General features: G+C 61.6%; 108 protein-coding genes, 1 tRNA gene and 7 pseudogenes (1 of these 116 cut by a window edge). 53 read left to right on the top strand and 63 right to left on the bottom strand.

Annotation, left to right across the window (positions count from 1 at the left end; all coding sequences use genetic code 11):
* The 11 genes from AC0NIE_RS11305 to AC0NIE_RS11255 form a co-directional block, all read right to left on the bottom strand.
* On the bottom strand, positions 1-140 hold the 5' portion of the coding sequence (locus AC0NIE_RS11305) for a pentapeptide repeat-containing protein (RefSeq protein WP_006337614.1). The gene continues 577 nt to the left of window position 1, outside the view; 140 of the gene's 717 nt are visible here — the first part of the coding sequence; it begins with the start codon at positions 138-140; the stop codon falls past the left edge of the window.
* 369 nt (positions 141-509) lie between these two features.
* On the bottom strand, positions 510-1,712 hold the full coding sequence (gene pcaF, locus AC0NIE_RS11300; RefSeq protein WP_473486854.1) for a 3-oxoadipyl-CoA thiolase: 1,203 nt from the start codon (positions 1,710-1,712) through the stop codon (positions 510-512).
* Between the two features lie 2 nt (positions 1,713-1,714).
* Positions 1,715-2,386 (bottom strand): 3-oxoacid CoA-transferase subunit B, encoded by a 672-nt coding sequence (locus AC0NIE_RS11295; protein ID WP_473486855.1) that lies wholly within the window; start codon positions 2,384-2,386, stop codon positions 1,715-1,717.
* Positions 2,383-3,105 (bottom strand): 3-oxoacid CoA-transferase subunit A, encoded by a 723-nt coding sequence (locus AC0NIE_RS11290; RefSeq protein ID WP_473486856.1) that lies wholly within the window; start codon positions 3,103-3,105, stop codon positions 2,383-2,385. The genes AC0NIE_RS11295 and AC0NIE_RS11290 overlap by 4 nt, the downstream gene beginning before the upstream one ends.
* An 85-nt stretch (positions 3,106-3,190) precedes the next feature.
* Positions 3,191-3,907, bottom strand: coding sequence for an SDR family NAD(P)-dependent oxidoreductase (locus tag AC0NIE_RS11285; RefSeq protein WP_473486857.1), 717 nt, complete (start codon positions 3,905-3,907; stop codon positions 3,191-3,193).
* A 40-nt stretch (positions 3,908-3,947) separates the two neighbouring features.
* Entirely contained in the window at positions 3,948-4,988 is a 1,041-nt protein-coding gene (locus AC0NIE_RS11280; RefSeq protein WP_473486858.1) for an ABC transporter permease, read from the bottom strand.
* Positions 4,985-6,550, bottom strand: a complete 1,566-nt coding sequence (locus tag AC0NIE_RS11275) for a sugar ABC transporter ATP-binding protein (RefSeq protein WP_473486859.1) — start codon at positions 6,548-6,550, stop codon at positions 4,985-4,987. The genes AC0NIE_RS11280 and AC0NIE_RS11275 overlap by 4 nt, the downstream gene beginning before the upstream one ends.
* Positions 6,547-7,566 (bottom strand): sugar ABC transporter substrate-binding protein, encoded by a 1,020-nt coding sequence (locus AC0NIE_RS11270; RefSeq protein ID WP_473486860.1) that lies wholly within the window; start codon positions 7,564-7,566, stop codon positions 6,547-6,549. Before AC0NIE_RS11270 ends, AC0NIE_RS11275 begins: the two co-directional genes overlap by 4 nt.
* Before the next feature lie 200 nt (positions 7,567-7,766).
* Entirely contained in the window at positions 7,767-8,912 is a 1,146-nt protein-coding gene (locus tag AC0NIE_RS11265) for a Gfo/Idh/MocA family protein (RefSeq protein WP_473486861.1), read from the bottom strand.
* 33 nt (positions 8,913-8,945) lie between these two features.
* A complete protein-coding gene (locus tag AC0NIE_RS11260) occupies positions 8,946-9,830 on the bottom strand; it encodes a sugar phosphate isomerase/epimerase family protein (protein ID WP_473486862.1) in 885 nt (294 codons plus the stop codon).
* Between the two features lie 107 nt (positions 9,831-9,937).
* Positions 9,938-10,921: a LysR family transcriptional regulator gene (locus AC0NIE_RS11255; RefSeq protein ID WP_473486882.1), complete on the bottom strand. Its 984-nt coding sequence runs from the start codon at positions 10,919-10,921 to the stop codon at positions 9,938-9,940.
* Between the two features lie 42 nt (positions 10,922-10,963).
* Here AC0NIE_RS11255 and AC0NIE_RS11250 point away from each other — a divergent pair, with 42 nt between their 5' ends.
* The 7 genes from AC0NIE_RS11250 to AC0NIE_RS11220 are packed head-to-tail and all read left to right on the top strand — an operon-like array spanning position 10,964 to position 16,593.
* Positions 10,964-11,317 carry a Dabb family protein gene (locus AC0NIE_RS11250; RefSeq protein ID WP_473486863.1) on the top strand — a complete coding sequence of 118 codons (354 nt, stop codon included), beginning with the start codon at positions 10,964-10,966 and terminating at the stop codon, positions 11,315-11,317.
* Complete coding sequence (locus AC0NIE_RS11245) at positions 11,314-11,601, top strand: YciI family protein (protein ID WP_077378146.1); 288 nt, start codon at positions 11,314-11,316, stop codon at positions 11,599-11,601. The genes AC0NIE_RS11250 and AC0NIE_RS11245 overlap by 4 nt, the downstream gene beginning before the upstream one ends.
* Before the next feature lie 5 nt (positions 11,602-11,606).
* On the top strand, positions 11,607-12,683 hold the full coding sequence (locus AC0NIE_RS11240; RefSeq protein WP_077378149.1) for a maleylacetate reductase: 1,077 nt from the start codon (positions 11,607-11,609) through the stop codon (positions 12,681-12,683).
* Positions 12,684-12,691: 8 nt separating this feature from the next.
* Positions 12,692-13,477, top strand: a complete 786-nt coding sequence (locus AC0NIE_RS11235; RefSeq protein WP_473486864.1) for an SDR family NAD(P)-dependent oxidoreductase — start codon at positions 12,692-12,694, stop codon at positions 13,475-13,477.
* A gap of 26 nt (positions 13,478-13,503) precedes the next feature.
* Positions 13,504-14,304 carry an SDR family NAD(P)-dependent oxidoreductase gene (locus AC0NIE_RS11230; RefSeq protein ID WP_473486865.1) on the top strand — a complete coding sequence of 267 codons (801 nt, stop codon included), beginning with the start codon at positions 13,504-13,506 and terminating at the stop codon, positions 14,302-14,304.
* On the top strand, positions 14,279-15,526 hold the full coding sequence (locus AC0NIE_RS11225; RefSeq protein ID WP_473486866.1) for an MFS transporter: 1,248 nt from the start codon (positions 14,279-14,281) through the stop codon (positions 15,524-15,526). The genes AC0NIE_RS11230 and AC0NIE_RS11225 overlap by 26 nt, the downstream gene beginning before the upstream one ends.
* Positions 15,523-16,593: a 2,3-butanediol dehydrogenase gene (locus AC0NIE_RS11220; protein WP_473486867.1), complete on the top strand. Its 1,071-nt coding sequence runs from the start codon at positions 15,523-15,525 to the stop codon at positions 16,591-16,593. Before AC0NIE_RS11225 ends, AC0NIE_RS11220 begins: the two co-directional genes overlap by 4 nt.
* A gap of 71 nt (positions 16,594-16,664) precedes the next feature.
* On the opposite strand, the gene AC0NIE_RS11215 is transcribed toward AC0NIE_RS11220, so the two are convergent.
* From AC0NIE_RS11215 to AC0NIE_RS11200, 4 genes are all read right to left on the bottom strand, one after another.
* On the bottom strand, positions 16,665-17,453 hold the full coding sequence (locus AC0NIE_RS11215; RefSeq protein WP_473486883.1) for an intradiol ring-cleavage dioxygenase: 789 nt from the start codon (positions 17,451-17,453) through the stop codon (positions 16,665-16,667).
* Positions 17,454-17,557: 104 nt separating this feature from the next.
* Positions 17,558-18,337: an ATP-binding cassette domain-containing protein gene (locus AC0NIE_RS11210; protein WP_091600581.1), complete on the bottom strand. Its 780-nt coding sequence runs from the start codon at positions 18,335-18,337 to the stop codon at positions 17,558-17,560.
* Complete coding sequence (locus AC0NIE_RS11205) at positions 18,337-19,449, bottom strand: ABC transporter permease (RefSeq protein WP_287303623.1); 1,113 nt, start codon at positions 19,447-19,449, stop codon at positions 18,337-18,339. The genes AC0NIE_RS11210 and AC0NIE_RS11205 overlap by 1 nt, the downstream gene beginning before the upstream one ends.
* A gap of 81 nt (positions 19,450-19,530) precedes the next feature.
* Positions 19,531-20,547 (bottom strand): sugar ABC transporter substrate-binding protein, encoded by a 1,017-nt coding sequence (locus AC0NIE_RS11200; protein ID WP_473486868.1) that lies wholly within the window; start codon positions 20,545-20,547, stop codon positions 19,531-19,533.
* 410 nt (positions 20,548-20,957) lie between these two features.
* On the opposite strand from AC0NIE_RS11200, the gene AC0NIE_RS11195 reads away from it, so the two are divergent.
* Together AC0NIE_RS11195 and AC0NIE_RS11190 are read left to right on the top strand one after the other, a co-directional pair.
* Entirely contained in the window at positions 20,958-21,185 is a 228-nt protein-coding gene (locus AC0NIE_RS11195; RefSeq protein ID WP_473486869.1) for a hypothetical protein, read from the top strand.
* Between the two features lie 154 nt (positions 21,186-21,339).
* Complete coding sequence (locus tag AC0NIE_RS11190) at positions 21,340-21,960, top strand: zinc-binding dehydrogenase (RefSeq protein WP_473486870.1); 621 nt, start codon at positions 21,340-21,342, stop codon at positions 21,958-21,960.
* On the opposite strand, the gene AC0NIE_RS11185 is transcribed toward AC0NIE_RS11190, so the two are convergent.
* Positions 21,957-22,868: a LysR family transcriptional regulator gene (locus AC0NIE_RS11185; RefSeq protein WP_473486871.1), complete on the bottom strand. Its 912-nt coding sequence runs from the start codon at positions 22,866-22,868 to the stop codon at positions 21,957-21,959. The two genes, AC0NIE_RS11190 and AC0NIE_RS11185, sit on opposite strands and share 4 nt — an antisense overlap.
* Before the next feature lie 935 nt (positions 22,869-23,803).
* Between AC0NIE_RS11185 and AC0NIE_RS11180 the strand changes: the two genes are divergently transcribed.
* On the top strand, positions 23,804-24,541 hold the full coding sequence (locus AC0NIE_RS11180) for a DUF4336 domain-containing protein (RefSeq protein ID WP_473489832.1): 738 nt from the start codon (positions 23,804-23,806) through the stop codon (positions 24,539-24,541).
* 21 nt (positions 24,542-24,562) lie between these two features.
* Here AC0NIE_RS11180 and AC0NIE_RS11175 read toward each other — a convergent pair whose 3' ends face one another.
* A complete protein-coding gene (locus AC0NIE_RS11175) occupies positions 24,563-24,787 on the bottom strand; it encodes a hypothetical protein (protein ID WP_245318963.1) in 225 nt (74 codons plus the stop codon).
* Between the two features lie 185 nt (positions 24,788-24,972).
* Here AC0NIE_RS11175 and AC0NIE_RS11170 point away from each other — a divergent pair, with 185 nt between their 5' ends.
* Positions 24,973-25,197 (top strand): P27 family phage terminase small subunit, encoded by a 225-nt coding sequence (locus tag AC0NIE_RS11170; protein ID WP_473489833.1) that lies wholly within the window; start codon positions 24,973-24,975, stop codon positions 25,195-25,197.
* A 136-nt stretch (positions 25,198-25,333) separates the two neighbouring features.
* A complete protein-coding gene (locus tag AC0NIE_RS11165) occupies positions 25,334-25,588 on the top strand; it encodes a hypothetical protein (RefSeq protein ID WP_123149402.1) in 255 nt (84 codons plus the stop codon).
* Positions 25,589-26,584: 996 nt separating this feature from the next.
* On the opposite strand, the gene AC0NIE_RS11160 is transcribed toward AC0NIE_RS11165, so the two are convergent.
* From AC0NIE_RS11160 to AC0NIE_RS11145, 4 genes are all read right to left on the bottom strand, one after another.
* The gene (locus AC0NIE_RS11160; RefSeq protein ID WP_473489842.1) at positions 26,585-27,211 is read right to left on the bottom strand and encodes a GIY-YIG nuclease family protein; all 627 of its coding nucleotides are present in this window, start codon (positions 27,209-27,211) and stop codon (positions 26,585-26,587) included.
* Between the two features lie 12 nt (positions 27,212-27,223).
* Positions 27,224-28,168, bottom strand: coding sequence for a uracil-DNA glycosylase family protein (locus AC0NIE_RS11155; protein WP_473489834.1), 945 nt, complete (start codon positions 28,166-28,168; stop codon positions 27,224-27,226).
* 79 nt (positions 28,169-28,247) lie between these two features.
* Positions 28,248-28,403: a hypothetical protein gene (locus AC0NIE_RS11150; RefSeq protein ID WP_473489835.1), complete on the bottom strand. Its 156-nt coding sequence runs from the start codon at positions 28,401-28,403 to the stop codon at positions 28,248-28,250.
* A gap of 249 nt (positions 28,404-28,652) precedes the next feature.
* The gene (locus AC0NIE_RS11145) at positions 28,653-29,447 is read right to left on the bottom strand and encodes a methyltransferase domain-containing protein (RefSeq protein WP_258118459.1); all 795 of its coding nucleotides are present in this window, start codon (positions 29,445-29,447) and stop codon (positions 28,653-28,655) included.
* Positions 29,448-29,751: 304 nt separating this feature from the next.
* Between AC0NIE_RS11145 and AC0NIE_RS11140 the strand changes: the two genes are divergently transcribed.
* Positions 29,752-30,537 carry a recombinase family protein gene (locus AC0NIE_RS11140; protein ID WP_473489836.1) on the top strand — a complete coding sequence of 262 codons (786 nt, stop codon included), beginning with the start codon at positions 29,752-29,754 and terminating at the stop codon, positions 30,535-30,537.
* 81 nt (positions 30,538-30,618) lie between these two features.
* Positions 30,619-30,837, top strand: coding sequence for a hypothetical protein (locus AC0NIE_RS11135; protein ID WP_123149331.1), 219 nt, complete (start codon positions 30,619-30,621; stop codon positions 30,835-30,837).
* Positions 30,838-31,058: 221 nt separating this feature from the next.
* On the opposite strand, the gene AC0NIE_RS11130 is transcribed toward AC0NIE_RS11135, so the two are convergent.
* Genes AC0NIE_RS11130 through AC0NIE_RS11115 form a run of 4 tightly spaced genes read right to left on the bottom strand, consistent with a single transcriptional unit; the run spans position 31,059 to position 35,323 of the window.
* Positions 31,059-32,057: a substrate-binding domain-containing protein gene (locus AC0NIE_RS11130; protein WP_123149330.1), complete on the bottom strand. Its 999-nt coding sequence runs from the start codon at positions 32,055-32,057 to the stop codon at positions 31,059-31,061.
* 43 nt (positions 32,058-32,100) lie between these two features.
* Positions 32,101-33,087, bottom strand: coding sequence for an ABC transporter permease (locus AC0NIE_RS11125; protein ID WP_473489837.1), 987 nt, complete (start codon positions 33,085-33,087; stop codon positions 32,101-32,103).
* On the bottom strand, positions 33,084-34,598 hold the full coding sequence (locus AC0NIE_RS11120) for a sugar ABC transporter ATP-binding protein (protein WP_473489838.1): 1,515 nt from the start codon (positions 34,596-34,598) through the stop codon (positions 33,084-33,086). Before AC0NIE_RS11120 ends, AC0NIE_RS11125 begins: the two co-directional genes overlap by 4 nt.
* Positions 34,598-35,323 carry a GntR family transcriptional regulator gene (locus AC0NIE_RS11115; protein WP_473489839.1) on the bottom strand — a complete coding sequence of 242 codons (726 nt, stop codon included), beginning with the start codon at positions 35,321-35,323 and terminating at the stop codon, positions 34,598-34,600. The genes AC0NIE_RS11120 and AC0NIE_RS11115 overlap by 1 nt, the downstream gene beginning before the upstream one ends.
* A gap of 99 nt (positions 35,324-35,422) precedes the next feature.
* On the opposite strand from AC0NIE_RS11115, the gene AC0NIE_RS11110 reads away from it, so the two are divergent.
* The 7 genes from AC0NIE_RS11110 (at position 35,423) to AC0NIE_RS11080 (ending at position 42,162) form a co-directional block, all read left to right on the top strand.
* Positions 35,423-36,295 carry an SMP-30/gluconolactonase/LRE family protein gene (locus tag AC0NIE_RS11110; protein ID WP_473489840.1) on the top strand — a complete coding sequence of 291 codons (873 nt, stop codon included), beginning with the start codon at positions 35,423-35,425 and terminating at the stop codon, positions 36,293-36,295.
* Positions 36,296-36,325: 30 nt separating this feature from the next.
* Positions 36,326-37,375, top strand: a complete 1,050-nt coding sequence (locus tag AC0NIE_RS11105; protein ID WP_123149325.1) for a sugar ABC transporter substrate-binding protein — start codon at positions 36,326-36,328, stop codon at positions 37,373-37,375.
* A 119-nt stretch (positions 37,376-37,494) separates the two neighbouring features.
* On the top strand, positions 37,495-38,961 hold the full coding sequence (locus tag AC0NIE_RS11100) for a sugar ABC transporter ATP-binding protein (RefSeq protein ID WP_258122435.1): 1,467 nt from the start codon (positions 37,495-37,497) through the stop codon (positions 38,959-38,961).
* Positions 38,958-39,956 (top strand): ABC transporter permease, encoded by a 999-nt coding sequence (locus AC0NIE_RS11095; protein ID WP_123149323.1) that lies wholly within the window; start codon positions 38,958-38,960, stop codon positions 39,954-39,956. Before AC0NIE_RS11100 ends, AC0NIE_RS11095 begins: the two co-directional genes overlap by 4 nt.
* Positions 39,953-40,447: a lactoylglutathione lyase family protein gene (locus AC0NIE_RS11090; protein WP_123149322.1), complete on the top strand. Its 495-nt coding sequence runs from the start codon at positions 39,953-39,955 to the stop codon at positions 40,445-40,447. The genes AC0NIE_RS11095 and AC0NIE_RS11090 overlap by 4 nt, the downstream gene beginning before the upstream one ends.
* A 19-nt stretch (positions 40,448-40,466) precedes the next feature.
* Positions 40,467-41,477 carry a C-terminal binding protein gene (locus AC0NIE_RS11085; protein WP_474046859.1) on the top strand — a complete coding sequence of 337 codons (1,011 nt, stop codon included), beginning with the start codon at positions 40,467-40,469 and terminating at the stop codon, positions 41,475-41,477.
* Between the two features lie 13 nt (positions 41,478-41,490).
* Entirely contained in the window at positions 41,491-42,162 is a 672-nt protein-coding gene (locus tag AC0NIE_RS11080; RefSeq protein ID WP_473640899.1) for an RraA family protein, read from the top strand.
* Between the two features lie 329 nt (positions 42,163-42,491).
* Here AC0NIE_RS11080 and AC0NIE_RS11075 read toward each other — a convergent pair whose 3' ends face one another.
* Both AC0NIE_RS11075 and AC0NIE_RS11070 read right to left on the bottom strand, forming a co-directional pair.
* Entirely contained in the window at positions 42,492-42,818 is a 327-nt protein-coding gene (locus tag AC0NIE_RS11075) for an antibiotic biosynthesis monooxygenase family protein (RefSeq protein WP_189501698.1), read from the bottom strand.
* Between the two features lie 756 nt (positions 42,819-43,574).
* A complete protein-coding gene (locus AC0NIE_RS11070) occupies positions 43,575-43,736 on the bottom strand; it encodes a CBS domain-containing protein (RefSeq protein ID WP_473490008.1) in 162 nt (53 codons plus the stop codon).
* Positions 43,737-43,791: 55 nt separating this feature from the next.
* Between AC0NIE_RS11070 and AC0NIE_RS11065 the strand changes: the two genes are divergently transcribed.
* Positions 43,792-44,172: a hypothetical protein gene (locus AC0NIE_RS11065; protein WP_473490007.1), complete on the top strand. Its 381-nt coding sequence runs from the start codon at positions 43,792-43,794 to the stop codon at positions 44,170-44,172.
* A 20-nt stretch (positions 44,173-44,192) separates the two neighbouring features.
* Here the strand turns inward: AC0NIE_RS11065 and AC0NIE_RS11060 are convergent, their stop codons facing one another.
* Together AC0NIE_RS11060 and AC0NIE_RS11055 are read right to left on the bottom strand one after the other, a co-directional pair.
* The gene (locus tag AC0NIE_RS11060) at positions 44,193-44,630 is read right to left on the bottom strand and encodes a hypothetical protein (protein WP_473490006.1); all 438 of its coding nucleotides are present in this window, start codon (positions 44,628-44,630) and stop codon (positions 44,193-44,195) included.
* A 111-nt stretch (positions 44,631-44,741) separates the two neighbouring features.
* Positions 44,742-44,966, bottom strand: a pseudogene (locus AC0NIE_RS11055) (cation:dicarboxylate symporter family transporter); the annotation flags it as partial.
* Between the two features lie 129 nt (positions 44,967-45,095).
* Here AC0NIE_RS11055 and AC0NIE_RS11050 point away from each other — a divergent pair.
* The 3 genes from AC0NIE_RS11050 to AC0NIE_RS11040 all read left to right on the top strand — a co-directional run bounded on the left by AC0NIE_RS11050 (position 45,096) and on the right by AC0NIE_RS11040 (position 48,075).
* Positions 45,096-46,082, top strand: a complete 987-nt coding sequence (locus AC0NIE_RS11050; protein WP_473490005.1) for an ABC transporter substrate-binding protein — start codon at positions 45,096-45,098, stop codon at positions 46,080-46,082.
* Between the two features lie 77 nt (positions 46,083-46,159).
* Positions 46,160-47,314, top strand: coding sequence for an ABC transporter permease (locus AC0NIE_RS11045; protein ID WP_473490004.1), 1,155 nt, complete (start codon positions 46,160-46,162; stop codon positions 47,312-47,314).
* Entirely contained in the window at positions 47,311-48,075 is a 765-nt protein-coding gene (locus tag AC0NIE_RS11040) for an ATP-binding cassette domain-containing protein (protein WP_473490003.1), read from the top strand. The genes AC0NIE_RS11045 and AC0NIE_RS11040 overlap by 4 nt, the downstream gene beginning before the upstream one ends.
* Here the strand turns inward: AC0NIE_RS11040 and AC0NIE_RS11035 are convergent.
* A complete protein-coding gene (locus AC0NIE_RS11035) occupies positions 48,069-48,248 on the bottom strand; it encodes a sigma factor-like helix-turn-helix DNA-binding protein (protein ID WP_474046856.1) in 180 nt (59 codons plus the stop codon). The genes AC0NIE_RS11040 and AC0NIE_RS11035 overlap by 7 nt on opposite strands.
* Before the next feature lie 21 nt (positions 48,249-48,269).
* On the opposite strand from AC0NIE_RS11035, the gene AC0NIE_RS11030 reads away from it, so the two are divergent.
* Positions 48,270-48,584 carry an NAD(P)-dependent oxidoreductase gene (locus AC0NIE_RS11030; RefSeq protein ID WP_474046854.1) on the top strand — a complete coding sequence of 105 codons (315 nt, stop codon included), beginning with the start codon at positions 48,270-48,272 and terminating at the stop codon, positions 48,582-48,584.
* A gap of 13 nt (positions 48,585-48,597) precedes the next feature.
* Positions 48,598-49,269: an RraA family protein gene (locus AC0NIE_RS11025; protein WP_123149320.1), complete on the top strand. Its 672-nt coding sequence runs from the start codon at positions 48,598-48,600 to the stop codon at positions 49,267-49,269.
* Positions 49,270-49,597: 328 nt separating this feature from the next.
* Here AC0NIE_RS11025 and AC0NIE_RS11020 read toward each other — a convergent pair whose 3' ends face one another.
* The 5 genes and pseudogenes from AC0NIE_RS11020 to AC0NIE_RS11000 all read right to left on the bottom strand — a co-directional run bounded on the left by AC0NIE_RS11020 (position 49,598) and on the right by AC0NIE_RS11000 (position 52,500).
* Positions 49,598-49,924 (bottom strand): antibiotic biosynthesis monooxygenase family protein, encoded by a 327-nt coding sequence (locus AC0NIE_RS11020; RefSeq protein WP_189501698.1) that lies wholly within the window; start codon positions 49,922-49,924, stop codon positions 49,598-49,600.
* A 35-nt stretch (positions 49,925-49,959) separates the two neighbouring features.
* A complete protein-coding gene (locus AC0NIE_RS11015; RefSeq protein ID WP_473490047.1) occupies positions 49,960-50,325 on the bottom strand; it encodes a 4a-hydroxytetrahydrobiopterin dehydratase in 366 nt (121 codons plus the stop codon).
* A gap of 49 nt (positions 50,326-50,374) precedes the next feature.
* Positions 50,375-50,449: pseudogene (locus tag AC0NIE_RS11010) on the bottom strand (NADH-quinone oxidoreductase subunit D-related protein); the annotation flags it as partial.
* Positions 50,450-50,491: 42 nt separating this feature from the next.
* Positions 50,492-52,135 (bottom strand): chaperonin GroEL, encoded by a 1,644-nt coding sequence (gene groL, locus AC0NIE_RS11005; RefSeq protein WP_474046852.1) that lies wholly within the window; start codon positions 52,133-52,135, stop codon positions 50,492-50,494.
* A 50-nt stretch (positions 52,136-52,185) separates the two neighbouring features.
* Positions 52,186-52,500: a co-chaperone GroES gene (locus AC0NIE_RS11000; protein ID WP_473486503.1), complete on the bottom strand. Its 315-nt coding sequence runs from the start codon at positions 52,498-52,500 to the stop codon at positions 52,186-52,188.
* Positions 52,501-53,031: 531 nt separating this feature from the next.
* Here AC0NIE_RS11000 and AC0NIE_RS10995 point away from each other — a divergent pair.
* The 3 genes from AC0NIE_RS10995 to AC0NIE_RS10985 all read left to right on the top strand — a co-directional run bounded on the left by AC0NIE_RS10995 (position 53,032) and on the right by AC0NIE_RS10985 (position 55,561).
* Entirely contained in the window at positions 53,032-53,157 is a 126-nt protein-coding gene (locus tag AC0NIE_RS10995; protein ID WP_473486502.1) for a hypothetical protein, read from the top strand.
* 282 nt (positions 53,158-53,439) lie between these two features.
* Positions 53,440-54,630 (top strand): NADH-quinone oxidoreductase subunit D, encoded by a 1,191-nt coding sequence (locus AC0NIE_RS10990; protein WP_473486501.1) that lies wholly within the window; start codon positions 53,440-53,442, stop codon positions 54,628-54,630.
* 715 nt (positions 54,631-55,345) lie between these two features.
* Positions 55,346-55,561, top strand: a complete 216-nt coding sequence (locus AC0NIE_RS10985; RefSeq protein ID WP_254022074.1) for a hypothetical protein — start codon at positions 55,346-55,348, stop codon at positions 55,559-55,561.
* 297 nt (positions 55,562-55,858) lie between these two features.
* On the opposite strand, the gene AC0NIE_RS10980 is transcribed toward AC0NIE_RS10985, so the two are convergent.
* On the bottom strand, positions 55,859-56,152 hold the full coding sequence (locus AC0NIE_RS10980) for a hypothetical protein (protein ID WP_123149695.1): 294 nt from the start codon (positions 56,150-56,152) through the stop codon (positions 55,859-55,861).
* A gap of 306 nt (positions 56,153-56,458) precedes the next feature.
* On the opposite strand from AC0NIE_RS10980, the gene AC0NIE_RS10975 reads away from it, so the two are divergent.
* From AC0NIE_RS10975 to AC0NIE_RS10945, 7 genes and pseudogenes are all read left to right on the top strand, one after another.
* Positions 56,459-56,581, top strand: coding sequence for a hypothetical protein (locus AC0NIE_RS10975; RefSeq protein ID WP_258122430.1), 123 nt, complete (start codon positions 56,459-56,461; stop codon positions 56,579-56,581).
* 132 nt (positions 56,582-56,713) lie between these two features.
* Positions 56,714-57,049 (top strand): hypothetical protein, encoded by a 336-nt coding sequence (locus tag AC0NIE_RS10970; RefSeq protein ID WP_123149587.1) that lies wholly within the window; start codon positions 56,714-56,716, stop codon positions 57,047-57,049.
* 13 nt (positions 57,050-57,062) lie between these two features.
* A pseudogene (locus tag AC0NIE_RS10965) lies at positions 57,063-57,355 on the top strand (DUF1488 family protein).
* A gap of 130 nt (positions 57,356-57,485) precedes the next feature.
* A complete protein-coding gene (locus tag AC0NIE_RS10960) occupies positions 57,486-57,671 on the top strand; it encodes a DUF3606 domain-containing protein (protein WP_123149696.1) in 186 nt (61 codons plus the stop codon).
* Positions 57,672-58,043: 372 nt separating this feature from the next.
* A complete protein-coding gene (locus AC0NIE_RS10955) occupies positions 58,044-58,700 on the top strand; it encodes an ABC transporter ATP-binding protein (RefSeq protein ID WP_473486500.1) in 657 nt (218 codons plus the stop codon).
* Entirely contained in the window at positions 58,700-61,108 is a 2,409-nt protein-coding gene (locus AC0NIE_RS10950) for an ABC transporter permease (protein WP_473486511.1), read from the top strand. The genes AC0NIE_RS10955 and AC0NIE_RS10950 overlap by 1 nt, the downstream gene beginning before the upstream one ends.
* Positions 61,098-62,153 carry a lipocalin-like domain-containing protein gene (locus tag AC0NIE_RS10945; protein WP_473486499.1) on the top strand — a complete coding sequence of 352 codons (1,056 nt, stop codon included), beginning with the start codon at positions 61,098-61,100 and terminating at the stop codon, positions 62,151-62,153. The genes AC0NIE_RS10950 and AC0NIE_RS10945 overlap by 11 nt, the downstream gene beginning before the upstream one ends.
* Positions 62,154-62,253: 100 nt before the next feature.
* Here AC0NIE_RS10945 and AC0NIE_RS10940 read toward each other — a convergent pair whose 3' ends face one another.
* Entirely contained in the window at positions 62,254-62,382 is a 129-nt protein-coding gene (locus AC0NIE_RS10940; protein ID WP_473486498.1) for a hypothetical protein, read from the bottom strand.
* A 103-nt stretch (positions 62,383-62,485) separates the two neighbouring features.
* Between AC0NIE_RS10940 and AC0NIE_RS10935 the strand changes: the two are divergent.
* Positions 62,486-63,377 (top strand): annotated as a pseudogene (locus AC0NIE_RS10935) (LysR family transcriptional regulator).
* Between the two features lie 467 nt (positions 63,378-63,844).
* Positions 63,845-64,804 carry a DMT family transporter gene (locus AC0NIE_RS10930; RefSeq protein WP_473486497.1) on the top strand — a complete coding sequence of 320 codons (960 nt, stop codon included), beginning with the start codon at positions 63,845-63,847 and terminating at the stop codon, positions 64,802-64,804.
* Between the two features lie 143 nt (positions 64,805-64,947).
* Here the strand turns inward: AC0NIE_RS10930 and selD are convergent, their stop codons facing one another.
* A complete protein-coding gene (gene selD, locus AC0NIE_RS10925) occupies positions 64,948-66,021 on the bottom strand; it encodes a selenide, water dikinase SelD (protein WP_473486496.1) in 1,074 nt (357 codons plus the stop codon).
* Positions 66,022-66,477: 456 nt separating this feature from the next.
* Between selD and fdnG the strand changes: the two genes are divergently transcribed.
* From fdnG to AC0NIE_RS10880, 9 genes and pseudogenes are all read left to right on the top strand, one after another.
* The gene (fdnG, locus tag AC0NIE_RS10920) at positions 66,478-69,564 is read left to right on the top strand and encodes a formate dehydrogenase-N subunit alpha (protein ID WP_473486495.1); all 3,087 of its coding nucleotides are present in this window, start codon (positions 66,478-66,480) and stop codon (positions 69,562-69,564) included.
* A gap of 10 nt (positions 69,565-69,574) precedes the next feature.
* Positions 69,575-70,525 carry a formate dehydrogenase subunit beta gene (gene fdxH / locus AC0NIE_RS10915; RefSeq protein WP_473486494.1) on the top strand — a complete coding sequence of 317 codons (951 nt, stop codon included), beginning with the start codon at positions 69,575-69,577 and terminating at the stop codon, positions 70,523-70,525.
* Positions 70,512-71,204: a formate dehydrogenase subunit gamma gene (locus AC0NIE_RS10910; RefSeq protein ID WP_473486493.1), complete on the top strand. Its 693-nt coding sequence runs from the start codon at positions 70,512-70,514 to the stop codon at positions 71,202-71,204. Before fdxH ends, AC0NIE_RS10910 begins: the two co-directional genes overlap by 14 nt.
* 152 nt (positions 71,205-71,356) lie before the next feature.
* Entirely contained in the window at positions 71,357-72,274 is a 918-nt protein-coding gene (gene fdhE / locus AC0NIE_RS10905; RefSeq protein WP_473486492.1) for a formate dehydrogenase accessory protein FdhE, read from the top strand.
* 7 nt (positions 72,275-72,281) lie between these two features.
* Complete coding sequence (gene selA, locus AC0NIE_RS10900) at positions 72,282-73,700, top strand: L-seryl-tRNA(Sec) selenium transferase (protein WP_473486491.1); 1,419 nt, start codon at positions 72,282-72,284, stop codon at positions 73,698-73,700.
* Positions 73,687-74,529 (top strand): tetratricopeptide repeat protein, encoded by an 843-nt coding sequence (locus AC0NIE_RS10895; RefSeq protein WP_473486490.1) that lies wholly within the window; start codon positions 73,687-73,689, stop codon positions 74,527-74,529. Before selA ends, AC0NIE_RS10895 begins: the two co-directional genes overlap by 14 nt.
* A pseudogene (selB, locus tag AC0NIE_RS10890) lies at positions 74,526-76,358 on the top strand (selenocysteine-specific translation elongation factor); the annotation flags it as partial. The gene AC0NIE_RS10895 and the pseudogene selB, both read left to right, overlap by 4 nt.
* A gap of 126 nt (positions 76,359-76,484) precedes the next feature.
* Positions 76,485-76,580: transfer RNA gene (locus AC0NIE_RS10885), tRNA-Sec, on the top strand.
* Positions 76,581-76,596: 16 nt separating this feature from the next.
* Entirely contained in the window at positions 76,597-77,046 is a 450-nt protein-coding gene (locus AC0NIE_RS10880) for a hypothetical protein (RefSeq protein WP_473486489.1), read from the top strand.
* A gap of 68 nt (positions 77,047-77,114) precedes the next feature.
* Here AC0NIE_RS10880 and AC0NIE_RS10875 read toward each other — a convergent pair whose 3' ends face one another.
* The 4 genes from AC0NIE_RS10875 to AC0NIE_RS10860 all read right to left on the bottom strand — a co-directional run bounded on the left by AC0NIE_RS10875 (position 77,115) and on the right by AC0NIE_RS10860 (position 80,546).
* Positions 77,115-77,921, bottom strand: coding sequence for an ABC transporter permease (locus tag AC0NIE_RS10875; RefSeq protein WP_473486488.1), 807 nt, complete (start codon positions 77,919-77,921; stop codon positions 77,115-77,117).
* On the bottom strand, positions 77,918-78,928 hold the full coding sequence (locus AC0NIE_RS10870; RefSeq protein WP_473486487.1) for an ATP-binding cassette domain-containing protein: 1,011 nt from the start codon (positions 78,926-78,928) through the stop codon (positions 77,918-77,920). Before AC0NIE_RS10870 ends, AC0NIE_RS10875 begins: the two co-directional genes overlap by 4 nt.
* A gap of 197 nt (positions 78,929-79,125) precedes the next feature.
* Positions 79,126-79,635 (bottom strand): superoxide dismutase family protein, encoded by a 510-nt coding sequence (locus AC0NIE_RS10865; protein WP_473486486.1) that lies wholly within the window; start codon positions 79,633-79,635, stop codon positions 79,126-79,128.
* Between the two features lie 134 nt (positions 79,636-79,769).
* Positions 79,770-80,546: a sulfite exporter TauE/SafE family protein gene (locus AC0NIE_RS10860; protein ID WP_473486485.1), complete on the bottom strand. Its 777-nt coding sequence runs from the start codon at positions 80,544-80,546 to the stop codon at positions 79,770-79,772.
* A gap of 418 nt (positions 80,547-80,964) precedes the next feature.
* On the opposite strand from AC0NIE_RS10860, the pseudogene AC0NIE_RS10855 reads away from it, so the two are divergent.
* From AC0NIE_RS10855 to AC0NIE_RS10840, 4 genes and pseudogenes are all read left to right on the top strand, one after another.
* A pseudogene (locus tag AC0NIE_RS10855) lies at positions 80,965-81,108 on the top strand (YkoF family thiamine/hydroxymethylpyrimidine-binding protein); the annotation flags it as partial.
* A gap of 85 nt (positions 81,109-81,193) precedes the next feature.
* A complete protein-coding gene (locus AC0NIE_RS10850) occupies positions 81,194-81,994 on the top strand; it encodes an ABC transporter permease (RefSeq protein ID WP_473486484.1) in 801 nt (266 codons plus the stop codon).
* The gene (locus AC0NIE_RS10845) at positions 81,991-82,749 is read left to right on the top strand and encodes an ABC transporter ATP-binding protein (protein ID WP_473486483.1); all 759 of its coding nucleotides are present in this window, start codon (positions 81,991-81,993) and stop codon (positions 82,747-82,749) included. Before AC0NIE_RS10850 ends, AC0NIE_RS10845 begins: the two co-directional genes overlap by 4 nt.
* Positions 82,746-83,749: pseudogene (locus AC0NIE_RS10840) on the top strand (ABC transporter substrate-binding protein). The gene AC0NIE_RS10845 and the pseudogene AC0NIE_RS10840 overlap by 4 nt, the downstream one beginning before the upstream one ends.
* 241 nt (positions 83,750-83,990) lie before the next feature.
* Here the strand turns inward: AC0NIE_RS10840 and AC0NIE_RS10835 are convergent.
* From AC0NIE_RS10835 to AC0NIE_RS10745, 19 genes are all read right to left on the bottom strand, one after another.
* Entirely contained in the window at positions 83,991-85,103 is a 1,113-nt protein-coding gene (locus AC0NIE_RS10835) for an AI-2E family transporter (protein ID WP_473486482.1), read from the bottom strand.
* 497 nt (positions 85,104-85,600) lie between these two features.
* Positions 85,601-86,560 (bottom strand): D-ribose ABC transporter substrate-binding protein, encoded by a 960-nt coding sequence (locus tag AC0NIE_RS10830; protein ID WP_091594763.1) that lies wholly within the window; start codon positions 86,558-86,560, stop codon positions 85,601-85,603.
* 32 nt (positions 86,561-86,592) lie between these two features.
* On the bottom strand, positions 86,593-87,729 hold the full coding sequence (locus tag AC0NIE_RS10825; RefSeq protein ID WP_473486481.1) for an ABC transporter permease: 1,137 nt from the start codon (positions 87,727-87,729) through the stop codon (positions 86,593-86,595).
* 25 nt (positions 87,730-87,754) lie between these two features.
* Complete coding sequence (locus AC0NIE_RS10820) at positions 87,755-89,296, bottom strand: sugar ABC transporter ATP-binding protein (RefSeq protein ID WP_473486480.1); 1,542 nt, start codon at positions 89,294-89,296, stop codon at positions 87,755-87,757.
* Positions 89,293-89,943, bottom strand: coding sequence for a DUF2291 family protein (locus AC0NIE_RS10815; RefSeq protein WP_473486479.1), 651 nt, complete (start codon positions 89,941-89,943; stop codon positions 89,293-89,295). Before AC0NIE_RS10815 ends, AC0NIE_RS10820 begins: the two co-directional genes overlap by 4 nt.
* Positions 89,940-90,062 carry a hypothetical protein gene (locus tag AC0NIE_RS10810; protein WP_473486478.1) on the bottom strand — a complete coding sequence of 41 codons (123 nt, stop codon included), beginning with the start codon at positions 90,060-90,062 and terminating at the stop codon, positions 89,940-89,942. The genes AC0NIE_RS10815 and AC0NIE_RS10810 overlap by 4 nt, the downstream gene beginning before the upstream one ends.
* Before the next feature lie 398 nt (positions 90,063-90,460).
* A complete protein-coding gene (locus AC0NIE_RS10805) occupies positions 90,461-92,191 on the bottom strand; it encodes a glycerol-3-phosphate dehydrogenase/oxidase (RefSeq protein WP_473486477.1) in 1,731 nt (576 codons plus the stop codon).
* Positions 92,188-92,964 (bottom strand): DeoR/GlpR family DNA-binding transcription regulator, encoded by a 777-nt coding sequence (locus AC0NIE_RS10800; RefSeq protein ID WP_473486476.1) that lies wholly within the window; start codon positions 92,962-92,964, stop codon positions 92,188-92,190. Before AC0NIE_RS10800 ends, AC0NIE_RS10805 begins: the two co-directional genes overlap by 4 nt.
* The gene (locus AC0NIE_RS10795; protein WP_473486475.1) at positions 92,961-94,496 is read right to left on the bottom strand and encodes an FGGY-family carbohydrate kinase; all 1,536 of its coding nucleotides are present in this window, start codon (positions 94,494-94,496) and stop codon (positions 92,961-92,963) included. The genes AC0NIE_RS10800 and AC0NIE_RS10795 overlap by 4 nt, the downstream gene beginning before the upstream one ends.
* A gap of 350 nt (positions 94,497-94,846) precedes the next feature.
* Complete coding sequence (gene amaB, locus AC0NIE_RS10790; protein ID WP_473486474.1) at positions 94,847-96,358, bottom strand: L-piperidine-6-carboxylate dehydrogenase; 1,512 nt, start codon at positions 96,356-96,358, stop codon at positions 94,847-94,849.
* Between the two features lie 179 nt (positions 96,359-96,537).
* The gene (locus AC0NIE_RS10785; RefSeq protein WP_123149615.1) at positions 96,538-97,812 is read right to left on the bottom strand and encodes an RNA polymerase sigma factor; all 1,275 of its coding nucleotides are present in this window, start codon (positions 97,810-97,812) and stop codon (positions 96,538-96,540) included.
* On the bottom strand, positions 97,809-98,183 hold the full coding sequence (locus tag AC0NIE_RS10780) for a YciI family protein (RefSeq protein ID WP_192358717.1): 375 nt from the start codon (positions 98,181-98,183) through the stop codon (positions 97,809-97,811). The genes AC0NIE_RS10785 and AC0NIE_RS10780 overlap by 4 nt, the downstream gene beginning before the upstream one ends.
* A gap of 260 nt (positions 98,184-98,443) precedes the next feature.
* A complete protein-coding gene (locus AC0NIE_RS10775) occupies positions 98,444-99,010 on the bottom strand; it encodes a type II toxin-antitoxin system VapC family toxin (RefSeq protein WP_473486473.1) in 567 nt (188 codons plus the stop codon).
* Between the two features lies 1 nt (position 99,011).
* On the bottom strand, positions 99,012-99,353 hold the full coding sequence (locus AC0NIE_RS10770) for a hypothetical protein (RefSeq protein ID WP_473486472.1): 342 nt from the start codon (positions 99,351-99,353) through the stop codon (positions 99,012-99,014).
* 307 nt (positions 99,354-99,660) lie between these two features.
* The gene (locus tag AC0NIE_RS10765) at positions 99,661-100,767 is read right to left on the bottom strand and encodes a DNA topoisomerase IB (RefSeq protein ID WP_473486471.1); all 1,107 of its coding nucleotides are present in this window, start codon (positions 100,765-100,767) and stop codon (positions 99,661-99,663) included.
* Positions 100,768-100,914: 147 nt separating this feature from the next.
* On the bottom strand, positions 100,915-101,799 hold the full coding sequence (locus AC0NIE_RS10760) for a transglutaminase family protein (RefSeq protein WP_473486470.1): 885 nt from the start codon (positions 101,797-101,799) through the stop codon (positions 100,915-100,917).
* A 25-nt stretch (positions 101,800-101,824) separates the two neighbouring features.
* Entirely contained in the window at positions 101,825-104,230 is a 2,406-nt protein-coding gene (locus AC0NIE_RS10755) for a circularly permuted type 2 ATP-grasp protein (RefSeq protein ID WP_473486469.1), read from the bottom strand.
* A gap of 6 nt (positions 104,231-104,236) precedes the next feature.
* Positions 104,237-107,632 (bottom strand): transglutaminase family protein, encoded by a 3,396-nt coding sequence (locus tag AC0NIE_RS10750; protein ID WP_473486468.1) that lies wholly within the window; start codon positions 107,630-107,632, stop codon positions 104,237-104,239.
* A 122-nt stretch (positions 107,633-107,754) separates the two neighbouring features.
* Positions 107,755-108,945, bottom strand: a complete 1,191-nt coding sequence (locus tag AC0NIE_RS10745) for an acyl-CoA dehydrogenase (RefSeq protein ID WP_473486467.1) — start codon at positions 108,943-108,945, stop codon at positions 107,755-107,757.
* Positions 108,946-109,120: 175 nt separating this feature from the next.
* Here AC0NIE_RS10745 and AC0NIE_RS10740 point away from each other — a divergent pair, with 175 nt between their 5' ends.
* Positions 109,121-110,017 carry a LysR family transcriptional regulator gene (locus AC0NIE_RS10740; protein WP_473486510.1) on the top strand — a complete coding sequence of 299 codons (897 nt, stop codon included), beginning with the start codon at positions 109,121-109,123 and terminating at the stop codon, positions 110,015-110,017.
* Here the strand turns inward: AC0NIE_RS10740 and AC0NIE_RS10735 are convergent, their stop codons facing one another.
* Both AC0NIE_RS10735 and AC0NIE_RS10730 read right to left on the bottom strand, forming a co-directional pair.
* Complete coding sequence (locus tag AC0NIE_RS10735) at positions 110,018-112,324, bottom strand: Tex family protein (protein ID WP_473486466.1); 2,307 nt, start codon at positions 112,322-112,324, stop codon at positions 110,018-110,020. It abuts the gene before it with no gap.
* Between the two features lie 128 nt (positions 112,325-112,452).
* Positions 112,453-113,634, bottom strand: coding sequence for a serine hydrolase domain-containing protein (locus tag AC0NIE_RS10730; RefSeq protein WP_473486465.1), 1,182 nt, complete (start codon positions 113,632-113,634; stop codon positions 112,453-112,455).
* Between the last annotated feature and the right edge of the window lie 65 nt (positions 113,635-113,699).

The raw sequence follows: 113,699 nt of genomic DNA, 5'->3' as shown, positions 1-113,699 counted from the left end.
TCACACTCGTGCCAATTGACGCCAGGCGTCGCGGCTGCGTGGCAATTGTGAGCAGCCGTGGCGTTCTGCCAAGCAAACACAGTGCAAACCGCTAGAACCAAGCCGGATGCGCCGTAAGCTCTGGTTCGCCTCAAAGTCATTGTTGCTGGACCTCTGCTACTCGCCGACACTCAACCTTACCACATCTGCTGACACTCGAGCCACCGTGACCACCGCCGTCACAGTTAGCGCATTTCTCATATTCAAGCTTTGATGCTGATCAACCGATCAACCCGCGCGTAGGGCGCGATTTGCGAGCGCCTCCCCATATCATCGGCGGTGCAGCAGAGATTCATTTGTCACCGGCCAGGCGCATCATTCCGTAGGTATGCTTGACTAAGCCGAGGCCTCCGCTCTGGACGTTTGTCTCGCTAATTGGGAGCCTGCTCGGGTGCTGACCGCCACCGCCGGCGTCCGCTGACGCTGCCGTCCGAAGTCAGGATGTCTAACTAAGGTCGTCGCCCACTTATTTAGACCCGCTGCAGTGCGATAGCGATCCCCTGGCCCACGCCAATGCACATCGTGGCCAAGGCGTACTTCTTCCCAAGGGCGGCAAGTTCGAGAGCTGCGGTTCCAGTTATCCTTGCGCCGCTCATGCCCAGGGGGTGCCCCAAGGCAATGGCGCCACCGTTGGGATTCACGTGGCTTGCGTCCTCAGGGATGCCCAAGTCGCGAAGCACGGCGATGGCCTGACTCCCGAAAGCCTCGTTGAGTTCGATCACCTCGAATTCCGCCGGTGCAATCCCAAGGCGAGCGCAAAGCTTCTTGGTGGCCGGTGCCGGCCCAAAGCCCATAATCCGAGGTGGCACGCCGGCGGCCGCGCCACCCAATATGCGGGCGATCGGCGTAAGCCCGTAGCGCTTTGCCGCTGCCTCCGACGCGATGATGAGTGCCGCAGCGCCGTCGTTCACGCCTGAGGCATTGCCAGCGGTGACGCTTCCGCCAGAGAACAGCGGCTTGAGCTTTGTCAGGGTTTCCATCGTCGTGCCGGCTCGAGGGTGCTCGTCCAACTCGACGGGAATTGCGTCCCCCTTCTTCTGAGGGACCATTACGGGGACGATTTCCCGAGCAAGCCTGCCGCTCTTCTGCGCGGCGATGGCCTTATCCTGGCTGCCCACCGCAAAGGCATCCTGTGCTTGGCGCGACACTCCGAAGTCCCGAGCGACGTTCTCACCGGTCTCGGGCATAGAATCCACCCCGTACTGCACTTTCATCAGCGGGTTGACGAAGCGCCAGCCGATAGTCGTGTCGTAGATCTCGGCATTGCGAGAGAAAGCCGTCTCGGCCTTGGGCAGGACGAACGGGGCTCGGCTCATTGACTCGACGCCACCGGCGATCACCAATTCCGCCTCACCGGACTTGACCGCGTGGGCTGCGGTGATCACAGCATTCATTCCGGAACCACAGAGGCGATTTATTGTGGTACCAGAGATGCCCACAGGCAGGCCGGCTAGAAGCGAACTCATACGAGCAACGTTCCGGTTGTCCTCGCCAGCTTGGTTGGCACAACCGAAGATCACGTCGTCGACCGCGTCCCAATCGACGCCTGAGTTCTCAGCGACTAGCGCCCTGAGAGGAACGGCACCCAGATCGTCCGCTCGAACCGAGGAAAGGACGCCGCCGAAGCGGCCGATGGGCGTGCGCTTGTACGCGCAGATGAAGGCTTCTCTCATCCCTAGACCTCCGGAACAATCAGGTCGCCGACCGCGCCGTCGAGGAGAAGCTCGGCACCCGTTACCGCTTGCAGAGTGTCGAGGCTGAGCTTGGGAAGCTTTTCGCGCAGCACGAAGCGCTGGTTCTCGATGTCAACAACGGCAAGGCTGGTATAGACGCGGGTAACGCAGCCAACGCCGGTCAGCGGCAGAGCGCAGCGCTTGACCAACTTGGGGCGTCCGTCCTTCGTCACGTGGTCGGTGATCACAGCGACGCGCTTGGCGCCATGCACCAGATCCATGGCACCGCCCACCGCCGGCACGCCCTTCGGGCCCGTCGACCAATTGGCGAGGTCGCCATTTTCAGCCACTTCGTAGGCACCCAGAATGGCGACGTCGAGATGGCCGCCGCGGACCATGGCGAAGCTGTCGGCATGGTGGAAGAAGGCTGCGCCGGGCTTAAGCGTTATTGCCTTCTTGCCAGCGTTGATCAGGTCCCAGTCCTCCTCGCCTTCCGCAGGATTTTCCCCGAAATTGAGGACGCCGTTCTCTGTGTGAAAGATCGCTCGCCGGCCGGGTGGCTGGAATTTCGCGACCATCTCAGGAAAGCCGATGCCCAAGTTCACATAAGCGCCGTCGGCAATGTCCTGAGCGGCTCGCCAGGCAATCTGGGCGTTGGTGAGTTTCTCAGTCATGCGTAGGCCACCCCAGCCTGTATGAGGGCTTCTTCCTGTTGCGCATCGGCGACTTGCACGACGCGGTCGACGAAAATTCCCGGTGTAACGACCTGCTCAGCGTCGATTCCACCAGGCAGCACGATCGTTGAGGCCTGGGCGATGGTCACCCGGGCAGCGGCGGCCATCAGAGGCGAGAAGTTTCGCGCCGCTTTGCGGTAGGTGAGGTTGCCCATGGTGTCGGCCAGTTCGGCCTTGATCAGGGCTGCATCCGCCTTGAGCCAGCGTTCCTGCACGTACATACGACCATCAAACTCGGCGGCCGGCTTGCCCTCGGCCAAATCGGTGCCGAAGCTGGTCGGCGTGTAAAAGGCCGGAATGCCCGCGCCGGCGGCGCGGATGCGCTCGGCCAGCGTTCCCTGCGGCACGAGTTCGAGCCCGATTTGGCCGGTATGATACTTCTCGGTGAAGGCGCGAGGGTCGGCTGAGCGTGGAAACGAGCAAATCATCTTCGCGACCATGCCAGCGTCGATCATCGCCGCGATGCCGATCCGCCCATTGCCGGCATTGTTGTTGATCACGATGAGTCCTTTGGGAGACCCGGTGGCGCGAAATCGATCGATCAGGGCATGGATGAGTTCGATCGGGGCACCTGAGCCGCCAAATCCGCCAATCATCAGCGTCATCCCGTCTTCGATCCCGGCTACCGCGGTGGCGAGGTCGGATACCGTCTTATCCATAAAGCCATCCTTCACGTCGACGCCGCAACCGAAAGCGACGTTGCATCAATCGGGCACGCGAGATGGTACCCGTGCGCCCATGAATTCACTGGGCGGTGTAGCCGCCATCCACCATGAACTGGGCCCCGGTGACGTAGGACGCCTCGTCGCCAGCGAGGAAGAGGATGACGGCAGCTACCTCGCCTGGCTCGCCGATGCGGCCCATCGGTGTGGCGCGGACGACATCGGCCGAGATGTTCGGATCCTGAGCCGCAATCATGGGTGTCGCGATCAGTCCGGGGTGCACTGAGTTCACACGCACCTTCTCCTTGGCGTACGTGAGAGCACCGTTCTTACTCATCTGCGTCACAGCGCCCTTGGAGGCAGTATAGGGAGCGACGCCTGCGGCACCGACGGCGCCCCAAATCGACGAGACGTTGACGACGGAGCCCCCGCGCCCAAGCATTTGCGGGATGAATACACGCATGCCGTAAAAGACGCCGGTCTGATTTACGGCGATTACCGAATGCCAATCTTCAACGGACACATCGGTGAGCGACGCGTATGTTCCGACGAGCCCCGCATTGTTGACCAAAATCTGGGCACCGCCGGCACGGCTGACCTCATCGGCCAGCTTTTCCCACGACGTTAGGTCACGAACATCGAGACGACGGCGGAGGATGCCACCCTCATCCGAGTTCTCCTTGAAGCTGAGGTCACCCGCATAGACGGTCGCCCCTTCCTCAGCAAACTTGGCAACCGTCGCCGCCCCGATACCCGCGGCAGCGCCGCTGACGACGGCAATTTTGCCCTTCAGTCTCATCTTCATTCCTCCAAGTTGTGTGTCGGCTGACCTCGCGCGCCTAGTTCGCCTTGTCAGCACCGCTCACCTTGCTGATGAGGAGCGCGATCAAGATGATCCCGCCGGTAGTCGCGCTGATCCAATAGGCAGGAACCTGCGCCAGCACGAGCACGTTCTGGATGAGCACAAGCAACAAGACACCACCGCATGCACCTGCGATCGTGCCGCGGCCACCATTGAGGCTGACGCCACCCAGAACAGCCGCCGCAAAGGCGCTGAAAATCAAGTTCTGGCCCAGCGACGATGGGATGGACGCAATGCGACCTGCCTGTAACAGTCCAGCCAGCGCAGCGAGTACACCTGCGACGATGAAGACGCCGATCAATATCCGCTCGACAGGGATGCCCGCCACCCGGGCTGCCTGAACGTTGCCGCCGACAGCATAGAGCATCCGACCGACGCGGTGACGCGACATGAAAACGCTAAGAACTGCCACGAGAGCCAGAGCTACCAGAAACGAAACTGGCGTCCCCAAAAAGCTGGCCTGTCCAGGTGCAGTGATTTCCGGCGGAAGACTATAGAGTGTTTGCCCCTGCGTGACGCCGAGGCTCACGCCGCGGAGTAGGATGAGAGTCGCCAGCGTCGCGATGAAGGCGTTGAATTTTAGGTAGACGACCAGAACGCCGTTAAATGCCCCGATGACAGCTGCGATGGCGAATATCGCGATCAGCGCAAGAACCGGAGAATTGGCAAGGCCCAGGCTGCCGCCATCTACCTGAAGGAAGCAAAACACGCCCAGCATAGGCGCGAGCCCGAAGGTGGACTCGAGGGAGAGGTCGAACTTGCCGGCGATAAGCACCAACGTCAGACCCATCGTCAGCACGCCGAGCTCGCTGGTCTGCTGCATCACGCCATAGAAATTGTCGAACGACAGGAACGCGGGATGCAGGAGCGAGCCGACAATGAACACGAGCACCAGGACGGGCAGAATTGCCCATTCAGGTTGGAGAAAGTCATTGAGCGACTTGCGCCGGCCCATCGACGCAGGTCCCGAAACGATTGGTGCAGTTGAAACAGCACTGGCGCGCGCCTCGCTCTTCATGATGGCCTCCGAGTAGCCTCAATACCTTCCATGGCCGCGACGAGTTCGTCTTCGTTGAGACCGCTACCCTCCACGACGCACCGACCGCGGACCCAGACCTGCACCCGGTCGCAGAAGGCCAATTCTTCTGGCTCGTCGCTGACCACGATGACGGCGAGCCCCTGCCTGCGGCGCTCTTCCACGCTTTCGAGGATCGTCGCCTTCGACGCGATATCCACGCCGGCAGTGGGATGCAAAAGTATCAGCACGCTGGGGCTTGAACTGAGAGCAGCGCCAAGCATGACTTTTTGCTGATTGCCGCCACTCAACTCCCCGACCTTCTGACCTACCGACGAGCAGGCGACACCCAGCTCGGTGGCACTTTGTTCGGCGAATGCCCTGCTGGCATTGAGATCTATGAACAGGCCCTTGGTAAGCGCCTTGAGATGCGGCAGCGTTATGTTGTGCTCGATGGAGAGGTTCGCCACGAGCCCAGTTTGGATGCGATCCTCGGGCAATAGGGACACGCCATGCGAAAGCGCAGTGCGGGGATTCCAAGTATTGGGAACTGGTTTCCCAGCGACTTCAAGCTGTCCCGCCCATTTTGGGTTGTGTCCAGCCAGCGCCAGGGCAAGCTGTCGCGTGCCCGAGCCCGAATGGCCCGCAAGGCCGACGACTTCTCCGGCGTGTAGGTTCAGCTCGAAAGTGTCTTGGCAGGCGTCAGCCTTCAGCTTTGCCGACAGAGCAACGGGAGCGTTGGCAGGCAACGGAGCGCGAACTACCTTTTCCCCTGTCGCAAGACTATTGCCCATGAGTTGGTCGCCCACCATCGCAGCGACGATCTGGGGCGTGGTCAGCTCCGCGACGGCGCCATGGAGAACGTCACGCCCGTTCCTCAAGACCGAAACCGCGTCGCAGACCTTTGGGACTTCATCAAGGTGATGCGAGATGAACATGAACGTGACGCCACGTTCGCGCAGTTGGTTCACACGCGACAGAAGATGGTCGATCTCACTGGAAACGAGCTGCGCGGTCGGCTCGTCCAGGATAACGAACCTGGAACCTTGGGAAAGAGCTCTGGCGATTTCCACCATCTGCGCCTCACCGACGCTCAGGTCCGAAACCCGCGTCTCTGGGGAGATGGGAATGTCCCAGCTCTCGAGATCCTCGGCTGCCTTTCGTCTCAGGTTCGGCCAAGAGATGAAGGACCGGGTCTGGTACCCTCCAAGATAGAGGTTCTCGGCGACGCTGAGGTGCGGCACCAGTGTCCGGTGCTGATAGACACAGGCGACAGCTTCACGCCAAGCGCGGCGGTCTCGCCGAGCGGGTGGCGGTTTTCCGTTCAGAAGTAAGGCGCCGGAGTCTAGGGTAATGAGGCCTGTGAGCAAGGCCACTAGAGTCGACTTGCCGGCACCGTTCCGACCGACGATTGCATGCGACTCGCCACGCTTGATTGTAAGCGAGAGACCATTAAGCGCGACGGTCGGCCCGTAGCGTTTCGTGGCCCCGCTGATCTCGACGATAGGCGGAGCGACTTCAGTCGTTGAGCCGATCGTCTCGGTGTAGCGAGCCGCAGAGCTCACTTGCCGTTACCCCACAGGGTCGGATCGTCGACGTTCTCTTTGGTGACGATGGGTGAAGGGAGTTCGTCGACGAAGTAACGATCGGCTTGCACCACATTGCTGTTGTGATCGGTCGGAGCTGCCTTTATGGCCACGCCATCGAGCGCGTTCTGCAGCAGGGTCACGCCGTACTTGGCGTAGTCAGTGACCGGTTGCGAGATCGTCGCGTCCAGATATCCGTCGCGGATCGCCTGCAATGCGCCCGACCCGCCGTCGATCGCTACGATGGGAAGGTGGGCAGGATCACCCACGGGTAGGAGGCGTCCTCGCGACTTTAGCGCAGCGGCGACCGGGTCATAGTAGAGCGTGTCGGTGGCGAGATAGATGCCGATAATGTCCTGGTTGCCGCTCAGCACGGTCGAGACGACATTTGCGCTCATCGGACCATCCCAGTTGGCAGCTTGCTCGATGACCTTGATGTCAGGTGCGAGTTCTTTGAATTTGGCGTTGAAGCCCTCGGAACGGTCACGACCGTTTGTCGTGGTCAGGGCGCCCTGGATCTGCAGAACAGTGCCGGTCTTAGACGTCAAAGCGGCCGCAAGTGCCTCAGCAGCACGTTCACCCATGGTGAGGTTGTCGGCACGGACAACGGCGTACACTTCGCCCGCGGCGGGCTGGTCGTCGACGATCACAACCGGCACGTTGCGGCTCTTCGCGTAGTCGAGAGCTGGCTGAATGGCCGCACGGTCGACAACACCGGCGAGAATGGCGTTCGCACCAGCATTGATCAGGTTGCGGAAGTCTGTGACTTGCTGGCTGGCGTCGCGGTTGGCATTCGTGGTCTGGACGACGCTGCCGCCAAACGAGGTGGCTTCAGCACTCGCGGCGTTCACGAGCACAGTAAAGAAAGGTGTGTTCAGGGTAGGCATGGATAGGCCGAGCTTCAGCTCGGCCTTTTGCGCCATCGCCCCATGAACCGATAGGGCAGCAGCGAGCGCGATACCCGAAGCAAAGAATAATCGACGGTTAATAGCCATGTTCTCCTCCTGATGATGGCTGTCCTAGAGAGAGCGGGCTCCTCCTACGAATGCGACCTTTCTCTCAGTGGCGGTATTCTCGCATGGCGGCTGGCGCGATAAAGGATGCGAACTTGGAAACAGTGTTGCAGCTTTCGCAAAAATGGACTCACGAAAAAGCCCGACGACTTGGAGGTCGCCGGGCTAGAAGCTGAAGGTGCCTACGACGCGACCGAAACTTCAGCACCCGCTAGTTCGGACGACCTGAACATGCCTTCGAGGAGCCGATTAACGTTGTGAGCCTGCGTTGCCGGCACGACCGATGGTGAGCCCGACCGCAGCGATGCGGCGAACGCCGCTGCTTCACGATCGAAATAGATGGGGTTACCGATCTCGGCGATCTCAGGAGAATAGACCGTCTTTTTAGTCGCCCAGATTTCCGGGAAGTTCGTCTCTCGCCACTCCGTCCATCCTTGCTGGTGACCGTTCTTCCCGCTGTCGTAGATCTTGTACGACGCCGGCAGGGGGCACGAGTGCATTATTCCCTCGGTCCCGTATGCCGACAGGTCCCAACTCTCCGTCCACGCCAGCGGATCCCATGACATGAAGTCGACCGTGACCAACTTGTCGGGGTAGTTGAGGATCGCGCCACCGGCGTCTTCCCTGGACTCGGCGCCGAACACCAACGGAAACTTGGTAATTCTAGCGTTGACTGTATCGGGCATGCCGAAGTGGAGCAGGATGCGATCGATGAGGTGGCAGGCGATTACGAACATCGCTCCACCTATGTCCCCAGGCTGATTCATGTGGGCGGTAGCTGCCTCATTGTGAGAGCAGCCGGCATGGGCCCTGACCTGGAGAACTTTCCCCAGTCGTCCGCTTGCCAGAACCTCCTGCATCTTTCCGATGGAAGGCGCGAAACGCCAACAGTACCCAACCTGAAACAGGCCCTCCGTCCGCTCGACCGCGACGACGATACGCGCGGTGTCGGTCGACCCTCGGCCGGCCGGCTTTTCACAAAGCACGGCCTTTCCCGCTTCAAGCGCCTCGATGGCAAAATCCGCCATAGCGTGGCTTTTGGGATGCACAAGCACCGCATCGACATCGGGATCCGCCAGGATCTCGTTCTTACTTCGGGGCTCCAACCCAAGCGCATCGACAAACGGCGTCAGAAGCGGACTTTCGTCATGGGCACCCAGCAGGCGCACCCCCGACATTCTCTGAAACGCCTTTACCCTGCCAGATGTGTGGGGGTGCGTAATTCCCAGGCAAGCGATGCCGAGCACAGCATCTTCACCAATAGCGTAGCCCATGGCCGTTGACCTTCGTTGTGGAGAAAAGAAGAAGGGGCGATCCTCGTTGATCACCCCTCCAAAAAGCTCGCGCTGCCGTTGGTCCGATCAGAGATCGGCAAACTGAGCCATGGAGGACTTGAAAATCCGCTGAGCCATCTCGTCCAATCCGAGCACGCGGTGTTTGGCCGAAAGGATTTCGGTCCCGTAGACACCACTGTAGCCGGCTGCCTGTACCTCGCGCAGAAACGCCGGGACATCGAGTTCCCCTTCCCCGCAAAGCTCGCGATAAGCGATCGTATCTTCCCAAATGTCTGGTACCGGCGCCACCTTCAGCGCGTCGTCAATTTCCACGGCCTTGATGAACCGAGCGGGTATCTTGCGAATTTCGCTATAGGGAATGTTTCCTCGGGCCATGTGCCAGATGTCGATGAGCAGGCCACCGTTCTTGCGATTTGCACCGGAGACGATCGCCAAGCCGGTTTCGATGGTACGCACATTTGACCAAGGCATGATTTCCAACACGATGTCGGTGCCGTAGGGCGCAGCCTCGTCGCATAACTTGCCCAGTTCATCCGCCATCAGCTGCACGTCGGCTGGAGCATCCTCGAAGCCAGGCCCGACCTTGATATCCTTTAGCCCCAATTCCGCTGCGACCTCGAGCATAAGCTTGCGGACCTTGTCGGACTCCTGACGCTTCTCGTCGCGGTGGAACCAATTAGTCAGGAACTCGATCTCGAGGTGCTTGATGCCGTTCGCCTCCACGATCCGGCGCATTTCCCGGTAGCCGATCTGATCCCTGACATGAACTACATCCTCCGAGTGGAGGCCGAAGCCCTTGAATCCGGCGCGGGCAGCGGCCTCGACACGGTCCTTGAACGGGAAAGGGCTGATTTCCGTCGGGCCAAGGGGGAAGACGTCACCAGAGAGGGCGAAGTAGGAAATCAGGAGTTCAACGTCTGCAGCCATCACGATGTCCTTGCGGGAATGCATATCGTGCCTCCGCGAGCGGCGCGGCACCCGTTTTGGCTAACGTTCTACCGACGGAGAATAAACCCGGTCGCTGGGGAAACTGTGTTGCGTGGTGCGCAAAAATCGGCTTACCGAGTCCATAGTTCCTCGTAGTTGTTTGCGCGGAACTGCTCGACGAGAAAGTCGAGGAACAACCGGGTCCGGGCGGGCATGAAGGATTTGCTCGGATAGGCGATGTTCATTGTCAGCCTGGGGAGATCCCAATCATCGAGGACACGGACAAGGCGCCCGGCTTCGAGGTCTTTCTGGATGATGTACGTTGGTTGCGCCAGGATCCCAAGACCGTCGCGAGCGGCCGCGCAAATGAGCTGGCCGTCATTGGCATTGATGATGCCATCGACCTCGACGGCTACAGCTTCCTCGCCCTTGCGGAAGTTCAGGTGATTCCAGTTGTCGGCCAGAGTGTAGAGGATCAGGTCGTGGTCCTTGAGGTCGCTGGGATGCTTCGGGACGCCGCGGCGATCGAGGTACTCCTGTGATGCCGCCAATAGCCGGCGCGTCTCGGCCAGCTTTCGAATAGTGATGGAGCTATCGGCCTCCACGCGACGCGTGCGGATCGCAAGATCGAGCCCATTTTCGATGATGTCGTAGTAGCGGTTGGATGCCACCACTTCGATCAGCACACTCGGATAGCGCTGCCTAAACTGCTGAACCACTGGCATCAGATGCAGCAACGAAAATGACAGAGAGGCCCCTACCCTCAGCCTGCCGGTTGGCGCATGAGCGCGGGCCGTAACGTTTGCCTCGGCCTCTTCCCAATTAGCCAGGATGTCTCGGGCGTCCAAGTAGAGCTGCTGGCCTTCGGTGGTCGTGCTGAGCCGGCGAGTGGATCGTTGAACCAGCCGGGCACCGAGCCTCGTCTCCAGATTCACAAGGTGGCGGCTAACTCCGGAAACCGAGAGGTCAAGGGCATCCGCCGCCTTTGTCATGCTCTGTTCCTCAACGATTTTGAGGAACACCTGTAGCTCGGTCCAACGATCCACTTTTTGCATCCGGCGGAAAGGTGTTTTGAGAAAGCCAGTCTTCATCGCTTCCCAAGCAAATGCAATCACTTCCGTCAAAGTCGCACGGTCACTTGGCTTGAGAGGGAACGGATGGATCAACTGGCGGCACAGAAGGGGCAAAGGGAGCGGGTTAAACATGTCGTCATGTGGAACCTCCTTCCAAGCGCCGACGGCCAGAAAGCCGCTGCGGTAGAAGCGGTCAAATCGCGCTTTGAGGCATTACTCGGAGCGATCCCGGGCCTTCTGCACATTGAAGTAGGCGTGGATTTCAGTGGCGTCGATTACGCCTGCGACGTGGTGCTATACTCAGAGTTCGAGAGCGCCGAAGCTCTGGAGGCATATGCCAACCATCCCGCCCACTTGAAGATACGTGACGAGCTCCACGGTGTGCGTATTGCGCGGTACCAGGTCGACTACGTTTCAACGGAGGAACCCTCGCCATGAAGGTTGCCGTCCACTGCATCGATCATCCAAACGCGATCGATATTCGTCTTGCTCACTACGATGAGCATAAGGCCTATCTGGCCGCGGGAAAGATGAGGACCGTAATCTCCGGACCGCTGCTAGCGGCTGACGGCGCCACAATGATTGGGTCGCTGTTCGTCTTTGAGGCCTCAAGTGTGGCTGAGGTCGAAGCATTCAACGCTGCCGACCCCTTCAACCGGTCGGGCGTGTGGGCCGAGATCAGCATCAAGCAGTTCAACCTGCGCGTTGACAATCGGGAGTAGGCAAAATGGCAAGGCTACCCGAGAGTTTCGTCTACAGCGCCAATGCATCGCGAGTCGTCTTTGGCGCGGGATCGGTTGGTAGGGTCGGAGAAGAAGTCGACCGCTTGCGGCTGCAGCGGGTTCTGGTCCTCTCCACACCCCAGCAAGAAGACTTTGCTCTGACGGTGGCCTCCCGACTCGCGGCGAAGTCAGTTGGGGTGTTCTCGGGCGCCGCCATGCACACCCCGGTGAATGTCACTGAACAAGCGATGCGAGACATTCAGGAAAAGGATGTCGACGGGCTAGTCGCCATTGGCGGTGGTTCGACGACTGGCCTGAGCAAAGCTTTGGCCCTGCGCACCGATCTGCCGCAGATCGCCATCCCGACCACCTATGCCGGCTCTGAGATGACGCCCATCCTCGGTGAAACGGCGAACGGCCAGAAGAAGACGATCACTTCGCCGAAGGTCCTGCCTGAAGTGGTGATCTACGATGTCGACCTGACGCTTTCCCTACCGGTCGCCCTCTCAGGAACCAGCGGCATCAACGCTATCGCACACGCGGTTGAGGCCCTCTACGCTCAGGACCGGAACCCGATAATCGACCTGATGGCGGGCGAAGCCATCTGTGCATTGGCCAAGGCCTTGCCCACGATCAAGCTTGATCAGGAGAACAGGGAAGCACGATCCCTGGCCCTGTATGGCGCTTGGTTGGCGGGGACGTGCCTGGGGGCCGTGGGCATGTCCCTGCACCACAAGCTTTGCCACACGCTCGGCGGAACGTTCGACCTCCCGCATGCAGAGACGCACACCATCATGCTGCCGCATGCCCTCGCCTACAACGCGCCAGCTGTCCCGGAGGCCATCGGTCGCCTGAAGCGCGTTTTGGAAACCGACGACCCCAGCCTCGCGCTCTACGAACTCGCCGGCCAGGTAGGAGCGGTGCGCGCCCTCAAGGACATTGGCATGCCGGAAGAGGGCCTTGGTCAGGCCCGCGCATTGGCTCTGTCTAATCCCTACTGGAACCCGCGGCAGCTCGATGAAGATCGGATAGGGCGCCTCCTCCATCGCGCCTACGCCGGCCTGCCCCCCCTTGTTGAATAGGTGATCGAATGAGTTCGCTTGAACTGCGGCTGCCCGACATCGTCGTTGTGACAGGCACAGCGTCAGGTCTCGGCCTCGAAGTGGCCCGGCGTCTGCTGCAGTGCAACTGTAAGGTGGTCGGTGTCGATATGGCTCCATCTGCGCTCGAATCCGATCCCAGCTACCGGCAGGTCACTGGTTCGATCGCTGATACAAGTACCTGGAACAAGGTGGGCGGCCTCCTCGACGCCGAAACGCCCGCAACGCTAGGGCTCGTGACCTGCGCCGCAATTCTTGACGTGGGCACTGTACCTGAAGCGACGCCCCAGCTCATCAAGCGCACCATGGCGGTGAACGTGACCGGCACCGCCTTGGGTATGGCAATGATTGTTCCTCGGATGGAGGCCAAAGGTGGTGGCGCCATCGTTGCGGTTGCGTCAGTCAACGCCACCTTGGCCGAGCAGCAGCTGGCCATCTACAACGCATCGAAAGCAGCCGTGCGTCAGCTGGCTCGGACCGCAGCACTCGACCACGCACGCCGAGGCATCCGGATCAACGTTCTGAGTCCCGGTCCCATGATGGCTGGCCTCTTCAAGCGACACGTCGAGAGCGCCACCGACAGCTCCAGGTTCTTGGCGACCAGGGCAAATCGACAGCCGCAAGGCCGCATCCTCGAGGCAAGTGAGGTCGCCCAAGCAGCATTGTTCCTCTTGTCCGATGGCGCGTCGGCACTCCTTGGTGCAGACGTCATCGCCGACGGTGGATTGACTGCTGGTTTCGATTTTCGAACCGGCGACGAAGGGGCGTCCGTCTAAACTCACGATCGTTGGGAGGAAGCAATATGGATACTGGTCTCAAAGGAAAGGTCGTGATCATCACCGGCGCTGCCAACGGCATCGGCCGCGCCACGGCCTTGGGTTTCGCCAAGGAAGGCGCCGACCTCGGACTGTTGGATATCGACGAGAAAGGATTGGCAGAGGTCGCGGCCGTCGCCAGTCACCATGGTGTCACGGTTCACTCCGCAAGCGCCGATCTCTCGGAAGCGGCTGGAGTGTCTCGCGGCATGGACGAGCTTCTGAAGGCCTTCGGGAACCGCGTTGACGTGCTCGTCAACAACGTTGGTTCCGGCGCAATCCGCAGCTTCGACGACGTCGATGACGCTGCGTGGGATGCAACGCTTTCGCTCAACTTCATGAGTTATGTACGAGCGATCCGCAAAGCGCTTCCAATCCTGCGGGCCAATGGCGGCGTGATCGTCAACAATGCGTCGGATCTGGCGCGACAGCCAGAACCCGTGCCGGTCGACTACTCGGTATCGAAGGCCGCAATCCTCGCCCTCACCAAGGCATTGGCCCGAGCCGAGGCTCCCAAGATCCGCGTCAACGCTGTTGCTCCTGGCCCCATCTGGTCGCCTTTTTGGGAGAAACCCGGGGGCTTCGCCGAGACGATGGGCAAGTACCACAAGATGGAGCCGAAGGCGGCCGTCGAGCACGAAATGAAACTTCGGCAGCTGCCGCTGCAGCGGCTCGGGACGCCGGACGAAGTCGCGAACGTCATCCTGTTCCTCGCCTCTGATCTGGCCTCGTTCGTTACGTCCTCGGTCTGGGGCGTGGACGGTGGCTCGATCCGATCCATCATCTGACGTGAATGTCTCCGTCCCCAATGATCGGCTGCCGGCTGGCTTCGAGTTCGCGGTCGCCTGCGTTTGCGGCGCTATCGTCGCGAACCTCTATTTCGCACAGCCCATCGTCGGGGAAATTGCCGGCACGCTTGGGTTCGCGCCCGAAGGTGCTGGTATCATCGTGACGCTTGCCCAGCTGGGCTATTGTCTTGGCCTCCTCCTTTTAGTGCCGCTCGCTGACGCGCTCGAGAACCGACGACTGGCTTTGGCAGTGCTCGTCGTCGGCTTCGCCGCCTCGATCACAATGGCACTGACAACCTCGCCGACGCTTTTTCTAATCGCGTGTTTTTGCATCGGCGTCGGGTCAGTGTCTGTCCAGATCCTGCTTCCTTACGCGGCCGCGCTTTCCGACCCAAAGCGCCAGGGATTGATGGTCGGGCGCGTGATGGCGGGCATCCTGACCGGCATCATGTTGTCTCGGCCTCTGTCGAGCTTGATCACCGGTCCTTTCGGTTGGCGGTCGGTCTTCTTTGTCTCTGCCGCCATCTGCCTGGGTGCTGCTGTGCTGATCCTCGCGCGGATGCCGGCGCGACAGCCCGAAAGCAAACCTCGGTACGGAGCGATGCTGAAGTCAATGGCTTCGCTCGCTTGGGAAAATCGCTTGCTTCAACGTAGGGCCGCATACCAGTTCCTGATGTTCTATTCCTACACCCTCTTCTGGACGGCCCTGCCCCTCCTTCTGAGCAGGCCGCCCTACAGCCTCGACCAAGTTCAGATCGCACTCGTGGCGCTGGCGGGAGCCGCAGGCGCGATCATGTCACCGTTGGCCGGGAGGGTGGCTGACCGCGGAGCGATCACCTTGGGAACGACGCTCTCCCTCAGCGCCGGCGTCCTCTCCTGGATCGTTGCCGGCTGGGGCGGATCGGGTGGCGTGGTGGGGCTGGCGGCCCTGCTGGTTGGTGCCCTCCTTCTCGACGGCGCCGTCCCCGTGTCCCTGGTGATGAGCCAGCGTGAACTCTTTTCCGCTCACCCTAACGAACGGGCTCGCCTCAACGGCCTCTTCATGGCAGCCTTCTTCGTCGGTGGGGCAACTGGCGCCAGCGTCGGCGTCTGGGCGATTGAGAGCTTTGGTTGGCATGGCGCTATGATTGCAGGCGCTTCGGGCCCCCTGCTCGCCCTGACACTGCATCTGACTTTTCTGGCGCTACAAGCGCCGTCACGTTCAAAAGGAGTTCGAAAGTGAGAGCTGCGCGCTTCTACGCCAAAGGCGACGTCCGAGTTGAGGAACTTCCGGATCCGGTCGACCTGCAGCCGGACGAAGTTCTTGTCCGCAACAGGTTGTGCGGCATTTGCGGCACCGATCTGCACGAGTTTGCCGACGGACCCCACTTCATATCTTCTCAGCCCAACCCTTTCTCGGGGGCCTCAATTCCACAGATTCTCGGCCACGAGTTCAGCGGTGAAATCGTGGCCGTTGGGAGCGACGTGTCCCACCTGAAGCCGGGAGACCGCGTAGCGATCCAGCCGCATATGGGCCCGGCCGATGGTTATTTCGGCGTCCGCGGCTTGCATTTCCTAGGCACACGCGGAGCCGCGACTGGCCTGACATGGAACTGGGGCGGGTTCGCGGATTTCGCGGTCATGAAGGCCTCCGCGACCGTCAAAATGCCTGACACCCTGACTTTTGAACAGGGAGCAATGGTGGAGCCGGCGGCTGTCGCGGTGACAGCAGTCGACCGAAGCGGGCTTGAGCCGGGCGGGTCGATCCTGATCACTGGTGGCGGCCCGATCGGGGCGCTTACGGTCATGGCCGCCCAGGCTGCTGGCGCCGGCAAGATCTTCCTCAGCGAACCCAATGCGGCTCGCCGCAAGCGCATCGAGTCGTTGGGCATTCCGGTCATCACGATCGACCCTACCAAGACGCCGCTTCCAGACTTCATTCGAGAGCACACGTTCGAGCGCCTCGGATGCGATTCAGCTATCGAGTGCGCGGGCAACCCGCGAGCTATTGCCGACTGCATCAAGTCGGTGCGCTCGCAGGCAACGGTGGTGCTGGTCGGCCTCACCAACGCCAACGTTGAGTTCTCACCTTTTGACCTGATCACGCGCGATATTCGACTGCAGGGGTCGCTCTGCTACCCGACGACACTATGGCCGCGTGTTTACGCAATGATCGAGAGCGGCCGTTTGCCAGTTGAACGCCTAATCGATGACACGATTGCCTTGGACGACATCGTCGAGAAGGGATTCAAGCCGCTGATGGATCCGAGCGGGACTAAAATGAAGATCTTAGTCGAGCTGGGCGTTTAGCTGCCAGGCCTGCGGTCGCCGACGCCGCCGCGCGACTGTCAGCCCTTTGAAATAAACCGCGAGCGAGGGTTCTACAGTCGCTTCAGGACGAAGTCGAACTTAGCTTTCCACTTGGTCGTCGCGTCGACGAGCGGCTCGAAGGCGACAATCAACGTGTCCTTCACCCCAAACACGGAATCCGACTCCAAGTACGGGTCTCCCGCGACGAAGATGTGTGTGCAGAGGCGATCGTAGCCGTTCGCGCCAACCAGGAAATGCACGTGCGCAGGGCGGAAAGGATGACGTTCGAGCTGTTCGAGCATTTGCCCCACTGGACCGTCGTTTGGAATGGGGTATGAAGTCGGCTTGATCCCGACAAAGCTGTATCGACCGTCAACGCCAGTTCTGAAGATGCCACGGTTGTTGAACGGCGGCTGTATGTCAGGCTGCTGAACGTCGTAGAAGCCTTCGTCGTTGTCTGACCAAACGTCGACATAGGCGTTCTCGATTGGATTGCCGTCAAGGTCGAGGACGCGGCCCTCGTAAAGACAAAGCTCACCTTTGCCATCGAGGTTGATGTTGTCACCCATCTGCCGTTCGGGCGACCCGTCGACGTGGAATGGTCCAAACACCGTGTTCTCCGTGGCACCGGTGGGACGCCGATGGTTGATCGCGTCCACAAGCATCGAAACACCGAGCACGTCCGAAAGCAGGATAAATTCCTGCCGCGTGTCGCTGCACATCTGGCCGGTACGGGTCAGAAACGCGATTGCAGTCTCCCACTCTGCCTCGGTGAGCTCGACATCGCGAATGAAACCGTGGAGGTGATTGATCAGCGACTCCATAACGGTGCGAAGACGAGCGTTCGTTCCATCGCCCATCCTCGCGAGGACGGTTTCGACAGAGTTCTGTTCATTCAGGTACTTTGACAATTCGACCTCCTCTCGGTCGGGCTCCCAATTCGGGCCGCCCTCAGACGCGATCCCTAGATCGTTTTTCCGAGCGACGCTTCGAGCTGGGCGAGTTCCTGCCCACCGGCCATCAAACTTTGCAGTTCTTCTGATGAGATATGCCCACGATCGGCCGTGCCAAGCGTCTTGCCGCGGTTGAGAACGGTAAACCGGTCTCCGACCGCCATCGCGTGCCGGACATTGTGGGTGATAAACACGACGCCGATGCCCTTCTTGCGTACCCGGTCGATTGTCGTCAGCACGTTGGCGGTCTGGCGCACGCCAAGCGCCGAGGTCGGCTCATCGAGAATGAGTACCTTGGCGCCGAAATAGACGGCACGCGCGATCGCGACGGTCTGTCGCTCGCCTCCCGAAAGTGTGCCAACCGCCTGACCCGGCTCTCGCAAATTGATACCCATTTGCTTCATCTGCTCGAGTGTGATGGCATCGGCCTTCTTGAAATCCAGCCAGCGTAAGGGGCCGAAGCCGGCCTCTGGCTCGCGGCCGAGCCAAAAATTCCGGCTGACGCTCATCAGCGGGATCATGGCAAGGTCCTGATAGACGGTGGCGATACCGGCAGCGAGCGCCTCGCGAGGGCTTGTGAAATGAACGGTGTCGCCCGCTACCCTCATCTCGCCACCAGTCGGGGTATGGGCTCCCGACATCGTCTTGATGAACGTCGACTTACCGGCGCCGTTGTCACCGAGCAGGCAGTGACATTCACCCGGCATGACGCTGAACGACACGCCGGACAGGGCGATGATGCGGCCAAAGTGCTTCTGGATGTCGATCATTTCCAGGATTGGAGTGGTCATCACCTTTCTCCAGTGATCGAGCGGCGGATGTACGTGTTGGCTACAACTGCGCCGAGAAGGATCGTGCCAAGGAACACTCGGAAGAGTGAGCTCTCGACGTTGGTGAAGAACAGGCCCTGCTGGACCACACCGAAAATAACGGCACCGAGAGCGGCGCCCACTACCGACCCGTAGCCACCGGTCAGCAATGCACCGCCGATGACGACACAAATAATCGCCTCGAATTCCTTCATAATGCCGCGATCGGACGCAGCCGACCCGAACTCGATCGCTTGGGAGATGCCTAGGAGCGCTGCGCATATTGCGGCAACGATAAACATCAGTACCTTCACTCGAGCCACGGGGACGCCAACGTTGCGGGCAGCCTGCGGGTCACCGCCGGCAGCGTAGATCCAGTTGCCGAACTTGGTACGGGTCAGAACCCACTGCCCGACGATCACCAGGCCGATGGCCCAAAGTATCAGCATGGGAATGCCATCGACGATCGGTTGCCCTGCCCGCGTACCTCGGGTGTACGTTTCGATGATGCCTTGCTGACCCAGCCATGTGAACAGGCCTGTGAACGCCTTACCTCCGAAGAGCCAGGCGATGGGGTCGCCCGCTGCCGCATCACCGATCCCCGATACGACCGGCTGTTTGTTGAAGGTGATCGCGCTCCAGATCGTCGCGCCGCGAAGGATGAACATGAAGGCCAGCGTCACGACAAAAGACGGAAGACCCGTGCGAATGACGAGTACACCGTTGATGGTGCCAATCAAGGCACAGACTACAAAGGTCAGCAGGATCGCCACCCAGACTGGAATGCCAACGTGGATGACCAGCAATCCGAACACCATGCCGGAGAAGCCCACCATGGACCCGAGCGACAGATCGAACTCGCCTGCGATCATCAGCAGCGACACGCCCACGGCCAGCACGATGAACTGCGCCGAAACGGTGCTCCAGTTAATGACACCATCCAGGGCGAACATCTGGGTGCCGCCGGCGAGAATGAGGAAGAAAGCGAACACGGCTGCCGTGCCGCCAATTGCTCCAAGCTCCGGGCGAACGAGCGCTCGACGCAGGAGTGAGTTCCGCTTGAGGCGCTCGTCGGTGCTAGTTGTGGACGTCATCTGATCTTGCCCGCAAAAGGGATCTGTAAGAAAGGAAGGGCGGAAGCGCAGGTCGCTTCCGCCCCCCGGGAGGCGAGGCGCTTACCGGTACTTGCCGGCCAGCGACTCGACGAGAGTAAGGTTGTCCTTCGTGACGAACCCCGGTCCCGAAAGCACCGAATTGGCCTGCAGCACGCCATAGCGGAGATCATTGGTCAGCGTGATGACCGGCAGGTAGCCCTGCAGGAAAGGCTGCTGGTCGATGGCGAAGTTGATGACGCCATCTTTGATCGCCTGCGAAATGTCGGGATTGAGATCGAAGGTCGCAAAGTAGATGTCGCCCGCCATCCCATTGTCCTTCAGCGCTTTGATCGTCGGAATCGCAGTCATGGGGCCGAGGGTCAAAACGGCGCCCGTATCCTGATGGCTCGAAAGGTAAGCCTTCACTCGGTTGGCGATTTCCGCCGCGTCAGTGCCGGAATCGATCATCTGCTCGCCCAGAGGCACGCCAAGACCTTCCGCGAAGCCTTCACAGCGCTGCTGCCCCGCCACATTGGGGAACAAGCTGTTCACACAGAGGAACGACTTCATGCCTTCGGCTTTTGCTCGTTCACCGGCGCCCTTGCCGGCTTCATATTCAGGCTGACCGACATGGAGCAAAGCACCGAGTTTTTTGGATTCCTCGGCCGTGCCCGTGTTCATCGTCACGACAGGGATACCTTGGGCAACCGCGTCCGCGATTGCACCGCCCACTGTTTCGAGATCGGGGATCGTAACAATGATCCCGTCGGGCTTCTCGGCGGTCGTCTGCTGGATGATGCGCACCATGTCCGCCAAGTCGCCGGACGGCGGATTGCGGAACGTGACGGTTGCACCGACTTCCTCTGCTGCCAAGCTGGCGCCGTTCTTGACGGTGTTCCAGAACGTCTCGCTGTCAGGGGAATGGTGGATAAGGACGTATTTCTCGTCGGCAGCGCTTGCTGACTGTACAACGCCCATTGCGGCTGTTGCGGCGAGACTCGCCAACAGCATCGCCTTAAACGATAGGTTTTTCATCTGCTCCTCCACGTTGGTGACTGTCGCTCTACTGGCGCAATTGGGTTCTCCGCCTTGCGCCACGGTCCCCCTCAACCGCCAGCGTGGGATTTATGCAGCTATCTTGTCGTGGGATGAACGGGGGCCGGCACAAAACACTATTGCAGATCACGCAATAATTGGCGGCAGAACGCCGTCCGCATCACGACCAAGGCAAAGTCGGCGTGATTTTGGGGCATGCACCCGACGTCGCCTTTCACCTTGAGACCTAGCCAAGCTCGCGGCGCGACAAAGCAGATGCGACCATGATCTTCGCATCTAAAAACCCAAGCCCCGGAGATGGGAGCGGAGCACTCGCTTGACGCGCACGGCCATCCCTCGAAGGCTTCCTCAAGCATTGTCCAAAAATTCGGACAGTTAGTTCCAAAGGCGAGACTACTAGGTGGCAGCCGCAGTGCGCTATTCCGTATCGACTCTCCTGTTGAGGTAGCGCCATGACATCGAATCCCACTTGGGTCCTAAAGCAATTTCCTACCGGAATGCCCGGCCTTGACGACTTCATGTTGGAAGATCGCCCCATGCCGTTCCCTCAGCCCGGCGAGTTGCTGGTGAAAACGCTTTGGCTGTCGGTCGATCCCTACATGCGCGCCAGGCTTAGCCCGGCCAAAAACTATGCTGCGGGATTGAAGATCGGAGACATGATGCAAGGGTGGCGTCGGTGAAGTCATCGCTTCTGAATCGCCGCTCTTCAAAGCCGGAGATCTTATCCAAGCGGATGATTTTGGTTGGCAACCTTACACGACCGTTTTAGCCAAAACAGCGCTTCTCCTAGATCAGGCCGCAGCTCCTGTGCAAACATCGCTTGGTTGCTTAGGCATGCCGGGATTGACCGCATATTTTTCATTGCTGGAGGTCGGCCGACCGAAGGAAGGCGAAACGGTTTTGATCTCGGCCGCGTCGGGGGAGGTCGGCCAGATAGCGGGCCAGATAGCGCGAATAAAAGGCCTTGATGCGGTCGCCGTGGCGGGAACCGATGCGAAAATCGAGTGGTGCAAGAGCATCGGCTACCGGACCGGCATTAATCACAAAACAACAGAAAATTTAGCGGAGGCGATGGCTGCCGCATGCCCTAACGGTGTTGATGTGTTCTTGGACAACACGGCCGGGCCAATTCACGATGCGGCTCTGTTGAACATCAACCTGTTCGGCAGGATCGTGATTGTTGGCACAGTGGCTCTGGCAGATCGTTTCGACCGACCTGACATAGGCCCGAGATACCTGCGGCGCATCCTGATCTCACGCGTTCGGATCGAGGGCTTTCTCGTTGATGACTTTGAATCCAGCTATGCGTCTGCAAGGGCGCAACTCACGCAGTGGTACCAACAAGGTTTGCTGGAGGCGCGAGAGGATGTGTCGCACGGCATTGAAACGACACCTCACGCTTTCATACGCATGCTGAAGGGTGAGAACTTCGGAAAGCAATTGGTGAGGCTCTAAGTACTCGATATGGGCGCTCGCCCGGTCGCGAAATGTGAAAAATCACAGGCATCGACATATTCGCGGAATGCTGCCTGTGCCTTTGACTGATTTTTGCGGTCAGGAAAAATCAGTGTCATATCATAAGGGTTGAGTTCCCAGCCCGGAAGAAGCTCGATCAGTCTACCGGCCGCAATGGCCGGATGGCACACATAGGCGGGCAGCAACGCGACGCCGTTACCTGCTAGGCTGGAATGAAGCAGGAACCCTAATGAATCGCTTTTGGCTGCCGCGGGTAGGCGAAAAACAACCTGTGTAGGGCCGGCGGCAAACGTCCAGTCGGGCAGGGCATCATGCAGCAGGCAACGATGTTGAAGAAGATCGCTCGGCTCTTTTATGGGTGCGCCGGCGGCGAGGTATTCCGGAGAGGCAACAAGAACGCGTTTAATGGTGGAAATCTTGCGCACGATGAAATTTTGATTGGAGACGGGGCCAACACGAAAGGCGAAGTCCACACGTTCTCGTATGAGGTCGAGATGCTGATTTGTCGCAATCAGCTCAATAGCGACTCCCGGAAATTTCTTGGTGAATCCGCCAAGGAAGCCCGGCATAAAATAGGTGGCGGTGACTTCCGGGCAGGTGATTTTGAGGGTTCCTGTAGGCTGTTCCTTGAGGTTGGCCATCGCCATGTTCGCCGCCGCGATCTCGGCGCGAATGCGACGACAGTATTCAAGGTACACTTGGCCATTGCTGGTCAAGCTGACGCGCCGGGTCGACCGATTGAACAATCGCAATCCGAGCCGTTTTTCTAACTGAGTGACGCGGTGGCTGATTGTGGATTTTGGCATGCCGAGCCGCGCGCCCGCTTGCGTGAAGTTGCCCGCGTCAGCGATTTCGATCACCAAAAGCATGTCGTTCACGCTGTCCACTTAGCTTCCTCCCGTCCTTCTGCAGGCTCGCTGACGTTTAGCGCTACTGCCAACATTCAGGCTCATCGTGCGAGTTCGAAGCTCTGATAGATAGTCAGTGCAGACATCGGCGTGCACATTTCTCTACCGAGCAGCAGCCAATTTGGAGTCCCGCCAGCGCCCGACCCACCGCATCGACCGCAGCCGCCTATCCGGCCTGCGTCCGACATGTGACAGGCTGATCATTCGGCCCGCTCCCTTCCGGCCAGCACTGAAACTCCGTGTTAACGTCGTTCGCGGGTGAGAGGATGCGGCCGCAGCTCGAAAGTGTAGCGTACAGCTCGCTGCCAGACAGGGAGGCGAAAATGAAATTGCTTGGGATTGCGCTCTTGTGCACGGGCATGATCAGCGTAGCAATGCCGGCCGTTCGCGCTGAGGATCAGCTTGTTCCGCCTAACCATGTAGAAGCGCCGGAGCCGGCAGTTCATTGCGAAGGCCAAAACTGCCTTCCACCAGCCGATAACCCTGTCGAGGAATGCAAGGGGCAGGATTGCACGCCGGCTCCGGCGGTCGACCCAGGTCCGCAGATTGAACAGGTCGACTGAAGCATCAGCCGAACACCCCAACTACGAAGGTGATCGCAGATTCGTGGAGAAGGTTGGATTTCAGGTCCTCTCCCTCTACCATCTAATTTTTCCACAATGTTCTCTGCTTGGACTTGGTCGCCCCGAAACCCCGCAGAACAGCAGGCCCTTCGGCCGAAAGCTGTGGAGTGGCTGTGGTGGTCAGAGCGACTCATTTGTTCTCTGTTGGCCCATACTCTCCAAAGCGCTGAGGAGTGCGCCAACATAATGATTTGCTTCGGCCAGCAGACGAACTAGGCCATCACGCAGTTCCCCGGAACAGATCCTCTCGAAGCGTGTTGCGCCAGCTCCAAGCTGAATTGGAGCACAACCATGAAGCCCGAAGACGCTACCTACCCTCCTCTTGATGTCGCCAAGCCTGTCGCCCCTGGGATCTGGATCGTCGACAGCGGACCGCTGAGCGTGATGGGCATTCCAGTCCCGGTGCGCATGACGGTTATCCAGCTCGGGAATGGCGGTCTCCTGCTGCATTCACCAACACGGTTCGCTTTTGAGCTGAGAAAGCAGCTCGAGCAGATTGGTCCGATAGTGCATCTGGTTGCGCCAAACAGTGCACACTGGACCTTCCTCAAGGAGTGGCAGAACCATGTGCAGGGAGCGTCGACTTGGGCCGTTCCGGGCTTGCGCCATCGGGCACAGGTCCGCCGGGCTGGCGTCAGGATCGATCACGATCTGGCCACAGCGGCGCCGGAAGCCTGGTCGAAAGATCTCGATCAGGTTCTCGTTCCAGGAGCCGGTGGGTTCACCGAAGTCGCGTTCTATCATAAGAACAGCCGAACCATGGTGCTTACGGATCTAGTTCTGAATCTCGAGCCGGAAAAGCTGCCGTTCATCATCAGGCCGGCGGCGCGCCTCTTAGGCGTCACGGCACCTGTGGGGAAGGCCCCCATTTACCTGCGGATGATCATCAAACGGAAGCATGAGCAGGCGAAGGCGGCCGCGGAGCGCCTCGTGGCTTTGCAGCCAAAGCGCGTGATCTTCAGCCATGGCCGGTGGTTCCACAAGGATGGGACGACATTACTTCGCCAGTCGCTGGCCTGGCCTCTCTGAGGGCGGCCGCAGAGAAGATTGTCAGCAGGAAGTAGCCATCAACTCCCGTTGCCGTTCCCATTCGACGGGCAAACCCCTGACGAGCGCCTGGAGCTGAACCCCCATGGACTGCCGTCCGTCGAGTATGGCTTCGACCAGGTCGGGCGCGAGCAGCGTCAACTGGAGCACATGGGATACGAAGGAGCGGTCAAGCCTTTCGGCCGCGGCAAGTTCGATCACTGTGGCGAACTCGCCTGTTTCCAGCATGTGTTTCCACCGGAACGCCCGCGCCAGCGCCCGGATCAGAGTGTTGTCTATGCGTGGCCGTGCTGGGGTCCATTGCTGTCCGCCGGCGGGCGAGATGATCTTGCGGCCACCACGCTTGCGCAGGGTCAGCGGCAGATGGACGGTGAGCGATCTACTGTCAAGCCTATGGCCGCTGGGTGGAGTCCGTGAAGAAGCTGAAGGATACCCCTGCCCTGCTCAGGACGCCAGCCGGCTACGTGCAGCCCTCGCCCTGGCTTGCCATCTCCAACAAGAATGTCGAGCTGATGCACAAGTTCATGAGCGAGCTCGGCCTCTCGCCCGTGTCACGCAGTCGGGTCGCAACGACGCACAGCATGGGACCCAGGCCATGGGAGTTCACCGGCCAGGAAGACGACGAACTCTTTTCGTGAAACCCTGCGTCGCTAAGCACTGCTGCATCGAGCCGTCCATGCCAACGGCTAGCCAAGCAAAATGGTCGTCGCTTCAACAGGCGCCATAATCAAGTATAGTCCCAAAGCGATCGCAGACGGAGGAGGAACGGAGCAAATGTCCGTCGACGCCGGACCGAGAAAAGTGGACGCCGAATATGCGATTGAGTACCTCCAGGAGCATCCGGAAGCCGGGCTTTGCTGCGAGGATCGGCGCTGGTGGATTACGCCAAATGCAAACGAGACCGATCAGCAGGTCCTGCTTCTTGATGTGGTTGAGGCTGAGCGGCTCAAAGATGATCCTCGCCTTCGACTCGTGTCCGGAATCGCTCATGCGGGCCGGTCGCTCTGGGTTGTTCGGAGAATGACATAACTACCTGCCATTCGAACGTTGAAGGAACCGGGTCGGGCTTAGCTTTGCCAGGGGAGCATATTATGCCGGTACCATTCGCGGACCGAAAGGATGCGATTCGCGCGGAGTTAATCAGGCGCGCGACCAGAGGCCTAATGATCACATACGCGGAATTGAGTCGTGCAGTCGGCATTCCGGACATGGGATATTGGAAGCCAGTCCTGGATGAGATCAGCCGGGAGGAGACTTCCAAGGGGCTACCGGACATCACCTTTCTTGTTGTGTCGCGAGAGCGCGGACTGCCGAGCCAAATAGGCTTTAAGCCGGCGAAACCAGGCTCCCCCAGCCAGGAAAGACGCGCGGTAGAGGCAATTCGGGAGGCCTTCGAATACTATCGCCCTCCGAGAGCATAACCTCGGAAAGCTGCAGCATCGAAGCGGCTCCCGCTATCTGCATTATCTTGTCGTGATCCAGCGAACTCGAACGGGCGGCGCCTCGCCGCCTACTGCCAGCTACGGTGGAAGCGGCCTCGGCAAAGGCGACCATTCGCAGGGCCGCGGCCATAGCCTGCGCTACGGTCCCGTGTTCCTGTCGAGCGCAAATGCGACCCTCTCGCGCAGCAACTCGGCCATGTCACCATTTAGATGCAGCCGTACCCGGCCGCCACGGGCATCCGTGAGCATCAGCGCCACGCCGTCATCGGTTTCGTAAACTGAACATCCGCGACCACGAATTCGTGTGTGTTCCTGTTCTGATCTGAACTCATTCTTCGCTCTCCTCTGCTGAAGAACGATGTAGAGCATTAAGCCTGGTGAGCCATGAGCGCTCCCAGGCTCAGGCAGGCCTAACAAACGAAGAGCGCCAGCCGAAGTCCTCCGGCCGGCGCTTAGGCGGCCAAACTGCTTGCCGGTCGGAGCCCAATGACGCGACCAATTTGCGCATGTAGTCGCGCTGGCTGGAAATTTTTTGGTCGAATTTCCGACTATTTGAATTGATCCCTCTGTCCTTCGATATGGATTAACGCTGTAGCCCGACCTTTTCGGCTGCCTCCGCTATCAAGCAAAATCGGGAGAGCATCCGCGCGCTTTCGTGCTTCGGACCTTGCGGCCGAAATGACGCTGTAAGCTCAACTCGCGTGTTGCCGTCCACGTTGAAGGGTAATCTCAGATCCGACGAAATCAGCTGCTTCTCCAGCCCCCACGGCCTCTCAATCTCGGCCCGAGCGACAAAAGCATGCCGGTCCAACCAGCTATCCAAGACGCATTCGCCGGGGTTGGTGAAGGTATAGCGTCCAGTACTTCCTACCCGCCGCAGCTCGATACCCAGTTCAGCAGCCAGCAAGCAGCCTAACATGCGGCGCAGCGTCGATCCAGCCGCGTTCCCCGAGTAGTGTGTACGAAGTCGTGAGCGAAGGCATTGGCTACTCGGCTTGGCCCCGTTAAGTGGCGGTGCCTTGGGGGAGATGCCGACGTAGAGAAGCTTCTTTCCATGTGCCTCATGACACCGGGCCGGGTCGATGAAGGGTATGGGGGCATCGAAATACCAGCCATAGACGCCAGGACGTCGCGGCACGGAGGATGGGCGAGACAAGACTTCTGCTCGATTGAACAACCGAGCCGGGGTCAATAGAAACGACGCCTGCATTTTCAATGGCCCTCATAAACGCCTCAGCGCCATCCAATCGGCATCTACTTGTGATCTACCTCGCGCCTTCATGCCCAAGGAGCCTGTGTGCGCGACGCCCGTCACTACGCTGCTACCGATCCGAAACCGCAAGGCTACCATGGCCGCAACGTTCGATGCTGAGTTCAGACTAGTCGCGTTTCTGACAGCGTTAAATGTCCGAAGACCCAGACAGACCACCAGCTTCGGCCTAAGAATCTCGACCTGCGGCAGCAGAAATTCTGTGGCGCAAAAGAGAAGATCCTTTGTCGGGATAGGAGAATTCATCTCTCCAAGCTTCACGTAAGGGAACAGGTTCGTCCCGTAGACCTGGTCGAAGCGTACTCCGAAGTGATGGAGCAGCAAACCGAAGAGATTGATGTTGGTCGGGAGGCTGGGATCGTGCCCAAGCTTAGTCAGGTACGGCCGAAATGGTCCGGCCAGGTATTCGTCGGATGCCCAGTCTTGCGCTACAACCATCAAATCAGCGTCCAGCGCCGATGCAGATTTCGTCCAAGGTGAAACAAAGTCGCATTCGTACGCGCCTTCGTGATAATCCGAGATTGCTCGATGTCCCGGCAGCCGTTGTGTTTGCCGTTTGCGAGCCAAGGCACGTAAACTCGGTGCCTTCGATGAATCTTGGACACAGCGAATCGCCGGCGTGGTTATCGGCACATTTCGCTGCCTCGGCTGTCGAAGCTGCACAGAGACTTCAAACGGGCGCTTCCAACGGCCGAACTTTTCAGCAGATGGAAGAACGTCATCGCGCCACCAGAAGCCTCGTTTCGTATCCAGCCAGATTGGCTCGCCCGACGCTCGTAACTGGTCGATTGCTGACCGGATCGGCTTATCCTCTGCTCTGGAAAGCACTCGCAGCTGATCAACCGTTACCGGTCCCCGCTTCTTGATCAATTCAAGAACCTGCTCGCGCAAACTCATCTAGCCCTCCCGTAATCTGATCACTTCTGTAGCCGCATCGAGTGGCCGTTTTCGGACAGGATGTTCACCGACTTGGTGATCAGCAGCTCGATCCGTTTTTCCAACCCAGCCGGTCGGCGACGATCAGCCGGCGACAAGCTGCGATCACCATCTCGTCGCCGTTATCTTTGGCGGCCTCGAGCACGTTCCAGACGATCTGCATCCTGGGCGTGGTGGCGAATAGGTGCCTGTTCATGCAGGGCTCGTCCTCTCTGGTTGGTGACACCACTCATGCTCGGACGGCGAACAACATCAACGGCTGAGTGGATCATTTCATTGCTTTCAGAAGCCGGCGGCCGACCGCCCATGCGAGGTATGGTGGAAGTCTGCCATTTGGTAGCCTTGGGGAAATGCTGCTTTCGACCCAATCCGGCCGTCCGCGATCGAGCAGGGTACGACGGAAGTTGACCGCTAACGCGACATTGATTCCACTGAACATCACCGGTCATGTAACCGCAACCTTGTCCGCGACAAAAAGGTAGCGATTGAGGCTGAAGAAGAACTTCCCCTGCTTGCCAAGTTCAGAAAACTCAGCAAGCCAAGCGTTTGCTTCCTCCTGGGACACGCCTCTGCGCCCGACTACAAAGGACGCCATGATAGCAAGCATGCGTCTGGCGTAGGTATTGTCGTGGTACTCGGGATTGAACATCGGAATCACATCGCGTTGTCGAATCGTGAACCCGGCGTCGCGGAGCTGCCCCGACAAGGTCCGGGGTAGCCCGCCGTGTACAAAATGTTCGTCCCAAGCCGAAAGCACCCGCTCCATGCGCGGCTGATCGCCCGTGTAAATTACCAACGAATCGTAGTCCGTATCCAGAGCAACCACGCGACCGCCCGGGCGCGTTACTCGGTAAAGCTCCGCGAGCGCTGCCGGAATATCGGCAACATATTCGTAGACCTGAGTTGATACGGCAGCATCGAAATCATCGTCCGGATAGGGCAGTTTGGTTGCCTCCGCCCGCAGGAATTCGGCCCAAGGCCGATTGGCGCAACGTTTTCTGGACATGGCCAGCATGTCGTCGCTGATGTCGATACCGCACACACGGCCGTCGGGCCCGACGGAAGCTGCCATGTCATAAGCCAGGAGTCCGGGGCCAGAACCGATGTCGAGAATCCGTTCGCCCTCCCTCAGCTGCAGTGCCTTCAGCACTTGGCACCGCTGTTCGACCACGTCGGGAGTCAAATAGAGCGCTTCGACCTTTCGGCTGGTCTCTTCGTCAAATTCCAGCCCGCCGCTCATTTTTGATGTGCCCTCTCTCCACTGGGCGCTAGCCGCCGCGAAAAGCATGTGGCTTCAGATTATCACGTCCGCTTTCCGACGATGAGTCTCTTTGAGAGCATTGCAGTCCCATGGCAGCGGGAGCAACTCGCCGTAAAAAGCGGCTCGAGCAATGCCAGCTATGCGGGAACAATCCGGTAATTGGAGAATGATGGCTGCTTTTCCGCTTTCCGTCGACGGCTTCCCTCCTCCCAGCCGTCGGTGAAACCCAGCCCGCCGGTTCTCCTCTCCCGGCGAGCTTTTGTTGCGCCGCAACAGAAATCCCATGCATATCAATTGGTTGTCTTGCTATCCGGTGGCGAGTGAGCAAACTGCAAACGGTGGTTTGCAGTTTGAACACCCCGGAAACAGCAGCATGACGAGCGCGGTCGCCTACTATCGAGTCTCCACACAGCGGCAAGGACGCTCGGGCTTGGGCATCGAGGCCCAGCGTGCCGCGGTTGCCCGCTTTGCCGAGGCCGAGGGAATGATCATCCTCCAGGAGTTCACCGAGATCGAAACCGGAAAGGGCGCTGATGCTCTTGATCGACGTCCGCAACTGACCGCTGCCCTCGCCCTTGCCCGGCAGGTCAAATGCCCAGTCGTTGTGGCGAAGCTTGACCGCCTGTCGCGCGATGTCGCCTTCATTGCCGGACTGATGGTCCAGCGTGTTCCTTTCATCGTGGCCGAACTCGGTGCTGATGCCGATCCGTTCATGTTGCACCTCTATGCCGCTTTGGCAGAGAAGGAGCGGCGATTGATCTCGGAGCGCACCAAAGCCGCCCTCGCCTCTCGCAAGACCACTGGAATGAAGCTCGGTAATCCGACCAATACAGCGGAAGCTGCAGCGAAAGGTCGGAAGATCTCGATCCGGGAAGCTGAGAGATTTGCCCAAACCGTGCTGCCGATCATCGCCTCCATTCAGCAGTCCGGCATCACCAGCCTGCGTGGCCTGGCCGTTGCCTTGAACAGCCGCGGCGTTCGCACAGCGCGCAATGGCCAATGGCAGGTGTCGAACGTGCGCAACGTTCTCGCGCGGCAATCCCCCTACTCTTTTATAAGCGGGAAATAGCCACCGGCGCGGCCGGAACAAACGGGATCGACGCCGGTTAACTACTATCGAAGGGACCGCAACCGCAAAGGACGCGGGAAAATGTTTGAAATTTATCGCCTCGAAGTGGCCAAGGCCAGACAGGGTGTAAAACGAGCCGAGAACTCTCTGAAGCGCGCGAATGAGTTGCTGGACGAGGACGGTGGCGTCGCCCTTAATCTCGCGTTGTGCGGCCGGATAAGGGCCGAGCAAAGGCGCGTGATCGATGCCAGAGAGCGACTGATGAAGATCGATCCGAACAGCACGGACAACGTGGGCTGAGCTTTCGGCCCGTTGGGAAGGCATGACTACGGACTTGCCGGAGCAGGAAGGCCGGCCCCAACGAAGCCCTCCGCGAGGGCACGGCCGATTCCCCCCCGCCGCTGCTGAAACAACAGCCAGCGCTCGATCTTCGTCTTCCGACGATGATAAGGACATGCAATCAGCCGCACCCGGCCCGCGCGCCCGCCGGACCGCGGAAGGTCCGCGGCCCGGCCTGTCGCTCAGTGTTTGAATTGGGCGACATTATCCTTGGTAAGGCGCATCACGCCAGTCTCGACTTTTTCCGGCAAGGGGTTGACGCCAGCCGCTTTGTAGTCCGGCACGACCTTCATGCCATCGGTATTCAGCCAATGAAGGAGATGCACGGCGAGAAAAGCTTCGACATAGGATTTTTGAACCACGGCGCCGACGATCGTTCCGTCCTCTATGTAGGGAAGCATGTCGTCGTTCCGGTCCATCGCGACGATCTTGACCTGGCCTTGGCGACCGGTCTCATGCACCGCGATGGCAGCACCTTTGCCGCTGTCGCCGTCGGTGCCGCCGATACCGACCACGTCAGGATGAGCGAGGAGTGACTGGCTGTAGGCCGTGGGGGCATAAGACGGGTCCGCTTTGTCGTTGACCACGTCGACTACTTCGATTTCGGACGCGGATTCCTTGAAGTAGGCCTTGTAGCCTTCGACCCGCTCCAGAACCGAAGGCGCGGGGAACGAACCGAGGATCACCTTGCCTTTGCCGCCGATCGCCTCGGCAAGCATCTTGCCCCCAACCTTGCCGGCTTCGAGGTTCGAGATGCCGAGATACACGGCGCGCTTGGTGCCCGGCGCGTCGCCGATGATCATGGCGACCGGAATTCCTGCATCGACGGCGCGGTCGATGCCGGCCGCAAGCGAGGCGGCGTCGCCAGGAAAGATCAGGAGGCCGGCCGGCTTCCGCGCGATCAGCTCATCGAGTTGCCGCGCCTGGGCGACGGTGTCGAAGTCGAGCGGGCCGGTGAAGCTCGTCTTGATGTTCAGCGATCTAGCGGCGTCTTCGAGAGCTTTGCGGTGGTCGACCCAGAACGGCACCTGCGTGACGATGGAGAGAAACACGTATTCCATGCCCTCGCTCTGGGCGAGCGCTTCATCGCTGAATTGGGGTACGAGGCCGAGCCCCGTCCCGGCGAGGCCAATGCCGCCGAGCTTCATCAGGCTGCGGCGGTCGAGATCGAGTGTCGTCATCACTTTCCTCCCTTCTTCGATTGGAGCCCAATGGGCCCTTGGCTTACCCGTCGCCGCGGCGCACCAGCATGTCGAGCGCAACGGCCAGGACAAGAACGGCGCCGGTGACGATCATCTGCCAGTAGATCGACACGGCGAGCATGGTCATGGCGTTGTTGATCAAGGCGACGAAGATGACGCCGAGAAACGCGCCCAGGACGGTGCCCTCCCCGCCGCGCAGACTTGCGCCGCCGATCACGGCGGCTGCGAGCACCTGCAATTCGAGCGCGTTGCCGGCTGTAGGCGTACCGCTCATCAGCCGCGAGGCGAGGAGGACGCCGGCAAGCGCGGCGAGCAGTCCGCTCAGCATGTAGGCGAGTGTGCGGACGCGATTGACGGCCAAACCCGAGAGACGCGCCGCCTTCTCGTTCGAACCGATGTAGTAGAGTTGCCGGAAGAAGCTTCCATGCCGCATGGCGAGGTCAAAGACGACCACCAGTGCGAGCGCGACCCAAAGAAGAAACGGCAGGCCGAGAATCTCGGCGCGGCCGGCCCACCCGAAGGCCGGCGGTAGATTGCTGAGCGAGAATCCTTCGGTCAGCACCAAGGCGATCCCGCGGGCGATCGACATCGAGCCGAGAGTGGCGACCAGGGGATTGACACCGATCCTGGTGACGACGATGCCGTTGGCAAGGCCGATGATGACGCCAAGAGCAAGCGCACCAAGAATCGCCAGCGGGATGGAGGCGCCGCTTAACAGAAGAAGCGCCGTCACGGTACTCGCTAGCGCCAGCACGGAGCCGACCGAGAGATCGAATCCACCAGAGACCAGGAGCACCGTCATGCCCACAGCGATGATCACGGTCGGCGCCATGCCGATGGCTATCGCACGGAAGTTCGCCAGCGACAGGAAGACCGGCGAAGCCAGCGACATTCCGACGATGATCGCAACGATAAGAACCAGTAGCGTCAACTCGCGCGTCTCGACGAAGCGCCGAAGGACACGGCTGCCGAAACGCGAAGGCCACCGACCGACCTCGTCGACGCTCATGCCGCCTCCCCTTCGCGCTTGTGACCGATGCCGGAGGCAAGAGCCATTACACTCTCTTCCGTTGCCAAACGTGTCGGGAGATCGCCGACGATCTGTCCCTCTCGCATGACGACGATCCGATCGGAGATGGTGAAGAGCTCCGGGAGGTCAGAGGAGATCAAGAGAATCGCCTTACCGGCGGCAGCGAGGCGGCGGATTTCCTTGTGGATCTCCCTTTTCGCTTCGACGTCGACGCCCTTGGTCGGCTCGTCAATCACGACGATCGCCGGGTCGCTCGCAAGCCACTTCGACAGCATCAGTTTCTGCTGGTTGCCGCCGCTGAGTTTTCCAGCCGCCGCCGCAAGGCTCGGCACTCGTATCCGGAAGCGTTCGACCGCCCTACCCGCCGCCGCCGTCGCCGCCGCCCTCTCAATCCAACCGAGCCGCGCAAAGCGGCGAAGCGCAGTCACGACGAAATTATCGGTGACCGACATCGACAGGAACAGGCCTTCCGCTTTGCGATCGTCCGGCACATAGGCGATGCCGCGGGCCATCGCGTCGCGGAGACCACGCAGGCGCGTCGGACGGCCCTTGATCTCGATCGCAGTTCCTCCAGACGGCTGCCGCAGGCCGACGAGGCTGCGTGCAAGCTCGCTGCGGCGCGATCCCATCAGGCCCGCGAGACCGACGACCTCACCGAAACGTATTTCAAGCTCCAGATGTCGAGATTTGCCCTTGGCTCCGTTGCCACGGACTGCAAGCGCCACCGGACCCGGCACGAGCGCCGTCTCGGCTGCGAAGATTTCGAGGTTCCGGCCGACCAGGGCGCGGACGACGTCGTCGATGGAAGTCTCCGGCACCGCGCGCGTGGTCATCCTTCGGCCATCGCGCAGCACGGTGACGCGGTCGGCGATCCGGAAGACCTCGGCCATGTGATGGCTCACATAGACGATGCCGATGCCCCGGGTCTTAAGCCGAGTGATGATGTCAAACAGCGCTGCGACCTCATCGGAGGTGAGCGCCGAGGTGGGCTCGTCGAGGAGAAGGATGCGAGCGTCGAGCGACAGCGCCTTGGCAATCTCGACGAGCTGGCGCGTGCCCGCGGGCAAGCGGTCAACCGGGCGACCGACATCGATTTCGATGCCGAAGGGGGAGAGGATCTGCTGGGTCCGCCGCCGGAGCTCGCTCCAGCGTATGACCCCGCAGGCCGTCGGAGCCCGGCCGACAAAGACGTTCTCGGCGACCGTCAAGGCCCCGGCGAGGCTAAGCTCCTGGAAGACCGTGCTGATGCCGAGCGCCTGCGCTCTGGATGGGTCGTCAATGGTGACCGCCCTCCCGTCGATGTTGATCGTACCCTTGTCGGGCGCGACCACACCGGAGAGGATGGCGAGGAGTGTCGATTTCCCGGCACCATTTTCGCCGACAAGCGCATGCACCTCGCCCTGCCTCAGATCGAAATCGACGTCGCCAAGGGCCCGCGTCGTGCCGTACCACTTCGTGATGCCGCTGAGCTCGAGGAGCGGTGCCGCCATCAGCTCGCCTCCGGAATTCCTTTATCCGCGGCGGCAATGTCCTCAATTCCGTTGGAATAGGTCTCGCGCGTCCGTCCGATATGGATATCCAGAACCGCTATCGTTGCGTCTGCGTCGCCACGCCGGATGGTGTCGAGCATCTGTCGATGCTCCTGGAACGACAGCTTCGTGTGAAGCGGCTTGCCGGCAAGGTGGGTCCGGAGCGCTGCGATCTTGCCGACATAGCGCTCATAGCTGTCGCGGAGATAGCTATTGCCGCAGTGCTCGAAGAAGGCCGCGTGATAGCGGGTGTCCAGGGACAGATAGAGCCGCTGGTCACCCTGACGCTGCGCGGTTGCCATGCCGCGCACGATGTCTTCAAGCTCCGCCGCGAAGCCATCCGGGCCGCGCGCGATGGCGAGCCTCAGCGCCGCCGTTTCTACCGCACTCCGGAATTCACAGATCTGATGAACCTCGCGAGCGCTCAGCGTGAAGACGAAGGCGCCGCGCTGCGGATAGATCAGCACCAGGCCCTCGGCGCGGAGCTGGGCGAGCGCCTCTCTGACGGGAGTCTTCGACACGCCGAGATCGTCGGCGAGCTGACGTTCAGAGAGAGGCTGACCCAACGCGAGGTCACCGTGGACGATCGACTGGCGGAGCTGGTGGAGCACGGTTTCCGCAAGCGATTTGGGTCGCTTGATCCTGGCGACGGGAAGCCGGCCGCTGATTTTGGTATTGCCTGCCATCTGCAAGGTGATATACCAGACACCAGAAAGTTCGGCAACAAGAAGCGGCTTCGCTGACGGCCCGTTACGAAGCCAAGGTACGTGCTCCGGGGAGGAGACATGGACAGAGCCGAGCTCGCGCTCGACTGCCGTAACCTGCACGGCGAGGGAATTCTGTGGAACCACCATGACCGCCGGGTCTGGTGGACGGACATCCACGGGAAGCGTCTGTGGTGGCTCGAACCCTCATCAGGTGCTTCGGGTTCAATCGCCATGGCGGACCGCGTCTGCTGCTTCGCGCCCCGCGAGAAAGGCGGTTTCATTCTCGCCCTCGCAAAGGAGGTGGCGTTCTTCGACCCCGGCACCGGCGAACTCGCGACGATCCATCGCTTCGAGCCCGACAAACTGGGGACGCGCCTCAATGACGGCCGCACGGATCGCCAGGGCCGATTCATCGCTGGCGGAATGAACGAGGGTTCCGGACCGGAAAAGTCGACCGTGTTGCGGATCGATCCCGACGAATCGGTAACGACGATCATTGCCGGCGTTGGCTGCGCCAACTCGACCTGTTTCTCGCCCGACGGGCGCCGCATGTATTTCGCCGACACCTCCGTCGGAACCATCTGGGTCTATGACTACGATCCGGGCACCGGGGTTCCAGGCAACCGACAAGTCCTCAACGATTTCAAGGGAGAGCCGGGCATTCCGGACGGCTCGTGCGTCGACGCTGAAGGCGCCGTGTGGAATGCCGAATGGGAAGGCCGGCGAGTCGTCCGCATCCTGCCCGACGGGAGCATCGACCGGGTGGTCGAGGTGCCGGTGTTAAAGCCGACCTGCTGCGCTTTCGGCGGGCCTGAGCTCGAGACTCTCTACATCACCACATCGCGACTGGAGGCGACGCGGGAGCAGATCGCCGCCGAGCCGACGGCCGGCTCTCTCTTCGCTTTCAAACCCGGCGTGCGCGGCGTCGTGGACGCGCCGTTCGCCGGATAGAACCCGTCAAGCGTCCAAGGGAGGAAAGACATGAGCTTCAGCTTTCGATCGTTGATCGCGATAGCAGCGACAAGCGCGGTCGTAGTACTCACGGCGACCGGTATTGCCCTCGCCATCGACTACGCCGCACCGCAACCGCTTCAACCCGGCGCACAGGCGCCGATCACCAAGGGCGCCGGCAAGGACAAGATCCGCATCGCCTACATGCCGCCGGCGACCGAGTTCAACTACTACATCGCCATCGGCGAGGGCCTCAAAACCGCAGCGGCCGAGAAGGGCAATGTTGAGACCTTCATGCTCGCCCCGCAAAGCGGCGCCGACATCAACGGCCAGATGGGCATGATCCAGGACGTGATCACCCAGGGCGTCGACGCCATCGTCCTGTCGACCCATGACGAGGCGGCCGCCGCTCCGCTCGTCAAGCAGGCCGTCGACAAAGGCATCTCCGTCGTCATCGTCAACTCCGACATCGCCAACTTTCCGACCCCGGTCCATGCCGTGGTCGGCTATTCGCAACGCAAAGGCACGCATAAGATCGGCGAATACCTCCTTGAGAGGCTCGGCGATAAATCGGTGAAAGCCGCGGTCATCGAAGGCCAGCCCGGCTACCATTCGACAGAGCGCGTCGGCGGCTTCCTCGACGCCGTCAAGGGCAAGCCGAATGTGGATATTGTTGCGAGCATTCCCGGCGGCTGGAATGTTGAGGGTGGCAACACCGCCGGCATGGACCTGCTCCAGGGTCATCCGGACGTCGACGTCATCTTTGCCGCGAACGACTACATGATCATGGGTGCCCAACTCGCCGCTAAGTCGCTCGGTCGAAACGACTTGATGCTGCTTGGCAATGATGGCGACACCGCCGCTCTCGAGGAGATCAGCAAAGGCACGGTCACCGCGACTGTCAACACGACACCATTCGTCATGGGCCAGATTGCGTTGCAGGTCGCGATCGACGTGCTCGACGGCAATTTCGCAGGAGGCTTTGTCGAAACACCGACAACGATTGTCGACAAGGCCAATGTGCTGCCGGTTCTGCAGGCGCCCGACAAGCTCTATCCGAAGCCGTCGATACAGTATTGAGACGAACTCATGTTCCTTAAGCAGCACCTCCCTCGCTCGGCCGGATCACCCGGTCGGGCGAAGCAAGGATCGCGTGGAGAGCTATGGAAGAGAGCGTTCCCGTCTGGGAGCTGAGGAACGTGACCAAGCGTTTCCCCGGCGTTGTGGCCAACGATTCCGTGTCGCTCAGCCTCGTTGCCGGGCGGATTCACGGCCTGCTCGGCGAGAATGGCTGCGGCAAGTCCACGCTTGTCAAGGTGCTATGCGGGGTGCATCAGCCCGATTCGGGCGAGATCCTGTGTGCGGGCCAGCCGGTCGTGCTTTCCGACCCGATCGCCGCGCGGCGCGCAGGGATCGCCACGGTCTTTCAGGAGTTCTCGCTCGTCCAAACGCTATCGGTCGCGGAGAACATCTATCTCGGCCGGCTTCCGGGAAACCGATGGCGGATAGACTGGCCGGCAATGCGCGAGGGAGCCCGGCGCGTGCTTGGCCGCATCCACGTCGCGATCGACCCGGACGCGATCGTGGGCGAACTCTCAACCGCCGGCCAGCAACTCGTGGAGATCGCCAAGGCGATCGCGGCCAACGCCTCGATGATCATTCTCGACGAGCCGACCACCGCCCTCGGCCCCGACGAGATCGCCGAGCTTCATCGCCTTCTCCTGCGCCTCAGGGACGATGGCAGGATCATCCTCTACATCTCGCATCGCCTGGACGAGGTCGTTGAACTCGTCGACGAAGCAACGATCCTCAAGGATGGGCGCGTGGTATCGAACGCAGCGGAAACGCCGGTCGAGATCAGCGCCATTGTCCTTAAGATGGTCGGCCGCGTCGACGAACACTTTCCCAAGGCGGCGAATGCCACGGGTGACGCCCTCCTCGACGTGCGCTCCATCCACACGAGCAACCGCGTCGCCGGCGCTAGCTTTACGGTTGGCCGCGGCGAGGTCTTCGGCCTTGGCGGCGTGCTCGGCTCCGGCCGCACCGAAATCGCCCGCGCCCTGTTCGGGGTCGATGTGCTTCGGCAAGGCGAAATCCGGCTTCGCGGCAAATCGCTCAAGCTTCTGTCCTCGCGCGACGCGATCGCCGCCGGGATCGCGCTTGTGCCGGAGAATCGAAAATCCGACGGGCTCTTCTTCAATTTCAGCGGGCTCGAGAACATCTCGATCGCCGGGCTCGGCCGGATCACGCGCGGAGCCATGCTCGACCACGCCCGCGAACGACGGCTTGCCCACGGCCTGATCCGGAGCCTCAGAATCACGCCGACTGCCGGGACGGCGCTGGTCGGCGAGCTTTCCGGTGGCAACCAGCAGAAGATCGTGATTGCCCGGTGGCTGTTCGCGGAGGCCGAGCTTTTCGTTCTCGACGAGCCGACCCAAGGTATCGATGTCGGGGCCAAGATCGCCGTGTACCAGCTCATCAACGAGCTTACAGCCGCCGGCAAGGGCGTCATCCTGATCAGCTCCGACTATGACGAGCTGCTCGCGATGAGCGACCGGATCGGCATTGTAAGCCGCGGAAGGATCGTCGCAATCCGCGATGCCAGGAGCCTCGACAAGGCCGACCTGGTCAAGGCCTCCGCCGACCAGGAGGAGCTCGCCGCATGAAACGGTTGGTGAGCAACCAGATCGTCGGTCCGCTTGCTGCCCTTCTCCTGGTGGCTGTCGTCGTCGCGCTCACCACCAACCGCTTTCTCGATGTCGGCAATCTGTCCAACCTCATTCTGCAGGTGAGCATCGTTGCGATCGTTGCGATCGGCTCGACCATCGTGATCTTCACCGGCGGCATCGACCTTTCCCCCGGTTCGGCCATCGCATTGATGACTATGGTTTTCGCCATGGCGATCAAATTCGGGGACGTGCCGCTGCCGTTGGCGATTCTGCTCGTCCTTCTGATCGGCGTGCTCCTTGGCGCCGTGAACGGCGTCCTCACCGCCTACCTTCGTATCCCGTCGTTCATCACCACGCTCGCGGCGCTCTCGGCGTTCCGCGGCATCGCCTTCATGTTCAACAACGGCTCGCCGGTATTCTCCGTGCACCCGAAGCTCGAGCCGATCTTCTACGGCTCTCTTCTCGGGGTGCCGCTGCCGCTCTTCTACGTCGTCGGCCTTTACGCACTCGCCTTCTTCGTCATGCGCTACACCGCCTTCGGCCGCACGATCTACGCGGTCGGCGGCAACCCGCAGGCCGCGGCGCTCTCCGGGCTCAATGTCGCCCGCACGCGCTTCCTTGCCTTCGTCATTGCCGGTGCGATGGCGGCGGTCGGAGCCGTGCTCATGGCCGCACGGCTCAATTCCGGCTCGCCTAATTATGGCGTTGGGATGGAGCTCTCGGCGATCGCCGCCGCAGTGATCGGCGGCGCAAGTCTCGCCGGCGGTCGCGGCCAGATCGTGAGCACCGTGATCGGCGCGCTTACCATCGTCATCGTCCAGAACGCGCTCAACCTCAACGCCGTGCCGGCGTCGGCCCAGAACGTCATCATCGGCGCCATCATCGTGACCGCGGTCGGCGTCGACATGTGGCGCGGCGAGATCGGTCGCGCATTCGCCTTCATCGTCGGCCCGCTCACCTTGCCAGGACAAAAAGGAAAGGTTGACCAATGACCGCCATAACCTTTTCCCACATCGGCATCACCGTGCCCGACCTCGAAAGAGCAGTCGAGTTCTACTCGATGGCCTTCGACTGTTATGTGATCATGGGGCCGACCAAGGTCAGCCAGGACGACAGCGCTATCGGCCAGATGTGCGACGACGTCTTCGGAGCCGGCTGGGGAAGTTTCCGGATCGCTCACCTCTCGACCGGCGACGGCATCGGCATCGAGCTCTTCGAGTTCCCCAAAACTCGCCCTGAGAAGCGGCCCTTCGAATACTGGCGTCCGGGCATCTTCCACATCTGCCTGCAGGACCAGCATCTCGAAGAGCGCGTCAAGCGCATCGAGGCCCTCGGCGGCCGCCAGCGGATGAGCCAGGTCCGCTACTACTATCCGGGCGAAAAGCCTTACCGCATGGTCTATTGCGAGGATCCCTTCGGCAATATCATCGAGCTCTACAGTCACTCCTATGAGCTCACTTATTCGGCCGGCGCCTACGTCTGAAGCGCAGGAGAGACGCGGCATGGCGGAACACCCCAAGGTCGTCATCACCGACTACGACTACGGCAATCTGGATATCGAACGGGCCGTGCTGGAGGCAGTCGGGGCGCGCGTCGTAGGGCTCCAGGCCAAGTCGGAGGAGGAACTGGCTGCCGAGGCGATCGACTGCGACGCGATGATGAACCAGTATGCCCGCATCGGCGCGAAGACCATCGAACGCATGCAGCGCTGCCGGGTGATCGCCCGCTACGGCATCGGTGTCGACATCGTCGATGTCGACGCGGCGACCGCCAAGGGCATTCTTGTCACCAATGTCCGCGACTATTGCACCGACGAGGTCGCCGACCATGCGATCGGGCTGTGGCTCGCGCTCGCCCGCAAGCTTTTCCAATACAACGCCGCGACCCATGAAGGGATCTGGCGTTGGCAGACCGGGCAACCGATCCATCGGTTGAAGGGACGCACGATGGGCATTGTCTCCTTCGGCAAGATCGGCCAGGCGATTGCCGAGCGCGCCAAAGGCTTCGGCGTCGATATCCTTGTATACGATCCTTACATCGAGAAGGGCGTCGCCGAGGCGAAAGGCGCGCGCCGTGTCGGCAAGGCAGAGATCCTCCAAAACTCCGACTATCTGATGATGCAGGTGCCGATAACCCCCGAGACCCGGCATTTCCTCGGTGAAGCGGAATTCCAGCAGGTGAAGAAGGGGGCAATTATAGTGAATACCGGCCGCGGTCCAACCATCGACAACCGCGCGCTTTATCGGGCGCTGACCGAAGGCCGCATCGCCGGCGCCGGCCTGGATGATCCTGAAGAGGAGCCGGCCAAGCTCGCCAAGTGGAACCCAAGCGGCAATCCGCTGTTCTCGCTTGCCAACGTCATCGTGACGCCCCACACGGCGTACTATTCCGAAGAGTCGATCCGGGTTGCCCGCGAAACCGCCGCGTCTGAAGTCGCGCGCGTGCTGACCGGCGGCATGCCGCTCAACCCGGTTAACGCAGTAGAGCTGACGCGAACGCCGGCTCGAAGATAAGGGAGGTCATGCGATGTTAAAAGTGTTCAACGATTTCGAGCGGCAGCCGGTGCTGCTTGCGAAGTTCGATGAGGTCGCCAAATGCTATAGCGCCTCATGCGTCTTTGCCGACGCGCAATACCGCCAGGGCGTGATGGATTCGGAGATCAAGCCGCCGTTTCAGGCGAAAATCGTCGGCCAGGCTCTCACGGTCCAGCTCTCTCCGGGAGACCTCGTCGACCCGCTCAGGGCAATCGAGATGGGCAGGGATGGTGACATCATCGTCGTCGACGCGGGCGGCGACCGGCAGACCTCGGTGTGCGGCGGGCTGATGGGCGGGCTCGCCAGGAACCGCGGCATTCGCGGCATGATCATCGATGGCTCCGGCCGCGACATCGACGAGCTTGAGGCGATCGGCTGGCCGATCTGGGCCCGCGCCATCACGGCGCGAGGCACGCACACAATGTATTCAGGCCGAAAGGATGAGCTCTCGATCAACGTGCCAATTCAATGCGGCGGCGTACCTATCAATCCCGGCGATTTCGTGGTTGCCGACACAATCGGCGTGACCGTCGTGCCGGTAGCCAGCGCCGAAACGGTCGTGGAGCTCGCGCGCGAACAGGCAGCGCGCGAACAGAAGACCCGCGAATGGGTCGCCCAAGGGAAAACACTTGAAGAGCTGCTTAACGAGTTCGGTCGTCTTTGAGACCGAGGACCTTTTCGCGTCCGGCCGGCCCCTAATATGCTTGTCCTCTGGCGACGCCGTTCGCCCGTGCACGGCGAGAGACGCATCAATATCGGCACGTAAATCGATCACCAGCGGTATCATCAATTATCTTGGCCCGTTCCGGATGTCTTGATGCAATCCGAACGGAAAATTCACCATTGCGGAGATGCCGAACAACGCGGCGGCCGAGAAACCCGGTTCCACCGAACACGCTGACGACGCGATGGTTCATGGCAGCCATGGCTTAGACTTTGTCAGCTCATGTCGACCGTCTCGACCCGGCGGTTCAGGTCACGTGAACAGCACGCCTACTGACCACTATCTATCACTTGGGCTACCTCGTACAGATTGGGATCGATCTCGTCCGTCAACTGATCGAAATGACCCCACTCCTTGCGGAATTCCGGCGATTGATGAGCCGATCGCAGCAGATCGCGATTCTGCCATTGGACGTAGTTGACGATGCGCCGCCCGTCGAGGCTGCGATGCAGGCTGATTGAGATGAAGCCAGGCTGGCGCGCCATAAAGCGCGCTCGCTCGATCATGACCGACAATGCCTCGGCCTGCTTGTCCGGTTCAGAATCGACGATGGTGATTTGGGTGACGTGCTGGTTGTCGGCTCGGATCTGTGTCATAGGGACCTCGCTAGATTGGCAGTTGGATGAGCTGGCCGAGTTTGGGAATGGCGATGCCAAGTAGTCTCTCGGCCGGCGGGCAGAACGCATGCTCTTGGTTCATCGGCGCGACGTAATCGAGCCGGTTGAAGTAGGGCGGCGAGTCTCACGGAATCCGCCCAGTGGCCAACACGTGGCGGAATATCAGGAGGCAACGATGGATTTCAACGACAGGCGTCTCTGGTACGGCGTGGCAGTAGCGATCGTAGTATTGCTCGTCATTGCGTATGCGGCTGGCTGGTTTGGCGGCACACCACCAGCAGCGCCGCCACAGTGAGAGCGATCATGACCTGGATGGACCCAAGCAGGTTGACGGCCCCGTCACGCCCCTGATGGTTTCGTTGGGCATGTCGTTCGCGCAGCAATCGTTTGAAGCCGCAGCAGCAGAAGCCCTCCTAATGTATCGGGCAAGCCTTCGTGCATCCGAAGATGTCGAAGCCAAGCTGCACAGGGTTCACTACGGCCAGCGAGCGGCTCCGATCCAAATGAATTTGACGAACTGCGGGCCGCATATCTTCGCTCATTTGAGCCCGCTCCGTGTCAGTCGAAGCGTCCTTGCGGCGTTGATCGACAACTCGGCTACATTCCGGCGGATTGGCGAAACCGGACAACCTGGCGTTCGGTCGCGATGGCTCCAATATTTATGACATTGACGCAAATGCGGTCTGGTGGAGCTCCGCAGCGAGCGTGCAGGAGAGATTACCAGGTTGGTGACATTCAAAATTTCAGTTCCTCCATGTGTCGCACGGCCTTGGCGAGGTCATCGTCTTCACGGCAGCAATGGGTGCCAGCAGTCATGACATCTCGCGCCATCGGCTTGCGGCCATCAAAACCATCCTCTGCCGTTCCTTTGCAATCCTGTTCAACATAAGCGGGCAAGATCATCGATCCCGGCGTTGCCGACGAAATCAGGAAACTCGTATCCGAGTCCGGCTTGACACCGGTGGTGATCCTCGGTGAAGGGGATGATCTCACGCAAGTCCTCAAAGCGCTCGAATGTGGCACCTGCGGCCATATTCCAGTCTCGGTCGACATAGAAATATGCGTCAAGGATCAATCTGGCATTGGCAGGGGCATTTTCGTACCGGCAAGCAGCGTGTTTGCCAAGCAGAAGACAATCGACTCCGTCACTGACAAATTCACGCCGCGTCAGACGGCGGTCGCAGATGCTCTCCGACCGCAACATAATGCGGAAACTGAAGGCCACAAATTGCACGAGGTCGCCTACAAGATGAGGGACCTTTTGCCGCTCGAATACGCCACCCTTGTTCGTTACGGCGGTCCGCCGGCTCAGGCGAGCCCGCTTCAACAATGATGCCGCGAAGCGTCGCCGGCTTATCCGAAGAACGCCTCACGCATCCGAGCGAACATGCCGGGCTGTCTCCCGGCAATCGCCGCACGGATGTGATGGGCGGCCGTTACGGCGCTCACCGTCGCGCCGAAATGACAATAGCAGATGATCTCATGCAATTGCCTATCGGTCAGTTCGAAGAACCGCTTCGCTTCGCCGTAGTTGTCGTTTTCCAACCCGGCGGCGCGGAGGACAGGATCCTCGAAAGCGACTGAGGTCGGCGAGCCGTCGCCGCGCATGGCCCCGCGTGCTCTAACCGGCTGATACTCGGTCTGGTGCAGCGTCGAGAGGCGCCGGTCAGGGTTCCGTTCAAGGAGCTCCGCCCAGTGTTCAAGACGTTCGCTGCGCGACAGGGCCTGGCGCGGGTAGGCCTGATCGATCTCGGCGACGATCTGCAGTTGCTCGATCGTCTGGTGTTTCATTTTGGCCCTCCTATTCGGACGATAGTTGGTCCACCCATATCCTTCTTATGCCTGCAGCCAGCGTGACTCCAACCGATCGTGAAGTCCAATCACGATGATGCTGGGAGGGCTTCATTGACCGGAGTGCTCCCGCCTACCTCGGGACGGATCTTCGTCCGTGACCGGGAGCTCAACCTCGACGAATATTCGGTGCGTGATGAACCCAGCGCCGGTAGTGCCAGCCGCGCCTTTGGATGAGAGCATCGCGACAAGCAGCAGGAGGATCTGGTCACCAATCGAAAGGTGGACGTTGGTCGCCTGCGCGATGAAAAGGGTAGCCAACGTCATGTAGATGTGGCCCAGCCTTTCGCCGCCAACGGACAGTCGTCCTTTGCAAGCGATTCAGCACCTGCTAAAATTGCCAAAGCTTCAGCGACGCTCTGTGAACGTCGGCCGAGCATCAAAAGTCAACTCGGGAGGTGAAAAATGTCCAAGAGACAGCTTTGCCTTGCGCTGATCACAGCGCTGGCTCTCGCGGCAGCTCCGCAGGCTGCTGCCGCACAAGACAAGATCAAGATCGGCTTTCTGCCTGGCGTCGTCGATCCTTTCTATCAGGTGATGCAGATTGGCGTTGAGGCTGCGGCGAAGGACCTCGGCGTCGAGGTCGTGACGCAGATCCCGCAGACGTGGGGCGTCGAGGCCCAGACGCCGATTTTGGACGCCATGGTGGCGCGCGGCGACCTCGACTACATCGTGACCGCGCCGACCGACAAGGACCAGATGATCGGTCCACTCAAGGCGGCGGTCGACGCCGGTATCAAGGTCATCACCGTTGATACGTTCCTCGGCGACGGCGACTACGTGAACGGCCCGGTGACCTTCCCGATCAGCTATATCGGCTCTGACAACGTCGAAGGCGGACGCATTTCAGCCCGGGGCCTCGCCAAGGCAATCGGCGGAAAGGGTATTGTCTACATCAACTCCACGAACCCGAACGTCAGCTCGGTCGAGGGTCGCGAGCAGGGCTTCAAGGAGGTGATGGAGAAGGAATTTCCGGACATCAAGGTTCTCGGGCCGGACTACAATCTCGATGACCAGAACAAGGCGACGCAACAGACCGCGGCGGTCCTCGAACGCGAAGCCGACCTCGCCGGAGTGTTCGGCACCAACGTGTTCAGCGCTCAAGGCGCCGGAACGGCCGTCGTCAACGCTGGATTGGGCGGCCACGTTCAAGTTGTCGCCTATGACGCGACGCAATTGGCAATCGAGCTGATGAACAACGGCGTCGTCTCGCTGGTGCTGGCACAGAAACCGTTCGACATGGGCTACATGGCTGTGCAGTTCGCCGCGGCCGATGCTGCCGGCGTCACGAGCCTGCCGCGTCGTGTCGAGACCGGGTTCGCCATCATCGACAAGGACAACGTCAAAGACCCGGCGATTGCCCGCTTCGTCTATCAGGTTCCGGCCAAATAGCGGGCGACGGTTGACTGGCCTGCCGGGAGCGGTGCTCCCGGCATTAGCTCGTGTGCGCTCATGAGGACGAGGTTTTCGTGGCCCGCGTTGAAATGAAGGCGAAGGCGGAGATGGCCCCCGCAACGCAAACCCTAACGCCGCCGAAGCGATTCGTGCTGGCGCTGAGCCGGTCCTGGGCCTGGGCTTTCCTCGCCCTGATGATCGTCTTCTTCGTCGTGACAGTACCGATCGTCAGCTTTGGCGCCGTCAATTTCCTCACCGTGCGCAACTCGCAGAACATCCTCGTCGCCATCACACCGATACTTTTGCTCGGCCTCGGCCAGACCTTCGTCATCATCGCCGCCGGCATCGACCTCTCCGTCGGCTGGGTCATGAGTCTCGCCTCGGTGCTGTCGGCGTTGGCGATCCGCGCTGTCTTCAATGCCGGACTGCCGCTCTTTCCCTCGGTCGTCGTCGGATTCCTCGCCGCGGTGGCCGGCGCCAGTGTCGTCGGTTTCGTCAATGGCGTCATCATCGCCAAGCTGAAAGTACCGGCCTTCATCGTGACGCTGGGCAGCTCGTTCATCGTGCGTGGCGTCGCGTTGTTGATGTCCGAGAACACAACGGTGATCGGCTTGCCTCCAGGAATTCGCGCCTATGGCAATGACGCTCTCGTCTATTTCATACGCGGCGAGGCCGGCGGCCTGTATTTCCTCGCAGCGCCGGAGGTAAGCGGCGAGCTGCTCCGTCGCATGGACCGCATCCTTCCTTATCCCGTGGTGCTCACCGCCATCATCGTCGCGATCGCGATCTTCGTTTTGCGAAAGACCCAGTTCGGCCGGCACACCTACGCCATCGGCGGCAATGTCGAGGCGGCCATCCGCGCCGGCATCCCGGTCGACCGCCATATCATCTCGCTCTACATCCTCTCCTCCGCAACGGCCGGTATCGCCGGTTTCCTGTCGACACTCCGCTTCACTGCCGGCTCGGCGGTGATCGGCGATGCGTTGCTTCTCTCCTCGATCGCCGCCGTCATCATCGGCGGCGTTAGCCTATTCGGCGGCGCCGGAAGCGTGATGGGCACCGTCATCGGCGCTTTGATCATCGCAGTGCTGACTACAGGTCTCGTCATGCTGAACGTCGAGGCGTTCTGGCAATTCATCGTCGTCGGCGTCGTCGTGATCGTTGCCGTCCTGATCGACCAGTCGCGAGACCTGATTATCGGCCGGGCGACACGAGGGCCGCCGACGTGACCGAGCCTGTCCTTTCGATCAGGAAGCTGACCAAGCGCTTCGGCGGCCTTGTGGCCGTCAACGACGTAAGCTGGGATGTCTACCCTGGCGAGGTCGTTGCTCTGCTCGGCGACAACGGCGCCGGCAAGTCGACCCTTATCAAGTGCGTGTCGGGCGTTTATCAGCCGGACGAAGGCGAGATCTGCTTCGAGGGCCGGCTCAGCCATTTTGCCCGCCCGATGGACGCGCGCCGACAGGGCATCGAGACGATCTATCAGGACCTGGCGCTCGCCAACAATCTCGATGTCAGCGCCAATATCTTCCTTGGGCGCGAAGTGAAGAAGCGCTATCTCGCCGGCCTCATCCGGACGCTCGACGAGCAGATGATGCTTCGGGAGTCCCGGGCGGCGCTGGAGTCGCTGGCGATCCAATTCCCGAGCCTCACGCAGCCGATCGAGAGCCTGTCCGGCGGACAACGTCAGGCCGTCGCCATCGCTCGCGCCGTCTATTGGGACGCCCGGTTGATGATTATGGACGAGCCGACCAACAATCTCGGCGTTCCCGAGCAGCACAGGGTCCTGGAGCTCATCAGGAAGCTGCGGGACCAGGGGGTCCCCGTCATCCTGATCACGCACACGCTGCCCGATGTCTTCGCGGTCTCAGACCGCCTCATGGTGATGCGCAGGGGGCACAAGGTGACGGAGAAGCGGACGGCGGAGACGCATACTCAGGAGCTTGTGCAATACATGGTGGGCGCCCTGGACGATACGCGCGTTCAATAGATGGCGGCGTCGCGCCGAACCACCGAGGCTATCTCGTCGAAGGTGAGATCGAACGCGTTGCGCAACACGAACACGACGCGCTCCAGCGGGGAGAGGCGCTCAAGCACGGCCATCAGGGCGAACGATACGTCTTCGGCGCGGACAGGAAGCAGTTCGTTGCGAACAACGGTCAAGTGAAGAAGGGGGCAATTATAGTGAATACCGGCCGCGGTCCAACCATCGACAACCGCGCGCTTTATCGGGCGCTGACCGAAGGCCGCATCGCCGGCGCCGGCCTGGATGATCCTGAAGAGGAGCCGGCCAAGCTCGCCAAGTGGAACCCAAGCGGCAATCCGCTGTTCTCGCTTGCCAACGTCATCGTGACGCCCCACACGGCGTACTATTCCGAAGAGTCGATCCGGGTTGCCCGCGAAACCGCCGCGTCTGAAGTCGCGCGCGTGCTGACCGGCGGCATGCCGCTCAACCCGGTTAACGCAGTAGAGCTGACGCGAACGCCGGCTCGAAGATAAGGGAGGTCATGCGATGCTCAAGGTTTTCAACGATTTCGAGCGGCAGCCGGTGCTGCTTGCGAAGTTCGAAGAGGTCGCCAAATGCTACAGCGCCTCATGCGTCTTTGCCGACGCTCAATACCGTCAGGGCGTGATGGATTCGGAGATCAAGCCGCCGTTTCCGGCGAGAATCGTCGGCCAAGCCCTCACGGTCCAGCTCTCGCCGGGAGACCTCGTTGACCCGCTCAGGGCAATCGAGATGGGCAGGGATGGTGACATCATCGTCGTCGACGCGGGCGGCGACCGGCAGACCTCGGTGTGCGGCGGGCTGATGGGCGGGCTCGCCAGGAACCGCGGCATTCGCGGCATGATCATCGATGGCTCCGGCCGCGACATCGACGAGCTTGAGGCGATCGGCTGGCCGATCTGGGCCCGCGCCATCACGGCGCGAGGCACGCACACAATGTATTCAGGCCGAAAGGATGAGCTCTCGATCAACGTGCCAATTCAATGCGGCGGCGTACCTATCAATCCCGGCGATTTCGTGGTTGCCGACACAATCGGCGTGACCGTCGTGCCGGTAGCCAGCGCCGAAACGGTCGTGGAGCTCGCGCGCGAACAGGCAGCGCGCGAACAGAAGACCCGCGAATGGGTCGCCCAAGGGAAAACACTTGAAGAGCTGCTTAACGAGTTCGGTCGTCTTTGAGACCGAGGACCTTTTCGCGTCCGGCCGGCCCCTATATGCTTGTCCTCTGGCGACGCCGTTCGCCCGTGCACGGCGAGAGACGCATCAATATCGGCACGTAAATCGATCACCAGCGGTATCATCAATTATCTTGGCCCGTTCCGGATGTCTTGATGCAATCCGAACGGAAAATTCACCATTGCGGAGATGCCGAACAACGCGGCGGCCGAGAAACCCGGTTCCACCGAACACGCTGACGACGCGATGGTTCATGGCAGCCATGGCTTAGACTTTGTCAGCTCATGTCGACCGTCTCGACCCGGCGGTTCAGGTCACGTGAACAGCACGCCTACTGACCACTATCTATCACTTGGGCTACCTCGTACAGATTGGGATCGATCTCGTCCGTCAACTGATCGAAATGACCCCACTCCTTCCGGAATTCCGGCGATTGATGAGCCGATCGCAAGAGATCGCGATTCTGCCATTGGACGTAGTTGACGATGCGCCGCCCGTCGAGGCTGCGATGCAGGCTGATTGAGATGAAGCCAGGCTGGCGCGCCATAAAGCGCGCTCGCTCGATCATGACCGACAATGCCTCGGCCTGCTTGTCCGGTTCAGAATCGACGATGGTGATTTGGGTGACGTGCTGGTTGTCGGCTCGGATCTGTGTCATAGGGACCTCGCTAGATTGGCGATGGATTTGCCGTGTCACTGCTGGCGGTCGAGGGGCCGTCCCGAGCGATCGAACACCCGATCGATCTTGCTCGCCATGATGAAATCGTTCTCGTGCAGTCCTTTTATCTTCTTAGTGCTCAGGGAAACCGTCACATAACCCCAACCGAAGCTGATGTCGGGGTGATGGCTTTCGGTTTCGGCGAGCTCACCGATTTCCTGAACAAGGGCGAGCGCGTCCCGGAAATTGCGGCATCGAAAGCTCCGTTGGATGCGGTGGGCATCGTCACCCAGCTCCCAATCGGGAACCTGTGCCCGGAAGCGTTGGGCTTCATCACGCGTGAGCGGCGGGACGCCGCCGCGACAAGGCGTACATGTTTTCTCGGCAAGAGTGTCGGTCATGTTCTTGTCTCCAAGACCATTTCTAGCAGCAAATACGACAGCGACGAGCCTATCGATCGATCTCCCCGAACACGATGTCGAGCGAACCGATGATCGCCGAGATATCGGCTCGCATGTGCCCGCGTCGCTGGCCTTCCGTCGTCCTGGCTATAGTCTCAGGCGCCGCTCAGTAGTCCATTCCGCCCATTCCGCCCATACCTCCTGCGCCACCCATAGCGGGCGAAACCTTCTGCGGAATGTCCGCGATCATTGCTTCAGCGGTGATCAGGAGCGCGGCAATCGAGCCGGCATCCTGCAGGGCCGTCCGAACGACCTTGGCAGGGTCGACGATACCGGCCTTGATCATGTCGACATAGACTTCGTTCTGGGCGTCGAAGCCCTGATTGTGATCCTTGCTGTCGGAGAGCTTGCCGACGACGATCGAACCTTCAACGCCGGAATTCTCGGCAATCTGGCGGATCGGCGCTTCAAGTGCTCTCAGCACAATCGAAATACCTGCCGTCATGTCAGCATTCGCGCCAGTAAGCTCAGTCAAAGCTGCCTTGGCGCGCAAAAGCGCAACACCGCCGCCGGCAACGATGCCTTCTTCCACGGCTGCACGAGTGGCGTTCAGCGCATCATCGATGCGGTCCTTCTTTTCCTTGACTTCCGTCTCGGTCGCGCCGCCGACGCGAATGACAGCAACGCCGCCAGCCAGCTTCGCCAGCCGCTCCTGGAGTTTCTCCTTGTCGTAATCCGAGGTCGTTTCCTCGATCTGCAACTTGATCTGCTGGACGCGCGCCTGGATGGTGGCTTTCTCGCCGGCGCCGTCGATGATCGTCGTCGTATCCTTCTCGATGAGCACGCGCTTAGCCCGCCCGAGCATGTCGATCGTGACGTTCTCGAGTTTGATGCCGAGATCCTCGGAAATCATCTGGCCGGCGGTGAGCACGGCAATGTCTTCCAGCATCGCCTTGCGCCGGTCACCGAAGCCTGGCGCCTTGACGGCTGCGACCTTGAGACCGCCGCGCAGCTTGTTGACGACCAGCGTCGCCAGCGCCTCGCCTTCGACGTCTTCCGAGATGATCAGCAGCGGCTTACCGCTTTGCACCACAGCTTCGAGGATCGGCAGCAACGCCTGCAAATTGCCGAGCTTCTTCTCATGGATGAGAACGTAAGGGTCCTCCAGCTCCGCGCGCATCTTCTCGGCATTGGTGACGAAATAGGGCGAGAGATAGCCACGGTCGAACTGCATGCCTTCGACGACATCGAGTTCGGTTTCGGCTGTCTTGGCTTCTTCGACGGTGATCACGCCCTCATTGCCGACCTTGTTCATCGCCTTGGCGATCATGGCGCCGACCGACGCGTCGCCATTGGCGGCGATCGTACCAACCTGGGCGATCTCGTCCGAAGATTTGACTTTCCTGGCCCTGGCTTGAATGTCCTTCACCACAGCAGCCACAGCAAGGTCGATGCCGCGCTTGAGATCCATCGGGTTCATGCCCGCGGCAACGAATTTGGCACCTTCGCGCAGGATGGAAGCGGCCAGCACCGTGGCTGTCGTCGTGCCGTCGCCGGCGAAGTCGTTGGTCTTCGAGGCCACTTCGCGCACCATCTGGGCCCCCATGTTCTCGAACTTGTCGGCAAGCTCGATTTCCTTGGCGACGGCGACACCATCCTTGGTGATGCGCGGCGCGCCATAGGCCTTGTCGATGACGACATTGCGGCCTTTGGGGCCGAGCGTCACCTTGACGGCGTTGTTCAGAATTTCGACGCCGCGAAGCATCCGGTCGCGGGCATCGGTAGCGAATTTGATTTCCTTGGCAGACATGATTTTACGTCCAGTTCAGTCTAGAAATTAGCAGAGCGCAAATCGCCCGGTCAGGCGGCTTTCTTGGCCGCTTTGGCCTTCTCGACGATGCCCATAATGTCGCTCTCCTTCATGATCAGGAGATCCTCGCCGTCGATCTTGACCTCGGTGCCGGACCATTTGCCGAACAGGATGAAGTCGCCGGCCTTGACGTCGAGCGCGATCAGCTTGCCGCTTTCGTCACGTGAGCCTGGGCCGACGGCGATCACTTCGCCTTCCTGAGGCTTTTCCTTGGCGGTGTCGGGAATGATGATTCCGCCCTTGGATTTGTTGTCGCCTTCAGCGCGCCGAATGACGACGCGGTCGTGGAGTGGTCGGAATTTCATTGGGGGTTCTTTCTGCCGCCGCACATAGAGCGACTGCAACACTTAACATAGCCCCTTTGGCACTCGAATGATAGGAGTGCCAAATTTTTAATTCCTCAAACCGAAAATATTTGAAATGTGAATCAGTCGTTGTTACCGGCGCTTTTGGCCGTCCGAAAAGCGGAGCAATAAGCAATTTTATTGTAAGTCATCCCTCTTAATTTTGCCGACAACAGACTATATTAATCCGCAATTACGAACCAAACCTATTGAGCCTTGATTGAATGTGCATCGAGACATATATATAGATCGCGTGGATTTGGCCGATTTGGCTTTCGCGGTCCCGATCGACATAGGTCCGCGACCTTCGACCATGAAGCACCGAATTTTCGACAGCGAATGTATAGCGCTTATTCGGCGCGCATGTCGCTCTGTTCGAGCCTTTGAACCACGGCGTTCACCACGGATGAACTGGCAGCATTGGGATCTTTCCGGTTCGGATGGAAAAGATGCAGGAGGGGCGTCGGCGTGCTCCTGCGGAAAGCGGCACCCATGGCCAGTCGCACCACGCAGACCGTCGTTCACTTTTCATCCGCGTTCCGGCTGCCGGGTTTTGAGGCGCCGCAACCTGCCGGAGACTACCGCGTCGATCACGACGAGGAATCGATTGAGGGATAATCATGACCGCACCATCCCTCATGCAACGCAGCCGTCCGATCCGGCGCGACACCACAAAGCATCTCTTTACGATCGGGCGGGCCGTCCGGCAGAAGGGTGGGTTCGGAACGTTGCCCAGGTTCGGGGACATCTATCGGATCACCGGCACGCTGCCGCCTAGGGAAATTGATGCGTCGCCGCGGGCAGCGTCGGCGCTGGCGGCGAACGGGCTTAATTCCTCGCAGGTTGTCGCTGCCAACGTTGATGGCGATGGCACCCTGACGCTATCGCGGGAGAACCGTCATGATCGAGGCCGCAATTCGCAACTTCACCATCAATTTCGGACCGCAGCATCCGGCCGCGCATGGTGTCTTGCGGCTCGTGCTTGAACTCGATGGCGAGGTCGTCAAGCGCGTCGATCCGCATATCGGCCTGCTCCATCGCGGGACCGAGAAGCTCATAGAGCACAAGAACTATCTGCAGGCCCTGCCCTATTTCGACCGGCTCGACTACGTCGCGCCGATGAATCAGGAGCATGCATTCTGCCTCGCCGCCGAGAAGCTGCTTGAAATATCGGTTCCGCGGCGCGGACAGCTCATCCGTGTCCTTTTTTGCGAAATCGGCCGGCTTCTGTCGCACCTCCTCAATGTGACGACGCAAGCCATGGATATCGGTGCACTCACCCCGCCGCTCTGGGGTTTTGCCGAGCGCGAGAAGCTGATGGTGTTCTACGAGCGCGCTTCCGGCGCCCGCATGCACGCGAATTATTTCCGGGTCGGCGGCGTGCATCAGGATCTGCCTCCGAAACTTCTGGACGACATCTGGGATTTCTGTGACCCGTTCCTCAAGGTCTGCGACAATCTCGAAGTGCTGCTCACCGACAACCGTATCTTCAAGCAGCGCAACGTCGATATAGGCGTGATCAGCCTCGACGATGCCTGGGCTTGGGGCTTCTCAGGCGTGATGGTGCGCGGATCGGGCGCCGCTTGGGATTTGCGCAAGGCGCAACCCTACGAATGCTATCCTGAGATGGATTTTGATATTCCTGTCGGCAAGAACGGGGACTGCTATGACCGCTATCTCGTCCGCATGGAGGAAATGCGTCAATCGGTTCGGATCATGAAGCAATGTCTGGAAAAGCTGCGTTCACCGGAAGGCCGGGGGCCGGTGGCGATTCCAAATCAAAAGATCACGCCACCGTCGCGTGCCGAGATGAAACGCTCGATGGAAGCGACGATCCATCATTTCAAACTTTACACGGAAGGGCATCGCGTGCCCGCCGGAGAGGTATACGCTGCGGTCGAAGCACCGAAGGGTGAGTTCGGCGTTTATCTGATTTCCGATGGCAGCAATGTTCCGTACCGGTGCAAGATCCGCGCACCCTCCTTCGCCCATCTGCAGGCAATGGATTTGTTGTGTCGGGGCCACATGATCGCCGATGTCTCCGCGATCATTGGTTCGCTCGACATCGTGTTCGGAGAGATCGATCGTTAAGCCGAGTTGCACATCTCGGCTGCTGGAAGATAGGCCTACAATCGCAGGATCATCCGTGGTTTATCGAAGTCGCGCACTAAATGCCCGCCGGGTGGGTCTCTCTGGCTTGCTGCCGGTTCAGTGGACAGGCAGCAGGCCAAGTTGACCCTACCCAGCCGTAAGGGAATGACAAACCCGAAAAGAACGGCTCGCCCTTTCACAAGGCGGGCCGTTCGTTCGCTTTTGAAGATACGAAAACGCCGCTCGACCGGAAGGGAGCGGCGTTTATCAAGTGTGGCGTCCTAACCCTAGACGAAACCCCGATTGGTCGGGGCCGCCGGACTCGAACCGACGTTTCCAGCTTGTTCGCTATCAACTTTAGATGGTGTTCTCCCGTCGTCCTTGCAAGCCCCATCGGCGCGCAGAGTGTGGAAGGCTAGACGCGAGCCAAACGCTATCCAGCCGTGGAACCAACACTTCGCGCATATGTTGATAGAGACCGGGCGGCCCCCCGCCGCGTCCGGTGGCTACGAAGCCGCTTTCAAACATCCCCTCTGGAAAGCGGGTTTTTTTGTGCCTTCCCAGCGAACGGATTCACCAATGCCGGTGACAGGCCGGTACATAATGACTCGCTAATGGATTGTCGAAAGCGTACATTCCCAATGTCGCTGGCCACTGAACGGGCGCTGGCGCTTGAGAGCGTAGATCGTACTCCCGCCCCTATGGGAGTTATGTGATGGAAAACGACAGCCGCTCAGACGGATTTATCTCCGCTCACGACTTTGACATTCTGTGCGATGCCTTCAAGGCTTCGGTCGAGGAAGGACGGGTGACCAAAGCGCACAGGATTCAGCACGCCAAGAATCTGGTGCGCGAACTCACCGGCCAAGAGAACGCCGACAAACACCTGATTAGCCGGATGATGCGGGGTTGCCACGCTACCCAGCCGTAGGGGAATGGCGGGCCTACTTGGGTTTGGTAGGCCGCTTCCGTTCCTTCGCATCTTCAACGCCTCGGTCAAACCCGGCTTGGTATTCGGTCTTGCCTGCGGGGATGGAGTGGCTTGGGATGCCGGGTAGGATGCCGGGCGAAACCGTCTTCCAACCGTCCAAATACCCCTTCTCGAAAGATCCAGACATTACTTCTGTCCCGATGGTTTCTCGTCTCGCCGCTCACTAGTATGTGCGGCCTTGGCTATCTTTTTGACCATAGCATCTGACCGACTGCCCGACGGCGAAACGATGAACGTTCATTGCTGGATCCTCCTGATTGTGCCTAGCGCCTGTTCCTGATCCTGCTCTAACGCAGCTTCGAGTTCGTAATGGTCGATACCCACAAGCTGGCTCGCGAGATAGAGAGTCGAGGAGACGGCGGGAATATGGATGAAGGTGGCGACACGCCGGTAGGCGAGCCAGGAAATCCCGTCGATCCAGTCGTCGTCCTCGTCGATTGCATAATCGCCCGGCTGCTGAAACTCATCGACGCCTCCCAGCGAGAATGGTGCCGTGAATTTCACGGTCGTGTGCTTTGTGCGGGTGTTCATTTGCATATCCCTGGAAAGAGCAGATTATTGCGCTCGCGAAGCGACGCAGCCCTTTCAAAATCGATGATTTGGGGAGTTGGCGGGTCGAGAGCCTGTGACGCCGCGATAGCAAGCATGGCCAAAAGAACGATACACGAACGGTATGCGCCAATTGCGGTTTAGCTGCCGCTTGTCTAGCTGCCGAATGCCCTGTTTTGGCCGCTAAGCCGCTTCCGCCAGGAAAGCTCCAAAAAAACTATTATGGAGGCTCTTTGTGTGATAGGGTGATTTTCTGGCCGAAAAAATAACAAAACAAAGGAGGCCGCTGTGAAAACCTATATCCCTGCTCAGGTTTACCTTTACGACTACAAGAGCTTATTCGTAAGAGCGTCGGTCACGATTGCCATAGGCATCATCGTCTATTTGACGCTTTTCGGCATCACCTGGTAAGTCCAGACGTCGGTAGCGACTGGCGGCCAAACGTCCTGGAGTGGCGCTTCTAGAGCGCGGGCTTCGCTGGAGGCCGCTGGTCTAGTTCTACCATAGGGATCTTTGATTATCCCACCCAAGAGGTGCACCGCCATGAACGACACCAACGACAAAGCCCGCGAAAATCGCGATGCTGTTGATATCAGCATTCGCGATGCTGTTGATATCAGCATTTGGGAGAACGAAGGCGGAGCCTCGGATCGATACGATATGAATTATCACTACGGCCGGCGCGTAGAGCCGGACGGGTCATGGACGATCTATCACGTCTTCACCGGGGCACCGGCAGATATGGGAAGCCGATCCATGGCTGGGCTCAGCAAAACAGATGCCACTACCAGAATGATAATTCTGAACGCGCACAATGCGAAGAGACGCAAGGCCGCGAGCCTGCAACAGACGTTCGCTACGCGGTTCTTAACGGCTTGAGGTATGTTCAACCTTGGCGCTGACTTTTCCGAACCGAAGCCGCAGCTACGACGAGGCCGGACAATACCTCCATTTTCTCGGCTACAATGGCATGTTTGAAATGCTGTTCTTGATTGAGATCGAAGCGCTCGCGAACGCAAAACGGAAGCAGCCACAGCCGAAGCGGGTTATTTGGCGACCTTCGATGCATCACCGGACTCCATTCGTGATGTCGCGCGGAAAGTTTACTCCCACGGCCGCAAGAACGTGTACCAGCCCAGAAAACCTCAACGCTTCGAACAGCGGACGAGCAAAGCGTTCCCGTAAGGGATCGGCTTATCCCTGCGACCGCGGAGTTGTGCGGTTTCGACATGGTTGGGGACTACGTCCTTGTCCCCGTCGATTAGAGGATTATCCTTGACAGGTTTGGGCGAGGCGATCGCCCATGGAGGTTGTCATGGCAGACGACAAGTCAAAGCGTGGTCCGCAAGACAGAGCACGGGTCGACGGTGGCGAAGACTATGAAGTCGGGTACCTCATGAAGAAGCACCATCTCGAACGGGCTGATGCCCTCAGGCTGGTAAAAAAGTATGGAAACAACCGCGCAAAGATCGAAGAGGAACTCGTTGCCCGAAAGCTCTGATCGCGTATTGCCGTGAGGCTGGCATAGAGCCAAGCACGCCTGAGTGTGACCAGGCTGCAGGCATAATCATGGCGCTTTTCAGCAACGGCATCGGCACTGCTGAGGAATTGAAGGCAGCGCTCCAGTTCCGTTTGGAGAGTGAGTTGCGACGGTACGGTCAACGCCTATCCCGCCTAGCTGAGAACCGCTCTAGATCGTAATTGTACATCGAATTCCAAGTGGAGGTCGCGTTAGATGCAAAACGCGAGCCCTCTGAAAAAAACCATTGTCCAATTAAGGCAGTGGGTTTGGAGGCTGTATGAAAGGGGTCGTTGTTTGGCGCTATTTCACGGGCATGCCGTGTCAGATGCACGCGGACCTCCGGGGAGTAACATGCTGCTGAGGCTGCACCAGATCGACAAATTCTACCCCACTGGCGAGGGGCCGTTGCATGTTCTGAACGGGATCGATCTTTCGCTGGAGGCGGGCAAGAGCCTTGCGCTGACCGGCGAGTCTGGCAGCGGCAAGAGCACGCTTTTGCACCTCGTTGCAGGGCTCGACAGCCCTGATGCGGGAGAAATCCACCTTGGCGGTACCAATATTGTGGGGCTGAACGATACAGCCCTTGCCGCCCTGCGGCGGGGAACAGTCGGACTTGTGTTCCAGCAGTTCAACCTGATCCCTTCGCTTGATGTGGCGGCCAACCTTGCCTTTCAGGCTCGGCTTGCTGGCCGCCCTGATCCGGCATGGTTGAAAGTCCTTGCCAAACGGCTGGGCCTCGCCCAAGTCCTCACGCGCTACCCTGAACAACTGTCGGCCGGCCAGCAACAGCGGGTGGCGATCGGCCGGACCTTGGCCGCCCGGCCCCGGCTGGTTCTGGCTGATGAGCCCACGGGCAATCTGGATGAGGCAACAGGGGACGCTGTACTCGATCTTATGCTGTCGCTGGTGGCTGAAACGGGTGCCGCCCTGTTAATGGTCACCCATTCCAACCGTCTGGCAAACCGGCTGAACGCCCGCATTCACCTGCACGCGGGCCGGCTGGTGTGATGGTGTGGACCGGGCTGACAGCGCTCTTGTCTCACTGGCGCAGGCGGCCTGTCCAATTGGCGATGCTGCTTTTGGGGCTATCGCTGGCAACGGCGCTGTGGTCAGCGGTTCAGGCGATCAACGGTGAGGCGCGGGCGAGCTATGACCGTGCAGCGGCGATCCTTGGGCAGGACCGGCTCGCGCAACTAGTGCGTGAGGACGGGGCCCGGATGGATCAACAGGAGTTTGTGAGACTGCGGCGAGCAGGCTGGCTGGCTTCGCCGGTGATTGAAGGTGAAATGCGGTTTGGGGATGTGCGGTTGCGCGTCCTCGGCATTGACCCACTGACTTTGCCGCCGCAGGCGCAGCAGGTGGATGTTGCGGTGGGTGATGAGCTATTGCCGTTCATCACGGCGCCCGGTGTGCTCTATGCAGCTCCGGAAACCGCGGCACGACTAACCGAGCAAGCAACACCTCCCGTGCGCGTGGCCGAGGGTTTGCCGCCTGGCACAGTCCTCACCGACATCGGGCAGGCGCAGGTCTTGCTTGGGGCAAAGGACAAGATCTCTCGTCTTTTGCTCTGGCCGGACCAACCGATTGGCCGTGCCCCTCTAGAGGTGACAGCCCCCGGCCTGACCCTGCGCGAGCCGAGCGAAACGGGGGATCTTGCCAGGCTGACCGACAGTTTTCACCTGAACCTGACGGCTTTCGGTTTTCTCGCCTTTGCGGTGGGGCTCTTCATCGTGCATTCCGCCATCGGTCTGGCTTTTGAACAGCGCCGCCAGGTATTTCGCACGCTGCGCGCACTGGGCTTGCCGGCACGCGTGCTGGTCCTTTTGCTGATCGCCGAGCTGCTGACCTTCGCCCTCCTCGCGGGGCTGGTGGGCGTGGCACTTGGCTATGTAGTCGCCTCGGCCCTTTTGCCCGACGTCGCCGCCACCCTGCGCGGGCTTTACGGGGCCGATGTGCCGGGAACGCTGTCGATCCGCCCCGCAGTGTGGGCAGCGGGGCTGGCCATCGCGGTAATCGGCACGCTGGTGGCGGCCGCACAGAGCCTCTGGCGGCTATGGCACCTGCCGCTGCTTGCAGCGGCCCAGCCTCGGGCCTGGGCGCGGGCTTCGGAGCGGGCACTGCGCGCGCAAGGCGTGGCTGCGATGGTGCTCCTGTTGACGGCGGCGGGAATTGCACACTTCGGATCCGGCCTCGAGGCGGGCTTTGCGCTTCTGGCGGCACTGCTGTTGGGGGCGGCACTGGCGCTGCCGCTCGTGCTGACGGGGATATTGCACCTTGGCGGCCGCTTGGCGCGTGGACCACTGGCCGAATGGTTTTGGGCCGACACGCGTCAACAGCTTCCCGGCCTGTCATTGGCGCTAATGGCACTGCTGCTTGCGATGGCCGCCAATGTGGGCGTCAGCACGATGGTGTCGAGCTTTCGGCTGACCTTCACCGGCTGGCTCGATCAGCGTCTCGCCTCAGAGTTATACGTGACCGCCCGCACCGAAGCAGAGGCCACGGCGATACGCGACTGGCTGGCCCAGCGCAGCGAGGCGGTCCTGCCGATCTGGAGCATTGAGGGTCGGGTCGCAGGCCAGCCCGCGGCAATATACGGCGTGGCCGATCATGCCACCTATCGCGACAACTGGCCGATCCTCTCTGCAGTGCCGGAGGTGTGGGACCGGATCGCCACAGGCGACGGCGCCCTGATCAACGAACAACTGGCGCGGCGCCAGGAGTTGGGCTTGGGGGACCAGATCACGCTGCCCGGTGGCTGGCGGGCCAGCATCGTCGGCGTCTATGCCGACTATGGCAACCCGATCGGCCAAGTGATCATCGGGATCGACACACTGGTCCAGCACTATCCTGACGTCTCCCGCCTGCGCTATGCCATTCGGATTGCCCCCGGCAAGGCCGAATCACTGGCGGCGGGTTTGCGGGCAGAATTCGGGCTGCCCGCGCAGAACGTGATTGACCAGGCCGGGATCAAGGTCTTTTCGCTCAAAGTATTTGAGCGCACATTCAACGTGACAGCCGCGCTGAATGTGCTGACGCTGGGAGTCGCGGGGCTGGCGATGTTTGCGAGCCTCATGACCCTGTCGGGGATGCGCCTGCCGCAACTGGCGCCGGTCTGGGCCATGGGTCTGACCCGCCGCCACCTCGCATGGTTGGAGCTTTCGCGCGGCTTGCTGTTGGCAGCCTTGACCATGCTGGCCGCTGTGCCTGTAGGTATTGCGCTCGCCTTTGTTCTACTGGCGGTGGTGAATGTGGAGGCTTTTGGCTGGCGTCTGCCGATGCACCTTTTTCCCGGTGACTGGGCGCGGCTGGCGGCGCTCGCGCTGCTGGCGGCCGGACTTGCAGCCGCCGTGCCTGCCTGGCGGCTGGCGCGTCTTTCGCCATCGGATTTGCTGAAGGTATTTGCACATGAGCGTTAGAGCATTGCTGATCTATATGTGCTTGGCCGCACCTGCCTTTGGCCAAGGTTTTGCTGGGCTTGGCACAGAGGCTGACGGGTTTTCAGTGCCGCAGCCGGGGACTGCATTCAACTTTCCGGCAGACCACGGCCCGCACCCCGGTTACCGGATCGAATGGTGGTATTTGACCGCCAACCTGCAAGCTGCGGATGGAGCGGACTATGGCGTGCAATGGACTCTTTTCCGATCCGCCCTGGCCCCGGTGGAGCGGTCAGGCTGGTCCAGTCCGCAGCTTTGGATGGGCCATGCGGGGCTGACGACGCAAACGCACCAATTCGTGGCCGAACGGATGGCGCGGGGGGGCATCGGCCAGGCGGGGGTTACGGCTGCGCCCTTTGCGGCCTGGATTGACAACTGGCAGATGGCAGGCCGGGCCCTGCCAGAGGCGGATGCGCTGTCGGCGCTCGACCTGCGTGCGGCGGGACAGGCGTTTTCCTACGAACTGGCGCTGGACGCCAAAGGCCCTCTGGTGCCGCAGGGAGTGCAAGGCTATTCGGTGAAATCCGAGAAGGGGCAGGCGAGCTATTATTACTCGCAACCATTCTACCACGTGACCGGCACGCTGACCCTTCCGGCAGGCGCGATTGCGGTGACCGGTCAGGCGTGGTTGGACCACGAATGGTCCTCGCAGCCGCTGGCTGAGGATCAAACCGGGTGGGACTGGTTCTCGCTGCATTTCGACAGCGGCGAAAAGATGATGGGCTTTCGCCTGCGCGACGGAGGCGCGGGCTTTACATCGGCCACATGGATCAAGGCCGACGGCAGGCCGCAGCCGCAGGCCCCCGGCGCGCTAAGGGTGACGCCGCTCGAAACGGCGGCAGTCGCGGGACGTAGCGTGCCGATCCGCTGGAGGGTGCAATTGTCGGAAAAAGGGGTGGATGTGACTATCCGGACGCTAAACCCAGAAGCCTGGATGGACACACGCTTTCCCTATTGGGAAGGCCCGATCCGATTTGAGGGCACCCATGCCGGGCGCGGCTATCTCGAGATGACAGGCTATGAGTGACTGGAGGACGCTGCTCGATCGCGAGATCGCGACGGTTGGCGAATTGCCGAAAATGGAGAAGGTTAGTTTCCAGCGCCCTTCCCTCTACCATTTTAGACGTTTAACGGCATGATAGGGCTTCCTTGTCGACGAAGATCACGTCCATGACGGGCGGCGCGTCGGCGTGAACCGGCACAGCATATTCGGCGAAGTTGGCGTTCGTGACGCGCCCGTTGCGGTTGTCGATCACCGAACGCCTGATCCGTTTAGGACATTCCACGTCGATCGTGCCCGGGTGCAACTCGTCTCACTAGCTTGTATAACTAGTATCGACTTATCGGCATGAGCCATAAATGCAGCGCGGAAGACATGATATGCTTCTGGCCTTTCTGGCCGTCGCACGGGAAGGCAGCTTTACGCGGGCCGCCGCGCAGCTAGGGATTTCGCAGTCCACACTGAGCCACACGGTCCGCGATCTCGAAGAGCGCCTAGGCCTTCGTCTGCTGACCCGCACCACCCGCAGCGTTTCACCGACAGCGGCCGGCGAGCGCTTGCTTCGCAACATCGGCCCGCATTTCGAGGAGATCGAGGCCGAACTCGACGCCCTGAGCGAGTTGCGGGAGAAGCCCGCCGGCACCATTCGGCTCACTGCCAGTTCACGCATTCAAATTCGTGCTCTGGCCGAAGCTGGCGAAGCTGCTGCTGGACTATCCCGACATCATGGTCGAGGTCTTCATTGACAACGCACTGACGGACATCGCCGCAGAACGGTTCGACGCCGGCGTGCGGCTCGGAGAGCAGGTTGCAAAGGACATGATCGCCGTACGCGTGGGACCGGATCTTCGCTTCGCTGTCGTCGGTGCGAAGCCCTATTTCGCCAAGCGGCCGTCGCCAACGACGCCGCAGGAGCTAACCGGTCATATTTGTATCAAACAGCGCTTTTCCACCAATGGCGGGCTGTGGGCCTGGGATTTCGAGCGAGACGGTTGCGAACTGAAGGTGCGGGTGGACGGCCAGATCGTCCTGAATGGCACCGTCGGGATTCTCGAAGCCGCGCTGGATGGTTTCGGCCTCGCCTACGTGCCGGAGGACGTGGCGGAGCCTCATCTTGAGAGCGGTCGCCTTATGCGGGTGCTGGATGAGTGGTCCCCGCCTTGGCCAGGATATTACCTCTATTATCCCAGCCGCCGTCAGGCGTCCCCCGCTTTCACTCTGCTCGTCGACGCGCTTCGACACAAAAGCTGAGATATGTCGGTCCATCACCCAGCTTCGAAAGGCTGGTTATAAGGCTCAGGTCGGGCGTTGGCAGCATGTGGCCCACGCAGACGTTCAACTGCTCGGACTAAATGTCTGAAAAGCGCCGCGTTGCGGACCAGCCTGTGAATTGAAAAGCCCGCGCCTCCGGGAGAGGCCGCGGGCAACGGTCTTTTGGGATCAGAGGGACTGATCCAGTTGTAATGTGGGTACCTTCCATGATCAGCGCATCGGTCAAATGGATGAAAGCCCGCGCCCAGGGGAGAAGGATGCGGGCTGTGATCGGCGGGAGGATCCGATCTGGCAGCATTTGTCTACGGCTGCAGAAGTCGATCTTTCGTCGCTGGCCTGTGTTCCACACGGAAAAAAACGCCGCACAAGGATTGGTGAAATAGGTGGCGTTGCTGCTCGGCAAGACGCAGCAATCTTGCTAAGATTGGCGGTGGGAGGAGACGGACATGCAATCGCTGCCGATAGCCCATCCAAGCGTAGCGAAGGCGACAGCCGGGGTATCGCTTCCTCTCGCCTATTCCACCGCGACGCTCTGCTGGCTCCTGTCCGCCGGCGTCTACATCGCAGCCAAGTGGGTTGCCCCCGAAATGCCGCCTTGGGCGCTCTGCTTCTGGCGGCTAACGCTCGCCTGCGCGATCCTGCTGCCCATCGTCCATCGCCACCATGGGGCGATGCTCGTGCTGGTCCAATCCCGGGCGATCGAGGTGCTGGCCATCGGCGCGATCGGGCTGACCCTCTGTCAGGGCATGATCTACACGGGCCTCAACTACACCGACGCGACGACCGCCGGCATTATCATGGCCCTGTCGCCGATCATGACCATGGTGCTTGCCCGCTTCGTGCTCGACGAGCCCCTCGGCGTCTGGAAGGCGCTTGGTGCGCTGCTCGCTCTGGTCGGGATGGTGGTGATTGTAGCGCGCGGCGACCTTACCGCGCTGATGCGGCTCCAGTTCAATCCCGGCGAGTTGTGGATCGTCGGCAGCGCGTTTTGCTGGGGCCTCTACACCGTGCTGCTGCGTCGTTCCAAATTCGCTATCGAGCTTCTGCCGATGGTTGTCCTGCTGCTAGGAGCCGGCGCGCTGGCCGCACTCCCCCTTTATCTCTGGGAGCTGTTTTCCGGGGAGCGTTCGGCGCTGCATGCGAACGGCCTTCTGGCCCTCGCCTATGTCGCTGGCCCGGGCGGCGCTCTGATGTATTACCTCTACAACCGCAGCGTCGAGACGCTTGGCGCCGGGCGCGCCAGCATGCTGCTCTATCTGCAGACTGTCTTCGTTGCCGTGCTCGCTTATCTGTTCCTTGGGGAAGGCTTGCACGACTACGACCTCGCCGGCGCTGCCTTTATCGTCGCCGGCCTGGTGCTGGCCACCACGATCAAGCCGAGGCAGCGCACGGTGCATGTCGCGTAGGGAACATCAGCACCGCCGATTCCGAGACAGCGCTTAGCGATCAAGAGCCGAGGCGCACATCACGCCAGATGATTTTCGACGATTACGGATTTCATCACGTTCACACCTCGCCTCGCTAAATTAGGCAAGCCTGTATAGCGGCTTCACTGGACCGTTATCGCGGGTGCGCCGGGCTTGACGTCGCCGATCACGCAAGCCGACGTGTAACCATCCGCGACAATCTTTTCGACCAGGGCCGCCGCTCTGTCGCGCTCGCAGGCGACGAGCAGCCCGCCCGAAGTCTGTGGATCGGTGAGAAGATGGCGCCGCCACTCCGGCATATCGGTGGGCAGGAGCACCGCGTCGCCATAGCTCGCCCAGTTGCGCCGCGAAGCGCCGGTGACAAATCCTTGCTCTGCCAGCAGCACGGCTTCGGAAAAGAGCGGAACGTCGCGATCACGAATGACCAGAAGACAGCCTGAGCCGCGCGCCATCTCGAGAGCATGTCCGAGCAGGCCGAAACCGGTCACGTCGGTCATCGCATGGACACTCTCATCCTGCGCGAGCTCCGATCCGATCCGGTTGAGCAGGGTGGTCGAGGCGATCATCTCGACATAGGCGCTGGGCGGGAGCGCCTGCTTCTTGAAGGCGGCGGAGTAGATGCCGACGCCGAGTGCCTTCGTCAGGATCAAGGCGTCTCCCGGCCTCGCGCCCGAATTGCGCCGGACGTCATCGGGCCGGCATGTACCGATCACGGCAAGACCATAGATCGGCTCCGGCGAGTCGATCGAGTGGCCGCCGGCGACCGGGATTCCGGCGGTGGCGCAAACTGCCCGTCCGCCCTTCAAAATGTCTCGGACCATATGCGTCGGCATCTTGTCGAGCGGCATACCGAGAATGGCCAGCGCCATGACTGGCCGGCCGCCCATCGCATAGACGTCGGAGATCGCGTTGGTCGCGGCGATCCGCCCGAAATCATACGGATCGTCCACCATGGGCATGAAGAAATCGGTGGTGGCGATGACACAGGTGTCCTCGTCAAGCTGCCACACAGCGGCGTCATCTCCGGTCTCGGTGCCGACAAGAAGCTGACGAAAGGGATTGGTCTCGACCTGGTCTGCGAGAAGCTGCTGAAGGACGGACGGCGCCAGCTTGCAGCCGCAGCCGCCGCCATGGGCGAGACTGGTCAAGCGAAGCACAGGAGCATCGGCGACTTCAGGAGAGAGGGCGACTGCCATGGCAAGCCTCCTTAGATTGGCACCGAGCGAGATACCGAATGGAATTGGCGTTGGCCGTACACCGGCGATCGTTCGGGGAACCGATTTGACGGAACGGAGAGATCAGACGCGGAAACGGTGAGAGCGGCCCGAAGACGCTTGGTGAGAGGGGAAAAGCGGACACATGCGCAGCCGCGGAGCGCACGCTTGCGCCACCGTCGGCCGTCGTCCGAAAAGCGCCCCGGCACGCGGGAGCCGTTTCCAATACCACGCAGCACTCTAAGATTATCCTTGGACAAGCGTCAATCGCACTCTCGTCCTAAAACATGAGTTATATCGTCAACTATAATCAGTAAGAAAATGCAGAGCAGTCGGAACGCTTTGCTTTGTTTGACATTGTCCTGTTTTGGATCAGAATGCACTCGTACCCTTGGTTCGGGATGCCCTTCGGAGCATCCGCTTCGGGAGGACATTCAAATGAACATCGAACTGTCACGGCGCGCGTTCCTGCAGACGGCAGGCGCGGGTCTCGCCGGTACTACGCTTGGAGCTCTCGGCTTCGGCGATATCGAAGCCGCACATGCCGAGGCGATACGATCCTTCAAACTCGCCAACACCACCGAGACACGGAACACGTGCCCATACTGCTCAGTGGCGTGCGGTGTGATCCTCTACTCAAAGGGCGATCTCAGGAAGGGCGAACAGGCCGAAATCACCCATATCGAGGGCGATACCGACCACCCAACCAACCGCGGCACCTTGTGCCCCAAGGGCTCGGCCCTGCTCGGCTTCGTCAAGGCCCCGACCCGCTTACAGCAGCCGATGATCCGCAAGCCCGGGGCGGACAAGTTCGAGCCGACAACGTGGGAAAACGCGCTTGACCGCATCGCCCGCCTGATGAAGGACGATCGCGACCAGAACTTTGTCGCGACGAACAATGACGGCGTGACGGTCAACCGATGGATCACCACCGGCTTCCTCGCCGCTTCGGCGACGACCAATGAAACCGCGTTCGAGACCTACAAGGTGGTCCGCAGCGCGGGCATGCTGGTGTTCGATAATCAGGCACGTGTCTGACACGGCCCGACGGTGGCGAGTCTCGCCCCAACATTCGGCCGCGGAGCAATGACGAATTCCTGGACCGACATCAGGAACACCGATCTTGTCGTGATCATGGGCGGCAATGCCGCCGAGGCCCATCCTTGCGGCTTCAAATGGGTCACTGAGGCGAAGGCCAACCGTGGCGCCAAGCTCATTGTCGTCGACCCGCGCTTCACGCGCTCGGCTTCGGTGTCGGATCTCTATGCACCAATCCGTCAAGGCACGGACATCGCCTTCCTGCTCGGGCTGATCAACTATTGCATCGAAAACGACAAGGTGCAGCGGGACTATGTGAAAGCGTTCACCAACGCCGGCTATGTCGTCAAGCAGGGCTTCACTTACCAGGACGGCCTGTTTTCCGGCTACGACGAGGCGAAGCGCGACTACGACAAGTCAAGCTGGGACTACGAGGTCGGCGCGGACGGTTTCGCCGTCGTCGATGATACGCTGGCAAATCCTCGCTGCGTCTGGAACCTGCTGAAGAACCATGTCGCGGTCTACACGCCGGAGATGGTCGAGCGCATCTGCGGCACGCCGAAGGACAAGTTCCTGAAGGTCGCCGAGATGGTGGCGGAGTGCTCGTCGCCGACCAAGGCGATGACCTCGATGTACGCGCTCGGCTGGACGCAACACTCGAAGGGTTCGCAGAACATCCGCGCTATGGCGATGCTGCAGCTCATTCTGGGCAATATCGGCGTTCGCGGCGGCGGCATGAACGCGCTGCGCGGCCATTCCAACATCCAGGGGCTGACCGACGTCGGTCTGATGTCGAACTTGCTTCCTGGCTATCTGACGCTGCCCAACGAGAAGGAACCGGACCTCACCGCCTATATGTCGACCCGCGGTTTCAAGCCGCTCAGGCCGAACCAGATGAGCTACTGGCAGAACTACAGGAAGTTCTTCGTCAGTTTCCAGAAGGCCATGTACGGCTCGGCGGCAACCCCGGAAAATGACTTTGCCTACGACTACCTGCCGAAGCTCGACGTGCCCGGCTACGACGTGCTGCGCGCCTTCGATATGATGCACCAGGGCAAGATCAACCTGTATCTTTGCCAAGGCTTCAACGCGCTGCAAGCGTTCCCCAACAAGCAGAAGATCACGGCCTCGCTCTCCAAGCTCAAGCTCCTGGTCGTCATGGACCCGTTGGCTACTGAGACGGCGCGGTTTTGGGAGAACCACGGCGCGCACAATGACGTCGATCCGTCGGCGATCCAGACCGAAGTGATCGAACTGCCGTCGACGTGCTTTGCCGAAGACGACGGCTCCCTTACCAATTCGGGGCGCTGGCTGCAGTGGCACTGGGCCGGCGGCACGCCGCCGGGCGAGGCCAAGCGCGACACCTGGATCATGGCGCAGATACATCTCCGCCTGAAGGAACTCTATCGCAAGGAAGGCGGCGCCTTCCCCGATCCGATCCTCAATCTCCATTGGCCCTATGCCGATCCGGGCGATCCGACGGCCGAGGAAATCGCTCAGGAGATCAATGGCCGAGCGCTCGCGACGGTGACGGACACGGCCGATCCGACCAAGGTGCTTGCCGAGGCCGGAAAACTGTTGCCGGGCTTCGCCGCGCTGCGCGACGACGGCTCCACATCCTGCGGCTGCTGGATCTATTCCGGCTGCTTCAACGAGAAGGGCAACAACATGGCCCGTCGGGATACTGACGATCCCGACGAGACCGGCGCCTACCTGAAGTGGGCGTTCTCGTGGCCTGCCAATCGCCGCATCCTCTACAACAGGGCGTCGGCCGATTTGAACGGCAAGGCCTGGGATCCCGACCGCAAGGTGATCGAGTGGGACGGGGCGAAATGGTCGGGTTATGACGTCCCGGACATCGCGCCGACAGCGAAGCCCGGCGAGGTCGGCCCGTTCATCATGAATCCGGAAGGCGTGTCGCGCCTCTTCACCCGGGGAATGATGCGGGACGGACCTTTCCCGGCGCATTACGAGCCGTTCGAATCGCCGATCGTCAATCCGGTCGCGCCCAACGTCCGGGGCAACCCGGCAGCGCGGGTATTCGAAGGGGATTTCAGGCAGTTCGCCGAGCCGGCCTCGGCGGAGTTCCCCTATGCGGCGACCTCCTACCGCCTGACCGAGCATTTCCACTTCTGGACCAAGCACGTCATCGTCAACGCTGTGATGCAGCCGGAGTTCTTTGTGGAGATATCGGAACAGCTTGCGGCCGAAAAAGGTATCGCCAAGGACGGTTGGGTGCGCGTTTGGTCCAAGCGCGGCTCTGTCACGGCGAAGGCGATGGTAACGAAGCGGATCAAGCCGCTGACCTGCGACGGCAAGACCGTCCACATCGTCGGCATTCCACTGCACTGGGGCTTCACCGGAGCGGCAAAGAAGGGATTCGGCCCGAACATGCTGACGCCCTATGTCGGCGACGCCAACATCGAGACGCCCGAATACAAGGCGTTTCTAGTCAATATCGAGCCCGTCTCCGGGCCGGTAGCATAGGGAGGCGGCGATGTTTCCTCCAATTGCCAATCCCTCGGTAACGGACGTGACGCCCCGCTTCTCGGAGAAGGATCTCGTCCGCCGCTCCGCCTCAACGGTACCCGCGCCGGCCGAGCGGCTGACAGAGGTGGCCAAGCTCATCGACGTTTCGAAATGCATCGGCTGCAAGGCCTGCCAGACAGCCTGCATCGAGTGGAATGACACGCATCCGGAGATCGGCGTCAACGCCGGCGTATACGAGAATCCGCCCGACCTGACGCCGGACATGTTCACGCTTATGCGCTTCAGCGAGTGGGAGAACCCAGAGACGAACAATCTCGAGTGGCTGATCCGGAAGGATGGCTGCATGCACTGCGAAGATCCGGGCTGCCTCAAGGCCTGTCCGGCGCCGGGCGCTATCGTTCAATATTCCAACGGCATCGTCGATTTCGTCCACGAGAACTGCATCGGCTGCGGCTATTGTATCAAGGGGTGCCCCTTCAACATCCCGCGCATATCCCGCGTCGACCATACGGCCTACAAATGTACCCTCTGCTCGGACCGCGTCGCCGTCGGCCAGGGTCCAGCCTGCGCCAAGGCCTGTCCGACCCAGGCAATCGTCTTCGGCACAAAGGAAGAGATGAAGCAGCATGCCGAGGGCCGCATTACCGACCTGAAGGCGCGCGGCTATGCCAATGCCGGCCTCTACGATCCGCCAGGTGTCGGCGGAACGCACGTGATGTACGTGCTGCATCACGCCGATCAGCCCGAACTCTATTCCGGCCTGCCGAAGGAGCCTAGGATCAGTCCTCTCGTGGAGGCGTGGAAGGGCATCACCAAATATGCCGGCCTGACCGTGCTTGGGGTCGCGGCCGGCGTCGGCCTTCTCCACCATCTGGTGATGGGGCCGAACAGGGTTTCGGACACGGATGAGGAGAATGCCGAACGGCTAGTGCGGAGTGACCGCCATGACAGCGCATGATGTCGAACCTGGTAAAGTACATCCGGGCAAGCCCGTCACGGTGGACCGGTATACGGTGGGCGCGCGGATAAATCACTGGATCACGGCGGCGAGCTTGATCCTGCTTGCCCTGTCCGGCCTCGCGCTGTTTCACCCGAGCCTTTTCTTTCTGTCAGGACTGTTCGGTGGTGGCCAGTTCGCGCGCTTCATCCATCCGTGGATCGGCGTCGTTCTCTTCTTCAGCTTCTTCGGGCTTTTCATCCGGTTCTGGAAGGCGAATCTGTGGAAGCGCGAAGATGGGGCCTGGCTCACGCGCTTTCGCGACGTGCTGGCCAATCACGAGGAGAACGTGCCGGAAGTCGGCAAGTATAATGCCGGCCAGAAATTCGTATTCTGGGCCATGTCGGTCTTGATCATCATCCTGATATCGAGTGGCCTGGTCATCTGGGATCAGTATTTCTCCGCCTACACGACGGTCGGTCAACAGCGGATGGCGCTCCTCATTCATGCCATCGCCGCCGTTGCGATGATCGGCGTTTGGATCATCCACGCCTATTCCGCCCTCTGGGTGCGAGGCACGATTCCCGCCATGATACGCGGTTCGGTGACGGGCGGCTGGGCCTGGCGGCATCATCGCAAATGGTTGCGGGAACTTGTTACGAAACCGGGCGGAAGATCGGGATCGAAGCCCGCCGAATGAGCGGGCGCTAATGCATGTCGCCCAAAAGTACGCAGCGGTTTTTGGACAACGACATGCATAGAAGCAAAAACTTAAGCGCGTCGCATGATTCCCTTCAGACGCGACGCGCTTAGTCAGCCAACCACGTGGCCCGTGTGGTTCGTGAGGTGAGTATGCCAAAGCAGATCGTTCCGTCGGATATCGATCCCACCGCCATCGGTGAAGTCTCGGCGCCGCCTTACGTCCGTCTGCCTGATCCGACGCGTCTTTTCGTTCGACGCGCGCAGCGGTTGAATGCGCTGGCCGAAATCGATGAACTCGGTCCTTATCTCCGCTTTCTCGCGGCTCTCGCCGATGTCCAGCACGGCATACAGGACGGCCTGTCCGATCCGGTTCTGCCGGAAACGGAGGTGCGTGAACGGGCGCACGCTTTCGGGATGCCTCCACTCGATCGTGACAGGGTCGCCTCCGGGGCGTCCTTCGAGACGCTCGACCGCCTGGTGCTGGCGGCTTCGACCATCGAGAAGCCTCGCGCCGCGGCAGACGCGCTCGACCGACTGAAGCTGGCCACGCCTGCAGAGCGCGATGCCTTGGTGCGCAACGTACTCGCCGATGCAATTGCGGCTGACGCATTGGCCGAGCATGTTTATGTCGCGGCGGCGCTGCAGCTTCATTTCGCGCGTCTTGCCGTTCGCCTCGACGCCTCCACGCTGGTCCCGGTAGGTGACGGCGCATGCCCCGTCTGCGGCGGGCCGCCGGTGTCCTCGATGATCGTCGGTTGGCATGGCTCCCACGGGGCAAGGTTCTGTGCATGCTCGCTCTGCGGGACGCTCTGGAATTATGTGCGCATCAAATGCACCCTGTGCGGCTCGACCAAGGGAATAGGCTATGTGGAAGTCGAAGGCGGACCCGGCACTGTAAAGGCCGAGACCTGCGATTCATGCGGCTGCTATGTGAAAATCCTGCATCAGCACAAGGATCCGAACCTCGATCCGGTTGCCGATGACGTGGCGACACTCGGCTTGGACCTGCTCGTCCGCGAGAGCGGCTACCGTCGCGGGTCGTTCAACCCATTCCTTGTCGGATACTGAGGACGCGATGACCGCTTTGCCTGCACGTCGCCTGCGTGATCTTCCATCGGTCGATCAGGTATTGAAGACGCCGCTCGGATCCACGGCGATCCAGCGCTTCGGCCGGCAAGTCGCGACGGCAGCTGTCCGCGCGGCACTTGCCGCAGCGCGGGAGGCCTGTCTCGGCGGAGCAGCAGTGCCGCAGCCCGGCGACGTCGCCGCCGATGCGGTTGAACAACTCAAGGTAGCAGAGCGCCCTTCCCTGCGACCGGTTTTCAACCTGACCGGCACGGTGCTGCACACCAATCTCGGCCGGGCGTCGCTGGCTGAGGAGGCGATTGAGGCGGTGCGCTCTGCAATGTGCGAAGCGGTCGCTCTCGAATTCGACCTCGAGACAGGCAAGCGCGGCGAGCGGGATGATCATCTGCGTTCGCTCGTTTGCGAACTGACAGGAGCGGAAGACGCAACTGTGGTCAACAACAATGCGGCCGCTGTCCTTCTTGTCCTCAACACGCTGGCGCTCGGCCGCGAGGCGATCGTCTCGCGCGGCGAATTGATCGAGATCGGCGGCTCGTTCAGGATGCCCGAGATTATGGCCCGCGCCGGCGCCAAGGTGGTCGAGGTCGGAACCACCAACCGCACGCATCCGAAGGACTATGTCGCGGCGATCGGCCGGGAGACCGGGGTGGTCCTCAAGGTGCACACCTCGAACTACCGGGTCGAGGGGTTCACGGCTGAGGTGGGCGCGCGCGAACTGGCTTCCATTGCCAAGGCGCAGGGCGTGCCCCTGGTCCACGACCTCGGCTCCGGCACGCTTTTCGATCTTGCTGCCTATGGCCTCAAGCATGAACCAACCGTGGGCGAGGCGATTGCCGACGGTGCGGATCTGGTCACCTTTTCCGGCGACAAGCTGCTCGGCGGACCCCAGGCGGGCTTCATCGTGGGCAGCAAGGCTCTGCTGGCCGCGATCAGCCGCAATCCGATGAAGCGGGCGCTCCGCGTCGACAAGCTTCGGCTCGCCGCGCTGGAGGCGACGTTGAAGCTCTATCGCGACCCTGATCGCCTGGCGGAGAGACTGCCGACGCTGAGATTGCTGACGCGCCCCTCGGCCGAGATCGCAACCCAGGCGGAGCGCCTTGCCCCGATGGTTGCCAATGCTCTGGGTGAGGCATTCGTGGTGGAGACTGTGGAATGCCGCAGTCAGGTCGGTTCGGGTGCCCTGCCGCTTGAGACGATACCCAGCGCCGGTCTTGTTGTGCGGGTAAAGTCAGGCGGCGGGAAGTCGCTGGGAGCGCTTGCAGCGGCATTGCGCGGGCTGCGCGTTCCCGTGATCGGGCGCATCGAGGGCCGGGCGCTTGTGTTCGATCTGCGCTGCCTCGAAGACGAAGCGGGGTTCTGTGCAAACCTCGCCGGCTTCGATCCTGGAGGAGCCGATGCGCTGGTTTGAGAGCCTCGCGCGCCGGCCGGCCGACGTGCCCCGGCCGGCTGACGTGCCCCGGCCGGCTGACGTGCCCCGGCCGGCTGACGTGCCGGTCGCCGAACGCCTGGCAAAGGCCTTGGAAGCGGCCAGGCGCAGCGATTATGCGGTCGCCCTAGGCATATGGGAGCCGCTCGCCCATGCTGGGGTCGCGCGTGCGCAGAACAATATCGGCGCCTGCTTCGCAGAAGGGCTTGGCGTCGAGCGGGACTGCGACCTCGCCTTCCGCTGGCTGGCGCTTTCGGCCGAGGCCGGCGATGCCGTCGGGCGGCGGAATCTGGCGTCGCTCTATTTCCGCGGCGAGGGCGTCGCGCAGGACTACGGCCGCGCAGCCGAGTTCTACCGAGCAGCCGCGGAGCAAGGCGACGGACCGGCGCAGGACATGCTGAGCTGGATGCTGCTCGAAGGCGAGGTGGTCGATCCCGACCCAGCAGAGGCGCGGCGCTGGGCGACTGCCGCCGCCGAGCAGGGAATAGCGTCGGCCATGACACGGCTCGGCATGATCCATCACAATGCGCTCGGTGTGCCGCGCGATCCCGCCGAGGCAGTCCGCTGGTGGCGTCGGGCTGCCGTGCGCGGGGATGCGGACGGGCAGGCCATGCTCGGCGCCGCCTGTCACTTGGGAGCGGGTGTCGAGGCCGACGCGGTCGAGGCATATACCTGGCTTCTGCGCGCGAACGCAGCAGGCAACTCGCTCGCCGAACGGTATCTGCCGGCCGCGCGTGCCGGCCTCACCCCTGACGAGACCGCCGAGGCCGAAAATCGTGCCGCGGCATCATTGACGGGGGACGGATCATGATCGTCGGCACGGCGGGCCATGTCGACCATGGCAAGACCGCGCTGGTGCGTGCGCTGACCGGCGTCGACACCGACCGCCTGCAGGAGGAAAAGGCGCGGGGCATGACCATCGATCTCGGCTTTGCCTACCTGCCGGCACCGAACGGGGACGTCATCGGCTTCATCGATGTTCCGGGGCACGAACGGTTCGTGCATACGATGCTCGCCGGCGCCAGTGGCATCGATTTCGTGCTATTGGTCATTGCCGCCGACGACGGGATCATGCCGCAGACGCGCGAACATCTGGCAATCATCGATCTGCTCGGCATCAGGCGCGGCGCGGTCGTGCTGGCCAAATCCGATCTGATCGCGCCCGCACGGCGCGCCGCCGTTCAAGCGGACATCCGTGCCGCGCTTGCCGATACTGCACTTGCCGAAGCAGACATAATGCCCACCTCGGCCGTCAGCGGTGACGGTATCGACGATCTGCGGCATTTCTTGTTTGAGGAGGCGTCGCGCTTTGCCGGCCGCGCATCCTCTGGACGATTCAGATTGGCGGTCGACCGATGCTTCACGCTGCACGGCATCGGCACTGTCGTGACCGGCACGGTCCTTTCAGGATCAGTCGGCGTCGGCGACCACCTTGTCGTCAGCCCGTCGGGCCTGGCGGCGCGTGTTCGCTCGATCCACGCCCAGAACAGGCTGGCTGAGCGCGGGCGGGCAGGAGACCGTTGCGCGCTCAACCTGGCTGGTGACGGCATCGGCAAGGAGGCGATCGGGCGCGGCGACATCATACTCGACCCGGAACTTCACGCGCCGACGGACCGGATCGACGCAAGGCTGCGCGTCTTGCCGGGAGAGCCTAGGCCGATCGGCCAGTGGTTCCCGGTACGCCTCCACCACGCCGCGGCCGAGGTTGGGGCAAGGGTCGTGCTTCTCAGTGACGAGCCGGTCAGACCCGGCGGCGTCGCCAAGGTTCAATTGGTGCTGGACAATCCGATCGCGGCTGCCGCGGGCGACCCCTATGTTGTGCGCGACACCTCGGCGCAGCGGACCATCGGCGGCGGACGCCTGATCGATCTGCGGGCGCCGAGCCGGAAGCGCCGCACGCCGGAACGGCTTATCCAGATCGAAGCATATGCCGTCCCGGATCACGAGGCGGCTGTCACCGCACTGCTCGACACGCCGCCCCATTACCTTGACCTTGGGTCATTCGCGCGCGACCGGGCACTCGGCAGCGACGAGGTGCAGAGACTGGTCGACCGCCTCGGACTGGTCTGCATTCCCGTCAGGAAAACGCTGTTCGTTCTCTCGCCGGCACGCTGGATGCAGTTCAGGCTCGGCCTGGCTGCGAACTTGAAGACCTTTCACGCGGACAATCCGGATCTGCCGGGAATCGGCATGGAGAGATTGCGCCTTCAGCTTGACCCACGACTTCCGGCGCCGATGTTTGCAGCCGCTCTGCGAATGCTGGCGCACGCCGGCAAGCTCGCCCTTGACGGCGCCTGGGTGCGGCTGCCCGGCCATGAGGTCCGTCTGACACCGCAGGACGAAACGCTGTGGCTGCAAATCGAGCGGCTCATCGGCGGCTCGACGCGATATCATCCGCCGAGGGTCCGCGATGTAGCCGATATGTTGGCGAAGCCGGAAACGGAAATCCGCCGGATCCTGAAACTTACCGGCCGCATCGGGAGAGTATACGAAGTCGCCCATGATCATTTCTTCCTGCGCCCGGCATTGGCCGGGATTGTCGAAATCGTCGACGACCTGACGGCGGCCGAGCCGGGCGGGCGGTTTAACGCCGCCCAGTTTCGCGATCGTGCAGGCAGCGGGCGCAAGGTTGCCATCCAGATCCTTGAATTTCTCGATAGGCATGGCGTCACTTTGCGACGCGGCGACCTGCGGCTCGTCAACAGGCATCGACGGGATCTGTTTCGCTCACCGGCCGATAGTGAGCCGGCAATAGCGGAAGTTTCTGGAGGAGCATCGTCCCCGGTGGGGCGTCCGGACTTCAAATCCGGGAGGGGCCGCGAGCCGGTCCTTGGTGGGTTCGACTCCCACTCTCTTCCGCCACTCTCGCAAAGGCGCGATGACGGTGACAACCCGCTTTCTCGTTGAGCTCAAGACAGCGGCCGAGGCCGCCAAAGTCGCGGAAGGCCGTTTCCGACGGGAAGCTGCAGTCCGGATCGCGGCGCTCGAACAAGAGCGCGCCTTCGCCTTCAGGCGGCTCAATCTCATTCAGGCGATCGCCGAGGCCATGGCATCGGCCGACAGTGAGGAGATAGCCGTCGCCAGCGCCTTCGCCACGCTGCGCACGCGACTCGGCTGGAATTCCGACAGCGAAGCGCGCTCGGAGGTGATCGCGCGTTTCGGCCAGGTTGTGCTGGCGATATTCCGGGCGTCGGAGGAAGAGGAATCCGCCAATGACATTCCTGAGACCCTGGCGGGTTTCGAACATTGGTATGCCGAAACCCGTGGATCGCCCTTCTGGCTCCTGTTCGAGCGCCAGATGCAAGACACGCCCCGTGTCGACTTTTAAGAAGCGCAGGTCCATCCGGGCGCATTGTTGACGCTCAGGCGATCAGGACTGCGACCGTTTGGCTCCTCTCACCTTCTGAGATACAGCCATAGTGTCGTCGGCGCCAGGATGGCGGTCAGCGCCACCGGCGCGATCAGGGCGAGGACGACCTGACCGAGCGTCGCCCCGCCAGCCATCAGCCCGCGCAGCGCCGTCGTCATCAGCGACACTGGGTTGACTTCGACGATGGCCCGCAGCCAGTCCGGCATGGTGCCGGGGTCGACCATGATGTTTGAGGCGAAAACGAGCGGGAACAGGAAGGTAAAGCCGAGCGTCATCACCGTGGTTGGCGTGCGGATCAGCAGGCCGAGCACGATGAATACCCAGCCCATGCCGAACCCGATGGCGATCAGCATGGCGAAGGCGGCAAGCACGCCGAGGATGCCTGCCTCAGGCCGGTAGCCGAGGATCAGCCCGATGGTGAGAATGATCGAGGCGGCAATCAAATGGCGCAGGATGTCACCCACCATCAGGCCGGCGAACGGAGACAGCGACCAGATCGGCAGCGATCGGAAGCGGTCGAATAAGCCCTTGCCGAGGTCGGTCGACAAACCCATGCCCGAATAGACTGCGTTGAACACCACGGTCTGAACCAGGATGCCGGGTAAGAAGAATTGCAGGTACTCGCCAGGCGAACCGGCGAGCGCGCCGCCGAAGACGAAGGTGAAGAGCAGGGTGAACATGATCGGAGTCATCACCAGATCGAAGAGTTGCTCCGGCACATGCTTGAATTTCAGCACCGCGCGCCACCCGAAGACCAGCGCGTTGGAAAGGGCTGATGGGGTCCTAGGTCGGGCGACGCTTTGCAGCCGCTGCAGGGATGTCGTGTCGATCATGGCTTGTCACCTGCCTTCCGGCTTTCACCGAGGCCCGGCTGGCCCGTCAGCGCGAAGAAGACCTCCTCGAGGCTGGGTTGGCCCATGGAGAAATCCGACAGCTCGATGCCGGCGGCGACCAGATCGGCCAGCGCCTCATTGGCGGCCTTCGCTGTGCCGGCAAGGACGGAGAGCTCAGCGCCTTCGGCGCTGCGTTGGACAGGATGTTCCAGCCGGCGTTCCAGAATGGTCGCCGCTTGGTCCGCCCGTGCAACATCGGCGAGCGCGACATGGAGAAAGCCGGAGCCGGTGGCCGCCTTCAGTTCGCGGCTGGTACCCTCGGCGATCTTCCTGCCGTGGTCGATGACGGCGATACGCGCTGCAAGTTGATCGGCCTCTTCGAGATATTGCGTGGTGAGCAGGATGGTGACGCCGGCCTCGGCGAGGCCGCGGATCATGCCCCAGACATCCTTGCGGGCGTTCGGATCGAGGCCTGTAGTCGGCTCGTCGAGGAACAGCACGCCCGGCGTGACGACCAGCGAGGCGGCTATGTCGAGCCGCCTTCGCATGCCACCCGAATAATCCCACACCTGCTTCGTCGCCGCTTCGGACAAGCCGAAAGCCGCGAGCAGGTCGTCCGAACGGGTTTTCGCGGCGCGACCGCGAAAACCCCAGAGTCGGGCGAGCAGGACGAGGTTCTCCCGGCCCGTCAAGTCCTCGTCGAGCGAAGCGAACTGCCCGGTCATCGCGATTGCCGCACGGACCGCATGCGGGGCCTGCACGAGATCGTGCCCCATCACGGTCGCAGAGCCGGCGTCGGGGCGCGACAGCGTCGCGAGCATGCGCATCAGCGTTGTCTTGCCGGCACCGTTCGGACCCAGGATGGCGAAAATCATGCCGCGCGGCACATCGAGATCGACACCATCGACGGCGCGCAGCTTGCCGAACGTCTTGACCAGGCCGCGGGCGGAAATGGCTGACTGGACAAAACCCTTGGAGGGCAGGCCCATAGGAGAAGTATCGTTCATGCAATCATCCGGCAGTCGCAAAATGAAAGGCCAGCTTCGGCGCGATGGGTGCGTCGTCAATTTCTCTGCAGGCGCACGAACTTACCGTCTGGCTTATCCTCGTGCCAGAGGCTCCGACGACGTACCACTACCTGGCCGCTGAGGCTGAAAGCCGGTCCGATCATATGTCGGACAGGTCTCTAATCATCTTGGGGTTTTCACTCGATCACGGCGCAGGCCTGACGATTTCCGGCATCACCGGCAGGCTGGCTTTTGTAGTCGTCCTGTCCGCCGTGGATCATCAATGCCTTGCCTCGTATCGCCGTTTCTCCACCATCCAGCTTGACCATGCCGTTGAAAGCCTGGGCACGCAAAACGCCGTCGGCGCCGACCCGCTGATTTGGCATATCGCCCGCGTGCGGGCCTTTTCCAGTGAGGTATCCATGTTCGGCATTCGTCGGATTGAAGTGCCCACCGGCCGAGTCATGGCCGGTCTGATGGTCGCACTTTCCGGTTTCATGAACATGGAACGCGACCCACTCGCCCGGAGGCAGTCCTGTTACCTCCAACGCTATCAGCACGCCCTGCGCCGTCTCGGTCAGCGTGGCCGTGCCATTCTTCTCGCCGGCCATGTTGACGAATTCGGCTTTCGCGGTCGCGGTGTCCTGGGCCGCTGCAGGCATCGCGACCGCCAGCGCCAACCCTGTTGTTGCAACCAATCTTCTCATCGACTCGGCCTCCGGTTGTCCAAGCAAGCCAAACAACAAAGGGGTCTCTTCGTTCCATTTGGCAATTGAGTTTTTTGTCTCCCGCACAGCCGCCAGGGAAGCGACGCCGACAACCTGTTCGATGTGTCTTCAGTTTACACCAATTCGAAGAGTTGCGCGGTTTGCCAGCCTGCAAGCAGTATGATGAGAATACCAACGAGCCTGAGAAGCGTCTTTTCTGCGATTGACTTCACTACCCAACCGGCCATCGGCGCTGCGACGACGCCGCCAAGAATCAAGCCGGCGACAGAGAGTAGATTTTCCGTTAGCTCTCCTGCCTCCGCCCAATGGCCCGTTAGTAATGCAAACAAGAAGGTCAGAGACACCGAGAGCGTGATGAGGAACTCGCTCGCATTTACCGTACCAATAACGTAGCGGGGCGTCCCGCCAAAACCGAGAAGGCCTGTCGTTACGATGGGTCCCCATCCACCACCCCCTGCCGCATCGAGAAATCCACCACCAAGTCCAAGAGGAGGTACCGCGCCTGCAGGGACCGGCTTACTCGGGATCCGCCGGAATGAACGGAACAGGAGCCAAGCTCCGACAAGCGCCAGATATGTGGTCACATATGGCTTCATGATCGCTCCCTCAAACGAGGTGAGCACATAAGCGCCGAGAACGCCGCCGAGAACACCAAATGGCATCAGCCGCCAGAAAAGCTTCCAGTCGATATTGCGGTGATAGAGGTGAGCCGAACCTGAGGCCGCAGTGGTAAACAGCTCCGCTGCGTGAACTGAAGCCGAAGCGTGTGCAGGAGACACGCCAAACCCCAGTAGGGTTGTCGAGCAAATCACGCCGTAGGCCATGCCGAGAGCCCCGTCGACAGCCTGAGCTACAAACCCTACGAGCGCAAAAAGGATAAATTCCTGCATTTGGCTCTCCAACAAAGCGCGGGTCGTAATTGGCGAAAGAGGAACCGCTGCCTACAACGGATGCAATTTATATCTTCATGCTTCCACAATTCACCAAACGCCTGGCATCGACAATGGCGACGAACGGGAAACTGTCCGCTCGATCGACGTCTTTCCCGATACCTTCAAAGTCATGTGGCTTCTCAGAATATCGAGAGCGATCTCGAACAGGATGCCGGGTTGTCACTCTTCCCTGTCCTGCGCCGCGCCTCCTCGACCTGAGGTTTCACGAGTCGGACGCAGGCTTGCAGCTCCACCCCATATCTGTTTAATTGCCGGCATCCACAGGGGTGCTCCGTATCGTCGGGGCTGAGAGCTGGGCTGCAAGCCCGTAAACCCTAGAGCTGATCTGGATAATACCAGCGGAGCGAGGCGGGCGATGTTTTCCGGCGCACAGATTTCTCTTTCTCCGACAACCGGCGATTTCGTCGGTGTCGTCATCTCCGCGCTCGATGCGCTCGACCCTTGTCGCGATCGGTTGCGCATAGGCACAGACGATATTTCGACGCTGCCGGTCGGCCCGCTCCAGGGCCATGTCACGATCGAGCTTACGGTTTCGGCCAACAGCCCGACCCTGCGCTGATCTTTTCGCACCAGACAAGTCTCGCATGTCTCAACCTTTCTCCGCCGCGCCGCGAATCGCAGCCTTGTTCGCCAAGGTCGGACCGGCCTTGCTATCGGTCGGCACGCTGGTTTTGGCTTGGGACCTCTATGCGCGCATCTCGGGCATCTCGCCCACCACGCTGCCCGCGCCGTCACGCGTTCTCGCCCAGGCCATCCGGCAGCGCCAGGCGCTGCTCGACAACACCGTGCCGACGATCAGCGCCACATTGGCGGGCTTCGCCTGCTCGCTGGCCGTTGCCTTCATCCTTTCGGTGCTGATCGACTTCTTCAACCCGCTGCGCCGTGCCCTGTTCCCGGTGTTCATCATCAGCCAGACCCTGCCGCTGGTGGCGATCGCCCCGCTGGTCGTTCTCTGGTTCGGCTTCGGGCTGACGCCGAAGATCACGCTGATCGCCCTCGTGACTTTCTTTCCCATGCTGGTCGCGCTTGTGCAGGGTTATGACTCGACGGATCGGGACATCTCGGCGCTTCTGAGTTCGATGGGCGCTTCCCGCATGCGCATTTTCCTGCTGGCCCGCCTGCCCTCCTCGCTGCCCTATTTCTTCGCCGGACTGCGCATCTCGATCACCTATGCCGTGGTGGGCGCCATCTTCGCAGAATATGCCGGTGCGGCCAAAGGGCTCGGCATCTACATGCTCAACGCCAAGAACAATTTCCGGCCCGATCTCGTGCTGGCGGCCGTGCTGGTCAGCGCCTTGCTCACGCTAGCCCTGTTTGCTGCTACGGTGCTGATCCAGCGCGTCGTCATGCCATGGGAGCGGCTCGATGGCGCACGAAAATCATGAGCAGGCGGCTGGAGCTGCGCCAAGTCAGGAAGCGTTTTGGCGACATCGACGTGCTTGCCGACATCACCCTGCACATCGAGCCGGGCGAATTCGTTTCAATCCTCGGCCCCTCCGGAGCCGGCAAGTCCACGATCTTCAGCTTGCTGACGGGCGGTCTCGGAGGCCACGGCGGCGATGTCGACTTCGACGGGCGGCCACTGGCCGACACGCGCCGACCGTTTGCCTTCATGCCGCAGCACGACGCCCTGATGCCCTGGCGCACGGTTATCGACAACACCGCGCTCGGCCTGGAAGTGCAGGGCATGTCCCGCAAGGCGGCGCGCGACAGGGTGGCGCCGTTCTTCGGCGAATTCGGCCTTGCGGGCTTCGAGCATAAGTATCCGGCGCAGCTCTCGGGCGGAATGCGCCAGCGCGCCGCGCTGTTGCGCACCGTCGTGCAGGACCGCGCCATGCTGTTGCTCGACGAGCCGTTCGGCGCACTCGACGCCCTCACGCGCACCGGCATGCAGCGCTGGCTTCAGACGATGTGGGACCGACACCGCTGGACCGTCCTGCTGATCACCCACGACGTCCGCGAGGCGGTCTTCCTGTCCGACCGCATCTATGTGCTGAGCGCCCGCCCCGCCCGCGTGCTGCGCGAAATCATCATACCTCTTTCGCGCCCGCGCAAGGATCTTGCCTCGTCGGAAGCCAGCGCCATCGAAGCCGACATCCTCGATACCCTGCTCGATCCACAGCCCGCCCAAAGGACATGACCATGCTTTCCAGACGCCTCTTCATCGCTGCCGCATTGATCGCCGGATTCGCACCCGTCACGTCCGTCTCCGCCCAGCAGACTGTCACCGTCGCGCTAGACTGGACGCCGAACACAAATCATGTCGGGCTCTATGTCGCCCAAGCGAAAGGCTTCTACGCCGAGGCCGGGCTCGACATGCGGATCCTGCCCTACACCGACACTGCGGCCGGTACGCTGATCGCCAACCGCGTGGCCGATTTCGGTATACTGGGATCCATAGGATTGTTCACCCAACGCACGGCCGGCGCCGACCTCGTCGCCACCTACGCCATCATGCAGACAGAAACCGGCAGGCTGGTGTTCAACGCCGACCGCGCCGATATACAGTCCCCCAGGGATCTGGACGGCCTGACCTATGGCGGTTTCGGCAGCGCCTGGGAGAATGCGCTGATCGGCACCATCATCCGCCATGATGGCGGCGAGGGCAAATTCGAAACAGTGACGCTGGGCACCTCCGCCTATGAGGCCTTGGCCAATGGCGCAGTCGATTTTACGCTCGAGGTCTACACTTGGGAGGGGATCAAGGCGGAGCTTGACGACAAGCCTCAGCGCGCCTTCCGTTACGCGGATTTCGGCGTGCCCGACCAACACACCAATTTCATTGGCTCGAGCCGAGCCTACCTCGAGAAGAACAAGGACACGGCAACCGCGTTCATCGCCGCGACCAGGCGCGGCTATGCCTTCGCCGTCGAACATCCGCAAGAAGCGGCTGAGCAGCAAACAGCGACATGCTGACTGACCGTCCATTGATCGAGGCATCGCTGAAGGCGCTGGTCGACGGCCACTATCTGCAAAGCCCCGCCGGCGCGATCGGCACGATCGATCCCGCAAAGATGGAGGCTATCGGCGACTACCTGTTCAAGGCCGGAGCCCTGCGCGACGGCGATGGGAACCCGGTCGGCGAACGACCCGATTTCGCGGCCTATTACAGCAACGCCTATCTGGACGGCGAAAAATGAGCCCGCCGCGGCGCATGCATCCTGTCGGCACTCGCCGTCGTCACCAGCAGGATCGGACTTGACCGGAACTGCATCGACCAGCTTCGACGCGCCGCTGCCGCCGCTGTCGAGCGCACGGCCGAACCAGTCCGGCCAGAGCCGGTCGGCGTGCTGGTCGTGATCGCAAGGCGGGACAGGCTGACGCTGGAACAATGCTCATGCGCATCGTGGTGGTCGCCGAACTGGTCGCGCGCGGCGGTGCTTACTCACTGGGCGCGGGTCCGGACTGACGTGATGGCTTTGTGTCGCGCTTTGGCGTCAGTTCCGCCTCGGGCTGGTCGCTCAATCGTTTCTTGAGGATGTCAATGAGGCTGACGGTGACCGCAATCACCGCCGGGCCGAGGACGAGCCCGGATGCTCCAAACAGGACGATGCCACCGACAGCACCGACAAAGGCCACCACCGTGTGGAGCCGCAGCCGGTTCCCGACAAGCATCGGATAGAGCAGATTGTCGATGCCGGCGACGACCACGCCGCCCCAGACGGTCAGGATCGCCGCGCTCGCCCAAGCCCCCTCCAGCGCGAGATAGATCGCTGCCGGCACCCAGATCACGAATGCGCCGAGCACCGGCACGATGGCAAGCAGTCCCATTGCCAAGCCCCAGAAGACCGGAGTGGGCAGGCCGAGCCACCAGAACATCAGGCCGCCCAGCGTCCCCTGCACAGCGGCGACAAGCACGGTGCCTATCAGGATCGCATGTACCGTCTCGGCAAGGCGGGACAGCATGTATGCCGTCTCCGCGGTACGCAGGGGCGAGAGACGCTCGATCCCCCGCAGGGCGGATTCACGGTCCCGCAGAAAATAGAACAGCAGATAAAATGTCAGAATGAACATCACGGCCTGATTGATCGAGCCGCGCAACAGCGATGTGCTTTGTGCCGTCAGCCATTGTACAAATGCGGCGACCGTGCCGGCCGGATCGAGTTGGTTCTCAATCCACTGGGCAACCGCCGAAAGCCTGGGATAGCCCGACACGAAGGCATCTGTGTTCCAACCCCGGATGACCTCCTCCATATAGGTGGCTCCGTTTACCGCCTCGCGAACAAGCTGCTGTGCCACGAAGACGAGCGGCAGGCCGACTGCCACCGCCGCGACGCTGACCGATATCAGCGCAGCCAGGTTTTGATTCCTGAGCCTTTCCTCGACCCGTCGATGAGCCGGATACAGGATGATTGCCAACACCACCGCCCAGGTCAATGCGGGCAAAAAAGGCAACGCCAAGAGATAGCAGACATACAGACCGATCGCCGTCGCGGCCACGATGCCGAGCAATCTCATTTGTTTCATATCGGGCATCTGTTTCAGGTCGGGCATCTCTCGCCGTCTCGCAAACCAAGCGAGCCTAGTGGATTTCCCAACAAAATGGCAGCTTCCGTTGCCGCACCCTACGGCTAGGCCGCTGTCGAGTGTGACGAAAATCCCGTGCGCGCTGCCAGCACCGCGGCCTGCCGGTCGTGGATGGTCTGACCTACGGCCGTTCTACAACTCGCTCGCGGCAGCGCAGCTTCACAGGACCAATAGAAAAAAGGCCGGACTGTTAAAGTCCGGCCAGGCATGAAGGTTCAAAACCTCCAGAGGGGAACGCGCCGGACGCAATGGGAGGAAAACATCCGACGCAATGCGTATATGGATCCGCACGGGTGGCGTTTCAACGACATGTGGTGGGCCACATCAGCCGCTCCATAGAGCCACCAGCGCGGATTCAGGTCACGGCCTGTGTTTCAGTTTTAGCGTAACAGACATGTGGTGCGTCGGCCCGATCAACGAGGGTCAGGCGAGGAGTGTCCCGCGGGACACTCCCCCTTCGTTTTTTACTCCGAGAGCGTGAAGGGAGCCGTGTATTTGTCGACGTTGTCCTTGGTGATGAGAAGGCAGTCAAACAGCTGCTTCTCGGTCGGCGCGCCGGTTTTGCCGGTCTTTATGAACGAGTCGGCCTGTTGTACGGCCTTCGCCGAGTAGACGGCCACCGGCTGGAGCACGGTGTACTGCAAGTCGCCCGCCTTGATCGCGGCGACAGCGTCCGGAGAGCCATCGAAGCCGCCGACCTTAATGCTCGACAGCTTTCCGGCTTCCTTCAGCGCGGCGATCGCGCCAAGCGCCATCTCGTCATTGCCGCTCGTCACGCCGATGATATCGGGATGGGCCTGCAGCAGGCTCTGCATCTTGTCGTGGCCCTGGGTCCGGTCCCAGTTGGCGACCTCCGAGCCGGCCTTCTTGAGGTCCGGATACTGGCTGATCACGGTCTCGTATCCGTTTGACCGGGTGGCGGCGTTGTTGTCGGACGGGGCGCCCAACAGTTCGACGTAGTTGCCCTTCTCGCCGATATTCGTCACCCATTGCTGTGCCCCCAGAGCGGCGCCCTGTGCGTTGTTGGAAACGAGCTGCGCCTTGGCCAGACCCTCCTGATTGATCTCGGCGTTGACCAGGAAGACCGGGATGTTCGCGGCAATCGCCTTCTTGACGGCGCCGATGGATCCGCTGGCGTCGGCAGGATCGAGGATGATCGCCACGGATTTGTTGGTGATTGCGGTGTCGATCAGTCTGCTTTCCGTGTTCGTGTCGGCTTTCGATGCGCCGACAGTCGCGGTGTAGCCGAGTTTTTCGGCCTCGGCCTTGGCCACATTGCCTTCGGTGAGCCAGTACGGGTTGGCGGGATCGATGACGATGATCGAAATGAGGCCTTCGGCCGACGCTGCGCTTACCGACCCTGCGAGGACCGGAGCGGCCAGCGCAAAGGCCGTGAGCATTAGAATTCTTGCCTTGCCATACATGAGATTTCCTCCTTGGTTAGCGACGGTACCGGTCAACCGGCAATCTTCTCGTGAGCGGGATCGGCCGTTCGGGCCTTGCCGGCTTGTTGCGGAGAAGTCGAAGGGCCGCCGGTCGAGCCCGGGAGCTTGACGCGACGGCGATACTGAATGGCGTTGAGCAGCACCGCCAACACGATGACCGCGCCGGTGAACACTGTTTGCCAGTAGGCGGACACGCCAATGATCACGAGGCCATCGGATAGGAAGCCGATGACGAAGGCCCCAACCAGCGTGCCGCGGATATTGCCTCGACCACCGGTGAGTGCCGCGCCGCCGATGACGACGGCCGCAATGGCGGTCAGTTCGTAGGAGTTGCCGGCGGTCGGCCCTGCCGAGGTCAGTTCCGAGGACAGGATGAGGCCGGCTACCGAGGCGCAGATGCCGGACAGCATATACACCGACACCTGCACTTTTTTCACCGGCACGCCGGACAGTTCCGCGGCGCGCTCGTTGCCGCCGGAGGCATAGAGCCACCGGCCGAAGGCCGTGCGATTGAGGATGATGCTGCCGATGATCGCGATGACCACCATGACCAGCACACCGATAGGGATACCGAACAGGCGGTTGAAGCCCAGCCAGTCGAAGCCGGTATTGCCCAGCTCCGGCTTGCCGCCGAGATCATTATATGTGAGGCCGTTTGTCATCAGCAGCGCGGCGCCCCGCACCACATAGAGCATGCCCAGCGTGGCAACGAAGGCCGGCACCTTCAACCAGGCGATAAGCACGCCGTTGACCAGGCCGACCAGTGCGCCGAGCACGCACACCAGCACCACGACCACCCAGACGGGGGGAAACAGCACGATGCCGAGCGTTTGCAACTGCACGCCCTGCATCAGGAATCCTGCGATTACGCCCGACAGTCCAAGCGTCGACCCCACCGACAGGTCGATGCCGCCATTGAGGATGACCAGCAGCATGCCGACCGCGAGGATGCCGAAGATGGCGACATGCGACGCCATGGTGAGGAAATTGCCCAACGAGAAGTAATAGGGCGACAGCATCGAGAAGACGAAGATGATCACCATCAGCGCGAGAAATGCCCGGCCCTCCAGCAACAGCTTGGCCACACTGAAGCCACCGGTCGATATCCTCGAGCCGGAGCGGCTACGATGCTGACTGGCGTTGGTCACGGTCTGGCTCCTGTATTCTTCATGATCAGACAAGCACCGCCTCGCCCGAGGCGGCCATGATCTGCTCTTTCGTGACATCGGCGCCGAACTGAGCCGAAATCCTGCCTCGGCGCATGACGATGATCCGGTGCGCGATACCAAGGCACTCGGCGACTTCCGAGGTCGAGAAGACGACCGCGAGCCCCTGCGCGGCCCGCTCGCCGAGCAGCCGGAACACCTCCGCCTTGGCGCCGACATCGATCCCGCGACTGGGCTCGTCAAGCAGCATGACCTTGGGGTCGGTGGTCAGCATCTTGCCGATGACGACCTTCTGCTGATTGCCGCCGGACAGCGATCCGATGGGCGCGCCTGCGCCCGCCGTCTTGACGCGCACATCGCGAATGGTTCCGTCGATCAGCGACCGCTCCTGCGACCGCGAAAGCAGCATCCCCTTGACGAAGGCGCCAATGCTGGCGAGCGACAGATTTGCCCCCACGGTCATCGTCTGGACCAGCCCGTCGCGTTGGCGGTCCTCAGGCACCAGCACAAGCCCCCTGTTTATCCGCTCCGCAATGCTGAGGCAGGAGATGTCGTCGCCCTCCAGCAAGACCCGGCCGCCCGTCACCGGCAATCGCCCGGCGACGCACTCCAGCAATTCCGTGCGCCCCGCGCCCATCAGCCCGTAAATGCAGACGATCTCGCCCGCGCGGACATCGAGCGACAGCCGGTGGACGACCAGGCGGTCCGAACTCGAAACATCGGCGACGCTCACATCGTCGATTGACAGGGCAACGTCGCCGAATGCGTATCCCGTGGGCGGCGATCCCAGGTCGAAGTTCTCGCCCACCATGTTACGGACGATCCATTCGAGATCGATGTTCTTCGCTTTGGCCGTGGCCGTGATCGTTCCGTCGCGCAGCACCACGGCGTGGTCGGTGATCTGCAGTGCTTCTTCGAGGTGATGGGAGATGTACACGATCGAAACACCGCGGGCGGTCAGGTCCCGGATCACCTTGAACAGCACCTCCACCTCGGTCGCACTCAATGCGGAGGTAGGCTCGTCCATGATCAGGATGCGTGAATCGACGGAGAGCGCGCGTGCGATTTCGACGATCTGCTGCTGGCCCAGGCGCAGATCCTGCACCAAGGTCATCGGATCGACGTCTTCCTCGAGATCGGCCATCAGCATCCGCGTCTGACGAGCCTCTTCCGCGAAGTCGAGGCCGGTCGCGCCCCGCAACTCACGGCCCATGAAAATATTGTCGCGCACACTCAGATTGGGCGCGAGACTCAACTCCTGATGGATTATCGAGATGCCTCGATCCCGCGCGTCGACGGTCGAGGAGAAGACGACAGGACGGCCATCGAGTTCGATGCTTCCGGACGTCGGCGTCTCGACACCGGAAAGGATCTTCATCAGCGTCGACTTGCCGGCGCCATTCTCTCCGAACAGCGTGGTGACCTCGCCACGGCGGATGTCGAAATTGACCCCCTTGAGGGCATGCGTTCCGCCATAGGATTTTACGATGTTGCGCGCCGCGAGCACGGTATCGCCGGCCGCCGGCTCGAATTGAGGCGCCGCATTCATTGAACGCTCAGCTTTACGGGTGTGACGAGCCAGCCCTTGGGATTGACCAATTTGAAGACGCCGATCACCGAAATCGTCTTGCCGGTGAGCTTGGTGTTGTCGATGGCCGACAATACCTGCTTCTTCATCTCGTTGTTCAAGGCCGATCCTGCGTTCTGATACTCGATCTGGTTGGTGAATTGCCCGAAGGCGATCGTTCCCGTGGCATCGCGCAGGTCGGTTCCGTTGATCGCCGGACCCGTCTGCACTCGAATGACCAAAGTGCTGGGAACCTCGTCGACCTTGACGGCGTAGATGCCGGACTTTCCCTCACCGACCACGCCGGTGAATTTGACTGAGAATTCCGTACCGACATTGGCCGGCACGCCGTACTCCTTCTCCGCCACCGCCTTGTCCTTGGCGATGGCCGACGCAAGGGTAGCGGCGTTCACCGCGCGCTGCTCCACGGCGGATTGAACCTTCGGAAACTCGGACTTGCCGTATTCTTCCGGGGAGAACGCAGCCTTTCGCGCGTCCTCCGCCGAACCAATTATGACGACCTTGGTGTCGAGAACCATCGCGCCGAGCAAAATCAGGATCGCGGCCGCGGCGACAATCCAACGAACGCCGACCCGCCGATTGATCGTGGTAGCGGGCTGCGAACTCATGGTGCAACGACCTGCGGCATGACGCCGATCAGGTCGCGATCACCACTGGCGGCGCTGCTGGATTTCATTCCATCTCCTCCCGAGATGATATTATTATCTTCAGTTGAAAAATTTTTCACGCGTTCATGTCGTTGTCAATCCGCCTTCACCGGGATCAGCGTGCAGCCGGCGTCATCGAGAGGAACTTTGTCGCGTAGCAGTTGATTGCGGCCGAGAACCCAGCCGGTATTCGGCTGCACGATCGTGTGACCGCGATTGCATGCGCTGGTTCGTCAGCCCAACCGCCGTAAGCAAGAAATTCCTCACGAGCCGAAGCCTTTCGGAACAGTCAGGCCTCAGGCACAAAATCGACCATACGTTAGTGTTAAATTCACGTCAAGACATGTGATATTTTGCCCATTCTCCGGCACTGCCGGAGAATGGGCACCTGTCAACAAAGCTTAATATGCTGTTTTCGTGTGGTATTTTTTGAAAACAGCGCATACCCGCGAGGTGTTCGTCCCAAATCAGGGCGCCATCACAATCGCATCAGATTCCTGTCGCTGAGCTGCGCGACAGCGGCATCGAGTTCGTCGGACATCCGCTGCGGATCCCAGTTACGTGCACGGCCGGCAATGGCGGCGATCTGCTTCAAATCGCTCATGGTCAGGGAACCACCAATGGCCAGGGTCGTGCGCCGCATGACGATATCGGCCAGATGCTCGACGAATTCATTACGAACGATGTAGTCGATTTCGGATGTGCCGTAGTCGCTTGCCCCCGGCAGGCGATCTTCATTGTCTCCTGAACTTTGGTGGCGGGCGATCGGCAACGCCTTGGTTCCGTAGCGCGACAGAAGTTGGTCGAGACGGCGTTCGTCGGCGCCCGAAGCCGATCTGGCATCCGCCAGCCAGGCAGCTCGCGCCGCAGGCTCGGTTGGAAAACCCTTGCCGCCGCCGATCGGCATCGATCGCGTGGTGACCTTGCGGCCGCGTCCCAGCCGGTCGAGTACCGTGTCGGCAACCTCCTCGGCAAAGCCGCGGAACGTCGTCCATTTGCCGCCGACCAGCGAGATAATCGGAAACGGACGCGAACCTTCCGGCTCGACGACCGGTGCCGAATGATCCCGGCTGATCAAGCCGGGGACAGAGGCGTCGGATGCAGGCAACGGTCTGATGCCGCTATAGGCATAGACGATCTGGTCGCGTCCAAAGCTCATGCCCGGCATCAGCGCACGCACGCTTTCGAGCAGATAGTCGATCTCCTGCGGCTCGCAGCGTACTGTGTCCGGGCTGTCGGCCTGGATGTCGGTCGAGCCGACGAGCGCCAGACTGAGATAGTCGTAGACAAGGCAGATGCGGCCGTCGTCGGCTTCGAAGTAGAGCATGCGGCCTGCCAGGCTTCGTACCAGTTCGTCGTGCTTCAAAAGGATATGCGAGCCCTTGGTGCCGCCGATCATTTTCGATGGCGCGCCGAGCGAGGCGTTGACATCGTCGATCCACGGACCGGCGGCGTTGACGACCAGTTTCGGCCGTACCGCAAATACGGCGCCGTTCGCTGATCGGAAGGCCAGCACGCCATTGGACGACGAAACCAGCGTCGTGTAGTTGGCGGCCGCGGCGAGGGCATTTGCTGCCAGCCCGTCGGTGATCAGTTCGAGCACCAGCCTTTCGGGATGGCTGATCTTGGCGTCGTAATAGATGCCGGTGGCGACGATCGACCTGGTCAGTGCCGGTATCTCGCTCAGCGCCCGCCGTCGCCCGACCAGTCGGTGGCGCGGCATGACACGATGCCGCGACCCATAGAAATCGTAGATCGTCAGGCCGATCTTGATGAGGACGGCGCCGCGACTGCGCGGCGCGCTGGTCGAGCCCAGCAGTGTGCGCAATGCCGCCCACATGCCCTTGCTCCAGGAGAAGATCGGGATGATTGTCGGCAGCGGGCTGACATAGTGCGGCGCGTTCTTCAACAGCAGGTTGCGCTCCAGCGTCGACTGTGCCACCAGCCCGAACTCGCCCGTTTCGAGATATTTCAGGCCGCCATGGATCAGCCGCGATGGCGCAGCACTTGTGCCCGAGCCAAAATCGCCCTTGTCGACGATCAGGCAACTGACGCCTTGCGCGCACAAATCCCGGAACAGACCAGCCCCATTGATGCCGGCGCCAAGAATGACGACGTCGACGTCGCCCGTCTTGTTCATAAAGGCGAGGCGGTCGATGGGGTCGGCTGAGCCGGGGTCGGCTGCGCCTGCGTCGCCGGAAGGGCTCATGGCTTAGTCATCTTGACGATGCGCAGCTTTACGCCGGCTCGTTCGAGTTTTTGTGCCTGCGCATCGCTTACGCCGTCGGTCGTCAGCACCGCGTCGAAACGGGTCAGATCGTCGAAAACATGCAGGGCGACCTTGTCGAACTTGGAATGGTCGACGACAAGAATGCGCTTGGTCGAGGCAGCGACCATCGCTTGCTTGACCCGGACCACATGCTGGTCCTGGATGAAGGCCGTGGTGCCTGAGATCGCCGAAGCCGAGCAAATCAAAAGATTGGCACGCAATTGCGCCACGGCATTCTCGCAGACGATGCCGATATAGGCATTGTAGGTGCGGTGGTACTGACCGCCCAGGCAGATGAAGTCGATATCGTCGACATTGGTCAGCAGTGCTGCAGTCGCGACGCTGTTGGTGATGACGGTCAGTGGCTTGATGTCGGGCAGCAGAGGCGCGATCGCGTTCGCCGTGGTCGAATCGTCCAGCATGACGGCCTGGCCGGCCTCTACATAATCCAGCGCCGCATGCGCCAGCGCATCCTTCTCGGCTCTGCCGACCGTCACCCGATAGCGGAAAGCGCTTTCATAAAGACCGGAAGGCTGCACCGTCACCGCGCCGTGCAGCTTGCGCAGCACGCCCTGGTGCGCCAGTTGGTCGATATGGCGGTGGATGGTCATCCGCGACACGCCGAAATGCTCGACCAGGTCGTCGATGCGCACCTGGCCGAATTTGATCACATAGTCGGCGATTTCCTCGCGCCGTTCGTCGGCCTTGATCATGCAGCCCCCTCAATGCTTTGCCCCGCCAGCCTTTCGATCTCCAGCCATTGCGGCTTGAGCGATTCGGCAATGCGGCAATAGAGAGAAAAACGGTCCTCGAAAACCGCATTGCGCGCCGCGTCGGGCAGATATTCATGGCTCGTCTTGCTGACCGCGCGCGCCCCCTGTTGCGGTGAGGCAAACAGGCCAACCGCGGCGCCGGCACAAAGGGCTGCGCCGAAGGCAGCCGCCTCGTCGGTCGACGTCACGATGACCGGCACATTGAGCACGTCGGCGAACATCTGCGCGAAGGCCGGATTGCGCGACCCGCCGCCGGTGAGCCGCACCTCACGAACGGCAAAGCCGTCGCGCAGCGCTTCGACGTGCGTGCGGTGGTTGAAGACGATACCTTCCAGCACTGCCTTCAGCATGTCGCCGCGATCATGCCAGCCATGCAGGCCGAGAAAGCTGGCGCTGGCGGCATTGCCGTAAGGCGAGCCGAACAGATAGGGATGGAACAAGATGGTCGAAGGCCTGCCAAGCGCAATGTCGATCTCTGCCGCCAGCATCTCGTGGATCGAGCCGCCGGTCCTTTTTGCTTCGTCCTGTTCCGGGCGGCAGAGCGTGTCGAGGAACCAGTCGTAATTCGCCGTCGAGGCCGGCGAGATCGACATGTTGTTCCAACGCCCAAGATCAATAGCATTGCGGCAGAACCAGCGCAGGTCGACGCGCGGCTCGGTGGAAACTATTTCGTTGATCGAATAGGTGCCGGCGACGATGCTGACCACGCCCTCCTCGTGGCCGCCCATGCCAAGCGCCGAGGCAGTGACATCATGCAGGCCGCAAGCGACCGGCGTCCCTTCAGCAAGCCCGCTCAGCGCCGCTGCATCGGTGGTGACGTAGCCGACGATGTCGGCCGAATGCATCATCGGCGGCAAGGCTTCAAACAATGCCTCAAGACCGAAAATGCGCATCGCCTCCGGCACATGGCTTTGCGTACGCACATTGGTGAACGAGGTGCTCGCCTCAGTGAGGTCAGTGCCGATGGTGCCGGTCAGACAGAAACGCAGCCAGTCCTTGCAGGCGAGTATGTGCGCGACCCGGCTGAAGCGTTCCGGATCGTGCTCCCGCAACCAGACCAGCAGCGACGACGGTGAGGAAGCGTGCGGCACCTGGCCGGTCAGGGCGAGCGCTTCGGCGAAGACCGAACCTCGCGACCATCTGTCGACGATTTCGCCCGCCCGGCTGTCCAGCGACAACATGCCGGGGCCTAGCGGCCGGCGATCGCTGTCGAGCAGGTACAGGCCATCGCCATGCGCGGTCGCCGCCACCGCCTTAATGTCGCTGGCTGGCCGGCCGCCCAAGGCAATGGCTTCCCGGATCGCCTCGGCTGTCGCCTGCCAGAGGCCGGCCATGTCGCGTTCGACCCAGCGCGCGTGCGGCATCGATTGCGGCACCCGCCGGCGCGCCACCGACAGTTGCGAACCGTCGGCGTCGAAGATCACCGCCTTCGTCACCGTCAGGCCGTTGTCGATCCCAAGCAGGCTGGACATGGCTACCTCTCAGCTCATCGCTTGCCGGTACGCGTTGCGAGTAGGATTTTGGTGCATAGCGCTTGACGACGGCGGGGAAAGCTGCCCGGCGAAGCAACCGCCGAACACCCGTTGGGAATTCCGAACCAACGGAATAGACCATACAATGGTGTTAAATTAACGTCAACATGTGTGATTTTTGGAAGCAATCTTGCGGCGGCCAAGCACCCTTACTAGCGCCGAAGTCCCGAGCTCGCCATCATTGATGCGGCTTTCGCAGACTGTTTTGGATCTCCCGGAAGCCGCTGAACGGCGACCGAGATAAATCGTGGCAGCTATTGGCGCAGCCGCCACGACAAGGGCCTCACAGCCTAGTCGATGTCGAAGGATACACCCTGGGCCAGCGGCAGCGCCTTGGAATAGTTCACCGTGTTGGTGGCGCGCCGCATGTAAGCCTTCCAGGCGTCGGAGCCCGACTCGCGGCCGCCGCCGGTCTCCTTCTCGCCACCGAAGGCACCGCCGATCTCTGCCCCCGATGTGCCTATGTTGACGTTGGCGATGCCGCAGTCGGACCCGTCGACGCCCAGGAAGCGCTCGGATTCCTGCAGGTCGCGGGTGAAGATCGACGACGACAGCCCCGCTCCGACCGCGTTGTGCTCGTCGAGCACGGCGTCGAAATCCGAGTACTTCATCACATAGAGGATCGGCGCGAAGGTCTCTTCCGTCACCGGCGAGACCTGCTTGGGCATCTCGACCAGCGCCGGACGAACGTAATAGGCGTCGGGATGGCCATTCTCGACCCGCGTGCCACCGGTCGCCTTGCCGCCGTGAGCGGCGGCTTCCTTCAATGCGTTCTGCATGCTGTCGAAGGCTGACTTGTCGATCAACGGTCCGACCAGCGCTGATGTCTCCAGCGGGTTGCCGACCGAGACGCTTTCATAGGCCTTCTTCAGGCGCGGAACCAAGGCATCATAGATGCTATCATGCACGAACAGGCGCCGCAGCGTCGTGCAGCGCTGGCCGGCCGTGCCCATGGCGCCGAATGCGATGGCGCGCAAGGTCATGTCGAGATCGGCGGTCGGGCAGACGATGCCGGCATTGTTGCCGCCGAGCTCCAGCACGGCGCGGGCAAAGCGTTTTGCCAGCCGCGGACCGACATCCCTGCCCATGCGGGTCGAGCCGGTGGCCGAGACCAGGGGCACCTTCGGATGATCAACCAGAATTTCGCCGACAGCGCGGTCGCCGATCAGCACCGACGTCAAGCCTGCCGGAGCATCACCGAAACGCTTTGCCGCGCGCTTGAAGATCGCTTCGCAGGCGAGCGCCGTCAGCGGTGTCTTTTCCGACGGCTTCCACACCACCGCGTCGCCGCAGACCAGCGCAAGTGCCGCGTTCCACGACCACACCGCGACCGGGAAATTGAAAGCGGAGATGACGCCGACGACACCCAGCGGATGCCAGGTTTCCATCATGCGATGGCCAGGCCGCTCGGTGGCGATGGTCAGGCCGTATAATTGCCGCGACAGGCCGACGGCGAAATCGCAGATGTCGATCATCTCCTGCACTTCGCCGAGCCCTTCGGACGGGATCTTGCCGACCTCGATCGACACCAGCCTGCCAAGCTCGGCCTTGTGCGTGCGCAGCTCCTCGCCAAGCAGCCGCACCAGCTCGCCGCGCTTCGGTGCCGGCACCAGACGCCAAGCCTGGAAGGCTTTATGCGCCTTGTCGATAGTCTTTGCCGCATCGGCCGGCGAGATCGTCTTCAGCGCGGCGATCTGCTCGCCCGTCACCGGGCTGCGCACGATAAGATCGCCGCCCGAAAGCGCATCCTCGGCGACGCCCAGTTTCGCCAGTAGCCCGGCTGTTTCCTTCGCAATCGTCATTCTCTGTCCCTTTCAGATCCCGTCGCTCATATGGCGTCGGTCGAAGCCTTGTGCCATGCCGTCCCTGTGCCGATCGGCACATCAGGCGCTGTCATGGCGTGGCATTACTCGTTTCAGGGAAAAATCGCCACCCCGGCATGGTCTAAGCCAAGGTCAGACCGTTGAACCAGCGAGTCGATTCAGCGCACTGTCTGCGCGGTTACCCGCGCGGCGCCTTCCTTCATCAGCCGGTCGATGTGCATGCGGATATGGGCCGCCTCGGCGGCCGTATTGGCAAGCGCAATGGCGCGGTCGAAGGCGATGCGCGCCTCCTCACCACGACCGAGCTGCATCAGCAGTCCGCCCTTGAGGCCGAAGAAGTGGAAATAGCCGGAAAGCCTTTGTTCCAACGGCTCGATCATGGCAAGTGCCGCTTCCGGCCCGCGCACCTTGGCCACCGCAACGGCGCGATTGAGCGTCACCACCGGCGACGGCTGCATCTGCTCGAGCAGGCTGTAGAGCAGCTCGATCTCGTTCCAGTCCGTGTCCTCAGGCTTTTCCGCTCGCGCATGCAGGGCGGCGATCGCCGCCTGCACCTGGTAGGGACCGGGCTTCTGATGGCGCAGCGCCTTATCGACCAGCGCCAGCCCCTCGTCGATCATCTTGCGGCTCCACAGGCTGCGGTCCTGGTCTTCGAGCAGCACGATTTCGCCGTTCTCGTCGAAACGCGCCGGCGCACGCGCATGCTGGAGAAGCAAGAGCGCCGTCAGGCCCATGATCTCCGGCTCGGTCTGGAACAACCTGAGCAGCAGCCGGGCCAGCCGGATTGCCTCTTCGCAGAGCGGCGCCCGGGCCGGCGCCTCACCGCTGTTGGTCGAATAGCCTTCGTTGAAGATCAGGTAGACCATCGCGGCGACGGCGGCGAGCCGTTCGGACCGCTCGACCGCACCGGGCGTCTCGAACGGCACGCCGGCATCGGCGATGCGCGCCTTGGCACGTGTGATGCGCTGCTCCATGGCGCTTTCGCCGACGAGAAAGGCGCGGGCGATCTGCTTGACGCTCAGGCCTGAAACGATGCGCAGCGCCACGGCGATCTGCTGCGTCGCCGGCAGGTCGGGATGGCAGCAGATGAACAGCAGCCGCAATATGTCATCGCGGTAATGCGCGCCGTCCAGCCGTTCGGCGATATCGGTCTCGGCATCCTCCAGATCGGAGATCTGGTCCTCTTCCGGCAGCGGCGCCTGCTTGGCACGCTTGCGCACCGCGTCGATGCCGCTGTTGCGGCCAACGAAGATCAACCAGGCTGCCGGATCGCGCGGCGGGCCGTTTGTCGGCCAGTTCTTCAGAGCTCGCAGGCACGCGTCCTGGAAAGCTTCTTCCGCCGCATCGAGATCGCGGAAGTAGCGCAGCAGCGCGCCCATCGCCTGTGGGCGGGCCGTGCTGATCGCCGTGCTGATCCAGGTGAGATCGGTCATGCGGGAATCCTGGCGGGGTTGAAGAGCGAGACCGGCCGTATTTCGTAGGAGCCGCCGCTCGGGTTGACCTCGGAAAGTTCGCGCGCAAAGTCGACGGCCTCGTCGAGATCGGCGCATTCGAGCGTGTAGAAGCCGAGGAACTGTTCCTTGGTTTCGGCAAATGGTCCGTCGATGACGACCGCTTCGCCCTTGACCTTTCTCAGCGTTGTTGCAGCGGTTGTCGGCAGCAGCCGCGCCACCGGGCCAAGCCGGCCGGCCTGAGCGTATTTTTCCTGCACGCCCAGGAGTTTTTCCATGACGGCATCGTCCTGTTCCTTGCTCCAGGAGCAGACGACGTCTTCGGAGGCATAGCAGAGGATAGCGTAGAGCATGGGTGCGTCCTTTTCTCTGTCAAAGGACGAAACAGTAGGACCGATCCCGACATAACGTCGATAAAAAAATTACGTCCTGCGAGCACAATGAAGCGCCATTCGGTAGCAACCGCCACGCGCCGGACGCGCCCGGCCTTCTGTGGCGCATTCCAGGCTCACCGTCGCTTCCGAGTTGGAGAGTGAGGAGCGCTGAAGTCCGGCATTATGTAGCAAAGACCACCAGATTTCGACATCGTGGAAGCCCGGATGCGCAGCTACATTTAGATTGGCCGATACATCAAAACCCGGCCCGTCGGGATCAGCTGCAGCAAATAATCGAAGTCGCTGATGTTGCCCGTTAGAACGGTAAATCCCAATTTCTGGGCCTGCAGGAACAGCACGCAATCCTGAAGCGCCCGCAGCCTGGAGTCATTCTTGTAGCCTTGCAGGCGACACAGCATTCCTGAGAGGAGTGCGGCTCGGCCCAGGACATCGGTATCTGGTGCAAAAACCCGATGGGGCGGCATATCCTTGATCATGGTCCCGATCTGCTTGATAGCTTCGGCGGTGCCCGGGTGCTTCGGCTTAAGGACGCCAACCGTGTGCATTAGTTCCTGGATGGCTGCGGTGGAATGATTGACCTGCCTGACGTCGAGGAGGTCGGCAACTGCCTCTGGCGCTCGGCCTTGCAAACCGTCGAGGTAAACACAGGTATCCAGCAGCAATTCCTGTCCCGCCTCGACAAGGTTACCGATGATCGGCAGCTCCTTGTCGGGCCGGCGGCTTAAAGTTTTCTGGGGGTCAAATCGCGACCATCTGACGGCCGCACCGAAGTCGAAATCGGCCAATTCAGAATCCGAGCTTCAGCGTCGGATCCAGCGTTCCCCGTGTTTTCCTGAAGGTCTCGGCGAAATTGTCTTCCAAGGCTACATTTGCCAACGCAAATTCGACCAGCTCGGTATCAGACGTCAATCCGGTTCGAGCTTTAGCCTTCTTGATCAGGTCAGCACTCACCCGTCCCGCAATCCTGCCGTTCTTCTCACCGCGCAGGCCGGATTCTTCCGCCCTCTGCAGGACGGCATTAATTCTGGCTAGGCGACGCATCTGCATTTTCGCAGCCGCTTTGGGAAGCGTTTTCGTCCGCTTGCCCACGGAGAGGCCGCGACGCACACGTACAGCTGTCTTCGCCATCAGGGTGCCTCACGTTTCCGTTTAACAAAAATCGATTTTAGACAACATAGCAGGAAAGATGGTTTTTTCAATGCCCGCTACCGGAACAGGTCCGGGCGCACTCCATACTCGTCGTCCGTCTAGTCCGGATCGCCCTGCATCTCATATTCGTCCAGACTGAATCGAGGCATCTCGCAATAACTGGCGAGAGACAGTCGACAATTCGACATGCGGCTTCACCAGGCTTTCGATCAATCCATCGACGGAGACGTGATGGTGGTTTTGCTACAGAATACCGCAATGAAGGCCTGTGGCTGCTCTGTTCGGTTCAGCTTTCCTGCGCCTTCAGCCATCTCAGAACGAGGGCTTCTTCGTCATCAAGACCGGGTATCGATCGCGTCCGCTTGTTCACATCCGCCATTTCGCTGAGCAGCCGTCCTTCGGACCAGGCTTCGAAAACTTGCGGGTGGATGTAACACCTGCGGCAGATGGCGCGCGTGTTGCCCAGCCGCTCGGCCACCTTGTCGATGACGCCGTTCATCACCCGCTTCTGTTGTGCCTGGCTTTCGGGTCGTTCGGTTTGCGCAAACAGTGACGCAGCATGGATGGTGCCGCCCCAGGTTCGGAAATGCTTGGAGCTGAAATCGTCCCCTGCGTTCTCCCTGATGTAGCGGTTGACGTCGTCGGAGCGGATCGGTCGCCTGCTTCCGTCCTCGTCGAGATACTGGAACAGCTTCTGGCCTGGCAAATCCTGCGCCCCGCGCACGATCCTGGCAATCCGGCGATCGACGAGCTTCAGCTTCCATTCCTTGCCGGACTTGCCTTTGAAAGCGAAACGCAGGCTCGAGCCATTGACGTCGACATGGCGGTCGCGCAGCGTGGTCAGCCCAAAGCTGTTGTTGTCGCGAGCGTAGGCGGCATTGCCGACGCGGATCATCGTGCTGTCGAGCAGCCAGACCACAGCGGCGACAACGCGTTCCAGCGGCAGGCCGTGACGGCGCAGATCGGCATCGATCTGGCGCCGCAGCTCAGGCAGGCTTTCTGCAAAGGCAACCAGGCTCGAATATTTGACGCCGTCACGCTCCTCCGCCCACAGCGCATGATACCGATATTGCTTACGCCCACGCTGATCCCGGCCCGTCGCCTGAATGTGACCGTCAGCATCCGGCGAGATCCACACATCCGTCCACGCCGGCGGTATGGCGAGCGCCTTGATGCGGGCCATAGTGTCGTCGTCGACACCCTGCCCGTCAGGTCCTTTGTATGAAAATCCCCTGCCAGTCCTAAAACGGCGGATACCGGGCTCAGCGTCAGTGATGTAGGTGAGTGAGGCTCGATCGGCAGAGGCTTGCGACCCATTTTTCGGCGCCCCGTTCTTTGGTGCAACCTCCCTGGCAGCCGATTGGCAAGACGACGACCCGGATTTGTCCAGCATATCCTCTCCACGGAATTTTCCCGTAGATAAGCGACGGACCGGCCGCTGGTTCCGCCATGGCTTTCACAAACATGTCAGGCTGACCGCATGAGAACCCGTCTTCCGTCTATGTTCAGCGCCTACAAATCGATGCGGCATCGCCTGCCGTCATGCTTTCTCGAGCACGACCGGAATGACGTCGACCGCTTGCTCGCCGACCTGCCCTCCGGTCGTCTTCAGGATGCCGACGATCGGCGCGACATCCGAGTAGTCGCGGCCGTGGCCGACGGTGATGTGGTCGTTGCTTGCCCGGATGCCGTTGGTCGGATCGAACTCCTGCCATCCGGTGTCGCGCCCGCACCACACCTTCACCCAGGCATGCATGGCGTCGGCCCCTTCCAGCCGCGGTTTTCCGCGCGGCGGAATGGTGCGCAGGAACCCGCTGACATAGCCGGCGGGAACGCCCAGGCCGCGTAGGCCGGCGATCATGATATGCGAAAAGTCCTGGCAGACGCCCCGCTTAAGGTCGAAGGCATCGCTTGCCCGGGTCTGCACCGTAGTCGCCTCGCCATCATAGGTGAAATCGCGGTAGATACGGCTGCACAGGTCCATGGCCGTGCTGACAGCGGAGTTGCCGGCACTGCTCCGCGCGTACCCCGTGATATCAGCATCGATGCCGGCATGGTCGCTGGCGGCCAGAAAATGATGCGGTGTATCAGGCGACAGCGACCGCACCGCATCGAGTTCCTCCCTCAGCCGGCGAATGTCGGGCGACACGTCAAGCCCGGGTTCCGGCCGCGAAACCGCGACGCGCGCGCTCATCCTGATGTCGAGCGCATCGTGAACGTCGCGAAAGGCAATCGACGTGACATTGTTGCCAAAGAAATCGGAAAAATCCGAGCGTTCGCTCGGCGCCGGCACGAAGGACAGCGAAGCGGCGATCACGCGCTGCACGCCCGATATCGTCGGCGGCAGCACGCGCACCTGATGACGGCCGCCGCCGGCTGCAGCATCGTAATCGTAACGCAGATTGAGCCTGATGTCGTAGAGCATGCCCGCCTTTATCCGAACCCGTCCCCTACCCGAAATAGGCTTTGGCGAGGCTGTTGTAGAGGCCGCCGATCTCGTTGGCGAGATCGGCCAGGGCCTGCGCCGTCATGTCCGAGGGCTCCTTGATGGCGATTGCCGTGTTGAGCTGCAGGATCTTTTTCGCCGCCGGCGACATTTGCCCCTCGCCGCCGACAGCAGGCAACAGCGCGATTTCCGCCTTCAGCCGCTCGAGCTGGAACAGGATGGAGCGCGGGTTGAGCGGATCCAGCACCAGGAGGTCGACCACCGTACTTCGGCCGGCCTGCACCGGATACTGCCGCCGATGGGTCATGACGCTGTCGCCGATCTCCAGCATCATGTCGAGCGCCCCGTCCGGTGCCGCAGTCCTGGTCAACCGGGCGAGCGTGCGGGCGATCTGGATGCCGCGTTCCAACCGCCGGCCGATCTCCAGGAAGCGCCAGCCGGTGAAGCGGTACATATTCTCATGCAGCAGGCCGGAAAACCCGGCTAGCTTGCGCAGGATGACCGTCATCGCCCGCGTCGCATCATCGCCCGGCGCCACCGTTGTCGCGAATTGATGAATGGTCTTCGACAGATCCTTCAGCGCCAGCCAGCCATCGGGCGAGAAGCGGTCGCGAATCTGTCCGGCGCTGTAGACGGCGCTGTCCAAGGTGCCGATCAGCCCCGGCGGGATCGCGGTTTCGACGTCTGTGCCGAACGGTTCGAGATAGTCTCTGATATCGGCAAGCAGCGGCATATCCGGGTCGGAGGCCTCGGCCAGCCGCACGTGATAGGCGCGCAGGATGCGCACCGTGTCTTCCGATCGCTCGATATAGCGGCCGAGCCATGTCAGGTTTTCCGCCGCGCGGCTGGGCAGGCTGCCCGGCAAGGTACGGGTGAAGCTGTCATGCTCCTGCGGCAGCAGCGTCTCGCGCTCCACCGGTCTGTCGCTGACCACCCAAACATCCGCCGCCTGGCCGCCGCGCTGCATGGCGATGGCCGTCGGGTCGAGCGAAAAGCCGACGCGGGCAAAACCGCCGGGCATCACCGTCCAGCCTTCCGGCGTTCGCGCCAGATAGACGCGCAGGGCTGCTGGCCGCGGCTCCAGCCAGCCGCCGACATAGACCGGCGTGGTCGAAAGCGTCACCGCTTCCTGTCCGACAAAGTCGCCGCCGTTCTGCTCGATCAGAGCTATCAGTTCGGCCCGCTCCCCGGCAACCAGCGCCGAGCCAAGCCTGGTGCAATCGTCATCCTCGAAGGCAAGCCGTGTCGACAGCGCCGGGCCGATCACCATGCGGTCGAAGTTAGCCAGCACATGGTCACGTTCTGCGTCCCGCCCGCACCACCATGTCGCGACGCTCGGCAGCAGAAGCTCCTCGTTGCGCAATTCGCGCGAAATCTTCGGCAGGAAGGCGAACAGCGCCCGCGTCTCCATCAGCCCGGAGCCGAGCGCGTTGACGGCTGAAACAGCTCCCCGGCGGATCGCCTCGACCAGCCCTGGCGTGCCGATCTGCGAATCCGGCCGCAACTCCAGCGGATCGGCGAAGGCGGCGTCGAGCCGTCGCCAAAGCACGCTGACCGGCATCAACCCCGAAACGGTGCGCACCATAAGCCGGCCGCCGGAGACGGTCAGATCCTCGCCTTCGAGCAGCATGATGCCGAGATAGCGGGCGATATAGGCATGCTCGTAATAGGTTTCGTTGAGCGGCCCCGGCGTCAGGATGGCGACACGGCCGCCTGATACTTTGGCCATGCCGTTCAGCGCGTCGCGAAAGCGACGGAAGAAGCCGGCAAGGCGGTGCACATGCATCTCGCCATAGATGTCGGACAGCGCGCGCGTGGTGGCGACGCGGTTTTCCAGCGCAAAGCCGGCACCCGACGGCGCCTGCGTGCGGTCACCCAGCACCCACCAGCGGCCGTCCGGTCCACGGCCGAGCTCGAAAGCGCAGAAATGCAGGAAATGGCCGCTGGCCGGTCCGGTGCCGACGACGGGGCGCAAATATTCCGGGCTGGCCGCGATCAGCCCCGCCGGCAGGATGCCCTTCTCGACCAGGCGGTTCGGCCCGTAGATATCGGCAATCGTTTCCTCGAACAGCTCGGCCCGCTGAACCAGGCCGGCACTGATCGCGGCCCATTCCTGCTCCTCGATCAGCAGCGGCACATGCGCCAGCGGCCATTCGCGCTCATTGGCGCCGGCCTTGTCGTAGACGCGGTAATAGACGCCGGCGTCGCGCAGATACTGGTCGGCGCGGGCGAAGCGCTGGGCGAGCTTTTCGGGCCCCAGTTCTTCCAGTGCCTCGATGAACTCCTTCCAGACCGGGCGGGGATTGCCTGATGCATCGACCATCTCGTCGACGACGCCGTCGATCGGCTGGTAGTGCTCCAGCAGGTTATGCGGCCTGCCGCGTATTTTCTTGTGATTCCCCTTTGCCATGGCTGATCAGAGTCTTGCAGGCCGCCGCAGGTCAAGGGTCATCGGGAAATCCTCAGAGGCTTGTTCGTCGCGCAACACGTGGCCGGACGGCGTATGGCCACGCGGCTCGAAGCGGGCGAGCCGCCGCGCCTCCGCTTCGTTGCCGTTGACCGGAAAAGTGTCGTAGCTGCGCCCGCCGGGATGCGCGACATGGTAGACGCAGCCGCCGACCGCCCGGCCCGACCAGCGATCGTAGATGTCGAAGACCAGCGGCGTGTTGACCGGCAGCGCCGGATGCAGACCCGATGCCGGCTGCCAGGCCTTGAAGCGAACCCCTGCCACCGCAATCTCCCTGGTGTCGGTCACCTTCATCGGCACGATGCGGCCGTTGCAGACGACGGCGTGACGCTCCGGGTTGAGCCCTTCAGTCTTCACCTGCAGCCGCTCGACCGAGGAATCGACGAAGCGCACCGTTCCGCCGATCGCGCCCTGCTCGCCCATGACATGCCACGGCTCCAGCGCTTGCCGCAGTTCCAGCTTGATGCCGGCATGCTGGACCTCGCCGCAGAACGGGAAGCGGAATTCGAGCTGCGCGTCGAACCATTCGGGACGGAATTCAAAGCCGTTCAGCTTGAGGTCGTCCAGCACGTCGAGAAAGTCAGCCCAGACATAGTGCGGCAGCATGAAACGGTCATGCAGCGACGTGCCCCAGCGCACGAAGCGGCCATCGAGCGGGTTCTTCCAGGCGCGGGCGATAATGGCGCGCACCAGCAATTGCTGCGCGAGGCTCATGCGCGCATTGGGCGGCATTTCGAAGCCGCGGAACTCGACCAGCCCCAACCGGCCGGTCGGCCCGTCCGGCGAAAACAGCTTGTCGATGCAGATTTCCGAGCGGTGGGTGTTCCCCGTCACGTCGGTCAGAAGATTTCGGAACAGCCGGTCGACCAACCACGGCAGCGGGGCCTGACCCTTGTCCGGATGCGGCACCTGCGCCATCGCGATCTCGAGCTCATAAAGTGAATCGTGGCGCGCCTCGTCGAAACGCGGCGCCTGGCTGGTCGGGCCGATGAACAGGCCTGAGAACAGATAGGACAGCGACGGACGGCGCTGCCATTGCAGCACCAGGCTCTTCAGCAAGTCGGGGCGGCGCAGGAACGGACTGTCGTTAGGCGCCGCGCCGCCGACGACGACATGGTTGCCGCCGCCGGTGCCGGTATGGCGACCGTCGATCATGAACTTGTCGGCGCCGAGCCGCGTCTGCCGCGCCTCCTCGTAGATCGCTGTGGTCGTCGCCACGCAGTCCTGCCAGTTCGCTGCCGGATGGATGTTCACTTCGATGACGCCGGGGTCGGGAGCCACGCGGATGACGTTGAGGCGCGGATCGTGCGGCGGGCCGTAGCCCTCGATATGCACCGGCAGGCCGATAGCCTTTGCCGCGTTCTCGGCCGCCGCGACCAGTTCGAGGTAGTCTTCCACCGCCTCGACTGGCGGCATGAACACGCAAAGCCGTCCGTCGCGCGGCTCGACCGACAGCGCGGTGCGCACCGCGCCGCCGATCTCGGTGATCTCCTGTTCGACACGGTCCTGCTGGCCGGTCGCGGCGGTGAAGGACACCGCCTGCTGGCGGCGCGCCATTTCGTCGGCGCCTTCAAGTTCGGCCGGTGCAGCCTCCGGCAAGGGAGCGGCTTCAGGCAAAATAGCCTCGCGCGCCGGCAATGGCCCGCGCGGCAGGGAAGGATCGACCGGCACGATGTAGGGGAACTGCGCCGGCGGCACATAGGGAAGCGTGCCCAGCGGCAGGCGGTAGCCGACCGGTGAATCGCCCGGCACCAGAAACAGCCTGCCGCGCCGCGTTTTCCATTTCTCCGAACGCCAGCGCGGTCCCGACGCCTGGCTGTTCCAGCGCTGCACAGGCAGCACGTAGCCCGACGGCTTGGTCAGGCCGCGTTCGAACACCCGCGCCATGCGGCTGCGCTCCTCGGGGTCGTCCAGCTTCGAATTGGACGGATCGACATTCTCCGGCAACTTGCCTTCCTTGAGCAGCCACTCGGCCGGGTCCTCATAGGCTTCGCTGACCATGGTCCTGTCGATGCCGAGTTCATCGGCAATCGCCGTCAGCAGGCTTTCAGCCTGCTTCGGTCCGACATCTGCTTCGCCTGCTTCATCTGCTTCGCTGTTTTCCCGTGCGATCAGCGATGGGTCGCTCCACACCGGCTCGCCGTCGGCGCGCCAGTACAGCGAGAAGGTCCAGCGCGGCAGGCTTTCGCCCGGATACCACTTGCCCTGCCCGTAGTGCAGGAAGCCGCCGGGCGCGAAACGCTCACGCAGCCGGCGGATCAGCGCATCGGCCTTTTCGCGTTTTGTCGGGCCGACGGCGGCGGTGTTCCACTCCTCCGCCTCGAAATCGTCGATCGACACGAAGGTCGGCTCGCCACCCATGGTCAGCCGCACGTCCCCGGCTTCCAGCGCGGCGTCAACCTGGTTGCCCAGCGCATCGAGCGCCTGCCAGCTTTCGTCGGAGAACGGCTTGGTGATGCGTGGATGCTCGGCGATGCGGTCGACCCGCATGTCGAAGCCGAACTCGACATTGGCGAAGCTGGCCATGCCGGAAATGGGCGCGGCGTTGCGGAAATGCGGCGTGGCCGCCAGCGGCACATGGCTTTCGCCGGTGAGCAATCCGGAGGTCGGGTCGAAGCCGATCCAGCCGGCGCCCGGCAGGTAGACCTCGCACCAGGCATGGAGATCGGTGAAGTCGATCGCCGTGCCGGGCGGTCCGTCAAGCGCGACGAGGTCGGGCTTCAGCTGGATCAGGTAGCCGGAAACAAAGCGCGCGGCGATGCCGAGGTGCCTCAGAATCTGCACCAGCAGCCAGCTCGTATCGCGGCACGAGCCTTTCTTGGCGGCCAGCGTTTCCTCCGGCGAGAAGACGCCGGTTTCCATGCGCACGATGTAGGCGATTTCGCGCTGCAGGCGCGCATTCAGGTCGACGACGAAATTGACGGTGTTGGTAGGACTGCGATCGATGGTTTGCAGGAACGCCGACAGCAGCGGTCCAGCCGGTTCCGGCGTCCGGTAGATGGCGAGATCGTCGCTGATCTCTTCCGGGTATTCAAACGGAAAGGTCTCGGCCGACGGCTCGACGAAGAAATCGAACGGATTATAGACCGTCATGTCGGCGACGAGGTCGACCTCGATCTTCAGTTCCGTCACCGGTTCCGGAAACACGAAGCGCGCCAGGAAATTGCCGTAGGGATCCTGCTGCAGATTGACGAAGTGGTTCGCCGGCCCGACCTTCAACGAATGGCTGAGCACCTTGGTGCGGGAATGCGGCGCCGGCTGCAGCCTGATGACCTGAGGGCCGAGAACAACCGGCCGGTCATATTTGTAATGGGTCAGGTGGTAGACAGCTGCCAGAATTGCCATGGGGCCTCGAAAGTCGGCGTTTCAAACGAATTCGCCGAACCCTGACACAAATGCTGGCCATTCTCCAAGCAGAGATGTTGCGTTGCACCTAATTTAAGCAGCGTTGCCGGCCTAGGGGTCGCTTAGAAAAACGCCTGCAATCCCGTCTGCGCCCGCCCGAGGATCAGCGCATGCACGTCATGCGTGCCCTCATAGGTGTTGACTGTCTCCAGGTTCTGCGCGTGGCGCATGACATGGTAGCCGATCTGGATGCCGTTGCCGCCATGCATGTCACGGGCCTGGCGGGCAATGTCGAGCGCCTTGCCGCAATTGTTGCGCTTGACGATCGAGATCATCTCCGGCGCCATTTTGCCTTCATCCATCAGCCGCCCGACCCGCAAGCTGCCCTGCAACCCAAGCGCGATCTCGGTCTGCATGTCGGCGAGCTTCTTCTGGAACAGCTGCGTGCCGGCCAGCGGCTTGCCGAACTGCTTGCGGTCGAGGCCATATTGGCGTGCCCGGTGCCAGCAATCTTCGGCCGCGCCCATCGCGCCCCATGAGATACCGTAACGCGCCCGGTTGAGGCAGCCGAACGGCCCCTTCAAGCCCGAGACATTGGGCAGCAACGCATCTTCGCCGACCTCGACGCCTTCCATCACCACTTCGCCGGTGATCGAGGCTCGCAGCGACAGCTTGCCGCCGATCTTCGGCGCCGACAGCCCCTTCATGCCTTTTTCCAGGACGAATCCGCGAATCTCGTTGTCATGCGCGGCCGATTTCGCCCAGACGACAAACACGTCGGCGATCGGCGCGTTGGAAATCCACATTTTCGAGCCGGAGAGCTTGTAGCCGTTCGCCGTCTTCTCCGCCCGCGTCTTCATGCCGCCGGGGTCGGACCCGGCATCCGGCTCGGTCAGGCCGAAGCAGCCGATCCATTCGCCTGACGCCAGCCTCGGCAGGTATTTTTTGCGCTGCGCCTCCGAGCCATAGGCATGGATCGGATACATCACCAGCGACGACTGCACGCTCATCATCGAGCGATAGCCAGAGTCGATGCGCTCGACCTCGCGCGCCACCAGCCCATAGGTGACGTAGTTGGCGCCGAGCCCGCCATATTCTTCCGGGATGGTAATGCCGAGCAGACCCGCCTCGCCCATCTCGCGAAAGATCCCGGCATCGGTCTTTTCCTCGAGATAGGCTTCCTCGATTCTGGGGGCGAGCTTGTCGGCGGCGAATGCCGCTGCGCCGTCGCGCACCATCCGTTCGTCTTCCGAAAGCTGGTTCTCGATCAGGAAAGGATCATCCCAGACGAATGCATTCTTGTCAGCGGCCATGGCCTCGGTCTCCCAAACTCTTGCACGTCGCCCAAAGCTTGCCCTCGGGCCTGACCCGAGGGTGTTCGGCGGTCTTGGATAACGGCATGCAAATCTGAATGCTGGCTTATCGGCTTCCAGCTCGAAAAAATCAAACGAAATTGCTTCGGCGATTAATGAGCGTTAGTAATTGATCATGAACGTGCAGCGCCGCCTTTTGCCTGGTATCAGCGCCCTTGCCGCCTTCGAGGCGGTGGCCCGGTTGGGCAGCTTCACCGCCGCCGCGCAGGAGCTTGATCTCACCCAGGGCGCCGTTAGCCGGCAGATCAAGCTTCTGGAGGACCAGTTCGGCCGCCGGCTGTTCGATCGCAACAGCCGCAATGTCAGACTGTCCGTGGCAGGTGAGATTTATGCCGAAGCGGTGCGCGCCGCCCTTGGCCAGCTGCGCGATGCAGCGCTGGGATTGATGAGCAATCGGCATAGTGGCATCTTGAACCTGGCCATCCTGCCGACCTTCGGCACGCGCTGGCTGATGCCGCTCATCCCGGATTTCGTTGAAAACAACCCCGACATCACCATCAATTTCGTCACTCGCATCGGCCGCTTCGACTTCGCCCGCGAACGGCTCGATGCCGCCATCCATTTCGGCCTGCCCGACTGGCCGGATGCCGACTCGACGCTGCTGATGCGCGAGACGGTGGTGCCAGTGGTCTCGCCCGAATTTCTGGCCGGCCGGGATCTTGCCACACCTGCCGATATCGGCCGCCTGCCGCTGTTGCATATGGCGACGCGGCCCGGCGCATGGACCGAGTGGTTCGAGCATCAGGGTTTGAGCGCACCGACCGGACCGGGCATGCAGTTCGAGCAATTCGGCACCGCCGCCCAGGCCTGCATGGCCGGGCTCGGCGTGGCGCTGCTGCCGCAGGTGCTCATATCAGGCGAATTGCAGCGCGGCCAGTTGGTGCCGGCACCAGGCCGGCCGATGCAAAGCCGCAGCGCCTATTATCTCGTCGTGCCGCACGACAAGCGCGGCCATCCGCCGGTCGCCAGTTTTCGCGACTGGCTGCTGGGTCATGTGCCGCCGGAGAAATAGCTACTTACGCTTCAACGCATCGGCCAATGCGGCGCCGAATGCGCCCTGTTGCGCCGGCCGCTCCGGCTGGCGCTGCGGCGCCGGCGTGCGCGGCACCGGTCTGTTGCCGTTGTCGCGCGGCTTCGGTGTACCGCCGTCACCATCCTTGCGCATCGAAAGGCCGATGCGCTTGCGCTTGATGTCGACGTCGACGACGCGCACCTTGACCACGTCGCCGGCTTTCACCACCTCATGCGCGTCCTTGACGAAACGGTCGGCCAGTTGCGACACGTGCACAAGTCCGTCCTGGTGCACGCCGATATCGACGAAGGCGCCGAACGCGGCGACATTGGTGACGGTGCCTTCCAGCAGCATCCCCGGTTTCAAATCCTTGATGTCTTCGACGCCGTCGGCGAAGGTCGCGGTCTTGAAGCCGGGGCGCGGGTCGCGGCCGGGCTTTTCCAGTTCCGCCAGTATGTCTCGCACCGTCGGCAGGCCGAACCGCTCGTCGACGAAGACACGCGGATCGAGCGCCTTGAGAGCGGCACTGTCGCCCATCAGCGAGCGGAGGTCGCGCCCGCAGGCAGCGACGATCTTTTTCGCCACGCCATAGGCTTCCGGATGCACGGCCGAGGCATCGAGCGGTTCGGTGCCGTTGGGAATGCGCAGGAAGCCGGCGCATTGCTCGAACGCGCGGGGTCCGAGCCTCGCCACCTTCAACAGGTCACGGCGGCTGGCGAAGGGGCCCGCCGCGTCACGGTGCGCAATGATCGCCTCGGCCAGCGAGGCGCCGAGACCCGAAACCCGCGCCAGAAGCGGCGCCGAGGCGGTGTTGAGGTCGACGCCGACGGCATTGACCGCGTCCTCGACCACCGCTTCCAGCGACCGGCCGAGCCGATACTGGTCGACGTCATGCTGATACTGGCCGACGCCAATCGACTTCGGCTCGATCTTGACCAGTTCGGCGAGCGGATCCTGCAGCCGCCGCGCGATCGACACCGCGCCGCGCAGCGACACGTCGAGGCCGGGAAATTCCGCCGCCGCCGTTGCCGAGGCGGAATAGACCGAGGCACCCGCCTCGCTGACGATCACCTTGAGCGGCTTCGGTCCGGACTCGGCAGGCATGTCGAACAGCATGTCGGCCACCAGCCTTTCCGTCTCGCGGCTGCCGGTGCCGTTGCCGATGGAAATCAACTCGACCTTATGCAGGCGGATGAGCTTCGCGAGTTCGGCTTGCGTGCCGCGCACATCGTTCTTCGGCGGAAACGGATAGACTGTCGTCGTCGCCAGCAGCTTGCCGGTGCCGTCCACCACCGCCACCTTGACGCCGGTGCGGATGCCGGGGTCGAGCCCCATCGTGGCGCGCGAGCCGGCCGGTGCGGCGAGCAGCAAATCCTTCAGATTGCGGGCGAAGACGTGGATCGCCTCCTGCTCGGCCCGCTCGCGCAGATCCCGCATCAAATCGAGCGTCAGGTGCAGCGACAGCTTTATGCGCCAGGTCCAGCCGGCCACCTCCATCAACCAGCGATCGCCCGGCAACTGGCGGCCGATGGCATAGGCGTCGGCAATCATCCGTTCGACCGGCTTCACCGGAGACGCGTCGCCTGCATCGACCTCGATGTCGAGCGACAGCACCTCTTCGTTGCGGCCGCGCAACATCGCCAGCGCGCGATGGCTCGGCACGTTGGCCCAGCGCTCGACATGGTCGAAATAGTCGGAGAATTTCGCGCCGGCTTCCTGCTTGCCGTCGACGACGCGCGACCGCATGAAGGCCCGTTCCTTCATGTAGGTCCGCAGTTTGCCGACCAGATCGGCATTCTCGGCGAACTGCTCGGACAGGATGTCGCGCGCGCCCTCGAGCGCCGCCTTGCCGTCGGCCACCTCTTCACTGATGTAGGCCAGCGCCAGTTCGGCGGGCACCGCCGCGCGGTCGGCAAGGATAGCGTCTGCCAGCGGTCCCAAGCCACGCTCGCGCGCGATCTCCGCCTTGGTCCGGCGCTTCGGCTTGTAGGGCAGATAGATGTCTTCGAGTTCCGCCTTAGTGACGGCCGCTGCGATCTTGGTTTCAAGCTCTTCGGTCAGCTTGCCCTGCTCGCGGATCGAACCGAGAATGGTGTCGCGGCGCGCGTCGAGTTCGCGCAGATAGGCGAGCCGTTCGGCAAGCAGGCGCAACTGCGTGTCGTCCAGGCCGCCGGTGACTTCCTTGCGGTAGCGCGCCACGAACGGCACCGTCGCACCTTCGTCCAGCAGCCCGATCGCCGCCGCGGCCTGTTCGGGCCGGGCAGTGATCTCGGCTGCGATGATTGCTGCGATGCGCTCGGATGCCATGTCGTTCCTGCTGTCCTGTCGAAAAGAGCGGCGACCATAAGCTCAGAGCGTCGCTCCGCCAACCGCGGCGTCTTCAACCGCCCAATAGCTCCACAGGAAAGCTGCCATCGCGGTCAGCCTGGATCGGCTCAGACCATCCGGGTCAGTGCCTCGAAGAAAGCAATCATGTCGAGATCGAGCGGCTCGTCGACCGGCTCCGGCTGCGACGACATCTTGGCGATGACGACCTCGGCCGTCGGATTGACATAGAGCCACTGGCCGTGGATGCCAATGCCGCAGAAGGCGCCGCTTGCCGCACCCGTCTGGTACCATTTGTTGCGGTAGCGGCCTTTCGGGAAGAGGAATGCCATCGTGCCACGCTGCCAGGCCTCGGTGTCTCCGCCTGTGCTGACAGTGTCGCGCACCCAGGCTTCCGGCACGATGCGCCGGCCATTGGCCATGCCGCCCTGCCGCATCATCTCGCCGACACGCACCAGATCGCGCGGCGTCACCGAAATACCGCCGGCCGTGCGCGCGGTGCCTTCCCTGTCGACCGATACCGACGCTTCGTTCGTTGCACCAAGCGGCAGCCACAATTTCTCGCGCATCAGCTCGGCGAAGCGCTGGCCAGATGCTCGCTCGAGCAGGATACCGAGCAGGTCGGAATTGGGCGAGCGGTAGCGATAGGTCCAGCCATGCGGCTCGGCAAGGCGCTGCAGCGTCAGGATGAAGTCGGTCAGGCTTTCGCTGCCGCCGCCCGGATTCCACAGCGTCGCGCGGCGATAGCGGGCAAAGGCGCTTTCCGGTTCGAGATAGGCTTCTTCGAAGTCAAGGCTGACGGTCATGTCGAGCACATGCCGCACGCTGGCATCGCCATAGGCCGAGCCGGCAGCTTCCGGCAGATAGCGGGTCACCGGAGCCTGCGGATCAAAAGTCCCCTCGCCTTCCAATATGCCGGCCAGAATGGCGGTCAGCGACTTGCTGATCGAGAAGATGATGTGGCGGGCGCCGAACTCCATATGCGGTGCGAACCAGTCGCCGACGATATTGCCGGCTTTCATGATCGTCAGCGCGTCGGTGTCGGAACGCGTGAGAAAGGCCGCAACGGTCTCCGGCCCGCCGGCCAGCGCGACCTTTTCGTCAAGCAGCCCACCGAAATCCTGAACCGGTATTTCGCCACCGCCCGGCACGGCTGCCACGCGTGCGCTTGGCACCAATTCTCCGACATTCTGGAACGACCACCGGCTGAACGGGCTTTCGCGCCAGTTGCCGAGCAGCACCTGGTTGCGGGCAAAGCCATGTCTGGTCTCGAACGCGGTCTTGCCGGTCATGGTGTTTCCTCTCGATTTTTTTAGGAAGTTAGAGACTGTTTCGAAATTCGCTCTGGCGAGTCATA

The organism is Mesorhizobium sp. WSM4842 (assembly GCF_055901575.1).
This window is presented reverse-complemented; position numbering and strand designations above follow the sequence as displayed.

Coding starts and splice junctions, on each gene's coding strand:
- pcaF (WP_473486854.1), bottom strand. CDS start 1,712: ATGAGAGAAGCCTTCATCTGCGCGTACAAGCGCACGCCCATCGGCCGC.
- AC0NIE_RS11295 (WP_473486855.1), bottom strand. CDS start 2,386: ATGACTGAGAAACTCACCAACGCCCAGATTGCCTGGCGAGCCGCTCAG.
- AC0NIE_RS11290 (WP_473486856.1), bottom strand. CDS start 3,105: ATGGATAAGACGGTATCCGACCTCGCCACCGCGGTAGCCGGGATCGAA.
- AC0NIE_RS11285 (WP_473486857.1), bottom strand. CDS start 3,907: ATGAGACTGAAGGGCAAAATTGCCGTCGTCAGCGGCGCTGCCGCGGGT.
- AC0NIE_RS11280 (WP_473486858.1), bottom strand. CDS start 4,988: ATGAAGAGCGAGGCGCGCGCCAGTGCTGTTTCAACTGCACCAATCGTT.
- AC0NIE_RS11270 (WP_473486860.1), bottom strand. CDS start 7,566: ATGGCTATTAACCGTCGATTATTCTTTGCTTCGGGTATCGCGCTCGCT.
- AC0NIE_RS11260 (WP_473486862.1), bottom strand. CDS start 9,830: ATGCATTCCCGCAAGGACATCGTGATGGCTGCAGACGTTGAACTCCTG.
- AC0NIE_RS11250 (WP_473486863.1), top strand. CDS start 10,964: ATGGATCAACTGGCGGCACAGAAGGGGCAAAGGGAGCGGGTTAAACAT.
- AC0NIE_RS11245 (WP_077378146.1), top strand. CDS start 11,314: ATGAAGGTTGCCGTCCACTGCATCGATCATCCAAACGCGATCGATATT.
- AC0NIE_RS11240 (WP_077378149.1), top strand. CDS start 11,607: ATGGCAAGGCTACCCGAGAGTTTCGTCTACAGCGCCAATGCATCGCGA.
- AC0NIE_RS11235 (WP_473486864.1), top strand. CDS start 12,692: ATGAGTTCGCTTGAACTGCGGCTGCCCGACATCGTCGTTGTGACAGGC.
- AC0NIE_RS11230 (WP_473486865.1), top strand. CDS start 13,504: ATGGATACTGGTCTCAAAGGAAAGGTCGTGATCATCACCGGCGCTGCC.
- AC0NIE_RS11215 (WP_473486883.1), bottom strand. CDS start 17,453: ATGGGCGATGGAACGAACGCTCGTCTTCGCACCGTTATGGAGTCGCTG.
- AC0NIE_RS11210 (WP_091600581.1), bottom strand. CDS start 18,337: ATGACCACTCCAATCCTGGAAATGATCGACATCCAGAAGCACTTTGGC.
- AC0NIE_RS11205 (WP_287303623.1), bottom strand. CDS start 19,449: ATGACGTCCACAACTAGCACCGACGAGCGCCTCAAGCGGAACTCACTC.
- AC0NIE_RS11195 (WP_473486869.1), top strand. CDS start 20,958: ATGACATCGAATCCCACTTGGGTCCTAAAGCAATTTCCTACCGGAATG.
- AC0NIE_RS11190 (WP_473486870.1), top strand. CDS start 21,340: ATGCCGGGATTGACCGCATATTTTTCATTGCTGGAGGTCGGCCGACCG.
- AC0NIE_RS11180 (WP_473489832.1), top strand. CDS start 23,804: ATGAAGCCCGAAGACGCTACCTACCCTCCTCTTGATGTCGCCAAGCCT.
- AC0NIE_RS11175 (WP_245318963.1), bottom strand. CDS start 24,787: ATGCTGGAAACAGGCGAGTTCGCCACAGTGATCGAACTTGCCGCGGCC.
- AC0NIE_RS11165 (WP_123149402.1), top strand. CDS start 25,334: ATGTCCGTCGACGCCGGACCGAGAAAAGTGGACGCCGAATATGCGATT.
- AC0NIE_RS11160 (WP_473489842.1), bottom strand. CDS start 27,211: ATGCAGGCGTCGTTTCTATTGACCCCGGCTCGGTTGTTCAATCGAGCA.
- AC0NIE_RS11155 (WP_473489834.1), bottom strand. CDS start 28,168: ATGAGTTTGCGCGAGCAGGTTCTTGAATTGATCAAGAAGCGGGGACCG.
- AC0NIE_RS11150 (WP_473489835.1), bottom strand. CDS start 28,403: ATGAACAGGCACCTATTCGCCACCACGCCCAGGATGCAGATCGTCTGG.
- AC0NIE_RS11145 (WP_258118459.1), bottom strand. CDS start 29,447: ATGAGCGGCGGGCTGGAATTTGACGAAGAGACCAGCCGAAAGGTCGAA.
- AC0NIE_RS11140 (WP_473489836.1), top strand. CDS start 29,752: ATGCATATCAATTGGTTGTCTTGCTATCCGGTGGCGAGTGAGCAAACT.
- AC0NIE_RS11135 (WP_123149331.1), top strand. CDS start 30,619: ATGTTTGAAATTTATCGCCTCGAAGTGGCCAAGGCCAGACAGGGTGTA.
- AC0NIE_RS11130 (WP_123149330.1), bottom strand. CDS start 32,057: ATGACGACACTCGATCTCGACCGCCGCAGCCTGATGAAGCTCGGCGGC.
- AC0NIE_RS11125 (WP_473489837.1), bottom strand. CDS start 33,087: ATGAGCGTCGACGAGGTCGGTCGGTGGCCTTCGCGTTTCGGCAGCCGT.
- AC0NIE_RS11120 (WP_473489838.1), bottom strand. CDS start 34,598: ATGGCGGCACCGCTCCTCGAGCTCAGCGGCATCACGAAGTGGTACGGC.
- AC0NIE_RS11115 (WP_473489839.1), bottom strand. CDS start 35,323: ATGGCAGGCAATACCAAAATCAGCGGCCGGCTTCCCGTCGCCAGGATC.
- AC0NIE_RS11110 (WP_473489840.1), top strand. CDS start 35,423: ATGGACAGAGCCGAGCTCGCGCTCGACTGCCGTAACCTGCACGGCGAG.
- AC0NIE_RS11105 (WP_123149325.1), top strand. CDS start 36,326: ATGAGCTTCAGCTTTCGATCGTTGATCGCGATAGCAGCGACAAGCGCG.
- AC0NIE_RS11095 (WP_123149323.1), top strand. CDS start 38,958: ATGAAACGGTTGGTGAGCAACCAGATCGTCGGTCCGCTTGCTGCCCTT.
- AC0NIE_RS11090 (WP_123149322.1), top strand. CDS start 39,953: ATGACCGCCATAACCTTTTCCCACATCGGCATCACCGTGCCCGACCTC.
- AC0NIE_RS11085 (WP_474046859.1), top strand. CDS start 40,467: ATGGCGGAACACCCCAAGGTCGTCATCACCGACTACGACTACGGCAAT.
- AC0NIE_RS11080 (WP_473640899.1), top strand. CDS start 41,491: ATGTTAAAAGTGTTCAACGATTTCGAGCGGCAGCCGGTGCTGCTTGCG.
- AC0NIE_RS11075 (WP_189501698.1), bottom strand. CDS start 42,818: ATGACACAGATCCGAGCCGACAACCAGCACGTCACCCAAATCACCATC.
- AC0NIE_RS11060 (WP_473490006.1), bottom strand. CDS start 44,630: ATGAAACACCAGACGATCGAGCAACTGCAGATCGTCGCCGAGATCGAT.
- AC0NIE_RS11050 (WP_473490005.1), top strand. CDS start 45,096: ATGTCCAAGAGACAGCTTTGCCTTGCGCTGATCACAGCGCTGGCTCTC.
- AC0NIE_RS11025 (WP_123149320.1), top strand. CDS start 48,598: ATGCTCAAGGTTTTCAACGATTTCGAGCGGCAGCCGGTGCTGCTTGCG.
- AC0NIE_RS11020 (WP_189501698.1), bottom strand. CDS start 49,924: ATGACACAGATCCGAGCCGACAACCAGCACGTCACCCAAATCACCATC.
- AC0NIE_RS11015 (WP_473490047.1), bottom strand. CDS start 50,325: ATGACCGACACTCTTGCCGAGAAAACATGTACGCCTTGTCGCGGCGGC.
- groL (WP_474046852.1), bottom strand. CDS start 52,135: ATGTCTGCCAAGGAAATCAAATTCGCTACCGATGCCCGCGACCGGATG.
- AC0NIE_RS11000 (WP_473486503.1), bottom strand. CDS start 52,500: ATGAAATTCCGACCACTCCACGACCGCGTCGTCATTCGGCGCGCTGAA.
- AC0NIE_RS10995 (WP_473486502.1), top strand. CDS start 53,032: ATGGCCAGTCGCACCACGCAGACCGTCGTTCACTTTTCATCCGCGTTC.
- AC0NIE_RS10990 (WP_473486501.1), top strand. CDS start 53,440: ATGATCGAGGCCGCAATTCGCAACTTCACCATCAATTTCGGACCGCAG.
- AC0NIE_RS10985 (WP_254022074.1), top strand. CDS start 55,346: ATGGAAAACGACAGCCGCTCAGACGGATTTATCTCCGCTCACGACTTT.
- AC0NIE_RS10980 (WP_123149695.1), bottom strand. CDS start 56,152: ATGAACACCCGCACAAAGCACACGACCGTGAAATTCACGGCACCATTC.
- AC0NIE_RS10970 (WP_123149587.1), top strand. CDS start 56,714: ATGAACGACACCAACGACAAAGCCCGCGAAAATCGCGATGCTGTTGAT.
- AC0NIE_RS10960 (WP_123149696.1), top strand. CDS start 57,486: ATGGCAGACGACAAGTCAAAGCGTGGTCCGCAAGACAGAGCACGGGTC.
- AC0NIE_RS10955 (WP_473486500.1), top strand. CDS start 58,044: ATGCTGCTGAGGCTGCACCAGATCGACAAATTCTACCCCACTGGCGAG.
- AC0NIE_RS10950 (WP_473486511.1), top strand. CDS start 58,700: ATGGTGTGGACCGGGCTGACAGCGCTCTTGTCTCACTGGCGCAGGCGG.
- AC0NIE_RS10945 (WP_473486499.1), top strand. CDS start 61,098: ATGAGCGTTAGAGCATTGCTGATCTATATGTGCTTGGCCGCACCTGCC.
- AC0NIE_RS10930 (WP_473486497.1), top strand. CDS start 63,845: ATGCAATCGCTGCCGATAGCCCATCCAAGCGTAGCGAAGGCGACAGCC.
- selD (WP_473486496.1), bottom strand. CDS start 66,021: ATGGCAGTCGCCCTCTCTCCTGAAGTCGCCGATGCTCCTGTGCTTCGC.
- fdxH (WP_473486494.1), top strand. CDS start 69,575: ATGTTTCCTCCAATTGCCAATCCCTCGGTAACGGACGTGACGCCCCGC.
- AC0NIE_RS10910 (WP_473486493.1), top strand. CDS start 70,512: ATGACAGCGCATGATGTCGAACCTGGTAAAGTACATCCGGGCAAGCCC.
- fdhE (WP_473486492.1), top strand. CDS start 71,357: ATGCCAAAGCAGATCGTTCCGTCGGATATCGATCCCACCGCCATCGGT.
- selA (WP_473486491.1), top strand. CDS start 72,282: ATGACCGCTTTGCCTGCACGTCGCCTGCGTGATCTTCCATCGGTCGAT.
- AC0NIE_RS10895 (WP_473486490.1), top strand. CDS start 73,687: ATGCGCTGGTTTGAGAGCCTCGCGCGCCGGCCGGCCGACGTGCCCCGG.
- AC0NIE_RS10880 (WP_473486489.1), top strand. CDS start 76,597: ATGACGGTGACAACCCGCTTTCTCGTTGAGCTCAAGACAGCGGCCGAG.
- AC0NIE_RS10875 (WP_473486488.1), bottom strand. CDS start 77,921: ATGATCGACACGACATCCCTGCAGCGGCTGCAAAGCGTCGCCCGACCT.
- AC0NIE_RS10870 (WP_473486487.1), bottom strand. CDS start 78,928: ATGAACGATACTTCTCCTATGGGCCTGCCCTCCAAGGGTTTTGTCCAG.
- AC0NIE_RS10865 (WP_473486486.1), bottom strand. CDS start 79,635: ATGAGAAGATTGGTTGCAACAACAGGGTTGGCGCTGGCGGTCGCGATG.
- AC0NIE_RS10860 (WP_473486485.1), bottom strand. CDS start 80,546: ATGCAGGAATTTATCCTTTTTGCGCTCGTAGGGTTTGTAGCTCAGGCT.
- AC0NIE_RS10850 (WP_473486484.1), top strand. CDS start 81,194: ATGTCTCAACCTTTCTCCGCCGCGCCGCGAATCGCAGCCTTGTTCGCC.
- AC0NIE_RS10845 (WP_473486483.1), top strand. CDS start 81,991: ATGAGCAGGCGGCTGGAGCTGCGCCAAGTCAGGAAGCGTTTTGGCGAC.
- AC0NIE_RS10835 (WP_473486482.1), bottom strand. CDS start 85,103: ATGCCCGACCTGAAACAGATGCCCGATATGAAACAAATGAGATTGCTC.
- AC0NIE_RS10830 (WP_091594763.1), bottom strand. CDS start 86,560: ATGTATGGCAAGGCAAGAATTCTAATGCTCACGGCCTTTGCGCTGGCC.
- AC0NIE_RS10820 (WP_473486480.1), bottom strand. CDS start 89,296: ATGAATGCGGCGCCTCAATTCGAGCCGGCGGCCGGCGATACCGTGCTC.
- AC0NIE_RS10815 (WP_473486479.1), bottom strand. CDS start 89,943: ATGAGTTCGCAGCCCGCTACCACGATCAATCGGCGGGTCGGCGTTCGT.
- AC0NIE_RS10805 (WP_473486477.1), bottom strand. CDS start 92,191: ATGAGCCCTTCCGGCGACGCAGGCGCAGCCGACCCCGGCTCAGCCGAC.
- AC0NIE_RS10800 (WP_473486476.1), bottom strand. CDS start 92,964: ATGATCAAGGCCGACGAACGGCGCGAGGAAATCGCCGACTATGTGATC.
- AC0NIE_RS10795 (WP_473486475.1), bottom strand. CDS start 94,496: ATGTCCAGCCTGCTTGGGATCGACAACGGCCTGACGGTGACGAAGGCG.
- amaB (WP_473486474.1), bottom strand. CDS start 96,358: ATGACGATTGCGAAGGAAACAGCCGGGCTACTGGCGAAACTGGGCGTC.
- AC0NIE_RS10785 (WP_123149615.1), bottom strand. CDS start 97,812: ATGACCGATCTCACCTGGATCAGCACGGCGATCAGCACGGCCCGCCCA.
- AC0NIE_RS10780 (WP_192358717.1), bottom strand. CDS start 98,183: ATGCTCTACGCTATCCTCTGCTATGCCTCCGAAGACGTCGTCTGCTCC.
- AC0NIE_RS10770 (WP_473486472.1), bottom strand. CDS start 99,353: ATGGCGAAGACAGCTGTACGTGTGCGTCGCGGCCTCTCCGTGGGCAAG.
- AC0NIE_RS10765 (WP_473486471.1), bottom strand. CDS start 100,767: ATGCTGGACAAATCCGGGTCGTCGTCTTGCCAATCGGCTGCCAGGGAG.
- AC0NIE_RS10760 (WP_473486470.1), bottom strand. CDS start 101,799: ATGCTCTACGACATCAGGCTCAATCTGCGTTACGATTACGATGCTGCA.
- AC0NIE_RS10755 (WP_473486469.1), bottom strand. CDS start 104,230: ATGGCAAAGGGGAATCACAAGAAAATACGCGGCAGGCCGCATAACCTG.
- AC0NIE_RS10750 (WP_473486468.1), bottom strand. CDS start 107,632: ATGGCAATTCTGGCAGCTGTCTACCACCTGACCCATTACAAATATGAC.
- AC0NIE_RS10745 (WP_473486467.1), bottom strand. CDS start 108,945: ATGGCCGCTGACAAGAATGCATTCGTCTGGGATGATCCTTTCCTGATC.
- AC0NIE_RS10740 (WP_473486510.1), top strand. CDS start 109,121: ATGAACGTGCAGCGCCGCCTTTTGCCTGGTATCAGCGCCCTTGCCGCC.
- AC0NIE_RS10735 (WP_473486466.1), bottom strand. CDS start 112,324: ATGGCATCCGAGCGCATCGCAGCAATCATCGCAGCCGAGATCACTGCC.
- AC0NIE_RS10730 (WP_473486465.1), bottom strand. CDS start 113,634: ATGACCGGCAAGACCGCGTTCGAGACCAGACATGGCTTTGCCCGCAAC.